Annotated in this window: 121 protein-coding genes and 2 pseudogenes (1 of these 123 running past the window's edge); 55 read left to right on the top strand and 68 right to left on the bottom strand. The window is 66.8% G+C overall.

The annotated features are described in order from the left end of the window. Positions 1-457 carry the 3' portion of an SDR family NAD(P)-dependent oxidoreductase gene (locus G9465_RS06285; RefSeq protein ID WP_166968351.1) on the top strand. Its footprint begins 317 nt before the window's first position, so the window shows 457 of its 774 coding nt (coding positions 318-774); the start codon falls outside the window, past its left edge; it ends in the stop codon at positions 455-457. A 42-nt stretch (positions 458-499) separates the two neighbouring features. Here the strand turns inward: G9465_RS06285 and G9465_RS06280 are convergent, their stop codons facing one another. The 6 genes from G9465_RS06280 to G9465_RS06255 all read right to left on the bottom strand — a co-directional run bounded on the left by G9465_RS06280 (position 500) and on the right by G9465_RS06255 (position 7,257). Then, positions 500-1,960 carry a rhamnulokinase family protein gene (locus G9465_RS06280; protein ID WP_166968350.1) on the bottom strand — a complete coding sequence of 487 codons (1,461 nt, stop codon included), beginning with the start codon at positions 1,958-1,960 and terminating at the stop codon, positions 500-502. A gap of 7 nt (positions 1,961-1,967) precedes the next feature. After that, complete coding sequence (locus tag G9465_RS06275; protein WP_166968349.1) at positions 1,968-2,621, bottom strand: class II aldolase/adducin family protein; 654 nt, start codon at positions 2,619-2,621, stop codon at positions 1,968-1,970. Between the two features lie 71 nt (positions 2,622-2,692). Continuing rightward, positions 2,693-3,865: an ABC transporter ATP-binding protein gene (locus tag G9465_RS06270; RefSeq protein ID WP_166968348.1), complete on the bottom strand. Its 1,173-nt coding sequence runs from the start codon at positions 3,863-3,865 to the stop codon at positions 2,693-2,695. Positions 3,866-3,956: 91 nt separating this feature from the next. Then, positions 3,957-4,832, bottom strand: a complete 876-nt coding sequence (locus G9465_RS06265) for a carbohydrate ABC transporter permease (protein ID WP_166968347.1) — start codon at positions 4,830-4,832, stop codon at positions 3,957-3,959. Beyond that, positions 4,832-5,764, bottom strand: a complete 933-nt coding sequence (locus G9465_RS06260; protein ID WP_166968346.1) for a carbohydrate ABC transporter permease — start codon at positions 5,762-5,764, stop codon at positions 4,832-4,834. The genes G9465_RS06265 and G9465_RS06260 overlap by 1 nt, the downstream gene beginning before the upstream one ends. Positions 5,765-5,808: 44 nt before the next feature. After that, entirely contained in the window at positions 5,809-7,257 is a 1,449-nt protein-coding gene (locus G9465_RS06255) for an extracellular solute-binding protein (protein WP_166968345.1), read from the bottom strand. Positions 7,258-7,381: 124 nt separating this feature from the next. On the opposite strand from G9465_RS06255, the gene G9465_RS06250 reads away from it, so the two are divergent. The 4 genes from G9465_RS06250 to G9465_RS06235 all read left to right on the top strand — a co-directional run bounded on the left by G9465_RS06250 (position 7,382) and on the right by G9465_RS06235 (position 11,870). Further along, complete coding sequence (locus tag G9465_RS06250) at positions 7,382-8,158, top strand: SDR family NAD(P)-dependent oxidoreductase (protein WP_166968344.1); 777 nt, start codon at positions 7,382-7,384, stop codon at positions 8,156-8,158. A 278-nt stretch (positions 8,159-8,436) separates the two neighbouring features. Beyond that, positions 8,437-9,468, top strand: a complete 1,032-nt coding sequence (locus tag G9465_RS06245) for a galactitol-1-phosphate 5-dehydrogenase (protein WP_166968343.1) — start codon at positions 8,437-8,439, stop codon at positions 9,466-9,468. A gap of 296 nt (positions 9,469-9,764) precedes the next feature. Next, complete coding sequence (locus tag G9465_RS06240; RefSeq protein ID WP_166968342.1) at positions 9,765-10,532, top strand: IclR family transcriptional regulator; 768 nt, start codon at positions 9,765-9,767, stop codon at positions 10,530-10,532. Positions 10,533-11,279: 747 nt separating this feature from the next. Further along, positions 11,280-11,870, top strand: coding sequence for a 50S ribosomal protein L15e (locus G9465_RS06235; protein WP_166968341.1), 591 nt, complete (start codon positions 11,280-11,282; stop codon positions 11,868-11,870). 93 nt (positions 11,871-11,963) lie between these two features. Here G9465_RS06235 and G9465_RS06230 read toward each other — a convergent pair whose 3' ends face one another. From G9465_RS06230 to G9465_RS06215, 4 genes are all read right to left on the bottom strand, one after another. Beyond that, positions 11,964-12,998 carry a Brp/Blh family beta-carotene 15,15'-dioxygenase gene (locus G9465_RS06230; protein ID WP_166968340.1) on the bottom strand — a complete coding sequence of 345 codons (1,035 nt, stop codon included), beginning with the start codon at positions 12,996-12,998 and terminating at the stop codon, positions 11,964-11,966. Continuing rightward, entirely contained in the window at positions 12,989-13,714 is a 726-nt protein-coding gene (locus G9465_RS06225) for a lycopene cyclase domain-containing protein (protein ID WP_166968339.1), read from the bottom strand. Before G9465_RS06225 ends, G9465_RS06230 begins: the two co-directional genes overlap by 10 nt. Positions 13,715-13,748: 34 nt before the next feature. Further along, positions 13,749-14,720 (bottom strand): phytoene/squalene synthase family protein, encoded by a 972-nt coding sequence (locus tag G9465_RS06220; RefSeq protein ID WP_166968338.1) that lies wholly within the window; start codon positions 14,718-14,720, stop codon positions 13,749-13,751. A 261-nt stretch (positions 14,721-14,981) separates the two neighbouring features. Then, positions 14,982-16,562, bottom strand: coding sequence for a bacterio-opsin activator domain-containing protein (locus G9465_RS06215; protein WP_166968337.1), 1,581 nt, complete (start codon positions 16,560-16,562; stop codon positions 14,982-14,984). Positions 16,563-16,721: 159 nt separating this feature from the next. On the opposite strand from G9465_RS06215, the gene G9465_RS06210 reads away from it, so the two are divergent. Together G9465_RS06210 and G9465_RS06205 are read left to right on the top strand one after the other, a co-directional pair. After that, entirely contained in the window at positions 16,722-17,006 is a 285-nt protein-coding gene (locus G9465_RS06210) for a hypothetical protein (protein WP_166968336.1), read from the top strand. 75 nt (positions 17,007-17,081) lie between these two features. Then, positions 17,082-18,398 (top strand): ribonuclease R family protein, encoded by a 1,317-nt coding sequence (locus G9465_RS06205; RefSeq protein ID WP_166968335.1) that lies wholly within the window; start codon positions 17,082-17,084, stop codon positions 18,396-18,398. A gap of 1 nt (position 18,399) precedes the next feature. On the opposite strand, the gene G9465_RS06200 is transcribed toward G9465_RS06205, so the two are convergent. Beyond that, positions 18,400-18,753: a helix-turn-helix domain-containing protein gene (locus G9465_RS06200; RefSeq protein WP_166968334.1), complete on the bottom strand. Its 354-nt coding sequence runs from the start codon at positions 18,751-18,753 to the stop codon at positions 18,400-18,402. A 160-nt stretch (positions 18,754-18,913) separates the two neighbouring features. On the opposite strand from G9465_RS06200, the pseudogene G9465_RS06195 reads away from it, so the two are divergent. Beyond that, a pseudogene (locus G9465_RS06195) lies at positions 18,914-19,198 on the top strand (ATP-binding cassette domain-containing protein); the annotation flags it as partial. A 19-nt stretch (positions 19,199-19,217) separates the two neighbouring features. Here G9465_RS06195 and G9465_RS06190 read toward each other — a convergent pair. Next, entirely contained in the window at positions 19,218-19,820 is a 603-nt protein-coding gene (locus G9465_RS06190) for a transcription antitermination protein (RefSeq protein ID WP_166968333.1), read from the bottom strand. Positions 19,821-19,891: 71 nt separating this feature from the next. Between G9465_RS06190 and G9465_RS06185 the strand changes: the two genes are divergently transcribed. After that, complete coding sequence (locus tag G9465_RS06185; protein WP_166968332.1) at positions 19,892-21,067, top strand: MBL fold metallo-hydrolase; 1,176 nt, start codon at positions 19,892-19,894, stop codon at positions 21,065-21,067. Here the strand turns inward: G9465_RS06185 and G9465_RS06180 are convergent. From G9465_RS06180 to G9465_RS06170, 3 genes are all read right to left on the bottom strand, one after another. After that, positions 21,064-21,357 (bottom strand): DUF6432 family protein, encoded by a 294-nt coding sequence (locus G9465_RS06180; RefSeq protein WP_166968331.1) that lies wholly within the window; start codon positions 21,355-21,357, stop codon positions 21,064-21,066. The genes G9465_RS06185 and G9465_RS06180 overlap by 4 nt on opposite strands. Before the next feature lie 393 nt (positions 21,358-21,750). Next, the gene (locus G9465_RS06175) at positions 21,751-22,863 is read right to left on the bottom strand and encodes a PPC domain-containing protein (protein WP_166968330.1); all 1,113 of its coding nucleotides are present in this window, start codon (positions 22,861-22,863) and stop codon (positions 21,751-21,753) included. A 506-nt stretch (positions 22,864-23,369) separates the two neighbouring features. After that, the gene (locus G9465_RS06170) at positions 23,370-24,398 is read right to left on the bottom strand and encodes a PKD domain-containing protein (RefSeq protein ID WP_166968329.1); all 1,029 of its coding nucleotides are present in this window, start codon (positions 24,396-24,398) and stop codon (positions 23,370-23,372) included. Positions 24,399-24,544: 146 nt separating this feature from the next. On the opposite strand from G9465_RS06170, the gene G9465_RS06165 reads away from it, so the two are divergent. Further along, entirely contained in the window at positions 24,545-25,393 is an 849-nt protein-coding gene (locus tag G9465_RS06165; protein ID WP_166968328.1) for a hypothetical protein, read from the top strand. 38 nt (positions 25,394-25,431) lie between these two features. After that, positions 25,432-25,824, top strand: coding sequence for a DUF5611 family protein (locus G9465_RS06160; RefSeq protein WP_166968327.1), 393 nt, complete (start codon positions 25,432-25,434; stop codon positions 25,822-25,824). A 293-nt stretch (positions 25,825-26,117) separates the two neighbouring features. On the opposite strand, the gene G9465_RS06155 is transcribed toward G9465_RS06160, so the two are convergent. The 4 genes from G9465_RS06155 to G9465_RS06140 form a co-directional block, all read right to left on the bottom strand. Next, positions 26,118-26,903, bottom strand: a complete 786-nt coding sequence (locus G9465_RS06155) for an ABC transporter permease (protein ID WP_394353976.1) — start codon at positions 26,901-26,903, stop codon at positions 26,118-26,120. A 74-nt stretch (positions 26,904-26,977) separates the two neighbouring features. Further along, positions 26,978-27,922, bottom strand: a complete 945-nt coding sequence (locus G9465_RS06150; protein WP_166968325.1) for an ABC transporter ATP-binding protein — start codon at positions 27,920-27,922, stop codon at positions 26,978-26,980. A gap of 66 nt (positions 27,923-27,988) precedes the next feature. Next, a complete protein-coding gene (gene sepF / locus G9465_RS06145) occupies positions 27,989-28,348 on the bottom strand; it encodes a cell division protein SepF (RefSeq protein WP_166968324.1) in 360 nt (119 codons plus the stop codon). A gap of 61 nt (positions 28,349-28,409) precedes the next feature. Beyond that, entirely contained in the window at positions 28,410-28,889 is a 480-nt protein-coding gene (locus tag G9465_RS06140; protein WP_166968323.1) for an RNA-binding protein, read from the bottom strand. 102 nt (positions 28,890-28,991) lie between these two features. Here G9465_RS06140 and G9465_RS06135 point away from each other — a divergent pair, with 102 nt between their 5' ends. Next, the gene (locus G9465_RS06135; protein ID WP_166968322.1) at positions 28,992-29,903 is read left to right on the top strand and encodes an ABC transporter substrate-binding protein; all 912 of its coding nucleotides are present in this window, start codon (positions 28,992-28,994) and stop codon (positions 29,901-29,903) included. Positions 29,904-29,926: 23 nt separating this feature from the next. Here G9465_RS06135 and G9465_RS06130 read toward each other — a convergent pair whose 3' ends face one another. The 17 genes from G9465_RS06130 to G9465_RS06050 all read right to left on the bottom strand — a co-directional run bounded on the left by G9465_RS06130 (position 29,927) and on the right by G9465_RS06050 (position 43,872). Then, positions 29,927-30,748 carry a molybdopterin-synthase adenylyltransferase MoeB gene (locus G9465_RS06130; RefSeq protein WP_166968321.1) on the bottom strand — a complete coding sequence of 274 codons (822 nt, stop codon included), beginning with the start codon at positions 30,746-30,748 and terminating at the stop codon, positions 29,927-29,929. Between the two features lie 63 nt (positions 30,749-30,811). Next, positions 30,812-31,798 (bottom strand): methyl-accepting chemotaxis protein, encoded by a 987-nt coding sequence (locus G9465_RS06125; protein WP_166968320.1) that lies wholly within the window; start codon positions 31,796-31,798, stop codon positions 30,812-30,814. A gap of 88 nt (positions 31,799-31,886) precedes the next feature. Continuing rightward, positions 31,887-33,386, bottom strand: a complete 1,500-nt coding sequence (locus tag G9465_RS06120; protein WP_166968319.1) for a carboxypeptidase M32 — start codon at positions 33,384-33,386, stop codon at positions 31,887-31,889. Positions 33,387-33,444: 58 nt separating this feature from the next. After that, positions 33,445-34,527 (bottom strand): M20 family metallopeptidase, encoded by a 1,083-nt coding sequence (locus G9465_RS06115; protein ID WP_166968318.1) that lies wholly within the window; start codon positions 34,525-34,527, stop codon positions 33,445-33,447. Between the two features lie 70 nt (positions 34,528-34,597). Beyond that, on the bottom strand, positions 34,598-34,987 hold the full coding sequence (locus tag G9465_RS06110) for a nuclear transport factor 2 family protein (RefSeq protein WP_166968317.1): 390 nt from the start codon (positions 34,985-34,987) through the stop codon (positions 34,598-34,600). A gap of 193 nt (positions 34,988-35,180) precedes the next feature. Next, positions 35,181-35,633, bottom strand: a complete 453-nt coding sequence (locus tag G9465_RS06105; RefSeq protein ID WP_166968316.1) for a histidine kinase — start codon at positions 35,631-35,633, stop codon at positions 35,181-35,183. Between the two features lie 170 nt (positions 35,634-35,803). Continuing rightward, positions 35,804-36,493: an urease accessory protein UreF gene (locus G9465_RS06100; protein ID WP_166968315.1), complete on the bottom strand. Its 690-nt coding sequence runs from the start codon at positions 36,491-36,493 to the stop codon at positions 35,804-35,806. Next, the gene (locus G9465_RS06095; protein ID WP_166968314.1) at positions 36,490-37,089 is read right to left on the bottom strand and encodes an urease accessory protein UreE; all 600 of its coding nucleotides are present in this window, start codon (positions 37,087-37,089) and stop codon (positions 36,490-36,492) included. Before G9465_RS06095 ends, G9465_RS06100 begins: the two co-directional genes overlap by 4 nt. After that, a complete protein-coding gene (locus tag G9465_RS06090) occupies positions 37,089-38,060 on the bottom strand; it encodes an urease accessory protein UreD (RefSeq protein ID WP_166968313.1) in 972 nt (323 codons plus the stop codon). The genes G9465_RS06095 and G9465_RS06090 overlap by 1 nt, the downstream gene beginning before the upstream one ends. Continuing rightward, a complete protein-coding gene (gene ureG, locus G9465_RS06085; protein ID WP_166968312.1) occupies positions 38,060-38,683 on the bottom strand; it encodes an urease accessory protein UreG in 624 nt (207 codons plus the stop codon). Before ureG ends, G9465_RS06090 begins: the two co-directional genes overlap by 1 nt. After that, the gene (locus G9465_RS06080; protein ID WP_166968311.1) at positions 38,680-39,024 is read right to left on the bottom strand and encodes an urease subunit gamma; all 345 of its coding nucleotides are present in this window, start codon (positions 39,022-39,024) and stop codon (positions 38,680-38,682) included. The genes ureG and G9465_RS06080 overlap by 4 nt, the downstream gene beginning before the upstream one ends. Further along, positions 39,021-40,727, bottom strand: coding sequence for an urease subunit alpha (gene ureC / locus G9465_RS06075; protein ID WP_166968310.1), 1,707 nt, complete (start codon positions 40,725-40,727; stop codon positions 39,021-39,023). The genes G9465_RS06080 and ureC overlap by 4 nt, the downstream gene beginning before the upstream one ends. Next, complete coding sequence (locus G9465_RS06070; protein ID WP_166968309.1) at positions 40,724-41,203, bottom strand: urease subunit beta; 480 nt, start codon at positions 41,201-41,203, stop codon at positions 40,724-40,726. The genes ureC and G9465_RS06070 overlap by 4 nt, the downstream gene beginning before the upstream one ends. A 166-nt stretch (positions 41,204-41,369) precedes the next feature. Next, the gene (locus tag G9465_RS06065) at positions 41,370-42,158 is read right to left on the bottom strand and encodes an energy-coupling factor ABC transporter ATP-binding protein (RefSeq protein ID WP_166968308.1); all 789 of its coding nucleotides are present in this window, start codon (positions 42,156-42,158) and stop codon (positions 41,370-41,372) included. Further along, a complete protein-coding gene (gene cbiQ / locus G9465_RS06060) occupies positions 42,155-42,946 on the bottom strand; it encodes a cobalt ECF transporter T component CbiQ (protein WP_166968307.1) in 792 nt (263 codons plus the stop codon). The genes G9465_RS06065 and cbiQ overlap by 4 nt, the downstream gene beginning before the upstream one ends. Then, positions 42,936-43,235 carry a PDGLE domain-containing protein gene (locus G9465_RS06055; RefSeq protein WP_166968306.1) on the bottom strand — a complete coding sequence of 100 codons (300 nt, stop codon included), beginning with the start codon at positions 43,233-43,235 and terminating at the stop codon, positions 42,936-42,938. Before G9465_RS06055 ends, cbiQ begins: the two co-directional genes overlap by 11 nt. Next, on the bottom strand, positions 43,228-43,872 hold the full coding sequence (locus tag G9465_RS06050) for an energy-coupling factor ABC transporter permease (RefSeq protein WP_166968305.1): 645 nt from the start codon (positions 43,870-43,872) through the stop codon (positions 43,228-43,230). Before G9465_RS06050 ends, G9465_RS06055 begins: the two co-directional genes overlap by 8 nt. 104 nt (positions 43,873-43,976) lie before the next feature. Between G9465_RS06050 and nikR the strand changes: the two genes are divergently transcribed. From nikR to G9465_RS05990, 12 genes are all read left to right on the top strand, one after another. Beyond that, positions 43,977-44,387 carry a nickel-responsive transcriptional regulator NikR gene (gene nikR / locus G9465_RS06045; protein WP_166968304.1) on the top strand — a complete coding sequence of 137 codons (411 nt, stop codon included), beginning with the start codon at positions 43,977-43,979 and terminating at the stop codon, positions 44,385-44,387. Between the two features lie 309 nt (positions 44,388-44,696). Then, positions 44,697-45,974, top strand: a complete 1,278-nt coding sequence (locus G9465_RS06040) for an urea ABC transporter substrate-binding protein (RefSeq protein ID WP_166968303.1) — start codon at positions 44,697-44,699, stop codon at positions 45,972-45,974. 1 nt (position 45,975) lies between these two features. Beyond that, positions 45,976-46,914: an urea ABC transporter, permease protein UrtB gene (gene urtB, locus G9465_RS06035; RefSeq protein WP_166968302.1), complete on the top strand. Its 939-nt coding sequence runs from the start codon at positions 45,976-45,978 to the stop codon at positions 46,912-46,914. After that, positions 46,915-48,036 (top strand): urea ABC transporter permease, encoded by a 1,122-nt coding sequence (locus G9465_RS06030; protein ID WP_166968301.1) that lies wholly within the window; start codon positions 46,915-46,917, stop codon positions 48,034-48,036. It begins immediately after the preceding gene. Continuing rightward, positions 48,036-48,830, top strand: coding sequence for an ABC transporter ATP-binding protein (locus tag G9465_RS06025; protein WP_166968300.1), 795 nt, complete (start codon positions 48,036-48,038; stop codon positions 48,828-48,830). Before G9465_RS06030 ends, G9465_RS06025 begins: the two co-directional genes overlap by 1 nt. Next, positions 48,830-49,528: an ABC transporter ATP-binding protein gene (locus G9465_RS06020; RefSeq protein WP_166968299.1), complete on the top strand. Its 699-nt coding sequence runs from the start codon at positions 48,830-48,832 to the stop codon at positions 49,526-49,528. The genes G9465_RS06025 and G9465_RS06020 overlap by 1 nt, the downstream gene beginning before the upstream one ends. 63 nt (positions 49,529-49,591) lie before the next feature. Continuing rightward, positions 49,592-50,047 carry a Mov34/MPN/PAD-1 family protein gene (locus G9465_RS06015; protein WP_227015733.1) on the top strand — a complete coding sequence of 152 codons (456 nt, stop codon included), beginning with the start codon at positions 49,592-49,594 and terminating at the stop codon, positions 50,045-50,047. A gap of 285 nt (positions 50,048-50,332) precedes the next feature. Further along, positions 50,333-51,889 carry a sodium:solute symporter family protein gene (locus tag G9465_RS06010; protein WP_166968298.1) on the top strand — a complete coding sequence of 519 codons (1,557 nt, stop codon included), beginning with the start codon at positions 50,333-50,335 and terminating at the stop codon, positions 51,887-51,889. A 252-nt stretch (positions 51,890-52,141) separates the two neighbouring features. Further along, positions 52,142-53,164: a phosphate uptake regulator PhoU gene (locus G9465_RS06005; protein ID WP_166972922.1), complete on the top strand. Its 1,023-nt coding sequence runs from the start codon at positions 52,142-52,144 to the stop codon at positions 53,162-53,164. A 234-nt stretch (positions 53,165-53,398) separates the two neighbouring features. After that, positions 53,399-54,508: an agmatinase family protein gene (locus G9465_RS06000; protein WP_166968297.1), complete on the top strand. Its 1,110-nt coding sequence runs from the start codon at positions 53,399-53,401 to the stop codon at positions 54,506-54,508. A 144-nt stretch (positions 54,509-54,652) separates the two neighbouring features. After that, positions 54,653-56,530 carry a PINc/VapC family ATPase gene (locus tag G9465_RS05995; protein WP_166968296.1) on the top strand — a complete coding sequence of 626 codons (1,878 nt, stop codon included), beginning with the start codon at positions 54,653-54,655 and terminating at the stop codon, positions 56,528-56,530. A 58-nt stretch (positions 56,531-56,588) separates the two neighbouring features. After that, a complete protein-coding gene (locus G9465_RS05990) occupies positions 56,589-56,864 on the top strand; it encodes a ubiquitin-like small modifier protein 1 (protein ID WP_166968295.1) in 276 nt (91 codons plus the stop codon). Here the strand turns inward: G9465_RS05990 and G9465_RS05985 are convergent. Continuing rightward, a complete protein-coding gene (locus G9465_RS05985) occupies positions 56,861-57,256 on the bottom strand; it encodes a MoaD/ThiS family protein (RefSeq protein ID WP_166968294.1) in 396 nt (131 codons plus the stop codon). The genes G9465_RS05990 and G9465_RS05985 overlap by 4 nt on opposite strands. 91 nt (positions 57,257-57,347) lie before the next feature. On the opposite strand from G9465_RS05985, the gene G9465_RS05980 reads away from it, so the two are divergent. Genes G9465_RS05980 through G9465_RS05970 form a run of 3 tightly spaced genes read left to right on the top strand, consistent with a single transcriptional unit; the run spans position 57,348 to position 58,389 of the window. Then, positions 57,348-57,716 (top strand): hypothetical protein, encoded by a 369-nt coding sequence (locus G9465_RS05980; protein ID WP_166968293.1) that lies wholly within the window; start codon positions 57,348-57,350, stop codon positions 57,714-57,716. 53 nt (positions 57,717-57,769) lie between these two features. Further along, positions 57,770-58,024 carry a hypothetical protein gene (locus G9465_RS05975; RefSeq protein WP_166968292.1) on the top strand — a complete coding sequence of 85 codons (255 nt, stop codon included), beginning with the start codon at positions 57,770-57,772 and terminating at the stop codon, positions 58,022-58,024. A 2-nt stretch (positions 58,025-58,026) separates the two neighbouring features. Next, positions 58,027-58,389, top strand: coding sequence for a hypothetical protein (locus tag G9465_RS05970; protein ID WP_166968291.1), 363 nt, complete (start codon positions 58,027-58,029; stop codon positions 58,387-58,389). Here G9465_RS05970 and G9465_RS05965 read toward each other — a convergent pair. The 5 genes from G9465_RS05965 to G9465_RS05945 all read right to left on the bottom strand — a co-directional run bounded on the left by G9465_RS05965 (position 58,379) and on the right by G9465_RS05945 (position 63,948). Beyond that, entirely contained in the window at positions 58,379-58,741 is a 363-nt protein-coding gene (locus G9465_RS05965; RefSeq protein WP_166968290.1) for a hypothetical protein, read from the bottom strand. The genes G9465_RS05970 and G9465_RS05965 overlap by 11 nt on opposite strands. A 75-nt stretch (positions 58,742-58,816) precedes the next feature. Beyond that, positions 58,817-60,760: an aldehyde ferredoxin oxidoreductase family protein gene (locus G9465_RS05960; protein ID WP_166968289.1), complete on the bottom strand. Its 1,944-nt coding sequence runs from the start codon at positions 60,758-60,760 to the stop codon at positions 58,817-58,819. A 108-nt stretch (positions 60,761-60,868) separates the two neighbouring features. Next, complete coding sequence (locus G9465_RS05955) at positions 60,869-61,852, bottom strand: ABC transporter ATP-binding protein (protein ID WP_227015730.1); 984 nt, start codon at positions 61,850-61,852, stop codon at positions 60,869-60,871. Further along, the gene (locus tag G9465_RS05950; protein WP_166968288.1) at positions 61,849-62,829 is read right to left on the bottom strand and encodes an ABC transporter permease; all 981 of its coding nucleotides are present in this window, start codon (positions 62,827-62,829) and stop codon (positions 61,849-61,851) included. The genes G9465_RS05955 and G9465_RS05950 overlap by 4 nt, the downstream gene beginning before the upstream one ends. Positions 62,830-62,877: 48 nt before the next feature. Further along, complete coding sequence (locus G9465_RS05945) at positions 62,878-63,948, bottom strand: extracellular solute-binding protein (RefSeq protein ID WP_166968287.1); 1,071 nt, start codon at positions 63,946-63,948, stop codon at positions 62,878-62,880. 65 nt (positions 63,949-64,013) lie between these two features. Here G9465_RS05945 and G9465_RS05940 point away from each other — a divergent pair, with 65 nt between their 5' ends. Both G9465_RS05940 and G9465_RS05935 read left to right on the top strand, forming a co-directional pair. Next, complete coding sequence (locus tag G9465_RS05940; protein WP_166968286.1) at positions 64,014-64,721, top strand: TOBE domain-containing protein; 708 nt, start codon at positions 64,014-64,016, stop codon at positions 64,719-64,721. A gap of 4 nt (positions 64,722-64,725) precedes the next feature. Continuing rightward, positions 64,726-65,817, top strand: coding sequence for a putative sulfate/molybdate transporter (locus tag G9465_RS05935; protein ID WP_166968285.1), 1,092 nt, complete (start codon positions 64,726-64,728; stop codon positions 65,815-65,817). Positions 65,818-65,823: 6 nt separating this feature from the next. On the opposite strand, the gene G9465_RS05930 is transcribed toward G9465_RS05935, so the two are convergent. Continuing rightward, positions 65,824-66,006 carry a hypothetical protein gene (locus G9465_RS05930; protein WP_166968284.1) on the bottom strand — a complete coding sequence of 61 codons (183 nt, stop codon included), beginning with the start codon at positions 66,004-66,006 and terminating at the stop codon, positions 65,824-65,826. A 163-nt stretch (positions 66,007-66,169) separates the two neighbouring features. Here G9465_RS05930 and G9465_RS05925 point away from each other — a divergent pair, with 163 nt between their 5' ends. Then, positions 66,170-66,568, top strand: coding sequence for a hypothetical protein (locus G9465_RS05925; RefSeq protein ID WP_166968283.1), 399 nt, complete (start codon positions 66,170-66,172; stop codon positions 66,566-66,568). 13 nt (positions 66,569-66,581) lie between these two features. Here the strand turns inward: G9465_RS05925 and G9465_RS05920 are convergent, their stop codons facing one another. From G9465_RS05920 to G9465_RS05905, 4 genes are read right to left on the bottom strand one after another with little or no spacing between them, the layout of a single operon-like run. Next, complete coding sequence (locus tag G9465_RS05920) at positions 66,582-67,598, bottom strand: cytochrome b/b6 domain-containing protein (RefSeq protein WP_166968282.1); 1,017 nt, start codon at positions 67,596-67,598, stop codon at positions 66,582-66,584. After that, positions 67,595-67,975, bottom strand: coding sequence for a hypothetical protein (locus tag G9465_RS05915; protein ID WP_166968281.1), 381 nt, complete (start codon positions 67,973-67,975; stop codon positions 67,595-67,597). The genes G9465_RS05920 and G9465_RS05915 overlap by 4 nt, the downstream gene beginning before the upstream one ends. Beyond that, positions 67,972-68,634, bottom strand: coding sequence for a 4Fe-4S dicluster domain-containing protein (locus tag G9465_RS05910; protein ID WP_166968280.1), 663 nt, complete (start codon positions 68,632-68,634; stop codon positions 67,972-67,974). The genes G9465_RS05915 and G9465_RS05910 overlap by 4 nt, the downstream gene beginning before the upstream one ends. Positions 68,635-68,645: 11 nt before the next feature. Next, positions 68,646-72,074, bottom strand: a complete 3,429-nt coding sequence (locus tag G9465_RS05905; protein WP_166968279.1) for a molybdopterin-dependent oxidoreductase — start codon at positions 72,072-72,074, stop codon at positions 68,646-68,648. A 243-nt stretch (positions 72,075-72,317) separates the two neighbouring features. On the opposite strand from G9465_RS05905, the gene G9465_RS05900 reads away from it, so the two are divergent. Next, on the top strand, positions 72,318-74,459 hold the full coding sequence (locus tag G9465_RS05900; protein ID WP_166968278.1) for a hydrogenase iron-sulfur subunit: 2,142 nt from the start codon (positions 72,318-72,320) through the stop codon (positions 74,457-74,459). After that, entirely contained in the window at positions 74,456-75,082 is a 627-nt protein-coding gene (locus tag G9465_RS05895; RefSeq protein ID WP_166968277.1) for a molecular chaperone, read from the top strand. The genes G9465_RS05900 and G9465_RS05895 overlap by 4 nt, the downstream gene beginning before the upstream one ends. Here the strand turns inward: G9465_RS05895 and G9465_RS05890 are convergent, their stop codons facing one another. The 3 genes from G9465_RS05890 to G9465_RS05880 are packed head-to-tail and all read right to left on the bottom strand — an operon-like array spanning position 75,083 to position 75,732. Next, positions 75,083-75,316: a hypothetical protein gene (locus G9465_RS05890; protein WP_166968276.1), complete on the bottom strand. Its 234-nt coding sequence runs from the start codon at positions 75,314-75,316 to the stop codon at positions 75,083-75,085. Beyond that, positions 75,309-75,584, bottom strand: coding sequence for a hypothetical protein (locus G9465_RS05885; protein WP_166968275.1), 276 nt, complete (start codon positions 75,582-75,584; stop codon positions 75,309-75,311). Before G9465_RS05885 ends, G9465_RS05890 begins: the two co-directional genes overlap by 8 nt. Beyond that, positions 75,574-75,732 carry a hypothetical protein gene (locus G9465_RS05880; protein ID WP_166968274.1) on the bottom strand — a complete coding sequence of 53 codons (159 nt, stop codon included), beginning with the start codon at positions 75,730-75,732 and terminating at the stop codon, positions 75,574-75,576. Before G9465_RS05880 ends, G9465_RS05885 begins: the two co-directional genes overlap by 11 nt. 90 nt (positions 75,733-75,822) lie before the next feature. Between G9465_RS05880 and G9465_RS05875 the strand changes: the two genes are divergently transcribed. Continuing rightward, positions 75,823-77,043 (top strand): hypothetical protein, encoded by a 1,221-nt coding sequence (locus tag G9465_RS05875; protein WP_166968273.1) that lies wholly within the window; start codon positions 75,823-75,825, stop codon positions 77,041-77,043. Here the strand turns inward: G9465_RS05875 and G9465_RS05870 are convergent, their stop codons facing one another. The 8 genes from G9465_RS05870 to yqeC all read right to left on the bottom strand — a co-directional run bounded on the left by G9465_RS05870 (position 77,044) and on the right by yqeC (position 81,414). Further along, positions 77,044-77,187, bottom strand: a complete 144-nt coding sequence (locus tag G9465_RS05870; protein ID WP_166968272.1) for a hypothetical protein — start codon at positions 77,185-77,187, stop codon at positions 77,044-77,046. 46 nt (positions 77,188-77,233) lie between these two features. Beyond that, positions 77,234-77,581 carry a hypothetical protein gene (locus G9465_RS05865; protein WP_193571745.1) on the bottom strand — a complete coding sequence of 116 codons (348 nt, stop codon included), beginning with the start codon at positions 77,579-77,581 and terminating at the stop codon, positions 77,234-77,236. After that, positions 77,578-77,724 carry a hypothetical protein gene (locus G9465_RS05860; protein WP_166968270.1) on the bottom strand — a complete coding sequence of 49 codons (147 nt, stop codon included), beginning with the start codon at positions 77,722-77,724 and terminating at the stop codon, positions 77,578-77,580. The genes G9465_RS05865 and G9465_RS05860 overlap by 4 nt, the downstream gene beginning before the upstream one ends. Next, positions 77,721-77,990: a hypothetical protein gene (locus tag G9465_RS05855; protein WP_166968269.1), complete on the bottom strand. Its 270-nt coding sequence runs from the start codon at positions 77,988-77,990 to the stop codon at positions 77,721-77,723. The genes G9465_RS05860 and G9465_RS05855 overlap by 4 nt, the downstream gene beginning before the upstream one ends. Before the next feature lie 51 nt (positions 77,991-78,041). Further along, complete coding sequence (locus G9465_RS25555) at positions 78,042-78,392, bottom strand: hypothetical protein (RefSeq protein ID WP_227015728.1); 351 nt, start codon at positions 78,390-78,392, stop codon at positions 78,042-78,044. 2 nt (positions 78,393-78,394) lie between these two features. Further along, positions 78,395-78,811 carry a hypothetical protein gene (locus G9465_RS25550; RefSeq protein ID WP_227015726.1) on the bottom strand — a complete coding sequence of 139 codons (417 nt, stop codon included), beginning with the start codon at positions 78,809-78,811 and terminating at the stop codon, positions 78,395-78,397. After that, positions 78,808-80,580, bottom strand: a complete 1,773-nt coding sequence (locus G9465_RS05845) for an aldehyde ferredoxin oxidoreductase C-terminal domain-containing protein (protein WP_193571737.1) — start codon at positions 80,578-80,580, stop codon at positions 78,808-78,810. The genes G9465_RS25550 and G9465_RS05845 overlap by 4 nt, the downstream gene beginning before the upstream one ends. A 114-nt stretch (positions 80,581-80,694) precedes the next feature. Beyond that, a complete protein-coding gene (gene yqeC / locus G9465_RS05840) occupies positions 80,695-81,414 on the bottom strand; it encodes a selenium cofactor biosynthesis protein YqeC (RefSeq protein WP_166968268.1) in 720 nt (239 codons plus the stop codon). Positions 81,415-81,523: 109 nt separating this feature from the next. Between yqeC and moaA the strand changes: the two genes are divergently transcribed. Next, a complete protein-coding gene (gene moaA, locus G9465_RS05835; protein ID WP_166968267.1) occupies positions 81,524-82,630 on the top strand; it encodes a GTP 3',8-cyclase MoaA in 1,107 nt (368 codons plus the stop codon). Position 82,631: 1 nt separating this feature from the next. On the opposite strand, the gene G9465_RS05830 is transcribed toward moaA, so the two are convergent. After that, a complete protein-coding gene (locus G9465_RS05830; protein ID WP_166968266.1) occupies positions 82,632-84,473 on the bottom strand; it encodes a molybdopterin biosynthesis protein in 1,842 nt (613 codons plus the stop codon). Continuing rightward, positions 84,470-85,687, bottom strand: a complete 1,218-nt coding sequence (glp, locus tag G9465_RS05825; RefSeq protein ID WP_166968265.1) for a gephyrin-like molybdotransferase Glp — start codon at positions 85,685-85,687, stop codon at positions 84,470-84,472. Before glp ends, G9465_RS05830 begins: the two co-directional genes overlap by 4 nt. A gap of 275 nt (positions 85,688-85,962) precedes the next feature. Here glp and G9465_RS05820 point away from each other — a divergent pair, with 275 nt between their 5' ends. Beyond that, complete coding sequence (locus G9465_RS05820) at positions 85,963-86,127, top strand: hypothetical protein (RefSeq protein ID WP_166968264.1); 165 nt, start codon at positions 85,963-85,965, stop codon at positions 86,125-86,127. Positions 86,128-86,134: 7 nt separating this feature from the next. Next, positions 86,135-86,272 (top strand): hypothetical protein, encoded by a 138-nt coding sequence (locus G9465_RS05815; protein WP_166968263.1) that lies wholly within the window; start codon positions 86,135-86,137, stop codon positions 86,270-86,272. Position 86,273: 1 nt separating this feature from the next. Here the strand turns inward: G9465_RS05815 and G9465_RS05810 are convergent, their stop codons facing one another. Beyond that, positions 86,274-86,540 carry an ArsR family transcriptional regulator gene (locus G9465_RS05810; protein ID WP_166968262.1) on the bottom strand — a complete coding sequence of 89 codons (267 nt, stop codon included), beginning with the start codon at positions 86,538-86,540 and terminating at the stop codon, positions 86,274-86,276. Between the two features lie 173 nt (positions 86,541-86,713). Here G9465_RS05810 and G9465_RS05805 point away from each other — a divergent pair, with 173 nt between their 5' ends. Next, entirely contained in the window at positions 86,714-87,010 is a 297-nt protein-coding gene (locus G9465_RS05805) for a hypothetical protein (protein WP_166968261.1), read from the top strand. A 2-nt stretch (positions 87,011-87,012) separates the two neighbouring features. After that, on the top strand, positions 87,013-88,851 hold the full coding sequence (locus G9465_RS05800) for a ribosome biogenesis/translation initiation ATPase RLI (protein WP_166968260.1): 1,839 nt from the start codon (positions 87,013-87,015) through the stop codon (positions 88,849-88,851). Between the two features lie 87 nt (positions 88,852-88,938). On the opposite strand, the gene G9465_RS05795 is transcribed toward G9465_RS05800, so the two are convergent. Together G9465_RS05795 and G9465_RS05790 are read right to left on the bottom strand one after the other, a co-directional pair. Continuing rightward, positions 88,939-89,154, bottom strand: coding sequence for a hypothetical protein (locus G9465_RS05795; protein WP_166968259.1), 216 nt, complete (start codon positions 89,152-89,154; stop codon positions 88,939-88,941). Positions 89,155-89,235: 81 nt separating this feature from the next. Then, the gene (locus G9465_RS05790; protein WP_166968258.1) at positions 89,236-89,757 is read right to left on the bottom strand and encodes an archaemetzincin family Zn-dependent metalloprotease; all 522 of its coding nucleotides are present in this window, start codon (positions 89,755-89,757) and stop codon (positions 89,236-89,238) included. Positions 89,758-89,796: 39 nt separating this feature from the next. Here G9465_RS05790 and G9465_RS05785 point away from each other — a divergent pair, with 39 nt between their 5' ends. The 5 genes from G9465_RS05785 to fer are packed head-to-tail and all read left to right on the top strand — an operon-like array spanning position 89,797 to position 92,994. Continuing rightward, positions 89,797-90,195, top strand: coding sequence for a UPF0146 family protein (locus G9465_RS05785; protein WP_166968257.1), 399 nt, complete (start codon positions 89,797-89,799; stop codon positions 90,193-90,195). A 35-nt stretch (positions 90,196-90,230) separates the two neighbouring features. Beyond that, a complete protein-coding gene (locus G9465_RS05780; RefSeq protein WP_166968256.1) occupies positions 90,231-91,097 on the top strand; it encodes a TIGR01548 family HAD-type hydrolase in 867 nt (288 codons plus the stop codon). Positions 91,098-91,148: 51 nt separating this feature from the next. Next, a complete protein-coding gene (locus G9465_RS05775; protein WP_166968255.1) occupies positions 91,149-91,538 on the top strand; it encodes a hypothetical protein in 390 nt (129 codons plus the stop codon). Between the two features lie 54 nt (positions 91,539-91,592). Next, positions 91,593-92,258 carry an NADPH-dependent F420 reductase gene (gene npdG, locus G9465_RS05770; protein WP_166968254.1) on the top strand — a complete coding sequence of 222 codons (666 nt, stop codon included), beginning with the start codon at positions 91,593-91,595 and terminating at the stop codon, positions 92,256-92,258. Positions 92,259-92,304: 46 nt separating this feature from the next. Next, positions 92,305-92,994: a ferredoxin Fer gene (gene fer, locus G9465_RS05765; RefSeq protein ID WP_166968253.1), complete on the top strand. Its 690-nt coding sequence runs from the start codon at positions 92,305-92,307 to the stop codon at positions 92,992-92,994. 48 nt (positions 92,995-93,042) lie between these two features. Here fer and G9465_RS05760 read toward each other — a convergent pair whose 3' ends face one another. Then, on the bottom strand, positions 93,043-93,309 hold the full coding sequence (locus tag G9465_RS05760) for a co-chaperone YbbN (protein ID WP_166968252.1): 267 nt from the start codon (positions 93,307-93,309) through the stop codon (positions 93,043-93,045). A 104-nt stretch (positions 93,310-93,413) separates the two neighbouring features. Between G9465_RS05760 and G9465_RS05755 the strand changes: the two genes are divergently transcribed. From G9465_RS05755 to G9465_RS05745, 3 genes are read left to right on the top strand one after another with little or no spacing between them, the layout of a single operon-like run. Beyond that, the gene (locus G9465_RS05755) at positions 93,414-93,569 is read left to right on the top strand and encodes a preprotein translocase subunit Sec61beta (protein WP_166968251.1); all 156 of its coding nucleotides are present in this window, start codon (positions 93,414-93,416) and stop codon (positions 93,567-93,569) included. Positions 93,570-93,607: 38 nt separating this feature from the next. After that, entirely contained in the window at positions 93,608-93,982 is a 375-nt protein-coding gene (locus G9465_RS05750) for a hypothetical protein (RefSeq protein WP_166968250.1), read from the top strand. Further along, on the top strand, positions 93,979-95,379 hold the full coding sequence (locus tag G9465_RS05745) for a DUF402 domain-containing protein (RefSeq protein ID WP_166968249.1): 1,401 nt from the start codon (positions 93,979-93,981) through the stop codon (positions 95,377-95,379). The genes G9465_RS05750 and G9465_RS05745 overlap by 4 nt, the downstream gene beginning before the upstream one ends. Positions 95,380-95,404: 25 nt before the next feature. On the opposite strand, the gene G9465_RS05740 is transcribed toward G9465_RS05745, so the two are convergent. Next, complete coding sequence (locus G9465_RS05740; protein WP_166968248.1) at positions 95,405-96,790, bottom strand: LVIVD repeat-containing protein; 1,386 nt, start codon at positions 96,788-96,790, stop codon at positions 95,405-95,407. 72 nt (positions 96,791-96,862) lie between these two features. On the opposite strand from G9465_RS05740, the gene G9465_RS05735 reads away from it, so the two are divergent. Beyond that, positions 96,863-97,600: an SDR family NAD(P)-dependent oxidoreductase gene (locus G9465_RS05735; protein ID WP_166968247.1), complete on the top strand. Its 738-nt coding sequence runs from the start codon at positions 96,863-96,865 to the stop codon at positions 97,598-97,600. Positions 97,601-97,614: 14 nt separating this feature from the next. Here G9465_RS05735 and G9465_RS05730 read toward each other — a convergent pair whose 3' ends face one another. Next, positions 97,615-98,199, bottom strand: coding sequence for an LURP-one-related/scramblase family protein (locus G9465_RS05730; protein WP_166968246.1), 585 nt, complete (start codon positions 98,197-98,199; stop codon positions 97,615-97,617). A 117-nt stretch (positions 98,200-98,316) separates the two neighbouring features. On the opposite strand from G9465_RS05730, the gene uvrA reads away from it, so the two are divergent. From uvrA to G9465_RS05710, 4 genes are all read left to right on the top strand, one after another. Then, entirely contained in the window at positions 98,317-101,307 is a 2,991-nt protein-coding gene (gene uvrA / locus G9465_RS05725) for an excinuclease ABC subunit UvrA (protein ID WP_166968245.1), read from the top strand. A 73-nt stretch (positions 101,308-101,380) separates the two neighbouring features. Then, on the top strand, positions 101,381-103,264 hold the full coding sequence (locus G9465_RS05720; protein WP_166968244.1) for a prolyl oligopeptidase family serine peptidase: 1,884 nt from the start codon (positions 101,381-101,383) through the stop codon (positions 103,262-103,264). A 45-nt stretch (positions 103,265-103,309) separates the two neighbouring features. Continuing rightward, positions 103,310-105,277, top strand: a complete 1,968-nt coding sequence (locus tag G9465_RS05715; RefSeq protein WP_166968243.1) for a pentapeptide repeat-containing protein — start codon at positions 103,310-103,312, stop codon at positions 105,275-105,277. Between the two features lie 39 nt (positions 105,278-105,316). After that, the gene (locus tag G9465_RS05710; RefSeq protein ID WP_166968242.1) at positions 105,317-106,273 is read left to right on the top strand and encodes a hypothetical protein; all 957 of its coding nucleotides are present in this window, start codon (positions 105,317-105,319) and stop codon (positions 106,271-106,273) included. Here the strand turns inward: G9465_RS05710 and G9465_RS05705 are convergent. Next, positions 106,270-106,656, bottom strand: a complete 387-nt coding sequence (locus G9465_RS05705; protein ID WP_166968241.1) for a hypothetical protein — start codon at positions 106,654-106,656, stop codon at positions 106,270-106,272. The two genes, G9465_RS05710 and G9465_RS05705, sit on opposite strands and share 4 nt — an antisense overlap. A gap of 107 nt (positions 106,657-106,763) precedes the next feature. Between G9465_RS05705 and G9465_RS05700 the strand changes: the two genes are divergently transcribed. Beyond that, entirely contained in the window at positions 106,764-107,213 is a 450-nt protein-coding gene (locus G9465_RS05700; RefSeq protein ID WP_166968240.1) for a DUF5518 domain-containing protein, read from the top strand. A 101-nt stretch (positions 107,214-107,314) separates the two neighbouring features. Further along, positions 107,315-108,441: pseudogene (locus G9465_RS05695) on the top strand (geranylgeranyl reductase family protein). Here G9465_RS05695 and G9465_RS05690 read toward each other — a convergent pair. Further along, the gene (locus G9465_RS05690; protein ID WP_166968239.1) at positions 108,442-108,690 is read right to left on the bottom strand and encodes a hypothetical protein; all 249 of its coding nucleotides are present in this window, start codon (positions 108,688-108,690) and stop codon (positions 108,442-108,444) included. 83 nt (positions 108,691-108,773) lie between these two features. Here G9465_RS05690 and G9465_RS05685 point away from each other — a divergent pair, with 83 nt between their 5' ends. Beyond that, positions 108,774-109,001: a hypothetical protein gene (locus G9465_RS05685; RefSeq protein WP_166968238.1), complete on the top strand. Its 228-nt coding sequence runs from the start codon at positions 108,774-108,776 to the stop codon at positions 108,999-109,001. A gap of 140 nt (positions 109,002-109,141) precedes the next feature. Continuing rightward, on the top strand, positions 109,142-109,291 hold the full coding sequence (locus tag G9465_RS05680) for a hypothetical protein (protein ID WP_166968237.1): 150 nt from the start codon (positions 109,142-109,144) through the stop codon (positions 109,289-109,291). Positions 109,292-109,351: the final 60 nt, after the last annotated feature.

The following is a 109,351-nucleotide window of genomic DNA, read 5'->3' as shown; positions in this document are numbered from 1 at the left end:
GAGCATCGACTCTTGGCGGCGCATCGTCGCCGTCAACTTAGACGGCGTCTTCCTCTGTGCGAAGCACGTCGGCCAACAGATGCTCGAACGCGGCGAGGGACGCATCGTCAACATCTCCTCGATGTCCGGATTCGACGTCAACGTCCCCCAGAAGCAGGCCAGCTACAACACCACGAAAGCCGGGGTGCGGATGCTGACACAGTCGCTGGCCGTCGAGTGGGGCGACCGCGGCGTCCGGGTCAACGCCATCGCGCCGGGGTACATGCGGACGGACCTCGTCGACGAGGTGCTGGCGGAGGACCCCGAGATGGAGGAGGCGTGGCTGGAGAACACGCCGATGGGACGACTCGGCCGCCCGGAGGAACTCAAGGAACTCGTCGTCTACCTCGCGTCGGACGCCTCCTCGTACATGACCGGGTCGACGGTAGTCATGGACGGCGGGTACACCTCGCGGTAGCGGGTCGCTCCGTCCTCGAAAACCGATACGGTCGCGTCGGCGTCAGTCGACCGCGAGGTCGGCCATCCGTTCTTTCGCTCGACCCCACCCTTCGGTGTGGGTGGGGGCGTATCTCGCCGTCTGGAACGCCGACTCGACGAGTCGGCGGCCGGCCGCGAGGTCCGGGAGGGTGTCGACGGCGAGCGCCTGCGTCAGGAGGTTCCCGACTGCGGTCGCCTCGACCGGCCCGGCGACGACCGGTATCCCGGTCGCGTCGGCGAGCAACTGACAGAACAACTCGTTGCGGACGCCGCCGCCGCCGAGGTTGATGCTAGACGGCGGGTCCTCGACGACCGACGCGAGGGCGTCCAGTTCCAGCGCCGTCTTCGTCACGAGACTGTCGAGCAGACAGCGGACGACGCCGCCCTGTCCGGTCGGTACCGGCTGGTCGGTCCGCCGGCAGTACGCGCGTATCTGCTCGGGCATCGGTGCGTCGATGCCGAACGCTTCCGCGTCCGGGTCGACGAGCGCGGCCCGCGCCGCGGCCTTCCGGGCGGCCGACAGCAGGTGGTCGTAGTCGACGGGGTCGCCGGCCTCGCGCCACGCCTCGCGGCACTCCTCGAGCAGGAAGAAGCCGTTGACGTTCTTCAGGAGGCGGACGGTCCCGTCGACGCCCAGTTCGTTCGAGACGCCGTGCTCGAAGGCCGCGTCGTTGCGGACTGGCGCGTCACGCTCGACGCCGAGGATGAACCACGACCCCGTGTTGAGGAAGGCGGCGTCCTCGGAAAGCGGGAGGCCTGCGACGGCCGCCGCCGTGTCGTGGCTCGCCGGCGTGACGAGGTCGGGCGTCGAGGGGAGCGCCGCGGCCACGTCGTCGGCGACCGGTCCCAGTCGTCGGCCGGGTTCCTCGAGCGCCGGCAGGAGGTCGGTCGGCAGGGACACCTCGTCGAGCAGGTCGGTCGCCCACGCGCGTTCGCTCGGGTCGACCATCTGCGTGGTCGAAGCGACGGTCACCTCGCCGCACTGTCGGCCGCCCAGCAGCGTGGTCAGCAACTGGGGCATCATGAGCAGACTGTCGGCTCGTTCGAGGAGCGCGGGGTCCTCGTGGGCGATGGTGTGGAGTTGCCAGAGCGTGTTCGGCGTGTTCCAGTTGGTGATGCCGGTGGCCTCGAACACCCGGCGTTCGTCGACGGCCTCGAACAGCGATTCGCGCGTGGCCGTCGCGTCCGGGTCCCGGTATGAGACGGGGTCCCGCAGGACCTCGCCGTCGGCGAGCAGACCGAAGTCGAGACCCCACGTGTCGATGCCGACCGTGTCGACGTCGTCGGCCCGGTCGCCCGCGGCGCGGAGGCCGTCGACCATCCGCTCGCGGAGCGCCGCGAGGTCCCAGACGTAACGGCCGTCACGCTCGACCGGCCGGTTGTCGAACCGGTGGACCTCGCGAACGTCGAAGTCGGTGGGCGTCACGCTGCCGAGATACACCGTACCCCCGCTCGCGCCGATGTCGATGGCGACGTGGTTCATGGCGTGCTCACTGCCCGTAGCTGTCGAGTTTCCCCTGCAGGCGGTCGATCTCGGCGTCGGGCAGAATCTCGGGGTCACCGATGGCGCAGGCCTGATAGTGGATGCGGGCACAGTACTCGACCATCAGCGCGACGTTGTAGGCGTCCTCCAGCGAGCCGTCGGCGGTCAGGACGCCGTGGTTCCGCAGCAGCGTCGCGTTGTAGTCCTCGCCGAGGGCGTCGACGGCGGCGTCGCCGAGGGCCTGCGTCGCGTGGGTCTCGTACTCGGCGACTGGCACCTCAGAACCCGTGAACGCGAGGAGGTAGTGGGAGGCCGGAATCGCTTCGCCGAGCGACGCGAACGTGGTCGCGTACGGCGAGTGCGTGTGGACGACGCCGCCGACGTCGGGGCGCTGGTCGTACACCTCGAGGTGCATCGGCAGTTCGGTGGAGGGGTCGACATCCCCCTCAACGACGGTCCCGTCGGTGTGGACGACGGGCACGTCTGCGGGTTCGATGTCCGCGTACGGGATGCCCGAGGGACTGATTGCGACGTGGTCCTCGTCGAGGCGGGCGCTGAGGTTGCCGCCCGTCCCGGTCGTCAGGTCGTCGTCGAGCAGGCTCCGGCCGTACTCGCAGATGGCACTACGCGTCTCGTGGTACGATAAGTTCTGTGATGACATGTGTCGTGTGTGGAATCGCGGATACTCTGCCGGTGATACGTGCGACGGCGAGACTGCTCCCGTCTCGGGAGTCAGTCCGAGGAGCTACTGACGGTCTGCATCCCGTCTTCGAGGGCGACTTCGGCGTCCGAGTCCAGTTTCCGCTGGTGAATCGTCTCGCCGGAGGCGGCGTCGAAGAGGTGGACGTCCTCGTCGGGAATCTCGACGTAGACCCGGGAGCTCTCGCTGATGGGGCGCTGGCCGTCGATCTCGACGATGAACGTCTGCTCGTGGCTCTGGTTGACCGCCTGCAGGTAGACGTAGGAGATGCTCCCCATCGGTTCGACGACGTCGACGGTCGCCTCGAACTCGTGGTCGGTCACGGGTTCGTCGTGCAGTGAGATGTCCTCGGGCCGTGCCCCGAGGACGAGTGCGCTCCGGTCGCCGACCGACGTCTGCATCCGTTCGGTCAGGTCAAAGTCGAACCCGTCGGCACGCAGCGTCCCACCTTCGACCTCCCCCTCGAAGAAGTTCATCGAGGGCGATCCGAGGAAGCCGGCGACGAACTGGTTGGCCGGCCGGTAGAAACACTCCAGCGGCGTGCCGACCTGTTGCAGTTCGCCGTAGTTGAGGACGACGAGTCGGTCGCCCATCGTCATCGCCTCCGTCTGGTCGTGGGTAACGTAGAGCGTGGTGACGCCGAGGTCGTTCTGCAGCCGATTGATCTCGGTGCGCATCTCCGCCCGGAGCTTCGCGTCCAGGTTCGACAACGGCTCGTCCATCAGGAAGACGTTCGGGTCACGGACGATAGCGCGCCCGAGAGCGACACGCTGCTGCTGGCCACCGGAGAGTTCGCCGGGGCGATTGTCGAGCAGCTTGTCGATGTCCATCATCTCCGCGGCCGAGGTGACCGTCTCCTCGATCTCCTCGTCGGACATGTCCGTGGACATCTTCAGCCCGAACGACATGTTCTCCTCGACGGTCATGTTCGGGTACAGCGCGTAGTTCTGGAACACCATCGCGATGTCCCGTGCACGCGGGCCGAGTTGGTTGACCAAGGCGTCACCGATTTCGATGTCGCCTTCGCTCTGTGTTTCGAGTCCCGCGACGATTCGCATCAGCGTCGACTTTCCGCTTCCCGACGGCCCGACGAAGACGACGAACTCACCGTCTCTGATGTCCAGGGACACGTCGTCGACCGCGACGACCGAATCGTCGCCGTCACCGAACCGCTTCGTTACGTCGTCGATTGTGATTCTAGCCATTATTGTATCTCCTGTGTGCAGCTACGTGAATGTAACCCCGCTGTGAGGGCGTGGTTCGCGAGCGATGCCTGCCGTCCGTCTGGAATCGTACTCATTCTTTGATCACCACACCGAAGCTGAGACCGGCAGCGAGGTACTTGTTGACCGCGATGAGGAATATCGCCACGGGGATGATCATCGACATCGACGCGGCCGCGAGCATCGACCATTCGATGGACCGAGAGCCGATGAACGAGTAGACGAACAGCGTCACCGGCACCGCCTCGAAACTCGTCAGCACGAGCCCGAACAGCAGCTCGATCCACGCGAAGATGAAGCTGATGATGGCGACCGAGAAGATGCCGGGCTTGGCCGCCGGCAGGATGACCTTCCGGAAGCCCTGGAACTGGGTCGCGCCGTCGACGCGTGCGGCCTCCTCCAGCGTCTCGGGGATGCCGTCGAAGAACGCCTTCATCACCCACACGACCAGCGAGAGGTTGATGCTGATGTACATCAGCACCATCCCGATACGGGTGTCGAACAGGTTGAGCTCCCTGAAGATGATGAAGAACGGGAGCACGACGGCGATGGGTGGGAGCATCCGTGAGGAGAGAATCCACACGAGTACGTCCCGCTCCATCGGGATGTCGTACCGCGAGAGGACGTACGCAGCTGGCACGCCGATGAGCAGGACGAGGACGACCGACGCCCCGACCATGACGAGACTGTTGACGAACGCCCCGACGAAGTCCGATTGCTGGGCGAGCTGGATGTAGTTGTACACCGTCGGCAGGAAGAGCCAGTCCGGCGGGAGCGAGTTCGCCTGTCCCGGCGGCTTCAGCGACATAGAGGCCAGCCAGTACAGCGGGAACAACACGACGAACGACCACGAGAGGAGGAAAGCGTGTCGAACGACCGTCACGAGCGTCTCCCGCGTGTCCTTATCGAGCCGCTGGGCCGAACCCGGTTCGACGTCCTGCGTAGCCATCAGTCCCACACCCCCTCGAAGCCGACCTTCGCGATGACGATGTTCGCGATGGCGATGACGAAGACGAGGTACACGACCGCGATTGCGGCCGCCACGCCTACCTGGTTGTTGATGAACATCTGTTCGTAGATGTTGATACTCACGAGCTGGGTGGCCGTCCCCGGACCGCCCTGGGTCAGGCCGTACACGACACCGAACGTCCGGAACAGGTCGATCAGCCTGATGAGGGCGGCGACGAACACCACCGGCTTCATGTACGGGATGATGACGTGGACGTAGCGCCGCCACAGCGGCGCGCCGTCGACCCGTGACGCCTCAACGAGCGTGTCGGGTACCGACGAGAGGCCGGCGTAGAAGATGATGAACATGAACGGCGTCCAGTTCCACGTGTCCAGCAAGATGACGGTCAGCAGCGGCAGGTCCGAGAGGAACGCCGGCGCGGTGAAGGGCGTCGCCGTGTTGATGACGTACGGGATGATCCCGATCTCGGTGTTCAGCATCAGTCGACCGATGGTCGCGAGCGAGACGGGCGCGACTGCCATCGGGAGGATGAACAGGACTCGGTAGAACGACTTCATCCGCGTGGATTCGACGCCGGCGACGAAGGCCGCCAGGAAGAATCCGAGCACGCTCTCGAGGAACAGGGCGCTCACGACCACGGTGACCGTGATGACGAACGAGTGGAACGCGCCACCCCGAGTGAACGCCGTCCGGTAGTTATCGAGGCCGACGAACTCGGCCGCGAAGACGTTCAGCGTGGGCTCTTTGATCAGCGAGAGGTACAGGTCGTAGGCACCGGGGAAGAAGGTGATACTTACCATCACCAGCACCATCGGTGCCATGAACCAGTACGGGAGGTAGTCGTTCCACAGGTCCCGGACTCTGGCGAGACCTTGTGTGTTGGTCGTTTCAGTTTGCGTTGGTGTACTCATGATGTGTTGGAAAATGTAACCCGTGGCGGGTATAGTGCTTGACCTCAGCCGCTGTAGATGTCTTCGGCGGCCGCAGCGGCGTCCTTCATCGCCTTCGCAGCCTCTTTCTGGCCGGCAATGGCCCGCTGGAGTTCCTCGGAGTAGCGCTGGCCCCACTCGGGGTACTTGCGGTCGAACGGGTCGGGCGAAGCGACCTTGAGCGATTCGAGCGAGACCGATGCGTAGTCCTCGCCGACTTTCGAGATGTAGTCTTCGTTCTCCCAGGTGGACTCACGCACCGAGAACACGCCGCTGCTCTCCGTGTTTATCCAGAGGTCGGTCGGTGGGGACGTCGCCCACATCATGAACAGGAACGCTTGCTTGGAGTTCGAGGCGTTCTTCGACGTGGAGATCTGCCAGTTGAACGCGTTCGGGTTCAGTTCGCCGCCTTCCGGCTTGGGAACCTTCGCGATCTGGACGGTGTCCTTGACACTGGACTCGTCGTTGGTCAGGCCGCCCCAGAACATGTTGGCGTCGGCGACGATGTGGCCGGTACGGCCCTCCTGCATCGTCGCGAGGACGTCCGACCAGGTCTGGGTCGACGCGCCGTCCGGACCGTAGTCCTGGAGCAGGCTCGTGTAGTACTCTGCTGCCTTGGCGACGCCGTCGGTGTCGAGTCCCGAGTCGTTCGGGAAGTCGGTCCAGAGCTTGGACCCCGTCTGGCGGAGGAGCGTGTTCAGGATGTAGATGTTCATCCCGTAGCCCTTCTGCCCACGGCCGGCCGTGCCGACGATGTCGGACTCCTCTTCGTGGATGACCTTCGCGTTCTCGCGGTGCTGTTGCCACGTCTCGGCCACCTCCAGACCGTGTTTGTCGTAGAGGTCCTGGCGGTAGAACTGGGTCTGGACCTCGACCGTGATGGGCAGTCCAGTCCATTTGTCGCTGTAGCCACCACCGTGGGCCTGCCAGCGCGACGACTCGAAGAGGTCGTCGGGCTTGTAGAAGCTCTCGTCGTACATGCTCCCGTCGTTGAAGTACGGGTCGAGCGGCTGGAGCCAGCCCTCCTCACGGAACTGGTTGACGACCTGGTCCATGAAGAAGACGTCGAACTGCCCGGCACCGGTGCTTGCGTCGGTCTGTCGCTTGGTCCGGAACTGGTTTTCCGGCAGGATGTTCCACTGGACCTCGATCCCGGTGAGTTCCTCGAACACCGGGATGGCCGGCTTGATTGCCGACACCCACGGGTGTTGGACCGCGCCGATGTTGATCGAAGAGCCCTCGAACTGTTGCCAGTCGATGTCGGCGCTGTCGTACTCGCTCAGCGGGATTGGGAGGTCCTCCTCGGAGCTACCGTCGCCGCTGGAACCGTCACCGCTCGAGCCGTTCCCGCTCGATCCGTCGCCACCTCCGGTACCGCCTCGCGTACATCCAGCGAGACCGCCGAGAAGGCCGACACTCGTCGCTTTGAGGAACTTACGCCTTTTCTGCAGGGATCTGCCGCTGTCGTCTGCCATTGGTGTATCTCTCCTTCGTCACCAAATTCCCCATTGATAATAAACTTAATCATCTGTCGGGTACGTTATAGGAGTGCACACTACCCAAACAGATATATAGGGTAGATATTAATTTCGGCGGTGTATGGACTACGATCTCACAGACCGGACCGTCCTCATCACCGGTAGCGGCAGAGGGATGGGGAAGGCAGCGGCGGAGAAGTTCGCACAGAACGGGGCGGACGTCGTCGTCAACGACGTCGAGACCGAGGTAGCGGAATCGACCGCCGCCGAGCTTCGAGACAGCGGCGCGGACGCCGTCGGTATCGGCGCCGACGTGAGTGACGACGCCGAAGTCGCCGCAATGGTCGAGACAGCGACCGAAGAACTGGGCGCTATCGACGTGTTGCTGAACAACGCCGGCGTCGGCGATGCCGGCCCCTTCCTCGACGAACAGTACGACGACACCTTCCAGTTGAACCTCGACGTCCACCTCCACGGCGCGTTGAACTGCATCCGCGAGGTAGTCGACGGGATGGTCGACCAGGGGTACGGGAAGATAATCAACACCACTTCGATCCACACCAAGAACGCCGTCGGCATGTCGCCGGCGTACGACGTCGGCAAGTTCAGTCTACTCGGACTGACGAAGAGCCTCGCGTTGGAACTCGGGCGCGAGGGGATTCGAGTCAACGCCGTCGCGCCGGGCTGGGCGGACACGCGGATGACAGACGAGTTCAGCGACGCCGTCACCAAGCAGATACTGGACAACAACCCGCTCGGTCGGTTCGCCGACCCGGAGGACGTCGCCAACGCGATGGTGTTCCTCGCGTCGCCGGCCAGCGACTACATCAACGGCCACGAACTCCGCGTCGACGGCGGACAGGTCCCCATCGATAGCTGGCGGCTGGACGACCGGTAGGCTCGCGGCGGGACCAGCAAAAACTATTTATTGCGTGGCTCGGATAGTCCGACTCGTTGGACCGAAAGGACAGCTCTCGTCGCTGACCAGCCGAGGCGGTGCCGAACGATATCGGCTCGCCGGTATCGGCGACGAGACGGACGCTGACAGTGTGCGAGTCGTTCACGCCACCGTCGAGACAGCACGAACGAGTTCGAGAGAGCACCCATGATACGAGATAGACGCACTTCGAAGCGCATCACGCGAACGACCACTCGAAGCAGCCGGAGGTCCAGATAATGCGTGCCTCCACACTGACGGGCGTCGGCGAGATAGAGGTACAGGAACGGGAGCGACCGGAACCGGCGGCCGGCGAGGTAGTCGTCGAGGTCGGTGCCTGCAGCGTCTGCATGACCGACTACCACATGTACCACGGCACGTTCCCCGTCGAAACGCCGGTGGTCCCGGGCCACGAGGCGGCCGGCACCGTCGCGGCTGTCGGGAGCGACGTCACTGGCTTCGAAGCAGGCGACCGGGTCGCTATCAATCCGACGGTGCCGTGTAACACCTGTTCGTACTGCAAGCGCGGTGAGACTCACCTCTGTGACAACAACACCAGCATCGGCGGCGCTGCCGAGACGGTACTCGACGGCGCGTTCGCCGAGTACGTCCGCGCCCCGGCCATCAGCCTCGAGCACATCGGCGACATGTCCTTCGAACGGGCCGCCCTCGCCGAACCGCTGGCCTGCTGTCTGCACGGCGTCCAACAGGTGGACTTCACCCCCGGCGACAGCGTCGCCATCATCGGCGCCGGTCCCATCGGTCTCTTGCTGCTGCAGGCGTTCCGCAACGCCGGTGCCGCGCCGATCGTCGTCTCCGAACTCGACGCGGAACGGCGCGAACACGCCGCCGAACTCGGCGCGGACGTCGTCGTGGACCCGAACGAGGAAGACCCCGAGGAGGCCATCCCCGAAGCGGCCGGCGGTAAGGTCGACGTCGGTGCGGAGGCCATCGGTCTCGTCCCGACCATCGGGCAGGCCAACGCCGTGACGGCGAAAGGCGGGTCGACCCTCATCTTCGGCGTCCCCGACCAGGAGGTCACGATGGAGGTCAGTCCCTTCGACATCTTCTTCGACGAAGTGGGCTACCGCGGGTCGTTCGCGTTGAACACCGAGGACTTCGAGCGTGCAGTGACGCTGCTCCAGCACGACCGCATCGATACCGAGACGCTTATCACCGAGCGTATCGGCCTCGAGGACCTCCCGTCAGCGTTCGAACGGATGGCGAATACAGAGGGCCTCAAGAAAGTCGTCGTCCCCGGCGGCGACTGACCGACGTCGACTTTTCCGGCTGTACCGTTCGTCGGCCGACCGTACGAGGGCTCGTGATTCATACGTCGGCACAGTAGGCGTTTCGAAGCCTCTCCGGTGGAGACGGCCGAATCGAGCACACCCACCACAGAGATGTTCTTCTCTACAGAACGGGAATATTCCATCCAGGATTAGCAGAACTAATCAATTATGTCTGATAATTCGTGATGGATACGGCCGTGGTATTGGTTCACAGCGGCGGTGCCGTTCTTCTGTAACGAACAGAGTTTTACCCGTGGGGCCTGTACACGACGAACATGGCCGACACACACGACTACACCATCGACGCGACGGAGACGTCGCTGGACCTGTTGGAGATGCTCGCCGACGCCCCGGACCCGATGGGCGTGACGACTCTCGCCGACCGCCTCGGCGTCTCGAAGAGCGTGGTCCACAATCACCTCTCGACGCTGCGTAGCCGCGGGTACGTCCTCAAGCGTGGGGGTCGGTACGAACCGTCGCTTCGAAGCCTGAGCATCGGGTCCCAAACCCGAGCGAAGATACCGGTGTACCGGTCCGCCCGCCAGCAACTGGACAACCTCGCCGCGGCGTCCGGGGAGACGTCTGTCCTGTTCGTCCTTGAAGAAACCGAGGGCGTGCCGATATACATCGCCGAGGCCACCGAAGGGTGGTCGCCACGATACCGGGAGGGTGAGCGGCTCCCGCTGCACGTAAACGCACCTGGGAAGGCTATCCTCTCGTCGCTCCCCCAGGACCGTATCGACGACGTTCTCGACGCGGCGGACCTCGTCGCACCGACGAGTGCGACGATAACCGAACCCGCGGAACTCAAGGCCGCGCTCCGGAGCGTCCGAGACGACACCGTGGCATTCTGCAGAGGAGAACAGTACGAGGGTATCGTCGGCGTCGCCACCGCGGTGTCGACCAGCGACACCGACCGCGTCGCCGCTATCGGCGTCTGCGGTCCCGTAGAGCGCCTGAACGGTCGCTACCTCGAAGAGGACATCGCCGGACAGGTCCTCAGCACCGCGAAATCGATACAGGTCGCCCTGACGAGCCGGTGACCTGTTTTCACGACGATAATAACGCGTGTATATTTGTTATGGAATCCAATGCGTCCCCTATCGGCCGGACACGTCGGGGTCGCGAGCGTCACTGCAATCCGCCCAAAGATAACAAGCGTACATATGATTGTCGAGACGACACGCGAATCGACATCCACACTGTATTACTGAAATCGACGTATCTACTCCCAGAAAAGCGATAGATAGTTCGAGATCTCGGCAATTACACCCACTGTCGGCGCAGATTCATGAATCTCCCAGCTTTGACACAATATTTAGCCGTATAAACCGCTATTCTGTAGTGTTATTTCCGTAGGTGGCCAGAAAGTCCGGGTGAGTATCATCATCAGTGGGCGATATGGCCACCTTCGCTCTGAGAGTGACGTTTCGACTCGTTCTGTGTAGCGATTCATCGGTAGAACCGGCGGTACCACCGCTTTCTGACGAAGAGAACAGCCACAGCTCGGATACACTCGTCGGACTCGATTCCAGACGGACCAGACGAGAGACGACCCGTACGTTCGATAGCAGCTTGTGGAATCGTCTCGGTCCGGTGCATCGACCCCTGCACCGTCGTCGGTGTGACCGACCCGCACGCACGAGTCCGCTCCGAACGGTTTAAGGGCGCGAACCGAAAACCCCGTAGTAACTCGCTGGACGACGGGCGCCAGCGGGCACCTGCATGTGCAGGTCGGGATGTGAGTCGCGAACGCGACTTGAACCACGCAACGCCCGTGGTGAACCACAATGGCACGAAGTGCATACTCGTACATCCGAGACGCGTGGCAGAGCCCCAAGGAAGGCAAACTCGCAGAACTGCAGTGGCAGCGCCAGCAGGAGTGGCGCGACGAGGGCGCCGTCGAGCGCATCGAGCGCCCGACCCGCCTCGACAAAGCCCGCTCGCAGGGCTACAAGGCCAAGCAGGGCGTCGTCGTCGCCCGAGTGTCCGTCCGGAAGGGCGGCGCTCGAAAGCGACGTCACAAAGCCGGTCGGCGTTCGAAGCGACAGGGCGTCACCCGCATCACCCGTCGGAAGGACATCCAGCGCGTCGCCGAAGAGCGCGCCGCCCGGGTGTTCCCGAACCTGCGCGTCCTCAACAGTTACTCCGTCGGGCAGGACGGCCGACAGAAGTGGCACGAGGTCATCCTCGTCGACCCCGAGCACCCGGCCATCCAGAACGACGACGACCTCTCGTGGATCTGTGAGGACGACCAGACCGACCGCGTCTTCCGCGGTCTGACCGGTGCCGGCCGCCGCAACCGCGGTCTGAGCGGCAAGGGCACCGGCTCCGAGAAGACCCGCCCGTCGCTGCGCAGCAACCGCGGCAAGGGCAAGTAACGCGGTATTTCTCTCCGTTCTTTCGGGCCCGGTAGCCGTCGGTGTGCAGTCCGACTACGCCCAGACGCGTTGCTCCTGTGCGGCCTGTCCTGACTACGCCCAGACGCGTTGCGCCCGGTCCATCACCGTCACCACCACCACGTGTGGGAGGGTGACGACGGCGATGAATACGAGGTAGAGCGCGACCCACTCCGGTATCGTCGCGGGCGGGTTCGGGACCAACACGTAGAGGCCGGCAAGCAAGAGGAGCGACGCGACGGTCAGCGGGAGGGCGTCGCGGGCGAACTGCGTAAACGCCGCCGCCGGGTCCCGTTCGCGGAGCGCCGCGGTCGCCTCGTCGTCGACCAGCAGGAGGCGCGCGACGTGGCGCAACGAGTGCCACAGACAGAAGTAGACGCCGATGGCCAGCACCGGCGGGACGACAGCGAAGTACGCAGTGAGGCCCAGCGTCTCGGCGGCGTCGAGGCGCCACGCGGTCGGGTCGTCCACGCGGGCGTAGCCGACGGCGAGCGTGCCGACCACGAGCGCCCCATAGGCGACCGCCAGCGCCGCCCGGACGTCCGCGCGGAACGCCCACTCGATGGCGGCGACGGCGCCCGGCGCGAACAGAGCGACGAGGTCCACGGCGACCCGACGGTACCACCCCGGGAACGCGAGCAAGGGGACGAGCATCGGGAGGCCCCCGCGAACGATGACGGTGGTCGCTCGCTGGGGGACCGAACAGAGGTGGTCGGCGTCGGCGAGCGCCCGCAACGCGTAGAGGTCGCCCTGCCCCCAGTGGAACCACGTGACGGCGATGAAGAGAACGAAGGCCGCCGCCGGTGTGAGGAACCAGCCGACGGCGTAGGCCCCGCCGACGAGTCCGTAGAGCGCGAACACCCGGGCGATGGCCCGCCAGTCCGGGCGCTCGCCCCGGGAGCGAGCGACGGCGAGGTGGTCGACCGCGCCGTGGGGCAGGCCGAGGACGAGGACGCTGGCGACCAACGGGACGTACTGGAGTGTCGGGGGGACCGACAGGCCGGCGAGAAACGGGACGGCGAGGGCGGCGCTAACGACCCACGAAGGCAGGAAGACGGTCCGGCGAATCGTCTCGCGGGCCGGGGCCGCGAGGCGGTCGGTCACCCCCATCTGTCACAGAGCCACGCGAAGAGGACCAGTCCCTGTACCACGAACAGCGACGTCAGCAGGAAGAAGACGGCCTCCTCGACGGGGAGGCCGAGTAGGGGTATCGCCAGTCCGGTCGTGTACTGGTCCGACAGCGTCCACACGCCCAGTGCCAGCGCGATGCGGTCGGCGACCCAGAGGTACAGCGTCGGGACCAGCGTCCCGAGGGCGACGGTACGCCACTCCGCGACGAGGAACGGCCACCCGAAGGCCCACTGGATAGCGAGGATGGGGACGCTCCAGACCAGCAACGATCCGAGATAGAGGCCGTCGGGACTGTCGAGTAACGCGACGCCGACGGCCGCGACCAGGCCGGCAGCCAGTAGTCCGAGCGCCCGCGTCGGCACCGGTATGGCGAGCGGTCGCGTCGTATCGACGCCGTAGCGAGCGACCCACAGGCCGACGCCGACTGGCTGGAAGACGAAGAAGAGATACTCGCCCAGCGGCGCCGCCCACAAGCGCGTCAGTACCGTGCCCTCACCGTACCACCAGACACCGCGGGCGACGAGGTAGTTGTCCCACGGCGTCGTGTAGACGAGCGCCAGCGCCGCCAACAGGGCCGTCCCGGAGAGGACGATTCGACGGCTGGCCAGTCGGTAGCGTGCGGTGAGTGCCAGTCCTGCCAGCGCGGGCAGGACCAGTACCGCGTGGAACTGCAGGTAGGTGAGACTCGGGGTCATCGGTGTGACGAGGGGGCGAGCAGGAACGGCCGGCTCATCCACGCCAGGTCGGTCGGCCGTGACTGTGGACGTCGGTCGGAACGGTGTCTGGTCCTCGCTCGGAGACGGCACTGACGGCGTAGAAGGTGGCTTCGGGGTCACCGTTGCGCCGCCAGTGCCACCACGTCCGGGCGAGCAGCCAGAGCCGGCGGCGGCGGGTGAGTTCCGGCGTCTCCGTCAGCACGTCGTAGCCGCGGTTCCGGATGAGCCGGTGGTGTTCGGCATACAGCACCGCCGACAGCAGGACGCCGAACTGACAGTCCTCGGGGAGATAGCTGATTCCTTTGACCCCCTCGCGGTACAGTTCGTCGGTGCGGGCCAGTTCCTCCTGCATCACGGCGCGGAAGGCGTCGTCGACCTCCGCGTTCGCGAGTTGCTCCTCGGTGACGCCGTGGCGGTCGAGCGTCTCCTGTGGGAGGTACACCCGCCCGTACTCGTGAATGTCCTCGCGGACGTCCCGGAGGAAGTTCGACAACTGGAACGCCTCCGCGAGCGCTTCGGCGTGGGGGAGTGCCACCTCTTTCTGTGGTGGGTCCATCACCATCGTCATCATGTTCCCGACGGCGACGGCCGACCCGCGCATGTACCCTCGCAGGTCCTCGAACGTCTCGTAGCGGGCCTGTGCGATGTCCATCTCCATGGCGTCGATGAACACGTTTATCTCCTCGTCGGGGATGTCGTGTTCCTCGCGGAGTTCCTGAAACGCCGCCAGCACGGCCCCGTCGTCGGTGTCCTCGGGGTCGCGGTTGCCCAGTGCCGCCTCTCGTATCGTCTCCAACCGTTCGTGTTGGACGTTCGGCGGCGGGCCCTCTGGCTGGTCGACCACCTCGTCGGCGACGCGGAAGAAGGCGTACATCACGTAGGTCGGGTAGCGAATCCGCTCCGGGAGAACCCGGGTCGCGAGGTGGAACGTCCGGCCGGTCTGCTGTTGGATCGATTTGCTCGTTCGGATATTGTCAGATTGCATTGAGTGCTGGCGACAGGTCGGTCATCGAATGATACGTCGGTCCCGCGACAGGCACCGACACCGGATCCACTGTCGAGCCGTTTCACCCGTCTGAGGCGTCGGCTCGGCCGCGACCGTTCGCGTAGGTTGCGTGATACGACCCGGCTCGGAGTGACACATCGTCTACAAACAAATAGGCGGAGAACAACTTTAAACTGTGTACCCAACTGCTTTGGACTGCCCGGGACGCCGGTCGCTTCCCTCGGTTTGTCCGGCAGTCGCTCACCACGTCTCGAATATCTCTTCCAGTAGCTTCCGTTCGCCCGCACGGAGGTGCTGATGGAACGTCGACGGGCAGATGTCCATCGAATCGGCCAGTTCCTCGCCGGAGACGTCTCGCGGCCAGTCGAAGAAGCCGCCGAGATACCCCTTCCTGAGGGCCGTCAACTGTCGGTTCGTCAGACGGTCCTCCAGCGTGGCGAGGAACGCCTGCCGGGAGACCGGTGGCTCGTCGCGTTCGCGGACGGCCACGAGGTCCGTGCCGGGGTAGCGGTCGCGGACGTGTTCGACGACGCTTCGCGTCTCGGTGGTCGCCGGGAGCGTCACCGAGAACACGGCGTGGTCAGGCGTCACAGTGATGTCGCGGGTCTCCGCGCCGCGGTCGGCAAGCAGCGAGACGACCGGCGGGTCGCCGACCGAGAACTCGAACAGCGACGCCGACTCCGACGTCGAGACGTGTGTCACGGCGGTGACCTGTGGGTGGTCGGCGGCGGCCGCACACACCGCCGAGGGGTCGTCGGTCTCCACGAGGAAGAACATCACCGTCTCCTCGTCGTCGGCGACGCTTCCGCCGTACTCCATCCGACAGCCCAGTTCCCGGGCCAGCGCGACGAAGAAGATGTCGTCGTCGCGTATCTGCAGTTCCAGTTCCGTGACGTTGTCCGTCGTCAGTAGCTTGCTGGTCTCGGTGGCGTCGATGGCCGTCGAGATGGCCTGCCCGACCGCTCCGAGTACCGCTCGCTCGCGCGGGTCGAATACGCTGGCCTCGTCGGCGTACACCGTGAGCACGCCGTACAGCGACTCACCGGCGACGAGCGGCACGGCCGCGACGGACGCGACGTTGCCGCCGGCCAGTTCGCGGTGGTGCTCGCCGATATCGTCGGTCGCGACCTGAATCTCCTCGGTTCGGGCCGCGAGAGCGACGGGGTCGTCATCGGACAGCGAGACGGCGAGGTCGGCGTCCCGGTCCGTCGACAGCGCCGCCGGCCGGAGCGTCTCGTCGCGCAAATCGAACGCCGCTATCCACGCGAACTGGTAGGAGTCGACGGCCGCTAGCCGGTCGACCACGACCTGCTGGATGTCAGACCGCGACCCGGCGGTCATCACGTCGTTCATGACGCCCGTGACGAGGCCGTCCAGTCTGTCGACGAGGTGTTTGAGGTTCGAGCGTTCGGCGCGCAACTGCTCGCTGCGGCGTTCGGCCGCCAGTTCCGCGAGTTTCCGCTGGGTGATGTCGATGTGGGCGACGACGGCACTGCCGGCCTCGTCCTCGGGGAGCGGCGCGACCCGCATCAGGAACCACTGCTTCTCGTCCGGCGAGTGGCAGGGGTACTCCAGCGTGAACAGGCCCCGGTCGCCCGAGATAACGGACTCGATGCCGGCGACGGCTTCCGCGGCGTACTCGTCGGCGTCGACGTCGGTCGTCCCGAAGTAGTTCACCCCTTGCATCTCGCCGTCGTCGGCGCTGGCGAACTCCTGCCAGGCCCGGTTGGTAAAGAGGATGGTCCCCTCGTCGTCGAGGACGGCGATGTTGATGGGGAGCGTATCGAGCGTCGAGTGCGCGAGTGTCTGTGGTGGCTTCATTCGCAAGTGTCTCGGCTACGACGTGCCGTTACCACTCATAGAGGAGGCTCGTGGATAAACGTGTGGCCGGAATCCCTAACTGAATGGGTATCGGTGTGGCCCACACTGGGGCTTGCCCGTGCGGAAAACACTATAGTATGCCAGCCGCTACCGGTGAGTATGTTCGGGTCCCGGAGCGACCGGGAGACGGTGACCTGTATCGCCTGCGGTGACCGCCTCGCCCGGTCTGATGCCCGCGAGTACGACAAGCACGGGGACCGATGGGAGCGCCGGGACAAGGCGTTCGAGTACCTCTGTAAGGGGTGTTTCGCGGATACGTCCCATCAGCCACGGGGCGACCTCGAAGCGACGCTCGACGACGCCGGGGCCGGCGAGACTGACCGAGAGACGTTCCTCCGTCGGTACCGAGAACTCGCCGAGGAGAACGGCGTCGAACGCGAGTGAGCGACGAGACGGTCGGTTGCGAGTGCTGATTCTGACCCCGACAGTCCTAACTACACCGTGGGCGTAGCCGGGGGCATGACCACCGAAGACGCCCAGTCGGCGGCCGGCACCGCCGAGGGGCAGGGCCCCGTCGAAATCGACGAGGAGATGGCCCGCCACATGGAGAACAAGCGCGAGGAGTTGTTCGAGAAGTTCGGTATCCGCGACGAGTTCCCGCCGGAAGTGCTCGAAGAGGCGAAAGAGCGCACGCAGGACGTCCAGCAGGAGATCGCCGACGAGGTCGACGAGCGCCGTGACCTCCGCGAGATGACGACGTGGACGACCGACCCCATCGACGCCCAGGACTTCGACGACGCCATCTCGGTCGAAGAGCGAGACGACGAGTACGTGCTGTGGGTCCACATCGCCGACGTGACCCACTACGTCAACCCCGACACCGCGATGTGGGCGGAAGCCGTCGAACGGGGCAACACCGTCTACCTCCCGGGCTACACCATCCACATGCTCCCGCCCGTCCTCGCAGAGACGGTGTGCTCGCTCGTCCCCAACGAGGACCGACTGGCCCACACCGTCGAGATGCACCTCGACAAGGAGAACCTCTCCTACGAGACCATCGAGATATACAAGTCCGTCATCGAGAGCGACGCCCGCCTCACCTACACGGAGGCCGAGAACCTGCTCGACGACCCCGAGACGGCCGACGACCTGCTCGAAGACACGAGCGTCGACCTCGCAGAGAAGACCGAACTCATCTGGGAACTGGCCGACCGGATGCACGAACAGCGCAAGGAGGACGGGTCGCTCGTCCTCAACCCCGCGAGAGACCGCGCCCACACCATCATCGAGGAGTGCATGCTGAAGGCCAACAAGGCCGTCACGCACGAACTGATGTGGGACCGCGGCGTCGAGGCGATGTACCGCGTCCACCCCCAGCCGAGCCCCGAGGAGTGGGACGAAGCACTCGTCGAGATTCAGGATCTCGACGGCGTCTCCATCCCCGGGTCGACGTGGGACGACCCCCGGAAGGCCGTCAACGCTACCCTCGAACAGGCCCCCGGCCGCCAACTCGATAAGATTCAGTGGGCCGTCATGAAGGTGATGCCCCGCGCGAAGTACATGAACGACCCCTTCGGCGGTCACCACGCCCTGAACTTCGAGATTTACGGCCACTTCACCTCGCCGATCCGCCGCCTCTCGGACCTCATCAACCACTGGATCGTCTACACCAACGACGTACCCGAGGACCTCGTAGCACTGTGTGACCGCGCCAGCGACCGGCAGAAAGACGCCGAGCAGTGCGAACGCGAGTACAAGAAGTTCCTAGAGGAGATCGGTCTGGACGCGGCGGCGGTGAACAACCGCGGTCTGGAAGTTATCGAGTCCGAGGACTGAGCTACGTCGGGGGCTGTCCCTCGGTGAGGTGATCGCGACTCCAGGACTGGAGCGCGTCGATAATCGGGCCGAGGTCCGCTCCGGCCGTCGTCAGCGAGTACTCGACGCGGACCGGTTTGTCGTCGATGACGTCACGAGCGACCAGCCCCGACTCCTGCAGGTCGTCGAGCGCTTCCGAGAGCACCTTATCGGAGATGCCGTCGACGCGGGCCTTCATGTCGTTGAACCCGAGCGGCCCGTCCACGATGAGCGTGTGCAACAATACCGGATGCCACTTCCTGCCGAGAATCGCCGTGGCGCGGCGGAGTTGCCGACTATCACTGGTCTGCCCGCAGGACGCGTCCCCATCGGTCATACTGCCTCCGCGTTCAGACGGGTGGATAATATAGATACTGGCAACCGTCCGGTGGACAAAACCTATTGAACCCCGAGGCGGCAGTGAAACTATGTGCCCTCCAGCACCGGCAATAGTCGCCGGCTGACTGACGAAACGCTACGGCGACGCCGTCTCGATAGCCGACTTCGACCTCGCAGACGACGCGAACCCCTGGGTCGATACGTACTCGAAGGGGATGAAGCAGAAACTCGGTCTCGTACAGGCGTTGTTACACGAGCCAAGCGTCCTCTTTCTGGACGAACCGACCAGCGGACTGGACCCGTGTGCGGCCCGGACGGCGTGTGACACCATCAGCGAGGTGGCGGCCGCCGAGACGACCGTCTTCCTCTCGGCGCACATCCTGTCGGTCGTCGAGGAACTCGCCGACACCGTCGGCGTCCTGTACGCGGCCAACCGCGTCGCCACCTACCGGCACCACTGAGTCAACAGATTGGCTTTGGGTCCAGTCCCATCCCCTCCAACGTCTCGGCGTAGTCCGCGTACGCGGCCTCGATAGCCCCCACCGCGGCGTCACGGGCCACGTCGCGCCCCTCGTCGTCGAGCGTCGATAGTGCGTCACGCGCGGGGTCGAGATCGCTCGCGTCGGCCCGCAGGTCGCGGAACGTGTCGGCCCCGGCCTCGTCGGCCTCGTTGACGAAGAAGTTCACCACCTGCAGGTAGAACCGGTCGGCGATCAGCGGGACGGCGACGAGGCCCGCTCCGACGCGAGCGTCCGTCGACGCCACCGTCTGGAGATGGTCGGCGAGTGCGTCGGGGTCGCCGGGGTCGGCGTCGATACGGTCGGCGCGGTCACGGGCGGCCCCGGCGGCAGTCGCGAACGCCTCACTGGCGGCCCCGTCGGCGTCGTCGGCCCAGCCCGAGAGTCCGTCCGCGACGCCGACTTCGCGAGTCACCGCCGCCTCGCGAACGGCCACCGGCGTCAGGTCGGCGCCGGTGGCCGCGATGAGCAGTTTGTCCGAGCCGAGTCGGTCCAGTTCAGTTCCCGCCTTCTCGCGGACGGCATCGAGTGTCTCGGCGGCGTCCATACCACCGCTGAGGGACGCTCGACGCTTAGAACCCCCACCCGATTTATCGGCCGTCGGAACCTAGCTGATGCATGGCCGAAGATTACCCCGACCCGCCGGCCGCGCATCCCTCGCTGTCGGCGGCCGACCTGAAACGACGCCTCGACGCCGGCGAGTCGGTCCGCCTGCTCGACGTCCGCGACCGGAACGAGTTCGAGCAGTGGCACATCGACGGCCCGTCGGTCACGGCGACACAGCTCCCGTTCGCGAAGTTCCTGCAGGCGAAGGTGACCGACGGCGTCGACGACCTCGTGGCCGACGTAGACGGCGACGGCCCGATTACCGTCGTCTGTGGCCGCGGCGAAGCCAGCGGTTTCGTCGCCGGCCTCCTCACGGACCACGGCATCGACGCACGAAACCTCGCCGACGGGATGCGCGGGTGGGCACGCCTCTACGAGAGCCACGAGGTCCCTTGCGACGCGGCGACCGTCGTGCAGTACCAGCGGCCGTCGTCCGGCTGTCTCTCCTACCTCGTGGTCAGTGACAGCGAGGGGGTCGTCGTAGACCCGCTTCGGGCGTTCGCCGACCGCTACGTCGACGACGCGGCCGACGCGACGCTCCGCTATGCCGTCGACACGCACGTCCACGCCGATCACGTGAGCGGCCTGCGGCGACTCGCCAGCGACCACGGCGTCGAACCGGTGCTGCCCGCCCGCGCGGCCGACCGCGGCGTCACCTTCGACGTGACCGAACTCGGCGACGACGAGACGCTCACTGTGGGGTCGACGACGCTCGACCCGATTCCGCTCCCCGGCCACACCACCGGCATGACCGGGTTCCGCGTCGGCGGCGTCCTCCTCACCGGTGACAGCCTCTTCCTCGAGAGCGTCGCTCGGCCTGACCTAGAGGAGGGCGACGCCGGCGCCCCGGACCTCGCCCGCTCACTCCACGAGACGCTGACCGAGCGCCTCGCGCCGCTTCCTGACGAGACCCTCGTCGCGCCGGGCCACTACTCCGAATCGGCCGACCGTGCCGACGACGGCACCTACACCGCGCCGCTCGGGACGCTCCGCGAGCGACTCTCCGCGTTCGATATGGACCGGGAGACGTTCGTCGAGCGCATCTGTGCGGACGTTCCCCCACGACCCGCCAACGTCGAACGCATCATCGCCGTCAACCTCGGCACCGACGACGCCGACGACGACACCGCCTTCGAACTCGAACTCGGCCCGAACAACTGCGCCGCGGCACCGATGGACGCCGCCTAGAACGGGAGCCGGCGCCGAATCTGTTCGAACAGCGACGGCTCGTCGTCTGTCGCGTCCGGGCCGACGACGTCCTCGTCAGGGAGGATGACGGTCCGCTCGCCGTCGTCGTCGACCTCGATGAGGTCGTCCTCTTTCAGCGCCGCCAGTGCGCCCTCTATCTGGTCGATGTTCACGTCCGCCTGCGAGCGAATCTCGAACACAGTCATCCCCTCGTTGTGGCGGTCCGCGAGCGCGTCGAGTACCGCAACCTCCGTCTCGTCCCGGTCGCGATACTCCGGCTTCGCTCTCATACTGGCCTCTATACCCGCCCGGCTCTTGGCTTTGTCCCTCGTTCTGATGCTGTGGCTCCGAAATGCGTTCGATCGATACTCGACCTCGCTATCGGAAACACGGGAATCATAGCTGCTACGGATGGCAGGTCCGTGGAAACCGTCGTACCAATCGAGGCCGTCGTCGCCGACGCTCGGACACGGCGGTCAATCTTTATCAGCCATTCGTGATTTTTACTGTATCCTTCTAGACATATAAAGGACAAGCGAAGTCGCACGCCTCGGCCGCTATCGAACGCAGAGAGTGGCAGAACTCACATGTCTACGCGATACTCGGAGACGATACCATTCCACAAAAACCGCGTGAACAAAAAAAGAGAATCCGAGAGAATAGTGCCGACCGACAGGGCGTGTCTACCGAATCTCGAACTCCTCGCTCTTGTCCCGGTTGCCTATCTCGCCCGTAGACGTGGCGTTGTCCGCCCCCGCGACGTAGGAAGGGTGCGCTGGACCGAAGTGTCGGTGAACCCAGAGAGTCAGGTAGTATCGGTCGAGGTTTTCGGTTTCCATGTAGGTTCGTGCTTCCTCAGATGTGAGGTAGGACACGCGATACAGTTCACCTTCTGGCGTAACCGTTCGGAAATACAGCCGCTCGGGTGCCCAGCTACCATCAACAACCCCGTTGTCATTCGTCCGGTAATAGTCATCCATCCCGGCGTATCCGTACAGCATGGCGGCGTCCAAATCCACCATCTTGTCTACCGTATAGTTCTTCGGGTTGATGGTGTATGTTACCACAGTGTAGTTTTCTTCGCTGTTCGTGGAGATGGCGGATATAGTCGTCCAGTTAACGCTCTTGTCGAACGCATTGGCGAAGTCATAGCCAAACTCACCGAGTTGTTCGGTGCGGTTCCACGACGACGTATCGCCAGCGTACAGTTCATCTCGCTGTTCGGGTGGGATGAACTGTTCGACAGTGAGGAGGTACATGAACGCCTCATTCGGCTCGCTCGACGTGGCGATGATGGTGTACTGCCCCGTCTCGAGGAGCGTCACCATCGTCAGGTTGGCGGCATCGCCCATCCCGCCATCATCGTTGAGGTCGATGACCGTCCCGTTCGGGCCGCGTAGCTCCACCATAGGGTCGCCGCTATTCGCGCCGAGCGTGATGTTGACAACGGTTCCGGCTTCCGCGGCAAATTCAACCGGCTCGTAGTATTTGCCGTCGCGCTGGGGGTCGCCCCCGTCGAGGTCGCTAGTGAAGGTGCGGCCTGCATCCTGTTCGAGCGAGATGCTACGCAGGTCAGTTCCGTTCTGGGGGACAGTCGGGGTCGGAGTCGGGGTCGCCGTCGGCTCCGGCGTGCTGGTTGTCCCATCGGGGCCAGTGTCGGTTTCGCCGACGCCGAGGCCGTTACAGCCCGCCGTAATCAGGAGGGCCGCAACTAAAACCGTAAGCAGAGCATTTCGAGACGTAGAGAGCGTGGTTCGTAGCATTTCTGTAGTCCTCTGTCTTGTTGTAATTAGCACTTTTGCCTTAGAGTATATAAATATGGAGAAAAATCAAGTCATCAGAAACTAGCCGAGAGAGTCAGAAAGGCGACCGTCCAAACGAGGGGTCTGAGAAAAACGGCCAGGCGGACGGTTGGCTGTGGGCTGAGTGTTTACGCGCCGATGCAGACGCCGCCGATGATGACCGTACCGCAACCGCCGCCACCGCCGGAGTCGTCGTCATTGCTGGACCCACCGGGGTCGTTAGAGCCACCAGAATCGCCGCCACCGCCACTCGACCCGTAGTGGTCGCTGGGCGACCCGCCGCTGTAGCTACCGGAGCTACTGGAGCTACCGGAGTCGTCTATCGGTTCGTGGCCAGACCCGCCCCGGTGCCGCCAGCGAACAGGCCGCTACCCGTGCCACCACTACCAAAGTCGTTGGAGTCGTCGTTGCCGCCACTCGACCGTAATGGTCGCTGGGCGACCCTCCATTGAACGTACTGCCGGAGTCGTCGTTGGAACTACCGGAGTCGTCGTTGCCGCCTATCGACCCGTAGTAGGGTCACCAGACGAGCCGGATGTGACGCTTCCAGCCTCGCTGGACCCACCGGACGATTCGACCTGACCTCCTCTACTACCATCCATCCATGCATCTTCGAGGTTCTTCCGCGTCTCGACGGCCTGCTCCAGCGCCCCATATTCGTAGCCCCCTGAAATGTCGTCCGTGCGGAACTGGTCCACATCCACGTATTTTGAAGCGGTGACATACTCGCCGCCGACCCACATTTGGATACCGCCGTCACCGTTGCCCTCAACGATTGTTTGTTCGCCGGTCGTGGAGTCAGTAAGGACAACATCACCCGGACAGTCGTTGTTCCAGAAGTGACAGTCATCAGACGACGAGCCACCATCGGAGAGCGTCCCGCCGACGGACCCGTCTGTGACCACCACGACACGCTTAGTAGCAGTCCCGCGCCGACCGACCGCGTCGTAGACGACGGCGCGAACCGACCGCGTACCAGCGTCGCCGAACGCGTGCGTGGTACTCACGCTCGCGTTCTCGCCGGAGAGGGACGTTCGGTCGGTGACGTTCCCGTCGACGACCCACGCGAGGGTCGAGAGGGTCGTGTCGGTGCCCTCGGTATCGGCAGTGAACGTGGCGGCGTCGTCACGTGTAACTGTCCCCGGTCCGGTGAGAGACACCGACGGTCCCGACGACGGCGAGACGACGACGTGAAGGGTATCGGACCGCGTCGCGCCGTCGTCGTCGGTCACGGTCACGGTGACGTTGTACTGGCCGACCACAGTCGGACGGAAGTGGGTCTGCCGACACGCTCGGCAGTCGGGCGAGGTAGTAGCGCCCGACGGCGTCTCGACTGACCACTCGACACGTGCGATAGTGCCGTCGGGGTCACGCGTGCCGTTGGCGTCGAGATACACCGTCGCATTGGCTGGAACGGTCTGGTCGAGACCGGCGTCGGCGAGTGGCGGCGCGTTTCCTGTGGCGGCCGCGGTGCCCGAGAGGAGCGTCGCTGTGAGGAGGACGGCCACGACCAGACTGGGCAGACGCATCGCTCGACGTTGGGCTCGCCAAACGGTATAAAATTACTTTTTCATACTATACAAATAATGCAACAATTGTCCGAAACGTATCGCTGGGAGTTCGTCGTGAGCCTGACGGGTAGGGTTTAAGTAGGACACGGCGGCAAGAACTGACAATGGGTCTCAAATGTTCCGTCCTCGGGCACACGTACGGTGAGGCCACCGTCGAGCGCGAGCGCGAAGAACAAGGGAGCGAAGTCGTCATCACCATCCAGGAACGGGAGACCTGCGAACGGTGTGGGAAGACGCGCATCGTCTCCGAGAACAAAGAGGTAACAGCCATCGAGACGCCGTCGGACATCGCTGGCGACATGGTCGACGACGAAGACGAGACGTCGACGGCGGATGCCGACGGTGTCGACGAAGGGACAGTCGGGGTACCGGACGACGGAGCGACCGACAGGACGGCAGACGAATCGGCGGACGAGGTGGACGACGGTCCGGCCAACGAGCCGACCGAGCCGATGAACGTGGGCGACTCGGCCACCGACGTCGTCGACTCCGACGCCGACGACGCGGAGATTCTGGACGACAGCGACGAAGAGGCGGACCGAGGTGGCGACAGTGAACTGGAGAATCCGACGACGGACGTCCACGTCCCCGACGCAGAGGCCGAGGACCCAGTCACCGACGCCGAGGCGGAGGACCCCGAAACGGACGACGCCCTCATCATCGACGGCGAGGACGAGGAGTCTCGGTCCGACGACCGCGAACCCGGCCAGTGGCCCGACGAACCGGGCGACGACGGCGACGATTGGACGCCGGAGACGGTACTGGGAGGGGACGACGACACTCACGACTCGGAAGCCGTCGAGTCGGCCGATAACACCGCCGTGACCGTCCCCGAGGGACAGTTCCAGTGTCCCGAGTGTGGGTTCACCACGGCCGTAGAGGCGAGTTCTCTGCGCGCGGGCGACTTCTGTCCGGAGTGTCACAAGGGGTCGCTGGTCACCGACACCGAGTGAACGCAAAGAGTAAGACGGCGCCTCGCAAAACGACGGCCATGCGAGAGTACAAGATGCGACGGGGCGAGCATCTCGAAGACCGCGTCCCGGACATGGAAGCGTTCGTCGAGGAGTACTTCGGTCCGGTCACGGACACCGAAGAACACAACGGCAGTGACCTCCTCGTCGTCGACGACCCCGACAACCCCGTGTTCGAACGGGTCGTCGCCGGCACCGTCGACTACGGGAGCAAGAAGGACAAACTGGCCCTGCACATCGACGAGAAGCCAGCCGAGCAGGTCATCTCCGAGGGCCACGTCGACGCCGCCGAGGACGCCGTCTCGGTCAAGAACGACTTCCTCGAAGAGGCGACGGGTCGGGACGCAAAGGCCCGCCGTGACTCCCTGAAGCGGTCCGTCGAGGACGACGCCGACGCGCCGGACAACGTCTGAGCGAGCAGCGCTGTTTTTCCGGAAACATCAGATCGCCGTCACCCCTAAATACTCTCGTGCCATATGTTCACATACGCCCCACCGGAGGCGCACAAAATATCCGGGCCGCGGCACCGCCGCGTGGTCCGGCACGAAGCCGGGCACCCTGTCATAGTTTGTCCGCCCCGCCGGAGGCGGACCCAATCCGGCATTCTGGGCACGTCCGTCTGTCTTCGTACCGTCCGCTGTAACTCCGTACAGAGATTCGCCACGCCGGGGTGACGAAGTTCGTGACAGACGTACCGCCGACAGTATCAGTCAACCAGTCCGTAGCCGCGCTTGACCAGTTCGATGTCGACGAAGATGACGGCGACGGTGAGGGCCGTCAGCACGAACAGGGAGCGGTTCGGCGGGACGGCCACTGCCTCGGGGATGACGCCGTAGCGGACGCCGTTGACCATGTACACCATCGGGTTCAGCAGCGTGACCTGTCGCCAGATGCCCGAGAGCGCAGAGAGGGGGTAAAACACCGCGCCGAAGAACACAAGCGGCCGGATGATGAACTGGTTCATCACCGTGAGGTAGTCGAAGTCGCGCGCCCAGAGGCCGCCGATGACGCCGAACGACGCAAAGAGCGTCGGGATGACGAGCGTGAACGCCACCAGATAAAACGGGTTCGCGACGGTGACGGGCGTAAAGACGAGGCCGACGCCCCAGATGATGCCGCCGACGACGATGCCGCGGAGCGATGAGGCGGCGACGTATGCAAGCACCATCTCGGTGTGAGACAACGGCGAGGTCAGCACTTCGTGGATGTACTCGTTCCAGCGGCCGTGGAAGATGGAGAACGAGGCGTTCTCGAAGGCGTTGGAGATCATCCCCAGCACCACCAGTCCGGGCAGGATGAAGAGGATGTAGCCGGCGCCACCGAAGGCGTCGGGGTCGCCGCCGCTGATGCGCTCGCCGAGTACGACGCCGAAGACGGTGAAGTACAGTACGTTCGTAATCATCGGCGGGAGGAACGTGTTTCGCGGGCGGCGAACGTAGCGAAGAATCTCGCGGTGCAGAAGCGTCCAGAGGCCGACGAGTCGCGCACGCAGTCCCGTCGGTGCGTCGTCGCGGGCGTCTGCAGTCGACGGGCGCTCACCGTTGGTCCCGACGTCGGTGTCGTGGCTCATGCGGACACCTCCGCGTACTCGCGGTCGTCGCGCGTCAGGTCGACGAACACCTCTTCGAGCGAGGCCCGCCGGATGTCGAGCGACGTGACGTGGTACCCCTGCCGTTCGAGTTCGCGTACCAGTTCGGGTGCAGTCTGACTCCCGCCCGCCGCCGTGACGCTGAGGCCGTCGTCAGTCACCGCAACGTCGGTGACGCCGTCGACGGCGAGTCTCGGTGCGGACCGTGGCGGGTCGGCCAGACCGAGGTCGATGGTGTCGGTGCCTCTCGACATCAGCTCGTCGGGCGAGGCCACCTCTACCTTGCTCCCCGAGTCCACGATAGCGACCCGGTCACAGAGGCGTTCGGCCTCCTCGATGTAGTGCGTCGTCAGCAGGATGGTCGTGCCGGCGTCGTTCATCCGGTTGATGATGTCCCAGAGGTCGTGGCGCAACTGGACGTCGACGCCGGCCGTGGGTTCGTCCAGAATCAGCAGGTCCGGGTTCGAGACGAGGGCGCGGGCGAGGACGAACCGCCGTTTCATCCCGCCGGAGAGCCAGTCGAAGCGGGTGTCCCGCTTGTCCCAGATGCCGACGGTCTTCAGCGCCTCTTCGGCGCGTCGGTGGGCCTCTTTGCTTCCGATGCCGTGGTAGCCGGCCTTGTGTTCGAGAACTTCGATAATCGGGAAAAAGCGGTCGACGTTGAACTCCTGTGGTGCCAGTCCGATTCGGTCGCGGGCCGCTCGGTAGTCGTCCTCGACGTCGAAGCCGAACACCTCGGCGTCGCCGTCGTCCTTGTGGACGAGGCCGACCAGCGTGTTGATGAACGTCGTCTTGCCCGCGCCGTTGGGCCCGAGGAGACCGAAGAACTCGCCGCGGTCGACGGTCAGGTCCAATCCGTCGAGCGCCTGTACGTCACCGTAGTTTTTTCGTAAGTTTCGGGCGCGTATCGCCGGTTCTGTCATTACTGACCCTACCCGGTGGACACCGAAAAGGACGTTGAACGCGGCGGGTCAGAAGAGAGACGGCACCTACCGACCGAGACGTTCGCGGGCGATACCGACGCCGGCGGGGGTGATGATGAGTTGGTCGTCGTCCTTCTGGACGATGTCGCCGCCGACCTCGTTGGCGACCTGTTTGAGTTCGTCGCTGATGTGTTCCATCGTCCGGTCCTGCGTCGAGTGGCGCGTGATGTCGGCGATGACCACGTCGCCATCGTAGACGGCGTCCTTGATCTCGATGACGTCCTGCTTGTCGCTGATGCGGGCGATGCGGACCTGTCGCTCGGTCTCGGCACCCGACGCATCGAAGTCGTCCGCGTTCAGTTCGACGTAATCCTCGGTCTTCCGGGAGTTGCCCGATTCGCCGAGAATCTTGCTCATGAGTCCCATGTGCCCCACGGCGGGCGCTACCCGTTTCAACTTTTCGTCAGACGGGATTTCGTCTCGGATCTCACACCGAGAACTCGAACAGGTCGTCGCCGACGTGGTGGATGGACTCGACGACCTTGCCCGAGTCGCCGACCATGTCGTCGCCGTCGGTCTTCGCACGCCCGATAGCGAGGAACTTCCCGTGGGACTCCTCGTTGATGGCGACGAGGTCGCCCGAACTGATGTCGTCGTCGGCCTCGGTGATGCCGGGCCGCATGATGTCCGCGCCGTCCGAGACGAAGGAGATGGCGCCGGTGTCGACGGTGACGACGTGTTTCTGGGGCGGGTGAGCGTTCGCGCCCTCGACGGTGAGGAACGGTTCTCCGTCGATATACAGCACGAGGGGGTCGCCGTCGACGAGGACGACGTCCCAGTCGCTGTCCTCGAACTCGACCTTCTCGAAGGTGTCGGCGTCGAGTTCGACACCGAGGTTGTCAGAAAGCGCCGTCGCGATGGCATCGACCTCGTCCGAGCGGAGGTGGTGCCGCGATTTGACGTTCATACGAGCGTCTGCGGGGTCACGGACGGTAAGCGTAACGAAGGATTAGTGTGACCGGGACGGCCGCGAGGGGAGCCTTTAGACCCGGCGGGCCGTAGCGAGCGTATGCGCGTCGTCACCCTGCTGCCGTCGGCTACCGAAATCGTCTACGGTCTCGGCGTCGAACCGGTCGGCGTCTCACACGAGTGTGACTACCCGCCGGCGGCCCGCGAGCGACCGTCGGTCAACCGCTCTCGCGTCGACCCCGATGCGTCTAGCGCCAGTATAAACGAACAGGTCGCAGACGCCGAGTCCGGCGACGGGGTCTACGCCATCGACCGGGAGACGCTCGCCGCCGTCGATCCCGACGTCATCGTCACGCAAGGTGTCTGTGACGTCTGTGCCGTCGACCACGTGCTGGTCGCTGAGGCCGTCGACGACCTCGGGTTGGACGCCGAGGTGCTGACGCTCGACGTCCACAGCCTCGACGACCTCTTCGGCTCCATCCACCGCGTCGGCGCGGCCATCGGGCGTGACGAGGCGGCGACCGACCTCGTGGCGAACCTCCGTCAGCGAGTCGTCGCCGTCGAGACGACGGCCGCGCGAGCGAGCGAGACGCCCAGCGTGGCCGTCCTCGATTGGCTGGACCCGGTGATGGTGGCCGGCCACTGGATTCCCGAGATGGTCGAGAAAGCGGGCGGCGTCTACGGGATGGCCGAGCGGGGCGCCCACTCCCGGCCCCGCGAGTGGGACGAAGTGCGGGAGTACGACCCCGACGTACTAGTGGCGGCACCCTGTGGCTTCGACGTCGACCAGACTCGTGAGAACCTCTCGGACCTGACCGAACGGCCGGGGTTCGACGACCTCACCGCGGTCCGCGAGGGCCGAGCGTACGTGGTTGATGGTCACCACTACGTCAACCGCTCGGGGCCGCGGCTGGTCGACACGCTGGAGTTTCTGGCGGCGCTGTGTCATCCGGACCTGTTCGACGTACCGCCGCGAGACGCGGTACAGGAACTTCCGTCGCTCCGCGTTTGAGCGGACCCACGACGACGGGGGGCTTACTCCGCGGGCAGCGAACAGCGACCCTCGTAGGTTGCCTCGTCGATACTCCCGATGGCCGGGTCGTCGCCGCACACCGGACAGTCCGGATTCGGGGCGACGGGCACCTCGTCGACGGTCATCTCGGCGGCGTCGTAGGCCAGTAAGCGACCGTCGAGCGGTTCGCCGTAGTCCATCGCGAGTTTGACGACTTCCGTCGCCTGGATACAGCCGATAGTGCCGGGGAGGACGCCGAGGACGCCCGCCGTCGCGCAGTCGGGGACGGTGCCCGCTGGCGGTGCCTCGGGGAACAGACAGCGGTAACACGGCCCCTCGCCGTCGCCCGTGAACGTCGTCACCTGCCCCTCGAACCGGAAGATAGCGCCGTGGGAGAAGGGAATGCCCGCGAGGGTGCAGGCGTCGTTGACGAGAAAGCGCGTCTCGAAGTTGTCCGAGGCGTCGACGACGATGTCGTAGTCGGTCACGAGGTCCCTGACGTTCTCTTTCGAGAGGCGAACCTCGTGGGTGTCGACGGTCACGTCGGGGTTCAGACCGGTGACGAACTCGCGGGCGCTGTCGACTTTCGGCCGGCCGATGTCGTCGTCCCGATGGATAACCTGTCGCTGGAGGTTCGAGCGCTCGACGACGTCGTCGTCGACGACGCCCAGTCGTCCGATGCCGGCCGCCGCGAGGTACTGCAGGACCGGCGAACCGAGGCCGCCAGCACCGACGACGAGCACCGACGAGTCGAGCAGTGCCGCCTGCCCCTCCGGCCCCACGTCGTCCATGATGATGTGACGGGAGTAGCGGTCGAGTTGCTCGGGGTCTAAGTCCGGTCGCATAGTGGAGGGTTGACCCCGAGGGAGGATAAACGACGGGATGGGCACGCTGTGTGACGAGGGCGATCAGTTGTTCCGCTGGAGGTCGGCGACGAGGTCGTCCATCTTCCGGTTGATGCTGGCAATCTGGTCGGTCTGCTCCGCTGCCTCACCGGCTATGTCCGCCGTCGAGTTCGCTATCTCCTCGGCGGCGTCGGTCGCCTGATCTATCATGCTGGCGACCTCTTCGGTCGACGCCGCTTGCTCGTCAGTCGCCGTCGCCACCTCCTCGATACCGTGGTTGACCTCGCGGACGGCGTCGTCGATGTCCGAGAGAATCTCCGTCGACTCCTCGACCGTCTCGATGCCGTCGTCTATCTCCTCGTTGCTCGCTTCGAGACTCTCGACGGCGTTCTCCGTGTCGTCTTGAATCCCGTCGATCATCTCCTCGATGGTGGTCGCCTGGTCCTGGGACTCCTCGGCGAGGCTCTTGACCTCGTCGGCGACGACGGCGAATCCCTCCCCGGCCTCACCGGCACGTGCGGCCTCGATAGAGGCGTTCAGCGCCAGCATGTTCGTCTGGTCGGCGATGTCGTTGATGACTTCGACGATCTCGTCTATCTCCTGGACGCCCTGCTGGATGGTCCGGACGTCCTCGGCGACGCTGTCGGCGGCCCGCTGGATCCGTTCCATCGCCTCGTGGACGTCTTCTGCGTTGCCCTGTCCACGTTCGGCGAGTTCCGTGGCCTCACGAGTGGCCGCCGACACCTCCTCGGAGGAGGACGCAATCTCCTCGACAGAGGCCGAGAGGTTCGACACCTCGTTGGCGATCTCGGACATCCCCTCGTACTGCTCGGCCGTCCGCTCGCGGATGTCGGCCGACTCGGTCGCAATTTCGACCGAGGAGTCCTCCAGTTCGGCGATGAGTGTCTGTATCTCGCTCGCGGTGTCGTGGTCGTAACCGGCCTGTCTGTCGATGTTCTCGGCGATATCGGCGTCGATGTCGTCGTCGATGTCCCCATCGACGCCCGTCTCCGTTGCAACGCCCGTGTCTCCGTGGCTACTGTCGCCCATGTGTGAATTGTAATTCGAATACGCACTAAAAAAGACGATACCCAACAGAATCAAAATCGAAAACGCGAGCGTTCGAGGGGCGGGGCGCTCAGCAGTCGTAGAGGTCGCGGTACTTCGCGTCGGCGTAGTCGAGGAAGTAGTCGGCGGTGAACGACTCGCCGGTCGCTTCCTGCACGAGGTCGTCCGTCTCGTAGCGGGCGCCGTGGCGGTGGACGTTCTCGGTCAACCAGTCGTGGATGGGGTCGAAGTCGCCCTCGCGGACGAGCGAGTCCACGTCGCCCACCTCCTCTCGGAGGTGGTGGTCCAACTGTGCAGCCAGCACCGACCCGAGCGTATAGGTGGGGAAGTACCCCAGCGCGCCGTTGGTCCAGTGGATGTCCTGCAGACAGCCCTCGGCGTCGGTGTCCGGTCGGACCCCGAGGTACTCCTCCATCTTGTCGTTCCAGACTTCGGGGACGTCCTCGACGGCGAGGTCACCGCGAATCAGGTCGCGCTCTATCTCGAACCGGAGGACGATGTGCATGTGGTAGGTCAACTCGTCTGCCTCGACCCGGATGAGGTTGTCTTCGTACACTTCGTTTGCGGCCTCGTAGAACTCGCGGGGCGTGGCGTCGATGCCCAGATGCTCGTTGGCAGTGTCGGTAAAGAGGTCCCAGAACGGTTGTGAGCGGCCGATATGGTTCTCCCAGAAGCGCGACTGGGACTCGTGGACAGAGAGGTCGCGGTTGTCGCCCAGCGGCGTCCCGTAGGCCTCCTGCGGCAGACCGAGCGTGTAGGTGGCGTGGCCGAACTCGTGGATGGTCGAGCCGATGGCGTCCATCGGGTCGTCGGGCTTGAACCGCGTCGTCACGCGGGCGTCGAACTGCGTCCCCGTCGAGAACGGGTGCGGGGCGGTGTCGAGGCGGCCGTGGTCCCAGTCGTACCCGAGCGTGTCCAGCGCTTGCTCGACGAGGGCGTGCTGGTCGTCCTCGTCGTAAGTCCCCTCGAAGGGGTCTGCGAGCGTCACGTCGCTGTCGGCGACGTCGTCGACGAGCGGGACCAGTTCGTCGCGCAGTCGCGTGAGGACTTCCTCGGCGGTGTCGATGCCGAGATACGGTTCGTACTCCTCGAAGAGGACTTCGTAGGGGTCCCGGTCGGGGTCGATTGCCTCGGCGTACTCCCGCCGGAGTTCGACCATCTCTTCGAGCGTGTCGGCGTACATCTCGAAGTCGTCCTCGGCCTTGGCCTCCTCCCAGACGGGGAGGGCGTTCGAAGAGGCCTCCGAAATGCGCTCGACGAGGTCCGAGGGGACCTTCACCGCTCGCTCGTGGTCCCGGCGGACCTCGCGAACGACGGCTTCCTGTTCGGGGTCCAGATCGGCGTCCTCCAGTTCGTCCAGCCACTCCCCCAACTGGTCGTCGGTCAGCAGGTCGTGGTGGAGCGTCGAGAGGGCAGAAGACTGCTTGGCGCGGGCAGGTGTGCCACCGCTGGGCATCATCACCTGCTGGTCCCACCGGAGGACCCCGCCGGCGTCGGAGACGTAGTGGAGGCGCTTGACGTGGTCGAGGAACTGCTCGTAGGTCGACTCGGTCTCGCTAGCTGTTGCCATATCCCCCCGTTGGGTCGGCGCTCCTAAAGGGACAGCGTAGGCGGAAATCTGTCGCCGGCTACGCCAGCCACGACTCGACGACGCTCTCGTAGATTCGCTGACACCGCTCTAGCACGTCGATAGAGACGCTCTCCTCGGCGGTGTGAGCCTCGCCGGGTTCGGCCGCGCCGACGACGACGCACTCCGTCCCGGCGTCGGCTAGCCACCCCGCATCGGTCGCGTGGGGCTTGACGACCTGTGCAGGCGCGCCGTCCTGCGCATCGGCAGCGTCGAGGACGGCGTCGGCGAAGTCGGCGTCGCCACAGGCCATCGGCGGGAGGTCTTGGTCCACACGCAGGGAGACGCCCTCGATGGCCGCCACGCGGTCCAGCGGCGCGCGCTCGCCCGGAACCGTCCGCTCGTCGACAGTTGCCTCGCAGCGCTCCGGAATCACGTTCCACGCCGACCCGCCGTCGATTTCGGTGACGGCGACGCTTCCGGACAGTTCGTGGCCAAGCACCTCGGTCGACGGGAAGTCGAGGTCCCGCACCACGTCGACGGCGTCCGTCGCGCGGTAGATGGCGTTCTCGCCGGCGTCGGGTTCGCTGGCGTGGGCCGCAGTTCCCTCGGCGACGATAGTCGACCCGCGACGGCCTTTGTGGGCGACGGCCACGTCGGTGACCCCCGGCGCAGAGTAGCCCGTCGACCCCTCGCCGACGACGGCGTAGTCCACCCGAAAGCCGTCCTCGATAGCGGCCCGACAGCCGACGCCGCCCTGTTCCTCGCCGGCAAAGGAGGCGAAGACGAGTTCGTCGGTTGCGGGCGTGTCGGCCGCCGCGAACGCCAGCATCGCCGCCGCGACGCTCCCCTTCATATCGGCGCTGCCCCGGCCGTGGATGCGGCCGTCCGCACGATCGACGACGTAGCCCCCGTCGGCGTCGACCTGTGACTCGTCCGGCGGGACGACGTCGTGGTGGCCGACGAGCGCGAGCGACTCGCCGTCGCCCGGCCCCTTCCGGGAGATAACGTTGCCGTGGTCGTCGCGTTCGACGACGGCGTCGGTGTGGTCCCGGAGCCACGAGGCGACGAACTCGCCGGCAGCGGACTCGTCCTCGTGGCTCGGGATGGCGACCAGTTCCTCTGTGAGGTCGGCGACGTGCATACCCGAGGGTGGCACGCGGTACGTTTGGCTCTGGTGGACGGGTGCGGCGGCGCGGAAAGCGCGACGCCGCCTACGCCTCGGCGGACGGTGGGAACGGGAGGTAGGACTGCCAGCGGGTTATCTCGCCGTCTTCCGTCTCGACGACGAACACCTGCCGGAAGTCCGCCTCGCTACCGTCTTTCATCGTGTGGTGGGTGTCCACTTCGACGGCGAAGGTGTCGTCGGCTTCCCAGACGTGCCGAACGGTCAGACCGGGCTGTTCGACGATGGTTTCGAGCGCCCATTCGAGCGCCTCGCGGACCGCGTCCGGGCCACGGTACTCGGGCTCGGGGTAGTGTGGGTCGATAAATACGCCGTCGTCTGCCCAGAACTCCGCTGCGGCCGCCACGTCTCCAGTCTCGAACGCTCGCAAGACGTCCTCAATGTGCGCTCTGGTGAACGTCTCTTCGGTCGAGGCCATCCTACCACCGTCGAACGAGTTCGACCCCGAGAACCTTCGACAGTCGCAGGCTACCGGCGAGTACGGAACGGTTAGTGAGAGGAGTCGTCGACGCCGGCCGCTATCACGGCAGGCTAGAACGCGGACCGCTCGACCCCTGTGAGAAAACGGCCGATTACTCGTCTGCCGAGAACCCGAGGTACTCCGACGCCCGCTACCGCAGTACCGCGTAGGCCACGCCCAACACGCCGCCGTAGACGACGTGCCACAGCAGACTCGGCACCGCGAAGTTCGGGAACGGCGGCGCCATCGGGAAGCCGACGGCGCTCAGCCAGACGGGCATCACGAGGGCGGCGAGTCCGACCCAGGTCACGACGCCCCAGAGGACGCCCAGTCCGACCGTCGCGCCCGTCGACCGGCCGACGACGCCAGATTCGACGAGCGCCGCGAAGACGACGCCGAGGACGGCGCCGTGCGCGAGGTGAACCGTCCACCCCGCGACACCTCCCGAGAGACCGTAGAGGCCGGGAATCGCACCTTTCAGGACCGCCGCGTTCATCACGGAGATGAGTACCGCCATCACTGTCGCACCGCCGATACCACCGGCGACACCGGCCTGCCAGTCGTCTAGCACGAGTCCGGTGTCGGTCGCAGTCTGTGTTGCCATTGCGTCTCCGGGTGCTCGTGGGGCTCTCAAATAGCCGACCTGAGCGGGCGGCGAGCGCACACAGCCCCGCTACGTTGAAGGAAGGGGAATCGCAACCCGGCGGCCGGCTCGGTGTGTGAGACGGGCGCGGTCCCGTTCGAAAAGCGGTGTAGGGCGCGTCGGTTCCGCGCTCAACTCGCGAACAGGCGCCGCTCGGCCCGTTCGTGGTCGGCGGCGAGGACGTCGACCAGCGGCGCGAACGGCGTCATGTCGTCGAGCGAGCGGTCCGCACTCTCGTCGGCGGCCTCGGCCATCACGGGCCGCAGGTCGTCGAGGACGCGCTGGGCGTCGGTGTGGCCCAGCGAGAGGAGGCGCTGGGCCGCGCCGAGTAAGCCGGTGACGAAGCCGTGACAGCACAGCAGGCAGGCCTGCCGCACGTCGATACCCGCCAGTCCGGCCGCGACGCCGAGCACGACGGCGTAGTTGCCCGGCGCGTCGCCGGCGGCGACTCTCTCGGCGTACCGCTCCAGCAGGTCGTTCTCGCGCAGGTCCCGCTGGAGCGACAGGAGGCGGTCCCCGGACTGCTGGGCGCTCTCCCGGAACTCCGCGGCCAGCGTCACCGCCGCCAGTCGTCGGTCGGCGGCACAGATGGCGTCGAGGTCACCCTCGCGAGCGGCGGCGTGGGCCGCCCGGAGCGCCACCAGTTCGGCGGGACCGACCTGCCGCCGGAGGTACGTTTCGAGGAGCGCTTCGAGGTCGTCGGCGTCGGTCACTCGGTCGTCAGCGACGAACTGTTCGAGACCGTAGGAGACGGTGTAGGTGCCGACCGGGAGAAAGGAGTCGGCCAGTCGGAACGCTTCGAGGGTCGCGTCGTCGCTCATCGGTCGTCCCCCTCGATAGTCCGGACGGCGTGGTCGTGGTGGTCGTGCGAGTGCGCACCATCGTCGTGGCTGTGGGCATGGGCCCCGTGCGAGTGGTCGTGGCCGTCGCCCCCGTGGCTGTGGTCGGGGTCGGCGTCGTCGAACGTCGTCGGCGGCACGGACTCGAAGCGAGTTTCGACGCCCGTCGGGAGGTCGTCTTCGACGGCGGCCAGCATCCGCTCGCGGGTGTCCGGCACCGGGAACAGCGCCTCGCCGTCGCGCATCGCGAGGTCCCAGTGGCGGTTGCCCAGCGCGTGCCCCAGTTCCAGCGCCGCCGTCGGCGAGACGTCGGCGTCGGCGAACGAAAGCACCAGCGCCTCGATAGCGGCGAGTTCGACCACGACGAGGGTGCCGTCGTCGGTTTCGAGGACGTCGCCGTCGGCGAGGTCACGGGCGACGACGATGCCGACGTCCTCACCGTCCGTCGATTCGGTGCGAACCCGAGAGCGCTGTCGTTCGGTGTCCGAGAGGACCACGCGGACGGGGTCGGCGTCGGCCAGTCGGGCCGCGAGGTCGGCGTCCTCGCGGTGGCCCAGATACGTCTCGGCGACCAGCATCAGTACTTCCTCCCGGACGGTGCGGGTGCGTCGAGCAGGTCCCGACGAGCGTCGTCCCACGCGGCGTCGAGCGTCGACTGGACCGTCTCGGCCCGGTCGGCCAGTGCGCGCACGGCGACGCCGGCCCCGTTCGGGAGTGCGGTCGCACCGGCGCGTGCGTCCGCGTCGGTGACCGTCTCGTGCAGGGCGTCCGAGAGCGCCTCGGCGTCTTTGTCGGGCGCGACGACGAACAGCGTCCCGTAGACGGTGAACTCCCCGAGGACTCCGGGGGCCGTCGGGTCGCCGTCCGCGGGCGTGAGGTGGGTCGCGTCCTCGAACAGCAGGCCGTCGGGTCCCTCGGCGCGGACCCGGGAGAGGTACCGCTCGAACTCGAATCGCTCGCCGCGGGCGAGGCGTCCGGGCACGACGATATCGGCGAGGACGGCCGTCGCGCAGGCGTCGAGTTCGAGCGTCAAGTCCTGACAGTAGCGCGCGTCGGCGTGGAGAATCGTCGGCTCCGGAACGTAATCCAGATGCCCGCCCGCGCCGACCGACAGCGTCGCGTCGGCGGCGGCGTAGTTGGCGTTCATCGACTGGACCTTCGTCGAACTCTGGGTCGAGACGTGGGCGACGGCGTCGTCCTCGACGGCGATGGTCAGGTCGTGGCGGTCCCCCTGTGCGATGCCGCCCGTCGGCGACTGGAGGAACACCGTCTCGGCCGCGGGATGGGGGTCGTGGCCCAGCGTCCCCGAGACGTGGAACGGCACCGTCGCGTAGTCGTGGACGAGTTTCGTCCCGTCGCTGGTCGGCGCGAAGCGGAGTTCGAGGACCCCGTCCTTGCCCGGCGCACCGACGGCGGCCTGTGGCGGCGACTCTGTGGCGTACCCCTCGAAGGCCGGATGGGGGACGGCGGGGTCGTGCGCGTCACGCTCCGGGTCCGGCGCGTCCTCGCCGTCTCGCTCCGCTCGCGCCTCCGGCGCGTCGGTCGCCATCAGGCGAACAGTACCCCCTCGCGGACGTGTTCGAGCACCTCGTCGACGCCCTCCTCGGCCTTGCAGTTGGTGAAGACGAACGGCCCCTCCCGGACCTCGCGGGCGTCCCGTTCCATCAGGTCCAAGTCGGCACCCACGTGTGGCGCGAGGTCCGTCTTGTTCACCACCAGCAAGTCGCAGTCGACGACGCCGGGACCCCGCTTGCGCGGGATGTCGTCGCCCTCCGCGACAGAGATGACGTACAGCGAGTAGTCCGCGAGTTCGGGGTTGAACGTCGCCGCGAGGTTGTCCCCGCCGCTCTCGACGAGGACGAGGTCCAGTTCTGGGTGCTCGGCGAGGAACGAGTCTATCTGCTGGAGGTTCATCGACGGGTCCTCACGGATGCCGGTGTGCGGGCACGCGCCCGTCTCGACGCCGGCCACGAGGTCCTCGGGGACGACGCCGGCGAACCGTTCGCGGAGTCGGTCCGCGTCCTCTTGGGTGAGGATGTCGTTGGCGATGACGCCCACGTCCAGCCCTTCCTCGCGGAGGCGCGGGACGAGTTCCGTAAGCAGCGAGGTCTTGCCCGAGCCGACCGGGCCGCCGATGCCGACCGTCGCCACGTCGCGGTGGGTGAGGCTCATGGTTCGTCGGCCTCTCCGTCGGCCGTCCCCACGCTGTCCGAGCGGATGGGGTCGTGGACCGTCACGAGTTTCGTCCCGTCGGGAAACACCGGTTCGACCTGAATCATGTCGATCATCTCCGGGACGCCCTCCATCACGTCCTCGCGGCCCAGCAGTTGAGAGGCGCCGGAGCGAATCTCGGCGACCGACTGGCCGTCACGGCCCCGTTCGATGCACCAGTCGCTGATGTAGGCGACGGCCTCGGGGTGGTTCAGCGGGACGCCGCGCTCCTTGCGGCGTCGCGCGACCTCTGCGGCGGTGAAGACGGTGAGTCGTTCCTGCTCTTTGGCTGTGAGTTTCATAGCATGTACCGCTGTGCGAGTGGCAGTTCGGAGGACGGTTCGCAGGTGACGTGCTCGCCGTCGACCTGCACTTCGAACGTCTCTGGGTCGACCTCGATGTCGTCGGGACAGTAGTCGTTGTACACCATGTCGTCCTTGCCGGGCGTGCGGGTGCCCTCGACGGGGACGACGGGGGTGTCGAGACCGTACTCCTCGCCGACGCCGCGTTCGGCGGCGGCCGGCGAGACGAACGAGAGCGAGAGCGCGTGTTTGGCCTTGCCGACGGCGCCGGCGCGTTCGCGCTGGACGATGGGTTCGCAGGTCATCAGCGACCCGTTGGCTTCGCCCATCTCCGAGTGGACCGGGAACCCGCCTTTGAACGTCATCGCGGGCTTGACGCCGAAGAACGCGGGGTCCCACAGCACCACGTCGGCGAGTTTGCCGGGTTCGAGCGTCCCGACGTACGACTCGATGCCCGCCGAGATAGCCGGGTTGACCGTGTACTTCGCGATGTACCGTTTGATGCGGAAGTTGTCTGCGCCCGACCCCTCGTCCTCGGGGAGGGGGCCGCGCTGGGACTTCATCTTCGAGGCCGTCTGCCACGTCCGCGGGACGAGTTCGGCCATCCGACCCATCGCCTGTGAGTCAGTGGTCATCATCGAGATGGCCCCCACGTCGTGTAGGACGTCCTCGGCGGCGATGGTCTCCGCGCGCACGCGGGACTCGGCGAAGGCCACGTCCTCGGGCACGTCGGGGTTCAGGTGGTGACACACCATCACCATGTCCAGATGTTCGTCGAACGTGTTGTCGGTGTACGGCATCGAGGGGTTCGTCGAGGACGGGAGCATGTTCGACTGGCCGACCATCTCCATGATGTCCGGCGCGTGGCCCCCGCCAGCCCCCTCAATGTGGAACAGGTGCATCGTCCGGCCGTCGACGGCGTCGAACGTGTTCTCGACGAAGCCGGCCTCGTTGAGCGTGTCCGTGTGCATGCAGACCTGCACGTCCTCCTCCTCGGCCACGTCCAGACACGTGTCGATGGCCTCTGGCATCGACCCCCAGTCCTCGTGGAGTTTCAGGGTGCAGGCCCCGGCCTCGATCTGCTCGCGTAGCGGTTCCGGGTCCGAGGCGTTGCCCTTGCCGTAGAACCCGACGTTGACCGGCCACGCCTCGGCGGCTTGCAGGTGTCGCTTGACGTTCTCCGGCCCGGTCGTACAGGTGGTCGCACCGCCGCCGTAGCCGCCGCCGAGCATCGTCGTGATGCCGCCCGAGAGAGCGTGTTCGTGGAGCTGAGCGGAGTTCCAGTGGACGTGGATGTCCAGCGCCCCGGCGGTCGCAATCTTCCCCTCGCAGGGGTAGACGTCCGTCGACGGGCCGACGACCATGTCGACGCCGTCCATCGTGTCCGGGTTGCCGGCCTTCCCGATGCCGGCTATCTCGCCGTTCCGGATGCCGATGTCGGCGGCGACGATGCCGAGTACCGGGTCGATGATGGTCGCGTTCGTCAGCACCCAGTCCAGCGCGCCCTCCTCCTGCGTGACGCCGGGGGCCATCCCGAGACCGTCACGCAGTGTCTTCCCGCCGCCGAAGACGGCTTCGTCGCCGTGCGTGCGCAGGTCCTCCTCGACTTCGGCGAACAGTTCGGTGTCGCCGAGTCGGACCTTATCGCCCTCCGTCGGACCGTACAGTTCGGCGTAGGCCTCCGTGTCCATCTCGCGGGTCATTCCTCGGCCTCCTCGGCGGTGTCAGAATCGGAACTCGCGTCACCGGTGTCACGGAACCCGGCGGCCCGTAGTCGCTCCAGCGCCTCGCTCAGCCTCGTCTCGCGGGTCGCGTTCGCTCCCCGCTCGCTGTCCCGAGGCCCGCTCTCCGAGCGCGCCTCGCTCACACTGCCGTTCACCGCGCCGTTCATCCCGTGGGCGACGCGCTTGCCGCCGATGGCGACGAGTTCGACGGTCTGCTCGTCGCCGGGTTCGAACCGGACGGCCGTGCCCGCGGGGATGTTCAGTCGCATCCCGAAGGCCGCGCGGCGGTCGAACGCCAGCGCGGCGTTGGCCTCGAAGAAGTGGAAGTGCGACCCGACCTGAACCGGGCGGTCGCCGGTGTTACCGACGGTCACCTCCGTCGTCTCTCGGCCCTCGTTCAGCGTCACGGTGCCGTCGCCGGCGACGACTTCGCCGGGAACGAGGCCCTCGGTCACGACGACCCCCGTCCCGTCGTTGTTTCCGACTGTTTGTCCAACATATGGGTGTCCGTTTGGACAGGTGTAATAAGCAACTTCCTCTCGGCGCAAATAGCGCCACTCAGTTCTTTACTTTCACCAGTATGTAGTCCTCGGCGACGGTCGTCTGGACGTTCGTCCACAATCAGCCGTCGAGTCGGGCCCGCGCCTCGGCAACCGTCAACGGCACGTCCTCGCGACCGTCGAAGAGGCGAACGACCTGCGGCGGGCGGAGGTCACAGTCGGTCAACAGGTCGGTGTCGGTCAGTATCTCGCGGGCCGGTCCCGTCGCGGCCACCTCGCCAGCGGCGTCGAGCAGCACCACGCGGTCTGCGACGTGCGGGACCAGTTCCGTATCGGGCGTCGACGTGACGAGGGTGACGCCGTCCGCTGAGAGGTCCGACAGCAGGGACAGTATCTCGGCGCGGTTGGCCGCGTCGACGTTGCTCACCGGTTCGTCCAGCAACAGGACGTCGGGTTCGACCGTCAGCGCACTCGCCAGCGCGGCCCGTCGCTGTTCGCCGCCACTGAGTCGGAACGGCGGCTTCGACAGTAGGTCCCCGAGGTCTAACTGGTCGGCCACGCGCTCGACGCGCCGGTCGACTTCGGCCGCCGTGAGGTCCTGTTGGGTCGGGCCGTAGGCGAGGTCCTCCCGGACGGTCGGGTTGAACAGGTACTCCGCGGGGTTCTGCGTGAGGACGCTCAGGCGGTCCCGTACCGCGTCGGCGTCGGTCGTCTCGCCGAAGTACCGGACCGTCCCGGCGTCGGGGTCGACGAGGCCGCCGAGCAACTGGAGGAGCGTGCTCTTGCCGGCGCCGTTCGGGCCGAGGAGGGCGACCCGTTCGCCCGCGTCGACGGTGACGTCGACGCCGTCGACGGCGAGCGTCCCGTCCGGGTAGGCGTACCGCAGGCCCGTCGCGTCGAGAGCGGTCACGCGAACACCACCCCGGCGACGGCGACGAGGACGACCACGCCGAACGCGAGGTCGGCGGTACCGAGCGAGTCCCGGGACCGGGCCGGCGTCGTCCCCGTACCACCGCGGGCGCGGGCGGCCCGCTGGACGCGCTCGCCACGTTCGAGACTGCGAAGCAGGAAGGTGCCGACGAAGTTACCCGAGTCGCGCCACGTCCGCCGCAGATCGGGGTCCGTGAGCGTGCGACCGCGACGGGCGCGGACCATCCGCTCCAGTTCCGCAAAGAACAACAGGAGGAACCGGTAGGTGATGGCCAGCAGCGAGACGGCGACGGTCGGCGCGCGGAGCCGCCGGAGCGCGGCCAGCAGGTCGGCAAAGCGCGTCGTCAACAGGAGCACGGAGAGGAAGCCGACGCAGGCGGCCACGCGAATCGTGAACGTCGCGACGTAGTCGACGCCGGCGACCGACAACGGCACCCAGTCGAGCGTCGGCCCGCCCATCAGGACCGCCTGTGGCGCGACGACGACCAGCGCGAACGTCGGCGGGCCGGTCACCCGCCCGAAGAAGGTGCGGGCCGGCACCCGAGAGAGGACAGCGAGCGCGGCCGCCAGTCCCGCCAGCGCGGCGACAGTCGGGAGGTCGCGCTGGACGACGGTGACCGTGACGAGGGCGAGGACGCCCAGTAGCTTGACGCTCGGCGCGACGGCTTGCAGGAACCCGCGCCGGTCGGGGACGTCCTCGGCCAGCAGGAACCACCGCGCTCGGGCCGCGATACCCGCGACGGTGCGGTCCAGCAGGTCAGTCCGCATCCGCGTCGGCCCCCAGCAGTCGGCCGAGTGCAAGCGCGGCCAGCAGCGTCAGCGCCGTCCCGACGACGGCCGAGACGAACGTGCCGGCGGCGCTCCCGAGGCCCGGCACGGCGTAGTCCGGGAGCGGGGCGCTCACGGTGGACTCGGCGTCGTCCGTCGCACCCGTGGCCTCGGCGGCGTTCTCCAGCGGTTCGGCGTAGCCGACCTGTCCGGCCGCCCACCCGAACACCGGTGCGAGCAACGTCAGCGCGAGCAGGAGCGCGAACGCCTTCGGCAGCCACTCACGCATCGGCAGCCACCTCCGGGGCCGCGTCCGGTCGGAGGTCCGGGCGGGCGCGGGCGAGGTAGCGGTAGACGACGGCGGTGATAGCACCCTCGACGAGGCCGAGGACGAGGTGGCCGACGCCCATGATAGCCACCGTCGTCAGCAGTTGGTACTCGAACGCCGAGGAGAGACCCAGTTGGACGGCGGCGGTGAGCGCCCCGGCGGTGATACCCAGCCATCCGGCGGCGAAAGCCGCGCGGAACTCGCCGTAGGGGGTGAGGAGACGATAGACGGCGTAGCCGACGTACACCTCCACGATAGCCATGTTGAACACGTTCGCGCCGAGGACGACGAGGCCGCCGTCGCCGAAGACGAGCGCCTGAATCGTGACGACGGTGGCGATACAGAGCGCGCCCAGATGTGGGCCGAGCAGGATTGCGGCGAACGCGCCGCCGACGAAGTGCGCGCTCGTCCCGCCGGGTATCGGCCAGTTGAGCATCTGTGCGGCGAAGACGCCAGCGGCCACGACGCCGAGCAGCGGCGCGCGTGCGTCGGACACCTCGCCACCGACGCGTCGGGCGGCGACAGAGAGGACCGCGACGGAGAGTACGGCACAGAGCACGGCGATGGACAGGTCCACGTATCCGTCGGGGATGTGCATACCGTTGGGTCCTCAGCGCGACAAATAATACTTCGGTATCGCGCAGTATTACTGTCGGCGGCGGGGTGGCCAGCCATATTAGCCCCACCGTCGTACGCCGGAGTATGACCGACGACATCGACCGTATCAGCCTCACGCTCCCGTCGTCGATGGTCGACCGACTCGACGGCATCGTCGACGACTGGGAGTACGCCAGTCGGTCGGAGGCGATTCGGGACTCGCTACGGGACTTCTTCGCAGACTACGAGTGGGAGACCAGCGGCGGCGAGCGCCACCACGGGACCATCGTGGTCGTCCACGACCACCACGTCTCCGGTATCGCCGACGACCTCCAGACCATCCAACACGAGATGGCCGAGGCCATCACCTCCGTCCAGCACATCCACCTCTCACACGACACCTGCATGGAGACGCTCGTCGTCGAGGGGGCGGCCAGCGAGATCACGGAACTCGCCAACCGACTCCGCGCACTCAGCGGCGTCCAGCAGGTGAAAGTCGTCGTCGTCGACGAGTAGGGCATTTCGCGGCACTCTTTGCTGGCTCCGCGCTCGCCATCTGCAAAATTTGTAGATTTGCAAGATTATCGCCCCGAATCGTTCGTACATCTCGTTTTCTTCCCCCACCTAACACATCCTTATACTCTTCTCACGATATGAAGGAGAGTATAAGATTGGATGAGTAAACCTTATTTACGTACTGCTGAAGGGGAAGGACGTGAACGAAATCATGGACGAACGTCCGAGTATCAGCGAGAAACGTGTTGGTACGTACACTAAAGACGTCATTAAGGTGAATGATTCTTCCCCGTCTTCGGAGGCAAACGTATGACCGACGGCCTCACGAATCGGCGTGGCTTCCTCGCCTCGTCGGCGGCGCTGGCCGGCACCGCACTGGCCGGGTGTTCCGGCGGGTCGGCCTCGGGTGACGACACGCTCACGCTCGGTGTGCTCGAAGACCGGTCGGGCAACTTCGCGCTGGTCGGCGACCCGAAACACAAGGCGTCGATGCTGGCCATCGAGGAGATAAACAACGACGGCGGCATCGACGGCAAGCAGATAGAGGTGTTCGACCCGGACCCCCAATCCGACAACCAGCGCTATCAGGAACTCACTCGCCGGGCCATCCAACAGGAGGACGTCGACGCGCTCTGGGCCGGCTACTCCTCTGCGACGCGTGAGGCCATCCGCCCCATCATCGACCGCGAAGACCAGTTGTACTTCTACACGACCCAGTACGAGGGCGGCGTCTGTGATAAGAACGTCTTCGCCGTCGGGCCGACCGCCCGCCAGCAACTCGGAAGCGTCCTGCCGTACCTCGTCGAGGAGTACGGGCCGAAGATTTACACCATCGCCGCGGACTACAACTTCGGCCAACTATCGGCCGACTGGGTGAAGGTACTTGCCGACGAGAACGACGCCGAGGTCATCGGCGAGGAGTTCATCCCGCTGTCTAACTCCCAGTTCGGGTCGACCATCAACCGGATTCAGGAGGCCGAACCGGACTTCGTGATGTCGATGCTCGTCGGCGCGAACCACACCTCCTTCTACGAGCAGAAGGCCTCCGCCGGCCTCGACGTGCCCATCGGCACCTCGACGGCGATGGCACAGGGGTACGAACACCGCCGTCTGGACCCGCCCGCGATGGCCAACATCTACGCCGGGGTCAACTACATGGAGGAGATTCCGACGACCCGCAACACCAGCGAGGGCGGCTTCGTCGACCGGTACTACGAGAAGTTCCCGGACGCCCCCTACCTCAACGAGGAGGCGGAGAACAACTACTTCTCCATCTACATGTACAAGAAGGCCGTCGAGCAGGCCGGGACGACCGAACAACCCGAAGTGAAGGAGGCCCTCGAATCCGGCATCACCTACGAGGCCCCCGAGGCCCCGGACGGCGAATCCATCAAACTCGACGGCGCGACCCACCACGTCGACCACCACATGTGGGTCATGCGCGCCGACGACCAGCACAACGTCAAGGCCGTCGACGACCGGGTCATCCCCGAGACGTTCCTCTCGGAGACGGTCGGCTGTGACCTCACCCAAGAGGACGAGGAGACGCAGTACACCCCGCAGGACTTCTACGAGGAGGCCGGATAGCATGGTCAACGGGCTCAACCTCCTGTTCCAGTTCCTCGATAGCTTCGCCTTTATCGTGCTGGCGGCGGCGGGGTTGGCCATCATCTTCGGCATCATGGGCGTCATCAACCTCGCCCACGGCGAGTTCATCATGGTCGGCGCGTACGCGACGACGCTCGCGAACATCCGCGTCGGCCTCCCACTGCCCGTCGCGATGCTGACCGGCGTCTTCGTCACCGCCGTCTTCGGCCTCGGTGTCGAACGCGTCGTCATCTCGGGGTCGGTCCCGAACGCCATCAGCCAGCGCACCATCGGTCGCAAAGTCATCGAACCGCTGTACGACCGACTGGCCGACTCGATGGTCGCGACGTGGGGCCTCTCGCTCATCATGGTTCAGGGCGTCCGCATCACGCTGGGCAACTCGCTGGACCAGATCGGGACGCCGCTTGGCAACATCGCCTACAGCGGCTTCTCGTACTCGACGTATCGCGTCATGCTCTCCGCCGTCGCACTGGGCGTGCTGGCGCTGACCTACTACGTGTTCACCCGCACCGAGTACGGGATGCGCGCCCGCGCGACGATTCAGGACGAGGACACCGCCCGAGCGCTGGGCGTCGACACCGAACGCACGTACATGACGACGTTCGCCATCGGGTCCGGCCTCGCCGGTCTGACGGGCGCGCTGTACGCCCCGACCATCACGATGGTCCCCGGGCTGGGCAGTTCGTTCCTCGTCGAGGCGTTCGTCGCCGTCGTCGTCGGCGGCCCCAGCGTGGTGCTGGGGACGACGCTGGCCGGCGGCCTGCTGGGCGCTATCAACGCCACCGTCTCGAACGTCCTCGGGACGTTCTTCGGCCGCATCGCCCTGCTCGTGACCGCCATCGTGATGATCCGGTTCCTGCCGGACGGCATCACGGGCTTCGTCGAGACGCTTCGCGAACGCAGACAGGAGGGCGCGTAGATGGCGACGGAAACGAGCAGCGCTGGTCCGGCAGACGCCGGCGACAGCGGTGCCCTCGCCGGCCTCCGCAGTCGCTTCGAGGGCCCCAACACCGTCGGGAACTCCCGGGGGTTCTGGGTCGGCTTCCTCGTCGCCGTCCTCGCGCTGGCGGCGTACCCGTTCGTCGTCGGGTCGTATCAGGCCTCTCGGTTCTCGCTGTTCCTCGTGTACGCCTTCCTCGGCCTCTCGCTGTCGGTCGTGTGGGGCTACGCGGGCGTCCTCTCCTTTGGACAGGTAGTGTTCTTCGGCGTCGCCGGCTACACCTTCGGCGTCGTCTCGGTGAACTTCGCCACGCCGGCGGGCATCACCGGCGCGTTCCTCGTCGGCGTCTTCGGCGGCGCGCTGATGGCGTTCGTGCTGGGATACTTCATGTTCTACGGGGGCGTGCGTGACGTCTACGTCACCATCATCACCCTCGTCTCGACGCTCGTCTTGCACACGTTCATGGCCCAGACGGCCGGCGACGAGTGGACGATCGGCGAGGCGGCGCTGGGCGGGTTCAACGGGATGCCGACCATCCCGAACCTCGCGTTCGGCGTCGGCGGCGCGTCGATTACGTTCAACAGCATGACCTTCTACTACCTCGTGCTGGGGCTGCTCGTCGCGACGTACCTCGGCCTGCGGGCGCTGGTCAACTCGGACTACGGCCGCGTGATGGTCGCGGTCCGAGAGGACGAGGACCGCACCCGGATGTTCGGCTACGACGTCGAGCGCGTGAAACTCGCCGTGTTCACGCTGGGCGGCGCGCTGGCGGGCCTCTCGGGCGTGCTGTACGCCGCGTGGGGCAACTACATGAGTCCGGGCGTGTTCGAGTTGACGTTCGCCTCCCTGCCGGTCATCTGGGTGAGCGTCGGCGGCCGCAAGACCCTGCTGGGCGCGGTGACGGCCACCGTCGGCATCGAGTTCTTCCGGAACTCGCTGGGCGGCGAACTGGCGTTCGTCATCGTCGGCGTCCTCTTGCTGGTGTTCATCCTCGGCCTCCCCGGCGGTATCGTCCCGTGGGTCCACCGGACCTACGTCGAGATGCGAAGCGACGGCGCTACTCCGGAACCGCCTGAGGCGTCGGCAGAGGTGAGCGACTGATGAGTACGAACCAAGACGCATCCGGCGGACCGAACGTCCGCCAGACGGCCGCGGAACTGGCGACGGGCGACCGAACGGACACGCTGTTACAGACCGAGGACCTCCGCAAGGAGTTCGGCGGCTTCACCGCCACCGACGACGTGGACTTCTCGGTCGCCGAGGGCGAGTTGCGGTGTCTCATCGGCCCCAACGGCGCCGGGAAGTCGACGCTGCTGAACCTCGTCACCGGGACCTACGACGCCTCGGGCGGGAGTATCTACTACGACGGCCACGACGTCACCGACCTCGACCCCCACCAGCGGGTCCGTAAAGGTATCAGCATGAAGTTTCAGGTGCCGTCGGTGTACGGCGACCTGACGGTGCGTGAGAACGCCCGCCTTCCCATCCAGCGGTTCGCCGACGGCGACGAGCGGCGTCGGCGGGTCGACGAGGCTATCGACGCCGCCGGCCTCGCGGGCTACGAACACGTCGACGCGAGCCAACTCTCCCACGGCCAGCAACAGCAACTCGAAATCGGGATGGCCGCCGCGCTCGAACCGGACCTCCTCCTGCTGGACGAACCGGTCGCGGGGCTGGACGTGGCCGAACGCGAGGCCATCGCCGAGCGCGTCACCCGTCTCAACGAGGCGGAGGGCATCGCCTTCGTCGTCATCGAGCACGACACGGACTTCGTGGCTTCCATCGCCGACGAGGTGACCGTCCTCCACAACGGGGCCATCTTCCGCGAAGGCCCCATCGAGGCCATCGAGTCCGACCCCGAGGTCCAGCGCATCTATCTGGGAGGTGAGCAGTGATGCTCGACCTCGATGGCGTCACCGCGGCCTACGACTCGACGCCTATCCTCCGGGACGTGGACCTCTCGGTCGACGAGGGCGAAATCGTCGGCGTGATGGGGAAGAACGGCGTCGGCAAGACGACGCTGATGAAGACCATCATCGGCCTGCTCGAACCGTCGGACGGGACCATCAGTTACGCCGGCGCGGACGTGACCGACGCCCCCGCCGACGAACGCGCCCGGGCCGGGATGGGCTACATCCCGCAGGGCCGGGACGTGTTCCCGAAACTCACCGTCGAACAGAACGTCCGGATGGGCGAGACGGTCAACGCCGACAGTTCGGAGACGCTGTACGACCAGATTTACGACTACTTCCCGGTCTTGGAGGAACGCGCCGACCAGCAGGCCGGCACGCTATCGGGCGGCCAACAGCAGATGCTCGCCATCGCGCGGGCGCTGGTGTCGAACCCGGACCTCCTCTTGCTCGACGAACCCAGCGAGGGCATCCAGCCCTCCATCGTCGACCAGATCAGCCACGACATGCAGGCCATCAACGACGACCTCGGGACGACGATTCTGTTCGTCGAGCAGAACCTCGGGATCATCCGGGAGATGGCCGACCGCTGTTACGCGATGGAGCGCGGCGAAATCGTCGACGAAGTCGGCCCGACGACGCTGGCCGACGAGGACGCTATCGCCGAGTACCTCGCCGTCTGAGGCCACACCGCTTCACTGGCGTTCGAAACGTACCTATGTCTTCCTCCCGTACCGTCGTCCACTGTGTACGCGGTCCGTCGACCCAGCGCGCTCGTCGTTCCCGAAGCGGTGCGAGCGGCGGTAGCCGACACCGTGCGGGCGGCCCATCCACGCGAGGCCGGCGGCTTTCTGGGCTGTGAGCGTCGGGACGACCGCCTGTACGCGACGACGCACGTCGCACTCGACAACGAGGCGGAGATGCCACGGCGACGGTTCGTGTCGACGGCGACGGACGCCGTCCCCCCGTCACCGCGCGTGTTCTATCACTCCCACACCTCGGCGTCGACGCCCTCCGGACTGACGGGCGTCGACCGCCGCAACATCCCCGATTCGCTGGCGCTCGTGGTGTTCGCACCCCACGGCGACCCCTACAGTTATCGGCTGTTCCGCCGAGCGCTGTTCAACTGGCAGGAGGTCCCCGTCGAGACGGCCGCCGAGACGGCGGCCGCCGGGCGCGAGCGACTCCCGCGACTCGTCTGAGTGGCGCACGCGGACGGCCGCGTCCTTATATTCTCCAAATCCGTTAAGGAGGGAAGTGCATCTACTGGTCGTTCGTACGTCCACCAACTAGTTCGAACTGTGGGTGTACGTTGGGCGTCAACCCCAGACGGTAAACAATGTCAGGGTAAGCCCTTTCTGGTATGGTTGGTTCTCAACTTCTGTCTCAACTATGCGTACGAACGCCGACGGATTCCGTCTCGGAATAGCCGAACCGGGCACTGACTGCCGACACAACTGGACGTTCTGTAACGGGGGAGAGGGCCGGTGAGCGTCATCCTCTACGGACTGGTCGCGATGATTCTGGTGACGATGGGCGTCGGCCTCTACGTCGCGAAGAAGATAGAGGGCGACAGCGTCAACTACATCGTCGCCGGTCGGGGACTGGTACTGCCGCTGGCGGCGGCGACGCTGATGGCCCAGTCGCTGGACGCGAACGCGACGCTGGGGAACACGGACCTCACCGCCAGTTTCGGGTTCTGGGCCGGGGCGGCGCTCCCCATCGGCCTCGCCGGGTGTCTGTTCCTCACCGGGCTGTTCTTCGCGAAACCGATGAACCGGATGGACCTGATGACGCTCCCGGACTTCTACCGGCGGAAGTACGGTCGGGTGACCGAGGTCATCGCGTCGCTCATCATGGTGCTGTCGTTCTCGCTGTTGCTGGGCGGGAACCTCGTCGCCGGCGGGTTCCTCTTCCAGACGTTCATGGGGACGACGTTCGTGCAGGGCGTGCTCATCATCTCCGCAGTGGTGTTCCTCTACACTATCGCGGGTGGCCTGTTCGCCGTGGCCTACACCGACGTCATCCAGGCCGTCGTCGCGCTCGCGGGCTCTATCGCCCTCATCGTCTACGTCGCGACGACGTACGGTATCACCATCCCGGAGGGGATGGGGCCGACGGCAGTCGTCCAGATAAACCCCTTCGACAACTCCGCCGGGTCGTGGATCAACCTCGCGACCATCTTCGCGCTGGCGCTGGGTGACATCGTCGCCATCGACTTCATGGAGCGGGTGTTCGCCGCCGAGAGCCCGGAGACGGCACAGAAGGCCTGCTTCGCCGGCTCCGCGGGGACGCTCGTCATCGGCATCCCGTTCTCCATCGTGGCGCTGTCGGCCAACAGCATCCTCTCGTCCATCGGCGTCGAGGCCGGCAATCAGGCCGTCCTCTACGTCCTCCTGCAGGAGGCAGTGCCGTCGTGGCTGGCCGTCCTCGTACTGGCCGGTATCGTCGCCGCGTCGCTGTCGACCGGTGACGGGGCTATCCTCGGCACGTCGGCCGCACTGGCCCGGAACGTGCTGGGCATCCGCGACGAGGACTCGCCCGGCGAGGGCGTCGAGGCCGACGGCTCCGGCTACCTCAGCGAGGGGTCGGACAAACTGCTCGCGGCGACGCGGGTGATGGCCGTCCCCATCACGATTCTCGGGGCGTTCTTCGCCATCCAGGTGAGCGCGACCGGGATGTTGCTGGTGCTGGCGTTCGACGTGGCCTTCGCCGGGCTCCTAGTCCCGCTCGTGTTCGGCATCTACAAGCCCGACGTGGCGACGGCACCCGCCGCGCTGGCGGGGATGCTCTCGGGGTCGCTCACTCGGCTGTTCTTCTTCGTCACCATCCCGACGACGTACGCTATCCCGAACAACCTGCTGTACGTCGAGAACAGTCTCGTGCCGGCCGGGTGGGACGGACTGGTGACGTTCATCGCGCCGCTAGTCGGTCTGAGCGTCTTCCTCACCGTCGCGTTCCTGACGAAAGACGACTACCCGACCCACAGCGTCACGGGACAGCAACAGCGGGCCATCGTCGCCGGCGGCGAAGAGGATGACTGACCACTCACCCGCCGACCGGTTCTTCCTGTTCGGCCTGGGCCTCCTCGTCGTCCTCCTCGGCGTGACCCTCGCCGTCGTCCTCACGATGGGGTAGCAAACGTTCGTCCGTCAGTTCTGAATTTTACCACGTATTGTGCCTACCACAAGTCGGAATAAGTTGCAGTTTCGACAGTGTATACAGATGGAAGTGAACGCGCTCGAACCACAGGTTCTCGGCGGGTGTACCGGGCTGTGACTCCCGACGCCGTCCGGATGAAGCGGAAGGTCCAGCAACTCGGCTCCTCGACGTTGGCTGTGACCGTCCCCGCAGAGTGGGCCCGTCACCACGACATCGAGAAAGGCGACGAGATAATCGTCCAGCGCGACGAGAACGGCGGGTCGCTGCTGCTGGTCCCCGAACAGCCGTCGATAGCGGACGTGGAAGCGAACGTCGACGCGGACGCGCTGACCGGCGACGCGCTCGAACGGGCTATCGTCACGCAGTACGTCCTCGGCCGACAGCTCATCCGTATCGAGGCGACGACGCCGCTCGGCCTCGAACACCGCAACGCCGTCCTCGGTGCCGAACGACGGCTGATGGGGCTTGGCATCGTCGAACAGGCCGAGACAACCGTCACCGTCCGCTGTTCGGTCGCACCCGGCGACTTCGACCTGCCGACGTTACTCGGCCGACTCAGCCGAACCGAGGCGGCGATACGGAGCGACGCCGTAACCGCGCTACTGGACGGGGACCCCGAGGCCGCCGAGCAAGTCAGCGCCCGAAAGGGGCAGGTCGAGAAACTGTTCTACCTGTTCTTGCGACTGGTGTTCGCGACCTATCGGAACCCGCGACTCAATCAGGCGGTCGGGCTGGAGACTGGGTTCCCTCTCATCGGCTACCGCTCGGTCGCACAGGACGTCGTTCTGATGGCCGACGTGGCCGTCGAGATAGCGACGCTCGCCGCCGAGGGCGACGGCACGGTTCCGGACGCGGCCACGGCCGAAGTGGTGACCGACCTCACCGAAGCGCTGGACGAGGCCGCCAGTGCGACCAGAGCGGCCGTCACGACGCCGGACTACGGCGGGACCGAGACGGCCCGCGAGGCGTTCGAACGGGTCGACGAGTGCGTCGACGCGGCGAACGACCACCTCGCCGCCGAGCGCCCAGAGCCACTGCTCGTCCTCCAGCGAGCGGTCACACTCCTCGAACGGAGTGCCAGACACGCCCGCGACAGCCTCTCGGTCGCGACGCATCTCGCGTTCCGAGAGGACCCGGACCTCGTCACGAGCGAGTGACGCGTCCCCCGTTTCTCCGCTGCCCGACCGACCAGCAGCGCCGCCACCCGACCGTCCGCCCCACACAGTCCTAGAACACCTAGAGGAGGGTCGAACGGTACATGTCTACGCATGGTCACCGGAGGGAGTATTACACATCCGAAGGAACGCTTTTCAGTACGATACGTCCATCCACTAATGTCGCAATAATCGGCCGAAGTGTGCCGAAAACGCGTCCGAAACACTACGATTACCATGTCCGAAGAACGCAACGGCGAAGACATCTACGGCGACAAGCACAAAGAGGCGAACGAACCAATCTTCAGCGGCATCCCGACGTTCCTCAAACTCCCCGAGGCCGACCGGGACGAACTGGCCGAGGAGGACGTCGACGTCGGCATCCTCGGCGCACCACTGGACACGGCGACGACCATCCGACCGGGAACCCGCTACGGGCCCCGCGCCGTGCGGGCCGCCTCGACGGTGCCCTCCCCACCGTACGAGCACTTCAACATCGAGACGGGCGTGGACCCGTTCGACACGTTCAGCGTGGCCGACACCGGCGACGCGGCGGTATCGCCGGGTGACACCCGCCAGAGCCAGTTGAACATCGAGGACGCCGTCTACGAGATCAGCGAGCAGGCGACGCCCATCGTCATCGGCGGCGACCACTCCATCTCCTACCCGGACATCAAGGGCTGGGCGGAGGCCAACGGCTACGAGGACATCGGCCTCATCCACTTCGACTGCCACGCCGACACCGGCGAAGACGGTCTCACCGGGTTCGAGTACGACCACGGCGCGTGGGTCAAGCGCGTCTACGACGAGGGCATCATGGACGGCGGGAACTACACGCTCATCGGCCCCCGCGGGTTCTGGCCCGGCCCCGACACCTACGAGGACATGCGCGACGCCGGTATGAAGTGGTACACCGCGATGGAAGTCGGCGGGATGGACCTCGACAAAATCGTCGAGGACGCCGTCCAGCGAGCGACCGACGGGACCGACGCCGTCTGGGTCTCCTTCGACGTCGACGTGATGGAACCGGCCTACTGCCCGGGCACCGGCGAACCAGAACCCGGCGGTCTCATCCCTCGCGAGGCCATCTACATGGTCCGGGAAGTCGTCAAGGCGCTGGACCCCGAGGACTTCGGGTTCGACGTGGTCGAAGTCGCGCCACAGTACGACGTGAGCGACACCTCCTCGTACAACGGCGGTATCACCAGCGGGTTCGCCAACCGCCTCATCATCGAGGTGATGGGGAGCATGGCCCTCGCAGAGAAGGGCCTGGAGTCCGGCGACCCCATCAAGCCGAAGGAACCGCTCGGGCCGACGGAGACGACCGAGACGCCCGCCGACGACTGAGCGAGCGCGGTTTTCGTACGGGTCCGCCGCGGCCCGCTCTCTTGCCCACTCCGCGGTGACCCATCGGTGTGACCACCACCGTCGCCCCTCGAAGGGGCTTTTCGCATCAAGACCCTTATCACCCGACAGGCACCTACTCCGCATATGGAAATCGTACCGGACACGAGCGTGGTCATCGACGGCCGCGTGTCCGACCAGATAGAAGCCGACGCCGCTCCCGACGGTGACGTGGACGGCATGGGCTTTGCCGGCGCGACGGTCGTCGTCCCCGAAGCCGTCGTCGGCGAACTCGAAGCACAGGCCAACGACGGCCGGGACACTGGCTGGGAGGGGTTAGAGGAGCTCCAGCGTCTCGTCGACCTCGCCGATGAGGGCACCATCGACGTAGAGTACGTCGGCCGCCGTCCCGACGCCATCGAGAAGCGAGACGCCGGCGAGGGCGAGATAGACGCGCTCATCCGCGACGTGGCACAGAACCGTGGCGCGACGCTGGTGACCAGCGACGACGTACAGGCCGAGGTGGCACGCGCCAAAGGGCTTGACGTCGAGTTCATCGAGCCACGCGGCCGCGACGTCGACCGTCTCCAGATAGAGAACTTCTTCGACGAGGGGACGATGAGCGTCCACCTCAAGGTGGGCGTCCAGCCCTTCGCGAAGAAGGGCTCCATCGGCGACATGCACTACCAGCCGATTCGTGACGACCTCGCGACCGAGGCGGAGTTGCGCGAGTACGCCGACGACATCGAGGACGCCGCACGGGCCTCCCCCGAGGGCTTTCTGGAACTCGACGAACCCGGGATGAGCATCGTCCAGTTCCGGGACCTGCGCATCGCCATCGCGCGGCCGCCGTTCTCGGACGCTATGGAGATAACGGCCGTGCGGCCCATCGTCAAGACGGACTTAGACGACTACGAACACGCGGACGAACTCCGCGACCGCTTCACCGAACGCCAGCGCGGCGTCCTCATCGCGGGGTCGCCCGGCGCCGGGAAGTCCACGTTCGCGCAGGCGGTCGGCGAGTTCCTCGTCGACTCGGACTACTCGGTCAAGACGATGGAGAAGCCGCGGGACCTGCAGGTCGGCCCGAACATCACCCAGTACACCGCGCTGGGCGGGTCGATGGAGAAGACGGCCGACTCCCTGCTGATGGTCCGGCCGGACTACACCATCTACGACGAGGTCCGCAAAACCGACGACTTCGAGGTGTTCGCCGACATGCGACTGGCCGGCGTCGGGATGGTCGGCGTCGTCCACGCGACCCGTGCCGTCGACGCCCTCCAGCGACTCATCGGCCGCGTCGAACTGGGGCTCATCCCGCAGATAGTCGACACCGTCGTCTACATCGAGGCGGGCGAGGTCCACACCGTCTACGACGTGACGACCGAGGTCAAGGTCCCGCAGGGCCTGATGGAGGAGGACCTCGCGCGCCCGGTCATCGTCGTCCGGGACTTCGAGACCGGCCAACCCGAGTACGAGATTTACACGTTCAACCGGCAGGTCGTCACCGTCCCGCTGAACGAGGACGACGACGAACAGGATTCGGGCGTCGACCGCCTCGCGAAACAGGAGGTCGAACGCGAGATTCGCTCCATCGCACGCGGCCACGTCGACGTGGAACTGCGCGGGCCGAACACCGCCGTCGTCTGGGTCGAAGACGACGACATCCCGCAGGTCATCGGCAAGGGCGGCGGCCGCATCACCGACGTGGAGAACCGACTGGGTATCGACATCGACGTGCGGACCTTAGACGAGAAGCCCACCGGCCCGTCCGGCGGCCCACAGACCGATAGCGGCGGGAAGCAGGGCGAAATCGTCCAACCGGAGGTCACCTCCCGACACGTGATGGTGCCCCTCGACGGGCATTCGGGCGACACCGTCGAGGTGCAGGCCGACGGCGAGTACCTCTTCACCGCCACCGTCTCCCGCGGCGGCGAGATTCAGGTCTCGCGTGGATCGGGCATCGCCGAAGAACTGGAGCGGGCCATCGACCGCGGGAAGACGATTACCGTCGTTCCGTCGTAGCGTCGACCGAGCGCATCGCCGCTCTACATTTATACGGCCGTGTCCCTAGCACCCGGACATGGAAATCGAGTTGCGATTCTTCGCGAACTTCCGCGCGACCGTCGGCCAGAAGATACTCCACCGGGAGTTCGACGACGGCGCAGACGCGGGCGACGTCCTCCGGGCACTCGGCGAGGAGTACCCCGACATGGAACTGTTCGAGTCAGACGACACGCTCCGGCAGTACCTGACGATTCTCCGGAACGGACGGGACATCGAACACATAGAGGGCCTCGAAACCACGCTCGAAGACGGCGACGAACTCAGCGTCTTCCCGCCCGTCGCCGGCGGCTAACAGCAGAAGATGAACGGATAGAGGAGGCCGATACGCTCGCCGCCGTCGAGTTCGGTGTCCAGTCCGTCCAGATGTTCGTTGAACTGCCCGTCGACGGTGACGCGGGCGTAACACCGGGTCTGGTCGCCCTCGGGGTTCTTCTCCCACGTCCCGGGCAGTGACTCCAGTTCCGGCGCCCATCCCTCGGTGGCGGCGTCGGACTCCGTCTCGGCGATGAGGAGGTCGGCCACGTCGTAGCGCTCACAGAACGCTTCGAGGAACGCCCGGAGCGTCGTGCCCTCGAAGGTAAAGTCCATGTGTGGCTCGCCGACGGCGTCTCTGACGTGACCCGTACATCGGACCTCGACGGTCGTCCGGGCCCGCTGTGTCCCCTCGTGTGCCGTCCCGTTCATGGAGGCGGCTAGGGCCAGCGCGGCTAAAACGGTGGGTGCGAACACGTTCGGTCGGGACCGGGTTTAATTGCCCGCGGCTCCAGCAACGAGTATGGAGGACATCGAACTGGGGATTCCGGCGGGCATCGTCGACTCCTTGCCGGCCGACGGCGAGGACGCCAAACAGGACATCCAGCGGGCCATCGCCGGATGGGAAGGCGACATCAACGCGGCGCTCGACAGCGACGACCCGGCGAGCGCCGTCGTCGACCTCGTCGAGTACTTCGAGGACCGCTGGGAGGCCTACGATGAGTACGTCATCGAGTTGCGGGCGTGGGGCCAGTCGCCCATCTACGCGATGGTGTGGCGTGACCTCACCGCGTCGATTATCCAGCAGATATACGACCACGCCGACCTCGCAGACCGCATCGACCGCGAGCGCAACGCCCGCATCGTCGACGACGGTATCCGCCCCGGATGACCCGGCACACGCGCCCCGAGGCGTTTAATCACGGCGGTGCCTAACGACTCGCGATGCGCCGAGAACGGAGCTTCCGCGGTATCTCGATGCGGCTGGCACGCCACTATCTAGAGGGCCTCGGCGGGGAGGAACGCGACGAGACCACCGTCGTCGCCGACGACTGGACGGCCGAGCTGTCGGCCGAGAAGGTCGGTATCGGGCCGACCATCGAACTGACCGAGGTGACCGTCGTCTTCGAGGGCGACGAGGAGACGCTAGACCCGCTGATAGAGCGGTTCGCCCAGAAGGCGATGCGGGCCGGCGGGTAGCGATGAGCGACCACCCCATCGAGGCACAACTCGTCCTCGTCGCGGGCACCCACGCGAGCGTCCCGCTGGACCGTCTCCCCAGCCTACTGGAGGGGGCCCAGCGCTACGTCTCGGACCATCGCACCGAGTACGAGCGGCGCTACGAGCGTATCGAGGGAGCCAGAGACGCCGACTACTACTGCGTCGAGACGGGGTACTGGGCGTCGGTCGGGGAAGAACTCGGGTACGGCCGACGGGAGTGGGAAGCGGTGCGGCGCGCCCACGAAGCGCAGTTCGAGCGGGACGGCCGGCGACTCGACAGAGAAGCGGAGTTCGAGTCGACGCTGGACCTCCGCGAAATCGTGGCCGTCGACGCTACACGCTGAGCGTCTCCAACACCTTCTCGGAGAAGTCGGTCTGTGAGAGGTCGCCGTTGTGGAGACCGTCGAACCACTCGGCGTCGACGTACCAGTAGCCGCGGACCTCGCCCTCTAGGTCGTGGACGGTGGCCTCGACGTCCGCCCCCGACCAGTCGTCGGCGTGGAGGTCACGCAGGACGTTGATGACGCGGCCGATCTCCGAGTGGGGGACCGACCCCTGCTCGGCCGCGATGGACTCGTACGTGACCGCGTAGGTGTTCTCGTCCTCGCGCTCTTCGAACGTCTGTACGTAGACGCCGTGGCTCGTCAGTCGGGACTCGACCTGAAACTCGAAGTCGTCGAACTCGTCTTTGTGCATCAGTACTCACAACGTCCGCGGTTCACTCCGTTCACCGCGTCGGTTCGAGGGAGTTTCCCTACGGTCACTCCCTCGCTAGTCGTCGCTCGGTGCGGCCGCGCCGCCGGAACTGACGCCGGTACCCGGCCCGACGTCGATGCCGAGTTCGTCCAGTTTCTCGTCGGGGACGACGCCGTCCTCCCAGTCCCGGACCTCGTAGTACTCGTCTTTCAATTTGTCCAGTTCGGCGAGTTCACCCTCGGAGCCGCCCTGCGCGGGGATGGCGTTCGCGTTGCCCTCGACGAACCGGTCCGGCAGGTCGTCGTCGCTCCCGTCGAAGCCCACGAGGTTGTTGTAGTAGCGTTCGAGGTTGTAGATGCGCTCGCCGGCCTCCATCAACTCCTCCTCGGTGACGTCCAGTCCGGTCATGCCGTTGTACTGGAGGACGTACTCCTCGATGCCCTCCGCGAAGGCGTTGAACTTGCAGATGTCGAAGGAGTCGCTGATGGCGTGGAGGTCCTGGAAGGTGGCACACAGTTCGCCTTTGCCCTCCCACTCGCGCGGGTCGACTTTCTCCGGGACGCCGAGAATCTCGGCGGCCGGGGTGTAGCCACGCAGGTGGCAGGCCCCGCGGTTGGAGGTGGCGTAGCCGATGGCCATCCCCTTCATACAGCGGGGGTCGTAGGCGGCCATCGTCTGGCCCTTCACGGCCAGCGAGTTCTCGCTGGCGTCGAACTCCTCGGCGAGGTGGCTCGGTCCCTCGGCGAGGTGGTCCGCGAGTTCGCCGTCGCGGTGGCCGATGGCGTCTATCATGTCTATCATCGTGTCGGCGTCGCCCCAGTCCAGACCGTCGCCGAGGCCGTCGAGTTTGCCCTGTTCGGTCATCTCCATGGTCATCGCCATGGTGTTGCCCACGTCGATGGTGTCGACGCCGACGTCGTTACACCGTTCGAGCATCACGGCGATCTTATCGCGCTCGACGTGCCCGGAGTTCGGGCCGAGCGCCCACGCCGACTCGTACTCGTAGGACTCGGTGCGGACGTTCATCTCCTCGCCCTTGTGCATCGCCTGCACCTCGACTTCCTTCTTGCAGGCGACCGGACAGGAGTGACAGGTCGGTTCGTCGACGAGGATGTTCTCCCGGACGTTCTCGCCGGAGACGTCTTCGGAGTCGATGATGCGCTCGCCGTCACCCTCCGTCTCGGACATCGAACGGGTCGAGGAGTACTTCGCGTTCTTCGTCGGGAGGCCGTCTATCTCCTCGGTGAGGTTCATCAGGACGTTGGTGCCGTACAGCGAGAGGCCGCCCTCGTTCGGCCCGGTGATGTCCGACTCCTGGATGACCTGCATCGCCTGCTTGTGGCCCTGCTGGAACGTCTCCTTGTCCTTCGGTTTGGGCATCCGGGTCGGGGACTTGACGACCACGGCCTTGAGGTTCTTGTTGCCCATCACACAGCCAGTGCCACCGCGCCCCGATGCCCGGTCGTCCTCGTTGATGATGCAACCGTACTTCACCTCGTTCTCGCCGGCCGGACCGATGGCCATCGTCGAGAGGTTCTTGCCGTAAGACCCCTCTACCTCGTCTTCGATGTCGTCCATCGTGTCGTGGACGCCCTGTCCCCAGAGGTGCGAGGCGTCGCGCAGTTCGACTTCCCCGTCTTCGACGACGGCGTACACCGGACTGTCGGCCTGCCCCTCGAAGAGGAGGCCGTCGAACCCGGCCCACTTCAAGCGCGCGCCCGACCAGCCACCGTGATGGGAGTCGGTGACGGTGCCCGTCAGCGGCGACTTCGTACAGATGGCGATTCGGCCGCTCATCGTCACCTGTGTCCCTGTCAGCGGCCCGTTCATGAACGCCAGCAGGTTGTCCGGGCCGAGCGGGTCGACGTCCGGCCCCTGGTCGAAGACGTACTTTACACCCAAGCCGCGCGCGCCGATGTACTTCTTCGCGTCCTCCTCGTCGATGCCCTCGTAGGCGATATCCCCTTCTCCGAGGTCGATTCTCGCTACGTGGTCCTGAAAGCCGCCGAGGTCGGTCATGAATATCTGTGTAGAACAGGGCGGGCTGTTCACTTAACGATTTGTGCTAGTTTTCGGGTTCGTAGTAACTACTCCGCCGTTGCCACCGGTTTCTACGATGGCGGCCCGTTACTCTTCGACGGGCCTCGGCGAACAGGAGTGGACGCGGTCCGGGTTCACGGACGCCCAGACGTCGGCGCCGACAGTCGGCGGGTCGTCGGTGAACGCGTCGATAGTTCGTCCATCGAGCGACAGGACCACCCTGTGTGTCGCGTCCTCGCGGACGACGCGTTCGACGGTCGCCTCGAAATCGCCGCTCGTCCCGTCGACCCGGACGGCCTCCGGCCGGAACGTAACGTACTCGTCGGTGGCCCCGTCGACGGCGTCGCGGAGCGACGGGACGGCCGACAGCGGGACCGCGTTCGCACCGGTGAACTCGGCGACGACGGGGGAGGCTGGCCGCTCGAACACCGTCTCCGGCGTCCCGGTCTGGACGACCCGACCGTCTCGCATCACGGCGATACGGTCGGCGATGGCGCGAGCGGTCGTCCGGTTGTGCGTGACGTAGACGGCGGTCACGTCCGCGAGCACGTCGGCCAGATCGTCACGGAGGGACTGGCGCGTGGGCACGTCGAGCGCCGCGAGCGGTTCGTCGAGCAGCATGACCGACGGTCGAACGGCGAGTGCCCGGGCCAGCGCCACGCGCTGTTTCTCGCCGCCCGAGAGCGTCGGTGGGTAGCGGTCGGCAAGGTGGTCGACGCCGAGTTCTGCGAGGAGGGCGTCGGCGTCCCGCGTCTCGTCGTGGTACTTCGTGCCGTACTCGACGTTCTCCGTGACCGAGAGGTGCGGGAACAGCGCGTAGTCCTGAAAGACGAAGCCGAAGTCGCGGTCCTCGGGTGGGACCTCTGTGAGTTGGCGGCCGTCGAACTCGACGAACCCGTCGTGGTCGTGAAAGCCCGCGATTGTCTCTAGCAGGAGGGTCTTCCCGCTGCCGCTGGGGCCGAGAATCACGAGCGTCTCGCCTGCCTCGACGTCGACGCTGGCGTGGACGGTGAAGGCGTCGGCCCCGTCGGCGGTGAACGTCGCGCCGACGTCGGCGTGCAATCCCGTCACGGCATCCCTCCGGTAATCGTGCCGTCGTCGGTCAGGTAGCGGACGACGAGGAAGATGAGCGCCGAGACGCCCAGCAGGAGGAAGGCGACGGCGCCGCTCTCGTCCAGTCCGCCCTGCAGGTAGGTGTTGTAGACGAACACCGGTGCGTGCTGGGCAGTCACCCGCTTGCCGGCGGGTGCGTAGAAGAACTCCACGCTGTAGGCGACGACGGCGACGGCGCCGAACTCCGAGACGGCCCGCGCCCACGCGAGGACGCCGCCGGTAACCATCCCCCGGACGGCCAACGGCGCGGTGACGCGGCGGAACGTCTCCCACTGGTTCGCGCCGTGGATGCGCGAGGCGTAGGACAGTCTATCGTCGATGGTCTCGAACGCCTCTCTGGTGGTGTTGACGGCGTAGGGCGCGGCGACGAACGTCATCGCCAGCACCATCCCGACCATCGACCCCAGTACAGAAATCCCCGGGAAGGCCCCGCCCTGCCCGAAGCCAAAGAGGACGATGATGCCGGCGACGGAGTGGGGGACGACCAGCGGCAGGTCGACCAGACTCTCGACGAACTGCTGGCCGGGGAAGCCCTCGGCCAGCAGGTGCGCAAGCGGCACGCCAAGCAGGAGACTGAGGAGCGCCGCCAGTAGCGGCCCGTAGACGCCCAGATACAGCACGCGGTGGACGTCCGGATCCAGCGCCTTCTCCGCGACGAGCGACGGCGACTGGCGCGCGACGAACATGAACAGCGGGAGGCCCAGCGCGACCATGAGGAGGCTTCCGACGGTGGCCGTCGCCACGGTGAACGAGGATCCATCGAGCACGTAGGCGGTGACTGCGGTACTCCCGACGAGGAAGTAGGCGTACCACGTCGGGCGGCCGTAGGCGTACGCGGCGGCGAACGCGGCCACCTGCACGGCGATGAACGTCGCGACTAGGGAGCGCCGGGTGACCGCCTCGCGCGCGAAGCGCGTGTCAGTTCCTGTCGCCATGGTCGGTGGTGGGGTCGGGTCGGGCCGTGACCGGACTGCTGGCGGACGTCATAGCTCCAGTGGGCCGAGTGCACGCTGGGCGCTCGCGACGTCCATCACGCGGTCGGGAACGCTGTCGGACCCGCTCTCCGGGACGACGATGGGGTCGACCGGCACGAGGCCCTGCTCTTCGAGGACGGTCCGGCCGGCGTCGGTCGCGAAGTACTCGACCCACTGCGCGCCGCGCCCGGGTGCCTCGGCCACGTCCGGGACGGTGATACCGTAGGCGATGGGCGCGCCGGTGAACGTCCCGCTCCCCGTCTCCACTTCGGCTTTCGCGTAGTGTTGGGCGTACTCGCTGGTGGCCTGCGAGAGGTCGACCTCTGGCTGGAGGTCGATGAACGGCTTGCCCGACGTGCTGGAGATAGACTGGTAGTACATCACGTAGTCCAGTTCGCCGCTCTCCAGTTGGCCCTCCAGATTCGTCTCGGTCCCCGTCGGGACGACGGAGTTGTCCCGAAGCTTCTGGTAGGTCGACTCGTCGTACAGTCGTTCGCCGTCGAACGCCTCTTTGCCGAGTTGCTGGGTCATCACCGCGCGATACCCACCGGGGTCGACGGCCGGGTCCGAGTGGCCGATGCTGACGTCGTCGCGGCTCAGCACCTCCCACCAGTTGTCCGTCGAGATGTCGCCGGCGCCCGGCGAGTCCTCGCGGTACTGTATCGACATGGAGTTGGTCGTGAAGATGGCGTACCAACTGCCGTAGTCCGGCAGGACCCGGTTGCGGATGAGGCGAAAGTCCGAGACGCCCAGTACGTCGGCTTTTCTGCCCTGCTGGGTTATCTTCTGCGTCGAGGCCACCGACCCCTTCGCCTCGCGGGTGACGCTGACGCCGAACTCGTCCTCGAACTGGGGTTCGACCGCGCTGAACGGCGGTGCGAGCGACCCGGCGTGGAAGACGGTCGTCGAGTCGGCCATCTGGCCGCCAGACGCGGCGGTCGTCGCACCGCCGTCGCCGTTCCCGCCCCCGTCACTGCCACTGTCGGCACTACTGTCCCCGCTACACCCCGCGAGTCCGAGGGCCGCTGTCGCGCCGACGCCGCCGAGGAACGCGCGTCTGCTTCGCCGGTGTTTCGGCATGGATACATCGGTATTGTTACTAATCGTTCATAACGGTTTTCCCGGACGGCGTGACAGTTGGTTGTATGGACGCCAGCGTCGACGCGCAGTTACAGGCCGACGGCGTCGCCTTCACCGCGGCCGACGCCGAGTTGCTCCGGGCCATCCGAGACGCCGGGTCGGTCGCCGGAGCGAGCGAGATTCTCGGTCGCTCTAGAGCGCGGGCACTGGACCGCATCGAGACGCTCGAAGCGGCGTACGGACCTCTCGTCGACCGTCGGCGCGGCGGCGCGACCGGCGGCGGGAGTGAACTGACGGAGACGGCCGCGGAACTTCTCTCGCGGTTGGTTCGCCTGCAAGCGACGCTCGCGGGGACAGCCAGCGTCGAGGAGTGTGTCGTCCCCGGACGCGTGACCGAACGGGACGGCGAACTCGGCGTCGTCGCCACCGACGCTGGCGACGTGCGGGCGCGACTGGTGGCACGCGACGGCGGGGACCTCCCGGACGTCGACTCGCCGGTGCAGGTCAGCGTCCGGTCGGACGCGGTAACGCTGCACGCGCCAACGGACGCGCCTGCCGCCGAAGGTACGAGCGCGCGAAACCGGTTCGAGGGGACCGTCGTCGACGTCGACGAGGGCGCGACCGTCGTCTGTGCGACCATCGACATCGGGGCGCCCGACTCGCTGTCGGCACTGCTCACACACGAGAGCCTCGACCGACTCGGCCTCCGTCCCGGGAGTCGGGTCGTGGCCTCGTTCAAAGCGACCGCCACCCGGGCGATAGCGGCCGACTGAGTCGATGGCCTTCTCTATCGACTACCGCGAGGACGCTCGGTTCGACGTGGCGTGGCACGAGGTCACCGGCGCTGTCGGCGACTCCGCGACGGTCCTCCCCGTCGTCGTCGCCGTCGCGATGCTGACCGACCTCTCGCTGCCGGTGATGTTGTTGTGGTTCGGTGCCATGCAGGTGGTCTGGGGGCTGTACTACGGGATGCCCGTCTCCATCGAGCCGATGAAGGCGCTCGCGGCGCTCGTCGTCGCCGGGGCCGTCTCGACCGGCGAACTGGTCGTCGCCGGCCTGTTGCTCGGCGTCGTCCTGCTGGCGCTCGGGTGGACCCGAACCCTCGAAACCGTCGAGCGGTACGTCGGCACCGTCGTCGTCCGGGGCGTCCAGTTCGGCGTCGCGCTCGTCCTGTTCGAGACGGGCCTCGGACTGGCTGGCGGGGACCTGCGACTGGCGGCACTCGCGGTCGGCGTCGCCGTCGCGTTGACCGTCGGCGGCTACCGCTCGGTGAGCGCGCTCGCCGTGTTTGCCGTCGGCGGGGTCGTCGCCCTCCTGTCGAGTGGGATGCCCACGCCGGCGCTCCCGTCGCCCGACGCGATGCTCACGCTCCCGGCGGCGGACCTGACGGTCAGAAGCGTCGAGGCCACGCTGGCGCAACTGGCGATGACCGTCGGGAACGCGGCGCTGGCGACGTCGGTGTTGCTCGGGGACTACTTCGACGGCGACGTCTCGGCCGACCAGCTATCGACGAGCATGGGCGCGATGAACCTGCTTGCGGTACCGCTGGGCGGGTTTCCGATGTGTCACGGGAGCGGCGGCGTCGCTGGGAAGTACGCCTTCGGCGCGCGGACGCCGGGTGCGAACGTCGTCCTCGGCGTCGGCTACGCGCTCGTCGCGGTGCTCACGGTGGGACTGGTCGCCGCGTACCCGACCAGCGTCCTCGGCGTCATTCTGGCGCTCGTCGCGGTGCAACTCGGTCGGACGGGCCTCGGCGAGGCGGATTCGACGCTCCCAGTCGTCGCTATCGGCGTCCTCGGCGTCCTGACCAACCTCGGCGTCGCCTTCGTCGTCGGCGTCGTCGGCTACCACGCGCTCGGCGAGCGGTGACGCCCGCTACGCGAGGAACTCCACGCCCAGTGCGAGCAAGAACACCAGTGCGACGAGCATCGCCGACACTTGGAGCCACCGCGACCCGCTCTCTTCCGTGTCCGATACCACTTTCGCGAGTGCCCCCAGCCCGACGATGGCGACGCCGACGGCGAGGACGAGGTATATCGCGTTGAGTATTCCCGCCATGTGTTGACAGTACACGTAGCATCGGTAACAAATTTTCCCCCGCCCGACAGCTCCGGCCGGCCGTCAGCAGCCACGGACCGACTTCAGCGGGTTCGGTGGCTGGCGCGGAGTGTGCTATCAGCCTGCACAACAGTCATACCGCAGTACACCGTACGGTCTTGACATGCGGCTGGAACTGCGGGTCTGTAAGCACTGTTTCGAGGGAGACCACGGCAACGAGCAGAAGACGGCCGTCACACAGGACATGGTCGCCTGCGCCCGGCAGGTCCGGGAGTACAAGGACCTCGTCGGCCTCGACGGCGTCTACGTCACGATGGTCGAGGAGGGCGACCCCGGCGGCGCCGAGGCCCTGAACGTCATCGTCGCCAGCATCGAGGGCGACCAAGTGGCGCTGTCCGATACACAACTCGTGATGGAGGACGGCGACGGGAACATGCTGGTCTACCCCGAACCGAAGGACATCCTGCAGGTGCTGACGCGGAATCTAGACCAGATACAGGAACAGACACGGCAGGACGTCGGCGTCGACCTCTCGCCGGAAGGGAAGGCTATCGTCTCATAAAAGGGAACGCGGCTCAGTCGTCCGATGGGTCCTCGCGTCCGCCGTCGGTGGCGGCGGGTCCTTCGCGTTCTTCCTCCATCTGGCGCTCCCAGCGGACGCGCAGGACGTTGCCGTACATCGAGAGGACGAGTCCGACGCCGAGCACGAGGATGCCGACGTTGATACCGATGGTCAGCAGGACGCTCGTGGGTCCGCCGCCGATGGCGAGTTCACGGGGCACCGGATAGCCCTCGTCGAAGATGCTCCCGATGAGCACCGAGACGATACCGATGACGGTCAGCGCACCGAATATCGAGGACATCGTCCGCCACGACGGCGAGAGCGACAGGCGCTCGATACCGGTCGTCTCCGGTTCCTCGTCCTCGTCGGCGTGGTACTCGGGCACCATGCTCCGGGGGATGAACGCCTTCGTCTCGACGGGGTAGAACGCGGGGTGGAACCCGTGTTCGAAGACGTGGAACATGACCCCCATCAGCATGATGACGCCGAGGAGGCCGTGGAACGTCACGAACGCCAGCGCGGCGCCCTTCGTCTGGAACATCGCCGCCAGCCCCGTCTTGCTCCAGATGAGCAGGCCGGAGATGGCAAGCAGCGTCAGTTCGATAGAGAAGATGAACACGACGCCCTTCCCGATGTACGACAGGAGCGGCACTTCGTCGGCCTTGTAGCCGGCGAACTGCCGGGCGTTGGGGTGACGTTCGTCGGCCCGGCCCAGCATGAACTGGACGTCCTGGACGAACGCGTCGACGTCGTCTTTCCCCGGCAGTATCTGGCTGAAGTTCCCTCGCCCGGTCGGCGAGATTATCTGCAGGACGATCCAGAACACGATGAGCGCGATGAGGCCGATGCCGGTGAGACGGTGGATAGCCGTGACGCCGCTGGCACCGCCCATCGCCGCGAGCAGCCACCACAGTTCGTCGTTGAACATGATGGCGTAGCCACTGAAGAACAGCAGGAACACGTCTAAACCGAGGAGCGAGTGGAACAGCGTCGTCACGCGCGTGAACTTCCCGTGGTCTAAGTTGCTCATTCTTGCTCACCCCCGTCGGCGGCGACGGCCTCGCCGCGCTCCTCGCCCGGTTGGCGCATCCGGTCGGCGAGGCGTCGGAACGCCGCCCAGTGGAGGAACACCATCACGAGGATGAACGCCCCCATCAGCACGTCGGCCGCGTGGACGAGTGCGATGAGGAAGTCGAGCGCCGGGATGGTGTTACCAGCCACCCAGTCCGATCCGATGCCGCCGCCTTCGACGGTCGGGTTGACGCGGTACAGCGACTCGTAGAAGATGTCGAACCCCTGTGCCCACCAGACCGACAGCACCGCGACGAGGAGGCCGACGACGGCACTGATGGCCACGTGTGACCGGGCGTAGCCCGACACCTCCGGCGTCTCCTGTCGCCCGCTCATTGGAACTCACCCGACTCTTCGCCGAAGATGATGTTCATCGCCTGGTCGTTGAAGAACACCCCGCTGTCGCGGTGTTCCAGTTCGTCGGCTATCTCGCTCGGCGTCCCGACGAGGATGGCGTCGGTCGAGCACTCTTCGGCACAGGCCGGCCCCTTGCCGACGTCCTGCCGTTCCTCGCACATGGTACACTTGTCCATCGTGTTGCCGCCGCCGACGAGGTTCGCGGCGCCGGTCCCCTGATCGGGGAACTGCGGGGCGCCGAACGGGCACGCCGAGAGGCAGTACTGACAGCCGATACAGAGGTCGTCCCGGACGCGGACGAAGCCGTTGTCCTTCTTGATGAGGGAGTCGGTCGGACAGACCGAGACACACGGCGCGTTCTCGCAGTGGTAACACTGCATCGGGATGGCCGTCTCGCCGGGGTTCTCGCCCTGCTCCATCGCCCGGCCGCTACTGGCGTTGAACCCGGGCGCGCCCTCCTGTCCTTCGAGCATCGTGGCGATGCTGATACGTTGCTCGTTGCGGGGGACGTCCCACGTCCGCTTACACGAGACGACGCAGCCGCCACAGTCGATACACGCTTCGACGTCCGGGAAGATACGGGCGTCCTCGCCCGTACTCATGACGCCGTCGCGCATCACTTCATTTCCTGTTGACATGTCATATCACCTCATTGCACCGTCGAGCTGTCGCGGACGTCGAAGTCTTTCTGCGTGCCGATGTCGTTGCGGTCCTGCGGGAACTGTAGGTCGACGTCCATGTTGAGTTCGTTCAGCAGGCTCTCGGTCGCCGGTCTGACGGCGACCATCGCCACTTTCGTCTCCTGCATCTGGGTCTCGACGTCGTAGCCACGCGACGTGATGGCGTTTGCCGAGTCCCCGATAGCGTAGGGGACGGTTCCGTCGGGGTACTTGTCCTCCAGACTGTTGCCCTTGAAGACGCCGGCCCAGTGGAACGGGAGGAACACCTCCCGGTCGTTGGGCCGGTTCGTGACGCGGGCCTTGACGAGCACCGAGCCACGGTCCGTCGAGGAGATGACGATGAGGTCACCGCCGTCGACGCCGAGTTCCTCGGCCATGTTCGGCGTTATCTCGGCGTACATGTGGGGCTGGAGGTCGGCCGTGTGGATGTTCGACCGCGTCTCGGAGCCACCACCCTGATGTTCGACCTGCCGGCCGGTGGTCATGATGGTGTCTAAGTCCGGCCCGTCGCTCTGGTTGTGGATGATGTCCATCGCCCGCTGCTGTTCCTTGGCGTTGTTCTGGTCGAGGCGGTAGAAGTTCCGCTGTTGGCCGTTCGCGGGCCACTCTTCGACCAGTTCGGGGAACGGGCTCTCGATGGGTTCGCGGTGGACCGGCACCTTGTCGAGGAAGTTCCAGACGACGCCGCGCGCGCGGCCACGACCGGTCGGCGCGTCGACCTGCCGGAAGTCGTACTGCTCGTAGAAGGACGCGTCGATGTCCTGCGTCTCCTGAACGTACTGGGTGAACTCCTCGCTGGTCGTCCCGGTCCACTCGAACTCGGGGTTGTCGATTTCGAGGGCCGGTTCGTTCTGGCCGCTTCCGTATCCCAGCGGGTCGTTCAGATGCAACGCGGCGGTGTACACCGACCCGTTCTTCGACAGCGCGTGTTGCTGTGGGATGGTGAGTTGGTCGGCCCGGGTCTGTTTGCCGGGATCCAGCAGGCTCTCGGGGAACGTCGTCTTCCATCCGGGGTACTCCGGGACGCCGTGGAACAGGCCGTCCTCGGCGGAGTCACGCGGCCCCGCCCACTCTGGGTCGTACGGCGCACGGGTCAGGTCGAGCGCCTCTTCCTGACTCTCGTAGCGGTCCCCGACCGCGTCCAGCGTCGCCTCGAACGGGTACGGGTCCTCCGTGGGCATCGCGTCCCACTCCTCGGGCGTCGGCGCCTGCACGCCCCATCTGGTCCGGAAGTCCTGTCCCCCGTTGTTGGGGTTCAGGTCGTCGTTCCAGATGATGGGCGTGCCCGGATGGCCCTCGCCCCAGCAAGGCCACGGGAGCATCCAGTACTCGCCCTCGACGGGCGTCCCTTTCGCGCCCCGCAGGGTCTCACTGGAGAACGCGTAGTCGTACTCCAGATGCTGCTGGAGGCGTTCGGGGTCCTGCCGGTAGCCGATAGTCATCGTGCCGAGGTTGAACTCCCGGACGACGGCCTCGTAACTCGCCTTCCCGTTGTGGATCTCCTCGCCCTCGCCCCAGTCGAAGTGCTCGCCGAAGCCCAGCGCGGCGGCCAGTTCCTGCATTATCTGCAGGTCCGGCTTGGAGTTGTGGGCCGGCGGGCGCACCGGTTGTGACCACTGGGTCGCCCGGTGCGTGTTGGTCAGCGAGCGGTAGTGTTCGTACTGACTGGAGGCCGGCAACAGGAGGATTGGCGGGCCCTCCTCGAAACTCGGGAGGACGCTCGCCACCGAGGGGAACACGTCGCAGACGACCAGCAAGTCGAGGTTCTCCATCCCCTCTTTCATCTGCTCCATCTCGCTGATGGAGTTCGCGGAGTGACCCCAGAAGAACGCTATCTTCACCTGGTCTGGCTGGTAGATAGGCGTCTCCTGATACCGTATGTCCTGAGGCAGTGCGGCCTCGAACCACCGGGCGACCGTCAGCCCGTTCTGGAACATCATCGAGTTGTCCGCCGGGAACGAGGCGTCGATGTCCTCGTTGCCCTCCGCGACGGCGCTCTGCCGGACGTAGAGGTCCTCCGGCATCAACTCGAACTTGTCGTACATCTCGCGGAACGAGGTGGACCCGCTCGTGTAGGGGCTCTTGTCCCACACGTCGGCCCACCACGACCAGCCACCGGGGCTCAGGCCGTAGTACCCCGGCAGGATGTGGCTCGCGACGGCGAGGTCGGTCGCCCCCTGCACGTTGGCGTGGCCACGCATCACCTGCAGACCGCCGCCGCTCCGGGCCGCCGACCCGGAGGCCAGACTCAGTTCGGCGTACGAGCGGATGTTCTGGGTCCCGTTGTTGTGCTGGGTCCCGCCCATCGCCCACTCTATCTGGACGTGCGGGCGGGCCTCGTTTATCATGTCACTGATGCGCTGGATGTCCTCGACGTCGACCCACGTGATTTCCGAGACCGTTTCTAAGTCGTACTGGTCGAGTTCGGCCGCGACGTCTTCCCAGCCCTGTACCCGGTCTGTGAGCATGTTCTGCCCAGTGTCGTCGGCGTCCGGGTCCACCGCGAGACCGTGGCGGTCACGGAGGTCCTTGATGACCCCCATCATCAACGCCACGTCCGTGCCCGGGCGGAACCGGACGAACTCGTCGGCGTGGGCCGCGGTCTTGGTGAACCGCGGGTCGAGGACGAGAATCTTCCCGCCCCGCTTCTGGCCTTCGAGGATGTGTTGCATCGCGATGGGGTGGGCTTCGGCCGGATTCTGCCCGACGATGATGTCGAGGTCGTAGTTCCGGTAGTCGTTGACCGTGTTGGTCATCGCCCCGTAGCCCCACGTGTTCGCGAGGCCGGCCACCGTCGTCGAGTGACAGATACGCGCCTGATGGTCGACGTTGTTCGTGCCCATGAACGCCGCCAGTTTCCTGATGGCGTAGGACTCCTCGTTGGAGTGGTGGGCGCTGCCGAGCAACATCACGCTCTCTCTGCTGTGTTCTTCGTCTACGTCCACCGCATCGCTGGGCGAGACGTCCGAATCCGGCCAGAGCGCCCGAATGTCGGTGGCGAGGCGGTCGTAGGCCTCGTTCCAGCCGATCTTGCGCCACTCGCCGTTCTCCTGAATCATCGGGTGTTTCAGGCGCTTCTCTGAGTGTTCGGTCTCGTAGATGCCGGCGCCCTTCGAACAGAGCGACCCGGCGTTTACCGGGTGCTCCTTCCACGGTTCCATGCCGACGAACGAGTCGCCCTCACGTTCTCCGTGGAACCCGCAACCGACCGAACAGTAGTTGCAGATGGTCTTTGAAAGCTCCGTGCCCGTATCCGCACCCTCGGGCTCGTCACCTGTACTCTGAAGCGCCTGTCCGGCGCCACTGACCCCGAGTGCGACCGCACCTGCGAGTGCGCTCGCCTTCATGAACGACCGTCTGTCGAGGTCTAACGAAACTGGTTCTTGCTGTGTACTCATGGTATGTTCTCCCCCGCTTGTCTTTCACCGCGGTACGACGCCATCGGGACTATATACATTGTCAATTCCTACCTTGTCAATAGTTACCAGCAATCTATAATAAAACATCGTGAACATTTCATGTCGCACGGGCAGCATTTTTTGGCAAACCTAAACCAGAAGACGGTAACCCGGCCCTTACAGGCAGTTAGGCGGTGAAATCACCCGCAAACGATATCACTTTGCCATGTTTTTTCATGTGTAATGAACACAGGTGCCTTCGTGTGTTCGTGTGGGGGCTCGTGCGACATCGACCTAGAGACGGTCCGCGAGGGCGTCTCAGGGGTCGACGTAGTCGCGAGTTCCGAGTTGCTCTGTCAGGACGGGCGCGGCGCGATGTCGAAAGTCATCGACGGCTACGACCTGGACCAACTCATCGTGACGACGCCCGAACCGTCGTGCCAGGACCGAATCCGGTCGCTGGCCGACGATCACGGACTCCACCCGGACGCGACACAGTTCGTGGACCACAGAGAGACCAACGCGTGGGTCCACGACGAGGCCGAAGCGACAGAGAAGACAGCCAGACTCATCAACGCCAAGCAGGCGGGCCTCCAGCACGAGGCCATCACCCGGAGCGTCTCGAAAGACGCGGGCAACCGCGTGGCCGTCGTCGGTGACCCCGACGCCGCGACATCGCTCTCCGAGGCGGCCGACGTGACACTCATCGCCGACGGGCGCGAGTTCGCCGAGGTCGAAGGACTCGGCGACGTGACCGTCGAACGCGGCCGCGTCGTCGGCGTCGACGGCTCGTTCGGCGAGTTCGAACTCACGCTCGAAGCCCGGGTCACCGACGACTGCATCGACTGCATGGCGTGCGTCCACGAGGGCCCCGACGGGATGGTCACCGAGTACCCCGTCGACGTCCACCCGGACGCGCCCGCTGGCGAGTGGCCCGACTGCTGTCCGACCGACGCCATCGACCTAGACGGGGTGACACGCACTGTCGAGTTCGACCAGGTAATCTACCCCGGCGGCCGCGACGACGCGCGGGGCGGCCGACTCGGCTACTACACCGGCCCAGTGGACGCGGGGACTATCGCCGCCGTCGAGTCCCAACTCGGCGGCATCGAGAAACCGCAGTTCCTCGACCTCGAGATGGACGTCTGTGCGGCCGGCGCGTCGAGTCAGGAGGGCTGTACGGCCTGTGTCGACGCCTGCCCGCACGGAGCGGTAGACCGGCCCACCATCGACTCGGTCGAGTTCGACCAGACGGCCTGTCAGGACTGCGGGGCCTGTACGAGTGCCTGTCCCACCGGCGCGACGATGCTCCGAGAGCCCTCCAACGAGCGCATCGCGCGCGAGGTGGAGGCGCTACTAGAGGGCGAGGAGGACGACGGCGGTCTGCTCTCCCGGGGCACGGCACCGGCCATCGACACGCAGGTCGTCGCGTTCGTCTGTTCGGAGTACGCGGCCGAACGCCTCCGCGCGCACGGACGCCGCGCCGCCCGCAGCGACGACGACCTCGACTACCCACCCATCCTCCCGGTCCGAGTCAACTGCACCGACACCGTCGGCGAGGCCCACGTCATGCACGCGCTCGCGGCAGGGGCTGACGGCGTCGCTATCGTCGGGTGCGGTGGCTCGTGTCTCCACTCCGGGCCGGACCCGAAACAGGACCTCGTCGACCGACTCAACCGAGCGACACAGGACCTCGGCCTCGGTGAGCGGGTCGGCTTCTTCGCCCCCGAGGCCGGCACCCCCGAAGCGTTCGTCGAGGCCATCTCCGGGTTCGTCGAGTTCGGGTTAGACGAGACGCCGGTGCCCGCCGGCGACTACGAGGCGACCGGACGCATCGACGCCGACTGGGTGACAGAGCGGGCCAACCCCTCGTTCGACAGTCACGGCTGGACGTTAGAGAGCGTCCGGGCCATCCTCGACCACGTCGACCCCGACCGGGAGGTGATTCGCGGCCTGAAAGACTTCGGCCTGATGGAGGTGAACGACGCGTGTACGCTCACGCCGACGTGTACGAACCTCTGTCCGACCGACGCCATCCGGCGGACCGGCGAGGGCGAGTTACAGTTCAACCACGAGCGGTGTGTCAACTGCGGTCTCTGCGAGGAGGGGTGTCCGGAGACGGCCATCACGATGGAGACGGGCCTCGACCTCGGTCTCCTCCCGGAGAACCGCGACGGCGAATCGTGGCAGACTGTCCACGAGGACGAGATGATGGAGTGTGTCCGCTGTGGCAAAGCGTTCACGAGCGTCGCCTCCGCGGAGAAGATAGAGGAGGAAGTCGGCGAGGTGGTCGCGGGACTGGCACCCGAGTCCGACCACAGCGTCTTCGAGTACTGTGGCGACTGTCGGAGCCACCTGCTGTTCGACCAGGGGGGTCGACGATGAACGACGCGGCCGTCTACGAGGCGCGCCTCGAACTGATAGATTTCGTCATCGAAGTGTTCTGGGACACACCCAGCGAGACGTTCGTTGAGAAGTTGCTCGGCGACGAAGTGGCGTTGCCCGAAGAGTCGATCAACGACCCGATGGACGAGGGATTCGAGATGCTACAGACGTGGTTGGACGAACAGGCGGGCCGCGACCCGGCGGTCGTCCAGAAGGAACTGGAGCGAGAGTACACCGACCTCCTCGTCGGTCCGCGCCCGCCGGTGTTGCCTCACGAGACCCACTACCGGGACGATACGGAGTTCATCGGCGAAGGCCTCGCAGCGGTCGAAGCCAGTTACGGTGCCGCGGGATGGGCCTCGCCGGAGGAGTACCCCGAGGAGGACGACTTCATCGCCGTCGAGATGGCGTTCCTCCGCTACCTCGTCGACGCACAACGAGCGGGCCGGGAGGAGACGGTCGGCTTCGAGCGAGTGTTCCTGAACGAACACCTGAACGTGTGGATAGACGACTTCGTCGCGGAGATGCGCGAGGAGGCCGACGACGGCCTGTTCCTCGCGGCGGCGCTGGTCTGTCAGGGGCTGGTCGAGTTCGAGAACGACATCGTCGGCCAGATAGGGTAGCTACCGAGCCCCGGCGACGAGGCCGACGCCGGAGACGAAAGCGACCGCAAGCAGGGCCTTCACCGTCGGGACGAGCAAGGCGAGCGCCTGTTCCATGAGAAAAAGCGAGCGCCAGGTCCCGACCGTCTCGGCGTAGATAGCGATAGCGCCCGCGCCGGCGACGAGGACACAGAGCAGGATCACCGAGGCGGCCGCGGTCAGGCCGAACGGGTTGCCCTGCAAGCGCTCACGCATCGGGAATCACCCGCCGACCGACGACGAGGACGACGAACAGCGGCACCAACACGACCAGCAACCGGCTGACGAACAGGCCGATGAAACTGATGGTCGACTCGAGGTGGATGGCCCAGTGCCACGTGCCCTTTATCTCGGCGAGGAGGCCGACAGTCCCGACGACGAGCAACGACAGCGCCAACAGGGCCGCCAGCACGTACACGGTGATACGGACGTAGCCGAGGAGCGCGGCGGCGTCGAACTGCTCCCCGGACTGCTCAGTCGCCACGGTCCACCTCCGAACGGTAGTGTTGTCTATATATATCGTAGGTAATGACGGCGACGACGACGACCCCTATCGCGAGGAACATGGCACCGGCATCCGGGGATAGCGGGAGGTCTATCCCCGTCCGAGAGTGTATGGGTGTGAGCCCCATACAAACCAAGTACGGCACGAGCGACAAAACGGTTGCGAACTTATTGGGTCGGTAAGGTTTTTCTTCGGCAGGCCCCTTCCTCGGGATGACATGCCATCCCGTCGGGACCTGCTCTATCGCCTCGCGACAATCACCGGCGCGGCCGGCCTCAGCGGCTGCTCGAACTTCCTCGCCCGCCGCGCGGAGTCCCCGACTGCCGACCTCCCGCCGAATCCGCGGGCCGGGTCCCTCCCACAGAGCCAGCACACGTGGAACGACCGCCTCAGGACCGACAGCGAGGACAACCCGCTGCTGCCCGAACACTTCCGACTGCTCCTGTTGGACCTCGACGCCGACCCGACGGAGGAGGCCGCCCGCACCGTCGAACTGGCGATGCGGACCCTCGAAGAGGCCTACGAGTTCCGAAGCGACGGGCTCCTCCACATGCTCGGGTGGGGGACGGCGTACTTCGAGCGCCTCGGGAGACTCGGCGACTCGCCGATTCGCCACCCGAAGGTCGTCTCTCGGACCGACGACCCCGAACTCCTCTCGTACGACGCCATCCTCGTCCTCGCGAGCGACGTCCCCTCGCAACTGGAGGCCACAGAGGCGGCGGCGTTCGGCACGCGCTCCACTCTCGGCGGCGTCACGGTCGAGGAGCGACTGGGTGACGTGTTCACCGTCGGCGAGCGGCGAACGGGCTTTTTCGGCGAGGAGCTCCCAGCCCAGCACGCCAACGCGGAGGGCGTCCCGAACGACATCCCCAGCGACGTCCCGAACTTCACGGGCTTTTTCTCCGGTCGGCCGGGGACGCAAGCGTCCGAAGAGCGCGTCACTATCTCCGACGGTCGCTACGCCGGCGGGACCACGATGCACCTCTCGCACCTGCGGGAGTCGCTGGATAGCTGGTGGGCGATGGCGGAGGCCGACCGCGTCACGCAGATGTTCTCTAGCGCGTTCACGCCGGAGGACGTGGCCGGGCACGGACCGCTCGACTTCGCCGACGCTGTCACCGAACACGCAAGCGAGACGGGACGCGTCGGCCACTGGGAGAAGGTGGCCCGTGCGCGCAAGGACGGCGAACCGCTCCTGTTGCGTCGAGACTTCAACAGCGTCGACGGCGGCCACGCCGCGGTGCAGTTCCTCTCGCTCCAGCGGACGCTGAACCACTTCGAGGAGACACGCGACGCTATGAACGGGTGGTGGTTACAGGACGAACACCCCGACATCCAGGACGAACAGAACAACGGCATCCTGGAGTTCATCGAGGTGCTGTCGCGGGCGAACTTCTACGTCCCGCCGCGTGACCGGCGGGCGTTCCCCGACGCCTGATTACTCGTCGTCGGTCAGCGATATCTCGCCGTCGACTTCGCCCTCGTTGACGTCGATGGGCCAGACGCCGTGGTCCCAGACTTCGTACCCCTTGAACGTGTCTGTGGCCCCTTTCGGGCGCCAGTCACTGTCTTCGTGAGCCATGGTATATCACACCATTGTGCGTCCAGTGAGTTAACGTTTCCCCGCGTCACTCGGTCGGCGGTGCGTTCGGCGGGCGTTCCTCGGACGCCGCCTCCTCGAGGAAGGCGTTGGCGTAGAGGTCGACGTGCATCTTCAGCACGTCGCTCTCGTCGAGGTCCCGCCCGTCGGCTTGCCGTTCGAGGAACGCGGCCAGTTCGTCGGTCGGGTCGTAAGTCACGGCCCGGCCCTCGAGGTCGAACTCGACCTCGTGTGACTGTGAGACGAGATGTTCTATCTCCAGTAACGACTGCTCGACTTTCGTCTCGAGCGCCTCGTCGATGTCCTGCATCATCTTCTCGCCCCAGCGTTCGGCGGCCTCGTAGAGGCGGTCGCTGACCTCGAAGGTGTACATCAGAACGACACCCCCTCGTCCGCCGTGAACTCGGGCGTCCAGCGCGTCGTCTCTTCACACACCGGGCAGCGCTCCCGTCGGGGCTGTTCGTCCAGCGTCGAGAGGTCGATGAGTTGGCCACACTCCTCGCAACTGTAGTACGTCATCGCTCGGACGGCGGCCACGCTTCCGGCCCCGGACTCGTCTCGGACACCTCGGAGTACAGTACCACCAGCACGCCCAGTAGGACGGCCAGTACGACGACGCCGGCGATGCCGCCGACGGCGGTCTGTCCCACGAAGTCACCCGTGTTGATCGCGGCCCAATCGAACGTCCCCATCACGTTCAGCAGCGACAACAGGAGCCACACGAAGGCCCCCATGACGACGAACGTGAGTATCTTCGACTGTTGCAGTGCAGTTCTGAGGGTCATGTGTCGGCCTCTAGGTACTACCATGCGGTGCGTTACCAAAAAGGTCACCCGTCACTCGGGGTCTTCGGTGAGTTCCCAGTCGGCCTTCTGGGCCGCCGTCGAAAGCGGCACGAACTCCCAGTCTGCTTGCTCGGCTATCGATGCTTCCTCGGGGAGGCCGACGACGACCATCCGCTCGGCGAAGAACATGGAGTGTTCGTCGATGTCCGCGAGTCGCTCGCCGGGCGACTGGCCGGACCCGCTGAAGAAGTCCACGTCGACGCCGTGGTCGCGCTGGAACTTGCTGATGACGAACGTCTCGACGTCGCCGACGATACCGAGCCAGTCGGTCCACGTCTTCGCGTCCCGGATGGCCAGTTGCGGGTCCGCGAGTCGCTGGGCCGCCGCGTAGGTCAGCGCCATCGTCATGTCGTCGATACCGCCGCCGTGCGGGCCGCTCGCGGCCTGTTCGTCGGCCGTGTCCGGGTGTTCGGGCGCGTCCTCCGGCGTGCCGGCGTCGGCGGCGGCCCCGCCACCCGCGCCGCCGCTCTCGACCGGGATACCCGCCGGCTTGTCCTTGTTCTCCCGCGGGACGTGCGGGACGGGGCCGGCGCTCGCGTCCGCGGCGTCGGCGTCGCCGTCCGCCCCTCGGCCGTCGCTCCGGCCCCGTCCGCCGCGCTCTCGCCGGCGTCCGGCGTCACGGTCGAGGGCGTCTCGACCGCTCCGGCGTCGGGTTCCTCGCTCGGTTCGCCCTCGCCGCGCCAGAACCAGTCGCCGCGGTTCGGGCCGTCCTCGTCGTCCGATTCCACGTCCAGTTCGTCGAGGTCTATCTCGTCTGTCATGGGTCTGAGAGCGGCGTCTCGGCGAGTGGCGTCTCGTCGTCGACGGCCTCGTCCAGTCCGAGGCGGTCGACCGTCGCACGGGCGGGACGGCCGTCGGCACCCCAGCCCCGGCGGCGGTAGTAGGCGTCGAGCATCGCCTCGAACCGTGCTGGCTCGACGGCCGCCCCGGCGTTCGGTCCCGATTCGAGCGGGTCGCGCAGGACGGCGGGCAGTTCGTCGTCGGCCCGGGAGACGCCCTCGCGGACGTTGAACAGGCGCGTGAGGTTCCACACCCGTTCGCCGACGGTCCGCAGGTCGCCGTCGACGTCGAGGCCGACGGCGTCGACCCACTCCGCGCCCAAATCGTCGAACACGTCGCCGACGAAGTCGTCCACGACGAGACACCACAGCACCGAGCGCTGGTCCTGTTCGCGGACGACCGCGGCGGCCGCTCGCTCGGGCGACCAGTCCTCGTCGAACGCCTCGCGCTCGACGGTTCGGGCGCGCCGGTGGCAGGCCCCCCGGTCGCTCGTCGCGTAGGCCAGCGCCATGCTCTGTGCGCCCCGCGGGTCGTAGGCCGGCAGTTCCATCGCCTTGACCGTCGGGACGAGGCCGCCCCCGCCGTAGCGCTCGGCGGCCGCGTCGACCCCACCCGCGAGCGCGTCGCCGAGGTCGGTCTCCCGGGCCGCGATGTCTCGGAGGAGCGTGCGGGCGGCGTCGGGGTCGCCGAAGGCGAGGTCCCGGTCGACGTGGCCGGCGTCGGCGGCCTTGATGGCCCACGCGACGGCGCTCCCGGCGCTGATGAGGTCCATCCCGAGGCGGTCGCAGGTCTGGCCCAGCGCCGCGACGGCGTCGAACTCGTCGATGCCGAGCGCGGCCCCCAGACTCATCGCCGACGCGCCGCGGGGGACGTGGTCGCCCTCGTCGGTCTCGACCCGGAAGCCGCCGGGGTTCTCGTCGTCGTCGTACTCCCGGCCCGCCGCCAGCGCCTCGACGGCGCTGATGCCCACCGCGTCGGCCCCCTCGAACTGGCCGTCGGTCCAGCCACGTGTCGAGAGCGCCCCGACCTCGTTGGCGAAGTCGACGCTCTCGACGGTGCCGCTGGATTCGAGCCAGCGGCCCGTCGCCGTCTCGCGGTACGCCTCCGCGTAGGACTCTCGCAAGGCCGCCAGCCCCTCGGGCGGGTCGCCGCGCGCGACGACGGCCTTCAGCCGCTTCGACCCCATCACCGCGCCGGCACCGCCCCGGCCCGCGTGGTGGTCGCCGGCGTCCGAGGCGATGGAGGCGTAGGCGACCCGCTGTTCGCCCGCCGGGCCGATGCAGGCCACCGCCGCGTCCGGGAACGCCGCCGCCGTCTCGACGGTGTCCTCGCCCCACGTCCGGGCGGGTTCGACCGTCGCGGACCCGTCCGCGACGACGATTCTGACCGGGCGCTCGGCCCGGCCGGTGACCAACAGGCCGATGTTCTCGCCCAGCGCACCGGCGAGGGCGTCTGGAAACTCGCCGCCCGCGTACGAGTCGAGGAACCCGCCGGTCAGTGGCGACTTCGTGACCGCCGCGTAGCGGGACTCGCCGGGCAGGTACCCCGAGAGCGGGCCGAGCATGAACAACAGGCCGTTGTCGGGTCCGAGCGGGTCCGTCCCGGCCGTCAGTTCGTCGTAGAGGTAGCGCGCCCCGAGTCCCTTCCCCCCGACGTACTTCCGCCGCCACTCGTCGGGCACCCGGACGCTCTCGGCGGCCCCGGCCGAGAGGTCGACTCGAAGGAGACGCCCGGGCGTGTCGAGTGTCATGATATATCATACGGCGGGCGGGCGACAAAAGCGTTGTTCCGGTGCCCGCCGGTGGTTCCGACCCACCGGGTGCCGTCGGTCACCGAAGACGGCGACGACGCCGGTAACCCCCGCCTAGACGACCTCGACCAGCGGGTCGGGTGCGCGCATCTCCGCGAGAACCACCCGCGGCACGTCCGTCCGGTCGTGGATCGCCCGTGCGATAGCGCGCGCGGTGGCCGTCAGTTCGTCGTCGTCGACCATGTTCACGAGCGGAATCACCGTCGCGCCGTCGGGTACGCCTTTCCGGCCGCCCCGGTCGCTCGCGAGCACCGTCGCCACGTCCGCCGCGCGGATGGTGTCGCCGGGGTCGAGGCCGGTGAGGGCGGCCACACGGTCGACCCGGTGGACGCGCTCCTCGGTGAGTGGCTGCCCGACCACGTGCGCGCTGGCGATGGGAACGACGGTGTCGGCACTCGACGGAACCTGTGGTTCACGGTCGCTCGGGGCCTTGAACCGGCGCATCCGCGCGCCGTCGGCTTTCACGAGGACCGGGACGCCGCAGTCGGAAAGTGCAGCCACCGTCTCGCGGTCGTAGCCCAGATAGCGGTCCTCGCGTTCCCGTTCCGGGACGACGCCCAGCGGCCAGTCGTCGGTCGCCGCGACGGCCGCGGCGGGGTCGTCGGTCACCGCGACGCGGGCGACCCAGTCGTCGAAGATGGGGATGCGGACTGTGGCCGTGACGACGGCGCGGTCCAGTCGGGCGGCGAGCGTCGCCATCGTCGTCTTCTTTCCGCCCGCGCCGACGAAACAGGTCGTTCCTTCGTGGGCACCCAGCGCGCCGACGATATCCATGCCCTAGCAGGCGAGGCCGTGGCTGAAAACCCTTCCCCCGTCGCCGTCGCTAGGTTCGGCCTACAAAACGACCCTTTAAATCCGCGGAGTGTGAACACTCGACAAGCAAATGCTCGAAGACGAGTTCGGTCGCGAGGTCTCGGGGGTCCGCGTCTCGCTGACCGACCGGTGTAACTTCGACTGCGTCTACTGTCACAACGAGGGGCTCGGCGACACCCGCGGTCCGATGGACCCACAGGACGACGAACTGTCGACGGACCACGTCGTGCAGTTCCTCGAAGTCGCCAGAGAGTTCGACGTCGAGGCCGTGAAGTTCACGGGCGGGGAACCGATGCTCCGGGACGACTTAGAGGAGATAGTCCGGCGCGCGCCAGCGGACATGGAGGTGTCGATGACGACCAACGGCACATTCCTCCCGGGCCGCGCCGAGGGCCTCGTCGAGGCGGGCCTCGAACGGGTCAACGTCTCACAGGACGCCCTCGACAGGGACGCGTTCGCCGAACTGACCCAGAGCGGGGCCTACGAGCGGGTCTTAGAGGGGGTCGAGGCGGCGCTGGACGCCGGTCTCGCCCCGGTAAAGCTCAACATGGTCGTGTTCGAACCGACCGCGGGGTACGTCCCGGGGATGGTCGACCACGTCGCCGAGAACGACGGCCTCCAACTACAACTCATCGAGTACATGCCGGAGCTGGCGGGCCACCCCGAGTGGGCCATCGACATCCAACGCGTCCACGACTGGCTCGAAGACCGGGCCGACCACGTCGAGACGCGAGAGATGCACGACCGCAGGCGCTACTTCGTCAGCAGCGAGGCCAGCGAGGGCGGGACGGCCACCTCGATGGCGGCCGCCGACGGCGGTGAGCGGTCCAGCGGACCGCGGCCCGACGACGGCGTCCGGGCGGACGACGGCGAGGGGGTCGGGATGGTCGAAATCGTCGACCCGGTCGGCAACGCCAAGTTCTGTGCGAACTGCCACCGGGTCCGGCTCACCCACGACGGGTACCTCAAGGGGTGTCTGAACCGGAACGACGACCTCGTCGCCATCGGCGAGACCAAAGAATCGATGCGCGAGGCCTTCCGCAAGACCGTCGCCGAGCGGGTCCCCTACTACGGCGAGTACATGATAGAGGGCGCGGACGGCGACTGGGAGTTCAACGAGACCTACATGGACAGCGAGGGGGACCGCGCACCCTACGAGTACGCCGACGAGGACTGAGCTACAGGCCTTCGATAGCGCGCTCGAACGCGACGACGCTCTCCTTTTCGGTTCGGTCGGGATTGGCAAGCACACGGACCTGCTGAGTCCCGAACGAGACGTAGTCCAGCCCGAGTTTCTCGGCGGTCGACCGGAGTCCCAGCCCTGCGTCCGCCTGCCCGGCGGCGACTTTCCGGGCAGGGCTCTCGTGGGCCTTCGTCGTCAGTTCGTAGCCGTCGATAGCCTCGGCGACCGTCGCGCGGTCCGTGTCGCGGTCCTCGGCGAGTGCGGCCAACGCGTCGTCGAAACTCCGCCGCAGACCCGACCCCGTGTCTCGGTTGACGAAACGCCACTCGCCGTCGACGAGAGCGGCGAGGGAGTCCACGTCGGCGTCGGGGGCGACGACGAGGCCCCAGTCGCGCTCCCAGTCGCCGATATTGACGGCCGCCTTCGGCGGTTCGGCCGGACCGGCCGCGACTGCGACGTCGGGCGTGCCGTCCCCGAGACGGCGGAGCCCCTCCATCGTCCCGACCGGGAGGTAGCGCGGTCGGTCGACGTCGTCCAGCAGTCGGGCGAGCGTTGGATCGTCCTCGCCGACGCCGAGCAGGGTCGGCGGGCGTACGTCCGGGGAGAAGAGGTCCACCTCGACCGTCTCGCCCTCGCCGAGGTAATCCGTGTCCGCGGGGACGGTGACGGTGCCGTCGGCGTCCACGAGGCTGGTGGTCGCACCGCTCCCCTTATCCACGGGGTAGACGAGCAGATTCCCGTCGCCGTCCTCGACGAGGCCGACGGGCATGAGGCGGTGGCGACCCTCGCTGTACCGTTCGGTGACGGCCATCTCCCCGGTAATCGTCGCCGTCGCGGGTGCCTCGCGCCCGGCCGCTTCGCGAATCACCGGCGCGACGAACACGCGGAAGATTGTCAGTGCCGAGATAGGATACCCCGGAAGGCCGACGTAGGCCGACTCGCCGACGGTGCCGACCAGCATCGGCTTGCCGGGCTTGACCGCCACGCCGTGTAAGAGGAGTTCGCCGCGGTCCTCGATGACGCGGTAGATGACGTCGACGGCGCTGGCGCTCGTCGACCCGGAGGAGAGGACGAGGTCACACTCGTCGGCGGCCTCGTGGAGCAGTCGCTCCATCTCCTCGTAGTCGTCGCCGGCGTGCGGGTACAGCACCGGGTCGCCGCCGGCCTCCTCGACGGCCGCGGCGAGCGTGTAGCTGTTGACGTCGTATATCTCGCCGGCCGCGCTGTTCAGCGACTCGCCCGGCCGGACCAGTTCGTCGCCCGTCGAGACGATGCCCACGGTGGGCGTCCCGCGGACCGGCACCCTATCGACGCCCAGCGCCGACAGCAGGCCGATTTCCCGTGGCGTGATTCGGGTGCCGGGACCCAGCGCCCGCGCACCGGCGGCGATGTCCGCACCCGCCAACATCACGTTGTCGCCGGGCGCGACGGCGGTCCGAATCTCGACGCCGTCCGCGACTTCGGTGGTGCGCTCGACCATCACGACGGCGTCGGCGCCCTCCGGCATCACCGCGCCGGTCGATATCTCGACGACGGTCCCCTCCTCGACGGTTACCTCGGGTTCCTCACCGGCGTGGACCGCGCCGACGAGGGGCATCGTCACCGGGTCGGCCTCGTCCGCGCCGAAGGTGTCGGCCGCCCGGACCGCGTAGCCGTCCATGCTCGCCCGGTCGAACCCCGGCACGTCCAGTTCGGCGTCGACTCGCTCCGCGAGGACGCGGTCACGAGCCTCGGCGAGCGGGACTCGTTCGGGGCCCGGCGTCAGGTCGAGACCCGCCAGCGTCTCGTGGGCCTCCTCGGGCGGCGCGAGGTCGCGGAACTCCCGTCGGTCGCTCATCGCGAGGCCTCCCAGTTCTCGACGGCGACCGTCTCACCGGCGTCGTACCCCTCCCGGCGCTCGGGGACGACGACCCAGCCGTCTGCGAGGGCGACGCTGGAGAGGACCCCCGAACCGCTCGCACGTGTCGGCGTCGCCGTGACGCCCTCGTCGTCCTCGCCCAACTGGACGCGCACGTACGTCCGGGTACCCGGGTCGCTGACCACCTTGCGCGTCAACCGGGCGTCGGTCGTCGGCGGGTCCGTCGTCGGGAGGTGGCCCGCGCGTTCCAGCGTCGGCCGCAGGAACTGGACGGCGTTGACGATGCACGCGACAGGATACCCCGGCAACATGAGGACCGGCGTGTCCGCGACGCGGCCCAGCGCGACCGGGTGGCCGGGCTTCAGCGCGACGCCGTGGACCAGCACCTCGCCCAACTCGTCGACCACCTCGGGGATGAGGTCGCGTTCGCCCACCGAGGACCCGCCGGTGGTCACCACCACGTCGTGGTCGAGGTCGCCCTCGACCGCTGCCCGGAGTGCGTCCTCGTCGTCGGAGACCACGTCGCGATAGGTGGCCTCGCCGCCCCAGCGCTCGACGTATTGCGTGACCGTCTGGCCGTTCGTCTCGACGACTTCGCCGGGGTCGGGGTCGTCCTGTACGAGTTCCTCGCCGGTCGGAATCACGCTGACCCGCGGCCGCTCGTACACCTCGACGGCGTCTAACCCGACGGACTTCAGCAGCCCGAGGTCCGAGGGCCTGAGTCGGTGGCCGGCCTCGTACAGCGTCTGGCCTTCCTCGACGTCCTCGCCGACGGGTGCGACGTTCTCGCCGCCCGCGACGGCGTCGAAGACGGTCAGTGAGTCACCCTGCCGGTCGGTGTCCTCGACCATCACGACGGCGTCAGAACCGGGTGGCAGTTCGCTCCCAGTGTGGACCCGACTGGCGGTGCCCGGCCCCACGTCCTCGGCGACGCGCAACTGCTCGGGCGAGCGGTCGCTGGCGCCGAACGTGTCCTCGGCCCGGACCGCGTAGCCGTCCATCGCCGCCCGCTGGTAGTGCGGGACCGGGCGTGCGGCCCCCACGTCTGTCGCGAGGACACGTTCGTCGGCGTCCCTGAGCGGGACGCGCTCGGTTCTGTCGTGCGGTGTCACGGCGTCCAGTAGCGTCTCCCGGGCCGACTCGACTCGTGTGCGCTGTTTGAATCCCTCCGTCCGCCGGGCCTCGTCGCTCATGTCCGTCGCTAGGCCGGTGGCGACCAAAAACCTCCGCGTGGATACGGGGTCGGTACCCGTCCCGTATCTGACTGGCGAGCGGTCGCGCCGGACGTGGTGCGTCGACGGTCGGCGTAGAAGAGAGTTTACAAATACCACATACATCCAATTATTCTTCCCGTAGCCATGCTATTAGCACACACAAAGCCCAGATGAGGAAGAATGTGGTAGAATATAAGGATATTACGGAACGTATGCCCACAGCGTTTTAGTAGGCGTTCGTGCTTCGTGTTGACATGGAACCGAGCAACGGACAGACAGCGACGACCCGTCACGCGACGACTGACGACGCGCAGTTCGGCGCCGACGACAGGTACTGCCGGCACTGTCGGGAGATAGCGCTGGCGTTCGACCCGGCCGCGGGTCGGCCCCGCTGTCGGACCTGCGGTGAACTCGCGTGAAGCCACGATGAGCATCCGACAGCGGCTACAATCACGGTTTCGGCGGCGGGCGACCTACGAGTGTGGGCTGTGTGGCCTCACCTTCGACGAGGAGCGGCGCAACTGTCCGGCCTGTGGATACGGGGTGAGAGAAGCCAGTCGGTGATTCAGTCCGAGACGGCGGCGTCGGCCTGTTCGGCCGGTTGGTCGGTTATTTCGTAGAGGTTCTGTCGGGCGTCGGCGAAGTAGACGTCCTCTTCGATGACGCCGACTTCGTCGAGTCGTTCGAGAGCGTAGCGGACCGTACGCGCGGAGAGCATCGACTCCTCCACGATGCCCTTCTGGGTGAGCGGCCCGTCGTATTCCAGCACCTTGTAGACGAGCTTCGCGCTCGGTGGAAGGTCTGCGATGGCCTCCCCATCGGATTCCGTCATTACCTGCACCGAGTGGCGCCGGATGCATAAAGATTGAGGAGTCCGTTCGCCAGACCGGCGCTCACGGCGGAACTGTCGACCGGCGGGGGGTGATTCGAGCGACGCCGCGCCGGGCCGCCGGGCGAGGTACTGGAACCGCGCCCCTTTTGGTGAAGGGTAGTCCAGTACTGGGTATGGCTACGGATACGGCGGACGGCATGAGCTCCCACATGCGGGGACTCACCGTCACAACCATTACGGCCGTTGCGGGCATCGCGGCGGCGTTCGTCTCGAACGCTGTCGCGGCAAGCGCGACGGATGTCACCGGCGTCCTCGTCGTGGCGGCCGCCGTCCTCGCACAGTTCCCGGTGCTCCGGGTAATCGGTATCGGACCGGACGACCTCTCGACGAAGGACGTCCTCTACGTCGCGTTCATGACCTTCGCGCTCTGGTTCGTCTCGTGGGGTATTCTGCTGACGGCCGGGGTGTAACGATGGCGGAGGACAGCATCGCGGTCGTCGACTTAGATAGGTGTCAGCCCGACCGCTGTAACTACGAGTGTATGAACTACTGCCCGCCCAACCGGAGCGGGAAAGAGTGCATCGTCAAGCGTGGCGAGGCCTACGAGGAAGACGAGGAGTTCGAGGGGAAACCCGACCAGGTCCGCATCTCCGAGGAGATATGTCTCGGTGAGTCCTGCGGTATCTGCGTCAACAAGTGTCCGTTCGACGCTATCGAGATAATCAACCTCCCGCAGGAACTGACCGACGACCCGGTCCACCGCTACGGCGAGAACGCCTTCGCCCTGTACGGCCTGCCCACGCCACAGGAGGGACAGGTCACCGGGATTCTCGGCCCGAACGGCATCGGGAAGACCACCGCCGTTCGCATCCTCGCCGACGAGATGGCCCCGAACCTCGGGCAGTACGGCGAGCGACCCGGCTGGGACGAGATTCTCGACGAGTACCGCGGGACCGCCCTGCAGGACTACCTCGAGGACATGCGCGACGGCGACGTCACCGTCGCCCGCAAGCCCCAGTACGTCGACCGCATCCCCGACCAGTTCGACGGGAAGGCCCGCGAACTGCTCGAACAGACCGACGAACGCGGCGAACTGGACTACCTCGTCGAGCGCACAGGCATCGGCCCCGTCGTCGACAACCACATCGGCGACCTCTCGGGCGGTGAACTCCAGCGCGTCGCCCTCGTGGCGACGCTCGCCCGGGACGCCGACTTCTACTTCCTCGACGAGATTACGCCGTATCTGGACATCGGCCAGCGGATGACCGCTGCGCGCCTCATCCGGGAACTCGCAGAGGAGGGCGACCGCTCGATGCTCGTCGTCGAACACGACCTCGCTATCCTCGACTTGCTTGCGGACAACATCAACGTCGCCTACGGGTCGCCCGGCGCGTTCGGTATCATCACCTCGCCGAAATCCACGAAGAACGGCATCAACGAGTACCTCTCCGGGTATCTGGAGAACGAGAACATGCGCATCCGGCAGACCGAAATCGAGTTCGAGGAACACGCTCCGCGGACCGCCTCGACCGGCGACGTGGTCATCGAGTATCCGGACCTCCAGAAGAGCTACGGCGAGGGCGAGTTCTCGCTGTCGGTCGACGCCGGCACCATCCGCGAGAGCGAAGTGCTGGGCGTCGTCGGCCCGAACGGCATCGGGAAGTCGACGTTCGCGAAGATGCTCGCCGGCCGACTCGAACCCAGCGAGGGCGACGTGGAGTCGGACCTCGACATCGCCTACAAGCCACAGTACATCGAAATCGACCAGCCGATGCGCGTCGACGCGTTCCTCGCCTCCATCACGGACGACTTCGGCACCTCCTACTGGAACACCGAAATCGCCCAGCCCCTCCAACTGGACGCGGTGATGGAGCAGCAGTTGACCGACCTCTCGGGCGGTGAGCGCCAGCGCGTCGCCATCGCGGCGTGTCTCTCGAAGGACGCCGACCTCTACCTGCTGGACGAACCGTCGGCCCACCTCGACGTCGAACAGCGGGTGCTGGCCACCTCCGCGATTCGCCGCTACGCCGAGAACCACGACGCGACGGCGATGGTCATCGACCACGACATCTACATGATCGACCTGCTCGCGGACCGCTTGCTCGTCTTCGAGGGCGAACCCGCGAAGAACGGGCACGCCGCACCGCCACAGGGGATGCGCGAGGGGATGAACGAGTTCCTCTCGAACCTCGACATCACGTTCCGCCGCGACGAGCGGACCTCCCGGCCGCGCATCAACAAGCCCGGGTCCCAACTCGACCGCAAGCAGAAGAACGCGGGCGAGTACTACTACTCGCCGACGCAGGACTGAGGCTGGCGGCGTTTTCCGCGACGCAGAAGCCGGGAAAGCGGCCGCTACCGTCGGTTCGAAAACGGAGAACACGCGCTTCCACGAGCGTCAGGCCGCGGGGTCTGAGGTGTCGCCGGTTTCGGACCCGGCGACGGCGTCGTCGAGTCCGTCAGCGACTTCCTCGGGGTCGAACTCCTCTTCGGGCCGGAGCTCTCGGTCGGGGGAGTCGCCGGCCTGTTGTTCGGTGACCGATTCATCGCCGGTGACCGAGACGAAGATGTCACCTAGCTCCGCAACTCGGTCGCTGGACTGACTCTTGCTCATCGCACTTGGGAGGAAGACCCAGAGGGGATTAGGCACCCTACCTAACTCGTTAGGACCCTCGCAGTCCTGCGGTTACCGCGGTCAGAGGACGTCCCGCTGGCAGGAGCCACAGAGCGACGCCTCCTTGACGTCGACCTGTCTGACCGTCGGCGAGAAGTTCATGACACAGCGCTTGTTGTCGCAGTGTTCCAGCCCGAGCGTGTGGCCGATTTCGTGGACGACCTCTTTGCGGACTCGCGCTGAGAAAATCTCGCCAGCCGAGCGGTTCGAGAACCCGCCGTCCGAGGACGTCTGCAGGCGATACGTGGAGATGACGCTCCCCGACCCGCCGAGGTAGGCGAGTCCGAACACGTAGTTGCGGCGGCGATAAAAGAGGTCTTTCGGCGTGATTGCGATGTTCTTGCTCCCGGAACCGACCCGTCGAGCGAGGTCGATGAACTCCTCGGCGCGGTACTGGTCGCGGTCGCCATCGTACGCACCGGCGGGCACCGACTGTGGCTCGTGCATGGAGACCTCGCAGTCGTAGGTGGCACGGAGGCCGTCGGAGGCCTCCCGCTTCACCTGGGCGGAGACTTCGCCCACCGGTACGATGTCGACGTGCATGCGAATCCATATGGGACGGCACCGCTTAAACATCCCGCCATGAGCGACTCCGACCGTGCCCTCGTCGACCGGTTGGCCGCCGCCGAGACAGTCGTCGAAGTCGGCGTCGGCAACCACCCGGCCGTGGCTGCTGGACTGGCCGAGCGCGGCGTGACCGTGACGGCGACCGACGTCGAGCACCGGCCGGTCCCCGAGGGTGTGACGTTCGTCGTCGACGACGTGACCGAGCCGACGCTCTCGGTGTACGAAGGGGCGGACGTCGTCTTCGCCCGGAACGTTCCGCCGGAACTCCACCGCGCGCTCCGGGACGTGGCTCGCCGGGTCGACGCCGCCTGCTGGTTCACGACGCTGGGCGGGGACCAGCCGACGGTCCCCGTCGAGCGCGAGCAACTGCCGGGCGGGGAGACGCTGTATCGCGTCAGCGAGGGGCCGGGATAGCAAGCGGCTTGAACGAGGGCCGCGACCCACCCGATATGCAAGTCGACGCGGTGGTCCTCGACATCGACGGCGTCCTCGTGGACGTGGCCGACTCCTACCGACGCGCGGTCGTCGAGTCCGTCGAGCGCGTGTACGGCGACACTATCGAGAAGGCAGCCATCCAACAGTTCAAGGATGCGGGCGGATTCAACAACGACTGGGAAGTGACCGACGCGGCGGCGCTGTTCGTCCTCTCGGCCCGCGAGGCCGACGTTGCAGACCTCGCGGCCTTTACCGACGCTATCGCCGAACGCGGCGGCGGCCTCGACGCGGCGAGGGCCGTCGTCGGTGACCTGCTGGACGAGGCGGCCGCCGAGCGAGTCATCTCGGCGTGGGACCCCGACGAACTCCGGGACGTGTTTCAGACGCTGTATCTCGGGAGCGACCTGTACCGGGAGTTAGAAGGCGGGGACCCGCCCTTCGACGCGCCGGGGTACATCAACGACGAACCCGTGCTGGTCGACCCCGAGACGCTCGATTCGCTGCGAGAGCGCTACGCCGTCGGCGTCGTCACCGGCCGACCCGCGGCGGAGGCCGACATCGCGATGGCGCGCGTCGGACTGGACATTCCCGACGAGCACCGGTTCACGATGGACGACTGGGAAGAGGGCAAGCCACACCCACGCGCACTGACGACGCTGGCCGAGCGCTTCGGTGCCGAGCGCGTGGCGTTCGCTGGCGACACGCTCGACGACGTGAAGACGGCGGTCAACGCCGACGACGCCGACGACGACCGCGTGTACTACGGCGTCGGCGTCCTGACCGGCGGCCTGACCGGCGAGACCGGTCGCCGGAAGTACGCCAACGCGGGCGCGAGCGTGGTCGTAGAGACTATCAACGATCTCCCGGACCTGCTGGAGTAACGGGCTCCGGCGAACGGCAGGGATTTCAACGATGGGTCGGAACTGACGGGTATGGGACGACGGGGGCGAATCGGTTGGTCGCTGTTAGTGAGCATCTGGGCCGGCCTCGTCGGCGGCGCCGCGGTGTTCGAGCCGGGGCTCCAGTACGTCCAGTTGTACGCCATCGGCTTCGCGCTGGTCGCGTTCCCAGCGGCGTACTGGACGATTTCGACCCACAAGCAGATTTTCCGGACCGCGCACCGGCCCGGCCGAGTCGCCGTGTTCATCCTCGTCATCTTCGTCGTCACGGTAGCGCTGGCGACGGTGTTCGTGTTCCTGCTGGGCAACACCAGCCCCCTCGGTATCGTCGCCCAGTTGGTGGCCTACGCGGTCGGTCTCGCGGCGGCGCTGTATGCGGCCTACGGCGGCGGCGTCGACTATCTCTGGAACGAGTACACGTAGGCAAGTCCCACCGGTCGCACAACGCTTATTCGGAGGTCGGCCTACCGCGTAGATATGGATATCGCGCTACTCGGCGGGACCGGTGACATCGGCGAGGGACTCGCCCTTCGCTGGGCGTACGACACGAACCATACCGTCATCGTCGGGTCACGGGAGGCCGGGAAAGCCGAGGCCAAGGCCGAAGAGTACGAGACCGAACTCGACAGCCGCGGACAGGACGTCACCATCGAGGGACTGGCAAACGAGGACGCGACCGCTCGCGCGGACGTGGTCGTCACGGCCGTCCCGGCCTACCACCTCACGGACACCGTCGAGAGCATCGCCGACGAACTCGGTGACGCCACCCTCGTCGCGCCGGCCGTCGGGATGAAGCGGGACGAAGACGGCTTCCACTACAACCGTCCCGGCGTCGGCAGCGTCACGCAACTGGCCGCGAAGGCCGCTCCCGACGGGACGCCCGTCGTCGGCGCGTTCCACAACCTCGCCGCCGGTCGGCTGGCGAACTTAGACGCCGACCTCGACTGGGACACGGTCGTCGTCGGCGACGACACAGACGCGAAAGACACGGTTTGCGAACTCGCGGAGGGCATCGTCGGCCTGCGCGCTCTAGACGGCGGCCCCCTCTCGAACGCCGCCGAAGTCGAGGCGGTGACGCCGCTGCTCATCAACGTCGCCCGCCACAACGACGGTATGCACGACCTCGGCGTCCGATTCCAGTAGCGACCGGCGAAGAGAGACTTTTCACCCCGCAGTCCTACTCCCCGGTGTGGCCTCCCCATTCGAGATACTCGGTGTCGACCCGGACGCAGACGAGGCCGACATCGTCGACGCGTACCGGGAGCGAGTCAAGGAGACCCACCCCGACCAGGGCGGGTCGGCCGAGGCGTTTCAGGCCGTCCAAGACGCCTACGAGCGCATCGAGAACGGCTACGAACCAGGCGACGAGCCACGGTATCCGCCGACCGGGCCAGCGCCCGGCCCCACTGCGGCCGAGGCGGACCCCGAACCGGAGCCCGACCCCCCTGAACCCGAGGGCATCGAGGTCGAGTACCTAAACTACGAAGTCGTCGCGGACGAGGGGTGGAACCTCGACGACGACGACCTCTTCGAGAAGGCCGCCGACGGCGGGTTCGACCCGGCGGACTACGGCCGGTTCCACGTCGCGGAGAACGAGTCTTTGCTCGAAGCCGCCGAAGACGAGGGGTACGCGTGGCCCTTCGCCTGCCGCGGTGGCGCCTGTACGAACTGTGCCGTCGCCGTCGTCGAGGGCGAGATGCCCTCACCGGCGAGTCACATCCTCCCGCAGGAACTCCACGACAGGGGGATTCGCCTCTCCTGTATCGTCGCGCCCGAGTCGGACGCGAAAATCGTCTACAACGTCAAGCACCTCCCCGAGGTCCACGACCTGTTGCTCCCGGCGAGTCGGTTCGAGCAGGCGTCGTCCTCGACGGACTGAGCGGTCGCTGTGGGGAAGATGGGACCGTGAAAAGTGGCGAAACAGTGCTTACGCGCCGGCCTGCGAGAGCGCGTCTTCGAGGTCCTCGGCCTGCGTGACGCCGACGAAGCGCTCGACGATACCGTCGTCGTTCTCGACGATGAGCGTCGGCAGGGAGCGTACCTGATACTCGTTGGCGACGTCCTGTTCTTCGTCGACGTTGATCTTCTCGAACTCGACGTCAGTCCACTCCTCCTCTAGATCTTCGAGGATAGGGTCTTGAGTCTTGCAGGGGCCGCACCAATCGGCGTAGAAGTCCTTGAGCGTGACCGTCATGGTTCTCTTCGATGTAACCTGTGGTGCCAGATAAGGATTGTCCATGTGGGTGCGCCGGGGGCGAACCCGAAAGGCTTACTCCCGGCGAGTGGACAATCTGTGGTATGAGCAGCGACAGCGGCGGGCTGATGTCGAGTGCCGGACTGGTCCGGTACTTCGACGCCGAGGACCAGAACACCATCCGTATCGACCCGCGAACCATCGTGGCCTTCGGCATCCTGTTTGGCGCCCTCATCCTGGTGCTGAACGCGATGGCCTGAGTCCGCGACGTTTTCTATCCCCCGCCGCAAGAGCGGGTATGCACTTCACACAGCGCGAACAGCGTGCGCTCCGGCAGGCCGGCGTCGAACAGACGACCATCGAAGCCGCCTCCGAAGCCGTCGTCGCCGCAACCGACGCGGCCGCCGAGGACCTCGAAGCGTTCTTCGCCGATCTGGAGACGGTCCACTCGGACATGGACGTCGCCCATAGCTCCGCGGACGTCCAGACACACACCGTCGAGTATCTGGACCTCTTCACGCACGCCGACGACATCCGCGGCTACCTCCGCTTCGACTCGTGGGGCGTCCCGGTCGAGGGCGGGCGAGTGCTGAACGACGACGTGGTCGAACTGACGCTGGGCCCGACCGTCGACGGGCGGGTCCGCTTCGCGACCGAGCGAGACGCGCTATGAGCGTCCGCATCAGGGGCATCTACACGACGGCGCTGACCCACCTGCTTGACGATGCGGGCCTCGACGTCGTACAGGCGTCGGGCCCCATCGAGGACCGCTTCGACGCCGACTTCGCGGCCGAGCGAGCGGCGGCGACGGTGTCGACCACCGACGACCGGCAGGGCGTCGGCGTCAGCGGCGACAGCGACACCGTCGGGCGAGTCGTCGACCTGTGTACCGACCTCGGTCGGGACACGCTCTGGTGGGCCGACCCCCTGCCCGAGGGCGCGGTGTACGCCGGCGAAGTGACGGAGACGCTCGGAAGCGGCGCGGTCGTGGACTGCGGCGACGGAGAGGGCTTCCTCCCGTACTCGAACGCCGAGAGCCGGGTCGAGACCGGCGACCGCCTGCGCGTGCAGGTCGTCGAGGGGAGCGCGCCGTGGACCGACGGTCGGCCCGTCCTCGACGGGACCGTCGCAGTCCGCGGCGACGTCCTCACGCTGGAACGCGGCGGGTCGAATTCGACGACTGCCGGCGGCCCGGCGATGCTGGACGTGATATCGGCCGACCCCCGCGAGGGCTGGGGCGTCTCGTGGGAGCGCGAGAGCGACGACGCGTCGTTCGACGCGCTAGCCGACGCGCTCTCGGCGGCCAACGACCGGGCCGAAGCCGTCGATACTGCCCTCGACGGCACCGACCCGGCCGCCGAGGTCGCGCCCCACCGCTACCACGACGGCGGCGCGACGACGTGGGTGTGGTTCGGCCGGGAAAGCCGCTTCGCACTGGACGAGCAGCGACGCGAAGTGACGACGACGATGCAGGGCCACCATCGCGTGAAAGCCGGGTCCAGCGCCGCCAGCGCCGCCGTCGACTACGTGGAGGCGCTGTGTTCGGACCCCGGAAGCGGCGGCGATACGGACTTCCCCTTCGCCGTGACCGCCCGACAGTTCGGCCCGCAGACGGGCGGGTCGCTCACCCTCGGCCACGGGAAACCGGACGGCCGCCTCATCACGCTGGGTCGGGCCGACGTACAGTCGGTCGACGCCGACGGGACGGTCACCGTCGAGCGAGAGATGCGTGCCGGCGGCGAGTACGACGCCCTCGGCACCCCGAAGGAGGCCGGCGACGTCGCGGAGACGAAACTGAAGGAGGGGCGGTGGTGGTACCCGACGACCTACCGGGACAGCGACGGCGAGACGAAGGGGACCTACGTCAACGTCTGTACGCCAGTCGAGATATTCCCGGACACCGCCCGGTACGTGGACCTGCACGTCGACGTCGTCAAGCACGCCGACGGCACCGTCGAACGCGTCGACGACGACGAACTCGACGCGGCCGTCGAGGCCGGGACCGTCCCCGAGGAACTGGCCGAACGCGCCCGCAGCGTCGCCGCCGCGGTTGCGAGCGCGCTCGCCTGAGCGACGCTTTACCGGGCCAGACGCCTCAGCGCCGAAGTCGCCACGCTACGAGACCGACGGCCGCGAGCGCCGCGGCTACGCCGAACCCGTCGCCGGCGGCCCCGACGATGGGTACCCCGCCGCCCGTGGCCGAATCAGTCTCATCGGTGGATGCCCCGAGACGCGGGTCCGGGAAGGTGTAGACGCCGGGGGCGACCTCCGACCCGGCGTTGGCGTTCGTGTTGGCCGCGAGGAAACACCCAGTACCCCGCTGGGCCGTCCAGAACGACGTCGTCTCGGAGTCGCGCCACGCGAACACCTCGCGCGGAGAGGCGGGGTCGCGGACGTCGTGGACGGTGACGCCGCCGTTGTACCACGCCGCGTAGCAGCGGCCGTCGGTGAGTTCGAAGTTGTGCGCCGTCGTCAACACGCCGCCGGGCGTCGGGTCGCTCGTCGGCGGCGGGCCGATAGTGGCGACGGACTCGGGGGCCGTCTCGTCGGTAACGTCGAACAGTTCGATGCCACTCGGGCCGCCAGAGCCGTCGTCGTCGAGGTCCCACGACTCGCTCCCCACGCCGAGGAGCGTCGCGTCCTCGTTGACCGTGACGAAGTGGTCGTTGCCCGGCGGTTCGCTCCGCTCGACGGACGGTGATTCGACGTCGGCCAGTGCCGCCGGATCGCGCCCGCGAACCCGCGAAACGAGCGAGACGTCGACCGGGTCCGAGACGTCCAGAATCCACGTCCCGGCGTCCCAGTACGCGAGATAGGCCCGGTCACCGTGGACCCACACGTCGTGCAGGGGGCGGAGGGTTCCGGGCACGTCTCGCCACGCCTCGTCGGCGTCGAACAGCGACCACGTCCCGGCCTCCCGTTCCGTCTCGGTGTCGACGACCAGCAGGGGGTTCCCCTCGCGACTGTTGGCCGTGAGGTAAGCGTACCGGCCGTCGAAGTCGCAGTTGTGGACGACGGTGTCGACCTCGTAGCCGCCGACCCGGTCGAGCGACTGACGGTCGGTCACGTCGAAGACGACGAGGCCGTGAGCGCCCTCTGCGGGATGGGCCGGGCCGGTGACGAGGAGTCGCTCCCCGAGGAGCGCGAGGTCCTGCACTTCCTCCATCGGCCCCTCGGCGCTGTCGGCCAGCAGGTCCGTCCGGTGGGTGATAAGGCGCGGATTCGTGGGGGTGGTGACATCGACGACGGCGACCCCCGTCCCGGTGGCGACGTAGGCAGTGTGGCCGTCCGGACTGGTGACCAGTTCGTGGGCACCCGGCAGGTCGAGCGTCCCGAGTGTGTCGCGGCCGGTCGGCGTCCCCGCGGGCGTTCGGGCGGTGCCGTCGTCCGTCGGCGTGGGATGGCCGCTGGCAGCGCCAGTGACCGCGGCGGCCCCGACGCTGGCGGCGCCGACGCGCCGGAGGAACGTCCGCCGATACATACCCGTCCTCGGGGTGGGACGGCAAGAAGCCTTCCGGTGGGGGTTTTCATCCGGGCGCTCCTTAGCGATGGTATGCTCACACCGGACCTCGACGGCCGCACCGCACTCGTGACCGGGAGCGCGAAGGGCGTCGGCCGCGAACTCCTGCTCGCTATCGCCGACCACGGGGCCGACGTGGCCGTCCACTACAACACGAGCGCCGAGGCCGCCGCCGAGGTGGCCGAGGCGGCCCGCGAACGGGGCGCGACGGCGACGACGGTACAGGGCGACGTGACCGATCCCGACGCCGTCGACGCCATCTTCGAGAGCGTGGAGGCCGACCTCGGGCAAGTCGACGTGCTGGTCAACAACGTCGGCGCGTTCGCCCCCTCGTACTGGGAGGACATCGACTACGAGACGTGGCGGACGGTGATGACGACGAACTTCGACGCCACCTGCCTCTGTGCGAAGCGTGCCCTCCCGGCGATGCGCGAGGGGTCGTGGGGCCGCATCGTCAACGTCGGCTACGCCACCGCCGAGCGGACCTACGTCGACCCCGTGAACTTCCCGTACTACGTCGCGAAGGCCGGCGTCATCATGTTCACGCGGATGCTCGCCGCCGAGACCCAAGACGACGGCATCACGGTCAACGCCGTCTCCCCCTACACCGTCGAGAACTCCGACGAGTTCCCCGACGACCTGCCGCGCGGGCGACCGGCCTCCTTCGAGGACATGCAACAGGCGCTCCTCTTTTTCCTCGACGAGGACTCCGACTACATCTCCGGGGAGAACGTCGAAGTCGACGGCGGACTGGTGCCAGAGCAGTTGTAGACCGGATCGGCCGCTCAGTTGCCCTGAATCGCGTCGATGACCATCGCCGCAGCGATGATGGGTTCTTTCGGGACGGAACTGGCGTCGTCGATGGTTATCTCGTAGCGGTCCTTCAGCGAGAACTGACCGTCGATGTTGCCGACGTGGTCGCCGTTCCGGTCGGTGATCTCGTACTTGTGGGGGATCCAGTGACCGAAGGGAAGGACGTTCCGGGCCAGCGTCACCATCGCGCCACGGGAGTTTATCTCGGCGAGTTTCTCCTCGGTCTGGGCGTCGCGAACCTTCCACGTGTCCTGCAGGATGGAGTAGTCGTTGTCGAGGACGACGACGTCCTCGCCCGTCTGGGAGTCGGTCAGGACGTAGTTGCCGGCCACGTCGATGATGCCGCCGGCGTTGACCTCGAACACCTCGTTCCCGTCGGCGTCCACGAACGGGAACTTCTCTTTGAGTTTGAACATCTTCTGCTTGCCCCGCAGGACGACGTTGCCGGCGGCGTCCATCGCCTTGTACTTGTTCCGGACGAGGCTCTGCTCGACAGTGTACGTGTCGTCTGTGAGTTCGATTCCCTGTATGTCGTACTTCGACGTCGACTCGCTCATACACCCGACTCACACAGCGGCGACTTGAAACTTTTCGTAGGGTTTCGTATCAGATGAAAATAGGGTGCGCGGGCAACCGACAGGGTTTCACGAATCCCGTCCCTGGGGAACCCATAGATGAGCAAGGACGTCATCGAGGTCAGGGGTGCAGAGGAACACAACCTCAAGGACGTCGACGTGGAGATTCCACGCGAGGAACTCACCGTCGTCACGGGGCTGTCGGGGTCGGGGAAGTCGTCGCTCGCCTTCGAGACGGTGTACGCGGAGGGCCAGCGACGCTACATCGAGTCGCTGTCAGCCTACGCCCGCAACTTCCTCGGTCAAATGGACAAGCCACAGGTCGAGAACGTCGAAGGCCTCTCACCGGCCATCTCAATCGACCAGAAGAACGCCGCCAACAACCCCCGCTCGACGGTGGGGACGGTCACGGAACTCCACGACTACCTCCGTCTGCTGTACGCCCGCGTCGGCGTGCCACACTGCCCGGAGTGTGGCCGCGAGGTTGGCGAGCAGTCCGCCCAGAACATGGTCTCGCGCATCCTCGAACTCCCCGAGGGGACTCGCGCGAAACTGTGTGCCCCGGTCGTCCGCGACCAGAAGGGAGCCTTCGAGGACCTGTTCGACGACCTCGTGGGTGACGGCTACTCGCGCGTCGAAGTCGACGGCGAGGAGTACGACCTCACCCTCGACCGGCCCGAACTCGACGAGAACTACGACCACACCGTCGACGTGGTGGTCGACCGCGTGAAGGTCTCCGCGGACGCTCGCTCGCGCATCAACGACTCCGTCGAGACGGCCCTGACCGAAGCCGACGGAACGCTGAAGGTCGTCCTGCCGGCCCCGCCGGAGGGGGCCGCCGACGCGCTCGGCGGGTCGACCGCCCGCGCGACCGGAGACCTGGCCGACGCCGAGGCGGACGAGGAAGCCGCCGACGAGGACCGACTCGTCGTCGAACTCTCCGAGGACCTCGCCTGTACGCACTGTGGCATCGACATCTCCGAGGTCGAGACCCGCTCGTTCTCGTTCAACTCGCCCCACGGCGCCTGTCCCGAGTGTGAGGGACTGGGCGAGACGAAGGAGGTCAGCGAGGACCTCGTGATTCGGGACGCCTCGAAGCCGCTCAAGCACGTCTTCGAGCCGTGGAGCTACGACCGGACCTACTACTCCCGGCAACTGGACAACGTCGCCGACCACTTCGGCGTCTCGCTGGAGACCCCCTTCGAAGAACTCGACGAGGCGATTCAGCGGCAGTTCCTCTACGGGACCGACGACGTCGTCCACTTCCAGTGGCGCACGAAAAACGGCACGCGGGAGAAGACCGAACGCTTCGAGGGGGTCATCCCGAACCTCGAACGCCGCCACGTCGAGACGGACTCCGACCGCGCCCGCGAGCACATCGAGGAGTTCATGGCGACGACGACGTGTCCCGCCTGCGAGGGGACCCGCCTGAAAGCCGAGTCCCGCGCGGTGCTGGTGGACGGCACGGCCATCACCGAGGTCAACCGGATGTCCATCGGGGACGCGCTCGAACACTTCGAGGGGCTGGAGGCGAACCTCTCGGCACGGGACACGAAGATCGCCGAGGAGATTCTGAAGGAGATTCGCGCCCGTCTTGGCTTCATGCAGGAGGTCGGACTGGAGTACCTCACGTTGGACCGCGAGGCGTCCACCCTCTCCGGCGGCGAGAGCCAACGCATCCGGCTGGCGACGCAAATCGGCTCCGGTCTGGTGGGCGTCCTGTACGTACTGGACGAACCCTCTATCGGCCTCCACCAGCGCGACAACGACCGCCTGCTGAACACGCTGGAGGAACTGCGCGATTTGGGCAACACCCTGCTCGTCGTCGAACACGACACCGAGACGATGCGCCGGGCCGACCAGATAATCGACATGGGTCCGGGGCCGGGCAAGCGCGGCGGCGAAGTCGTCGTCAACGGCCCGCAGGAGGAACTGATGAACACCGAGGAATCGGTCACCGGCGACTATCTGGCCGGCGACCGGGCGATTCCGGTGCCCGACGAGCGCCGCGAGGCCGACGGCCACCTCACGGTCGCGGGCGCACGCCAGCACAACCTCGCTGACTTAGACGTCGAGTTCCCGCTGGGCACGTTCACCGCCATCACCGGCGTCTCCGGGTCCGGGAAGTCGACGCTGATGCACGACATCCTCTACAAGGGACTGGTCCGCCGGATGAACGACACCGACGTCAACCCCGGCGAACACGACGCTATCGAGGGCATCGACCAGATAGAGACGGTGCGCCTCATCGACCAGTCACCCATCGGCCGCACCCCGCGGTCGAACCCCGCGACCTACACCAACGTCTTCGACCACATCCGCGAACTGTTCGCCGAGACGAACCTCGCCACACAGCGCGGCTACGAGAAAGGGCGCTTCTCCTTCAACGTCAAGGGCGGCCGGTGTGAGGCCTGCGGCGGGCAAGGGACCGTCACCATCGACATGAACTTCCTCTCGGACGTACAGGTTCCCTGTGAGGAGTGTGGCGGCGCCCGCTACAACGACGAGACGCTGGACGTCGAGTTCAAGGGCGCGACCATCGCCGACGTGCTGGAGATGAGCGTCGAGGAGGCCTACGACTTCTTCGAGAGCCACCCCGGAATCCGCCGTCGCCTCCAGTTACTGAAAGACGTGGGGCTGGACTACATGACGCTCGGCCAGCCGTCGACGACGCTCTCGGGCGGGGAGGCCCAGCGGGTCAAACTCGCCGAGGAACTGGGCAAGAAAGACTCCGGCGAGACGCTGTACCTGCTGGACGAACCCACGACGGGACTCCACCCCGAGGACGAACGGAAACTCATCGACGTCCTCCACCGCCTGACTGACGACGGCAACACCGTGGTCGTCATCGAACACGAACTGGACCTCGTGAAGAACGCGGACCACATCGTCGACCTCGGCCCCGAAGGCGGGGAGAACGGCGGCGAACTCGTCGCCGAGGGCACCCCCGAGGCAGTCGCGCGGACCGAAGCGTCGTTCACCGGCCAGTACCTGCGTGACCTCCTCCCCGACGTCGAACTGGAAGGGCCGCGCGCCGACCGCGACCCCGTCGAGGGCGACGACGCCGCGGCGAAGGCCGACGACGACTGACGACAGGGCCCGGACCTGTCCTGTCGTATCCGGGCAGAACTTCTACATGCGGACCGGTCCTGTGTCGGGCTGAATGTCTGACCCTGACAGTTCGGAGACACTCGAGGCGCTCGCCAGTCTGCCCACACTGGCACATCCGACCGCGTCCCCCGACGGCGAGTCCGTCGCCTTCTACTACGACGGCACCGGCCGCAACGAACTGCACGTCCTCGACCCCGACAGCGGCGAGTCCGAACGGTGGAGCGACGGCGAAGTCCCACGGAACGCCCGCTGGCACGTCGAGTGGAGCGCCGACGGCGAGCGCGTGTTCTTCCACCTCGACGACGCCGGCGACGAACAGAACGACGTGTACGCCATCGACCGGGGCGGGGCCGTCGAACCGGTCGTCGAGATGGACGGGCAGGTCGTCATCCACGACGTCGGCGAGGACGGCGAGACGCTGCTGGTCGGGTCGACACGCGACGGGCAGATGAACCTCTACGGCCACGACCTCTCGACCGGGGAGACGGCGAAACTGACCGACTACGAGCGGGCCGTCTGGACCGGTCTGCTCTCGCCCGACGGGGACCGAGTCGCCTACACGACCAACGAGGCCGAGGACTTCGAGAACATGGACGTGTATCTGGCCGACGCCGACGGCTCGAACCCCCGGAACCTCGGCGTCGGCGAGACGGGCGCGGAGGCGGCACCCGTCGACTGGGACCCGGACGGCGACCGACTGCTGGTCTCGGACAACAGCGCCGACCTGACGCGGGCCGGCGTCTACGACCTCGAAACCGACGAGGTTGCGTGGTTCGGCGGCGAGTTCGAGGAGGAGCCACACGGCTTCACGCCCGACGGCGAGCGCTTCCTCGTGACGCGGACCCGCGAGGCCGCGAAGATGCCCGTCGTCTACGACGCCGAGTCGGGCGAGGCCCGCGAACTCGACCTCCCCGAGGGCGTCGCCACGTTCGCCGGGGAGTCGACGTTGGCCGACGACCGGGTCCTGCTGACCCACACGACGCCGACGCGCCGGCCCGACCTGCTGGCATACGACCTCGCGACCGACGAGTACGAGACGCTCGTCGAGGCCGAGTACGGTCCGTTCTCGCCCGAGGACTTCGCCGACGCCGAGTACTTCACCGTCGCGTCGGACGGCGTTCCAGAGACGCCGCAGGCCGCCGTCGACCACGACCCCTACGAGACGCTGGACATCGGCGCGTTGCTGTACGACTCCGGCGAGCGGCCGTCGCCGCTCGTCGTCAACCCACACGGCGGCCCGCGCGGGATGGACACGAAGTCCTTCGACCTCTACACGCAGTTCCTCGTCCAGCGGGGCTTCTCGGTGTTGCAGGTGAACTACCGGGGGTCGACCGGCCGCGGCCGCGAGTTCGTCCAGCGACTGTACGACGACTGGGGTGGGGCCGAACAGGGCGACGTGGCGACGGCCGCCGAACGCGTCCTCGACACGCGCGAGTGGGTCGACGACGAGCGCGTGGCCGTCTTCGGCGGGTCCTACGGCGGCTACTCGGCGTACTGGCAGATGGTCCAGTACCCCGACCTCTACGACGCCGGCGTGGCGTGGATAGGCCTCACCGACCTCGAAGACCAGTACGAGAACACGATGCCCCACTACCGCACGGAACTGATGGAGAAGAACCTCGGGACTCCACAGGAGAACCCCGACCTCTACCGTGAGCGGTCGCCCGTCGAGTACGTCGAGAACCTCGCGGCCCCGCTGTTCGTGCTCCACGGCGTCAACGACCGCCGCGTCCCCGTCTCGCAGGCCCGCCTGTTCCGGGCGGCGTTGGACGACTTCGGCTATACAGAGGGTCCCAAGGGTGACTACGAGTACGAGGAACTCGGCGAGGAGGGCCACGCCTCCTCGGACATCGACCAGAAGATTCGACTGTTCCAGTTGCTCGACGACTTCCTCGACCGGCGCATCGGCACCGAGGCCGTCGCCGCCGACGACTGAGCGGACAGCACTTATTACGGTCCCTGCCGACGGGTTCGAGTACTGATGGTCTGGTCGGGCGCGGGGGACGGCCAGTGTCGCTTCCAGTGTGAACCGGCGGCACAGCACGAGTCGATAGCCGACAGTGAGACGTGGCGCTGTCCACACGACGCGATGGCCGACGCCGACCACTGCCCGTTCCACCGTCCGCCCGCCGAGACGCCCGCGGACGTCGACGTGTCGGCGGCGTTCTTAGACGCCGTGGAGTCGGGCGCGGACGGCGACCGGACGGCACGCCGTCGGTCGAAGCAGTTCCTCGGGGCCGACATCGCGACGCTTGACCTCTCGATGGCGGTGGTCGACGCCACGGACAACTACCCGATAGACCTCCGGGGCGCCAGCATCGACCGGCTGGACGGCACCGACAGCGAGGTCGGCCAGCGGCTGGACCTCCGGGGGGCGACCGTCGGCGAGCTGCGGCTCGACGGCGTCTACCACGAACTCGACGCCCGCGGGGCGACCGTCGAGTCGGGCGCGTTCGCCGGCGTGCGCGTCGACGGCGTGGACTGCCGGGACGCCACCTTCGAGGCTGTCGACTTCGACCGGGCGAGCGTGGGGGAAGCGGCGTTCGACGACGCCACCGTCGGCGACGGCTCCTTCCACCACACCGACTTCGGGATGGCCGACTTCGACGACGCGACGTTCGGTGGGGGCTACTTCAACGAGACGAGCTACGACGAGGCGGTGTTCGAGCGTATCGAGGCCGAGCGGTTCTACCTTCCCGACGCGACGCTCGCCGGTGGCACCTTCGCCGACGCGGCGGTGTCGATGAAACTGGTGCTGAAGAACTCGACGTTCGTCGGCACCGACTTCACCGGACTGGACGCCGAGCGGGTCGACCTCACGGGGAGCACGCTCGTCCGCCCGACCGTCGACGACGCGACGGTCGCGGACCTCCAGTTAGACGAGGCGACGCTGGCGAGTCCGCGGCTCACCGACTGCGTGGTCGACCGCGTGACCGCCGCGGACGTGCGCTGTCTCGGCGTCGTGGCCGTCGAGGACTGCACCGTCGACACTGTCGACCTGTCGCCGATGGCCGCGGGCCCCGACGGAGTCGCGCTCGTGTCGCTGTCCGGGAGTGCGGTCGGCGGCGGGACGCTGGGCCAACCCGCCGATGGGACGGTCGTCTACGACCTCGAACAGGCCACGCTGGGGACGGTGAAGTTCACCGGCGGGGGGTCGGACGGGCCGCTGGACCGACTGGCGTTCCACCGGACTCGCTTCGACGGGTTCGACGTGCGGGACGACGACGACGTCGACCTGGAGGCCGCCGACTACCGCCTCCACGAACTCGCCGACGCGCTCGCGGCCCCGCTTCGGACGACGGTCGCGTATCCGAACGCACTCGAAACGGTGGTGGATGCGGCCGGCGACGAGACGGTCGCCGCACTGCTGGAGCGAGCGGCGACCCGGGCGGCCGACCAGTCGCTCCCGGCAGAGGCCCGCGAGCGTTACGACCGGTTGGCGACGGCCGTCGAGGGGACCATCCCGGCCGCCGACGGCGAGGTGACCTACCTCCGGGCGAAGAACGGCGCCAACGACATCGCGGACAACACCGCCGCCTCCGCCTTCTTCGTCTCGCAGTTGGCCTATCGCCGCCGGACCCACGCCGGTCGCGTCGTCGACAGGAGTACACCGCTCTGGGGCCGGGTCCGGAGCCTCGGTCGCTGGGGGCTGAACGGCTTCCTGTTCCTGACGACGGGGTACGGCGAGCGCCCCTCCTACACGCTCGGCGCGTCAGTGGCGCTCGTCGTCGGCTACGCGGCCCTCTACCTCGCGCTCGCGCCCCGCCTGTTCGCCGACGTGGGGCAGTACCTCCAGTTGAGCCTCGGGTCGTTCATCGCCTTCTTCCTCGGCGGCGTGGGGGCCGTCGACGACGGGATGGTCAACGTCGTCGCACAGTCGGAAGCGTTCCTCGGGGCCTTCTTCATCGCGCTGTACGTGTTCGCGCTGACCCGGTCGGTCAGCCGGTGAGCGCGCAATCTTTCTGCCCCTCGCCGACGTAGGAGTGGTATGGACACGTGCTACGCCGCTCTCTCGGACCGGTTGCTCGTCGGGTCGGGCGAGTGGACCGAGCGCCTGCGCGACCACACGCTCGAATGCGTCGCCGCCGACGAGCGAGCGCCCGACCGGGCCTTCGTCGGGACGGTCGGTGCAAGACTCCAGCGAACGACCGACGGGGGCGAGACGTGGGAACGAGTACTGGACGCAGCCGACAGAGTGACGAGCGTCACCGTCAGTCCACACGACGAAGACGTGGTGTGGGCGGGCACGGAGCCGAGCGCCGTCTATCGGTCGACGGACGGCGGCGAGACGTGGACCGAACGGGACGGCCTCACGGACCTCGACTCGGCCTCGCGGTGGTCGTTCCCGCCGCGGCCCCACACCCACCACGTCCGGTGGCTGGCCGTCGCCCCGGACGACCCCGACCGGGTGTACGTCGCCATCGAGGCCGGGGCGTTCGTCCGGAGCGAGGACGGCGGCGAGACGTGGGTCGACCACCCCGCTGGCGGGCGACGTGACAACCACACGCTGGCCGTCCACCCCGACGCCCCGGCGAGGGTGTACACGGCCGCTGGCGACGGCTACGCCCAGTCAGAAGACCGCGGCGAGACGTGGCAGTACCCCCAGACCGGACTCGACCACCGCTACGTCTGGGGGCTGGCGGTCCACCCGAACGACGCCGACTGCGTGGTCGTCTCGGCCGCGAGCGGTCCCCGGTCGGCCCACTCGACGACGGGCGAGAGCTACGTCTATCGGTGGGCCGGCGACCGGTGGGAGACGGCGATGGACGGCCTCCCGGCCCCCGATGGCCTCTCGCGGGCGGTGCTGGCACCGGACCCCGACGGGGCGATATGCGCGGTGACGAACCACGGCCTGTTCCGGTCGGCCGACGGGACGGACTGGGACCGGGTCGGGTCGTGGGAGGCGGCGTACGAGCAGGTGCCACGCGGCCTCGCCGTCGTCTAGAGGAGCGAGCCCAGCGCGACGACGAGAGCCGTCGAGACGGCGCTGAAGACGGCGGCGATACCGAGAATCGTCGCGGCGCGCTTGCGGTCGGCAGCGACGGCTTCACGTTCGGCGACCGACCCGGCGGCGCCGCCGGACCCCGAGAGGTCGTACCGGGCCAGCGCTCCGAAGGCGACACAGAACCGGAAGTAGTCCTGTAGGACGCCGAGCCACCCGCCAAAGAGGAACGGCGCGGTGGCCCACAGTGCGCCGGTCGGGAGCACGGAGAGCGCGACGGCGAGGACGATAGCCGCGGCGACGCCGAACGACCCGATACCGGCCTGCCGACGCGCGCGACGCTGTGTCGACCCGATGTTACACACCCCTGGCTGATACGCTTCCATACCGGTCGAGACGGGCTGAAGCGACAAATATCGTCAGGACCCGACCACCGACCCGCAATCGTGGCGTTTAGATTGAATTTATGTAGTTCGGTATAGAATAATCGGTTGTGACCCGGATTGGTTCCCTCCACCCCGAACTGAGTGTGACCTGGACGTACGCCATCCCCGGCGGTCTGGCGACGATTCCGTTCACCGTGGCCAGTTACTGGAGCAGCGGCGAAGCGATGGCGTTCTCGTCGGTGTTCGTCGCCGCAGTGGCCACCGGCTACCTCGCGAAGCGACACGGCCTCGAGAGTACCCCCGTCGGCGTCCGGACCGGACTCGTCGGCGCCCTGCCGGTCGCCTTGCTACTGGCGGACATCCTCGGCGCCGCCACCGCACTGGGCGGTCCGCTGCCGTTCGTGGCGGCGGCGAGCGTCTTGACGGCCGGCTTTCTGGTGACGATACTCGGACTGGTCGTCGGGCTCTCCGTGCTGTTGGGCTGGGCGGGCGGGCGACTCGGCGGCTGGCTCGCGGAACGAAACAGCCACGGACGGCCGCCCGCGGTCGGTAACTGAGACGAGCCAGCACGCCGTTTGCCCGCTCGAAACGAGAGTGTCCCGGCCGTTTCCGACACGAATCGAGAAAGTACTTGTCTCGCGGCGCCGACGCGACACGTATGCACGATGTCGTCGTCGTCGGCGTCGGCCCCGCTGGCGCCCGCTACGCCCGGCGGGCCGCCGAGCAAGGGTACGACGTTCTCGCGTTCGAACAGGGGACGGTGGGCGAACCGTTGGCCTGTTCGGGCCACGTCAGTACCGACGTCTGGGCCTACACCGACGACGCCCGCGACGAACTGCTCCAGAACGAGGTGTCCGGCGCGCGCTTCCACACCGACGGGCCGGGCAGCGACGCCCACCCCTTCTACAAGGACGAGGTCATCTCGAACGTCATCGACCGCGTCGGGTTGGACCGCCACCTCGCGGAGTTGGCCCGCGAGGCCGGGGCCGACGTCCGCGAGGAACACACCGTCGTCGGGGTTAGCGAGGGTCGCGAGACCCTCGGAAACGCGAGCGGGGAGGAACACGACCCGCGAGCGGACCACGTCACCGTCGAGGTGAAAGGCCCGGACGGTATCGAGACCCACCGCGCGAGGATGGTCGCCGGGTGTGACGGCCCGAAGAGCCGCGTCCGGCGGGAACTCGGCCTCCCCGAACCCGACGAACTGCTCCACGGGTCCTCGGGTTCGACGAGACGGCCGACCACGGCGACTTCGTCGACGTCCACCTCACCGTCCCGAAGTTCTTCGCGTGGCGCATCCCCCGCGGCGAGGCGGGCGTCGAGTACGGACTGGCGGTGCCGCCGGGCGACGACGCCCGGGAGCGCTTCGAGACGTTTACAGACGGTTACGACGCAAACGTGACACGGCGCTGTTCGGGCCTCATCCCCATCGGCCCGCCGAAACGCGTCACGGGCAGGCGGTCGTTCCTTATCGGCGACGCCGCCGCCCAGACGAAACCGTTCACCGGCGGCGGCATTCTCTACGGCATGACCGCCGCGGACCACGCGGCCCGCGAAATCGACCCCGAGGACCCGGCGACGCTGGGCGATTACGAACGCGCGTGGCGCGACGACCTGCGACAGGAGATACGACTTGGCCACGCCGTGCGGGCGGGCTACTCGGTACCGAAAGTAGTTCAGAAGGCGGGTCTGAAGGCGTTCGAGGGCGAAATCGGCGTCCACATGGACCGGCCGACGACGCTGTTCTCCCGCGAGCAACTGAAGGCGCTGCTGTCTCGGTCGTAATCAGTTCGCCGCCACCGTCTGCCGAAGTCCCAGCCACACCCGCTTGTAGCCGAGCATGTAGAGGCCGGCATACAGCAAGACGGCGCCCATCCACAGTTCCCAGAGTCCGAACACCGACTGGCCGGCGAGCAGGTTCGAGAGCCCAGCGCTCTCCGTGAGGGCGCCGACGACGGTCAGCAGGCCGGCGACCAGCGCAGAGAGCAGGAGGCCGAGCAGTTCAGCCAGCGATTCAGAGGCGAATCCGTTCATCAGCGATGCGTATGCCGATGTGAATTATAACCCTTTCCCCGCAAAGCGCAAGCGGTTAGTGAGTCCACAGCGACCCGGCGAGTATGACACAGTACCGCGATATGGACCACGGACTGTTGGCGAAACGGGGCTTCTTCCTCGGTGTCGGCCTCTTCGCGTTCGGCGCGCTCGGCGAACTCCTCGGGCACACGCTTCTCGGACCGTTCCCGGCGTGGGGCGACGTGCTGCTGACCGACATGGTAGCGCTCGGCATCCTGCTGGGCCTGCTCTCGCCGCTCGTGTTCGGCATCGTCCTCCCACTCATCGAGTGAAGCGGCGACTCGGTCCGACGTAGCTACCGTCGCCAGCCCCCAGTCCGCCGCACGAAGGCCGCTCACTGCACCGTCGCCTCGGCCGTTGTCGCACTGTTCGGGCGCGTTCGTCGGCCGCTGGCACTCGGGTCCGGGGGCGCGTGACGCTCTCTGCCGTTTTCGCCGGCAAGAACGTCCAGACGGATCGCCAGCGTGGCCGCCCGCGGTTCGCGGCGGCAGTCGCGGGGACGGTCCTCGGACCGTGGCTCACTCTCGCACCGCTGCAGTACCAGACCGTCGGGGCCCGCTGACGGCGGTGACGCAGGTCGGCGGGACGTGTCTCGCCGCGTTCTCGGCGTACACGGGGCTGG

The organism is Haloarcula sp. JP-L23 (genome assembly GCF_011602445.1).
In the GTDB taxonomy this organism is placed as follows: Archaea; Halobacteriota; Halobacteria; order Halobacteriales; family Haloarculaceae; genus Haloarcula; species Haloarcula pellucida.
This window is presented reverse-complemented; position numbering and strand designations above follow the sequence as displayed.

What these genes read in the sequence shown, in the direction of transcription:
- G9465_RS05980 (WP_166968293.1), top strand. Translation starts at nt 57,348, where the DNA reads ATGGAGGACATCGAACTGGGGATTCCGGCGGGCATCGTCGACTCCTTG.
- G9465_RS06090 (WP_166968313.1), bottom strand. Translation starts at nt 38,060, where the DNA reads ATGGCGACCGACGCGCCGGAGGCGCGAGCGGAGCGAGACGGCGAGGAC.
- G9465_RS06105 (WP_166968316.1), bottom strand. Translation starts at nt 35,633, where the DNA reads ATGGCAACACAGACTGCGACCGACACCGGACTCGTGCTAGACGACTGG.
- G9465_RS05890 (WP_166968276.1), bottom strand. Translation starts at nt 75,316, where the DNA reads ATGCGTGAGCGCTTGCAGGGCAACCCGTTCGGCCTGACCGCGGCCGCC.
- G9465_RS06280 (WP_166968350.1), bottom strand. Translation starts at nt 1,960, where the DNA reads ATGAACCACGTCGCCATCGACATCGGCGCGAGCGGGGGTACGGTGTAT.
- urtB (WP_166968302.1), top strand. Translation starts at nt 45,976, where the DNA reads ATGGTCAACGGGCTCAACCTCCTGTTCCAGTTCCTCGATAGCTTCGCC.
- G9465_RS05935 (WP_166968285.1), top strand. Translation starts at nt 64,726, where the DNA reads ATGGCCTTCTCTATCGACTACCGCGAGGACGCTCGGTTCGACGTGGCG.
- G9465_RS05895 (WP_166968277.1), top strand. Translation starts at nt 74,456, where the DNA reads ATGAACGACGCGGCCGTCTACGAGGCGCGCCTCGAACTGATAGATTTC.
- G9465_RS05910 (WP_166968280.1), bottom strand. Translation starts at nt 68,634, where the DNA reads ATGTCAACAGGAAATGAAGTGATGCGCGACGGCGTCATGAGTACGGGC.
- G9465_RS05995 (WP_166968296.1), top strand. Translation starts at nt 54,653, where the DNA reads ATGGAAATCGTACCGGACACGAGCGTGGTCATCGACGGCCGCGTGTCC.
- G9465_RS06020 (WP_166968299.1), top strand. Translation starts at nt 48,830, where the DNA reads ATGCTCGACCTCGATGGCGTCACCGCGGCCTACGACTCGACGCCTATC.
- sepF (WP_166968324.1), bottom strand. Translation starts at nt 28,348, where the DNA reads ATGGGACTCATGAGCAAGATTCTCGGCGAATCGGGCAACTCCCGGAAG.
- G9465_RS06250 (WP_166968344.1), top strand. Translation starts at nt 7,382, where the DNA reads ATGGACTACGATCTCACAGACCGGACCGTCCTCATCACCGGTAGCGGC.
- G9465_RS06190 (WP_166968333.1), bottom strand. Translation starts at nt 19,820, where the DNA reads ATGGACGCCGCCGAGACACTCGATGCCGTCCGCGAGAAGGCGGGAACT.
- G9465_RS06120 (WP_166968319.1), bottom strand. Translation starts at nt 33,386, where the DNA reads ATGGCAACAGCTAGCGAGACCGAGTCGACCTACGAGCAGTTCCTCGAC.
- moaA (WP_166968267.1), top strand. Translation starts at nt 81,524, where the DNA reads ATGCTCGAAGACGAGTTCGGTCGCGAGGTCTCGGGGGTCCGCGTCTCG.
- G9465_RS06110 (WP_166968317.1), bottom strand. Translation starts at nt 34,987, where the DNA reads ATGGCCTCGACCGAAGAGACGTTCACCAGAGCGCACATTGAGGACGTC.
- G9465_RS06005 (WP_166972922.1), top strand. Translation starts at nt 52,142, where the DNA reads ATGAAGCGGAAGGTCCAGCAACTCGGCTCCTCGACGTTGGCTGTGACC.
- G9465_RS06225 (WP_166968339.1), bottom strand. Translation starts at nt 13,714, where the DNA reads ATGACCCCGAGTCTCACCTACCTGCAGTTCCACGCGGTACTGGTCCTG.
- G9465_RS05790 (WP_166968258.1), bottom strand. Translation starts at nt 89,757, where the DNA reads ATGCACGTCGACATCGTACCGGTGGGCGAAGTCTCCGCCCAGGTGAAG.
- G9465_RS05900 (WP_166968278.1), top strand. Translation starts at nt 72,318, where the DNA reads ATGAACACAGGTGCCTTCGTGTGTTCGTGTGGGGGCTCGTGCGACATC.
- G9465_RS05880 (WP_166968274.1), bottom strand. Translation starts at nt 75,732, where the DNA reads ATGGGGCTCACACCCATACACTCTCGGACGGGGATAGACCTCCCGCTA.
- G9465_RS06215 (WP_166968337.1), bottom strand. Translation starts at nt 16,562, where the DNA reads ATGAAGCCACCACAGACACTCGCGCACTCGACGCTCGATACGCTCCCC.
- G9465_RS06220 (WP_166968338.1), bottom strand. Translation starts at nt 14,720, where the DNA reads ATGCAATCTGACAATATCCGAACGAGCAAATCGATCCAACAGCAGACC.
- G9465_RS06150 (WP_166968325.1), bottom strand. Translation starts at nt 27,922, where the DNA reads ATGACAGAACCGGCGATACGCGCCCGAAACTTACGAAAAAACTACGGT.
- G9465_RS05945 (WP_166968287.1), bottom strand. Translation starts at nt 63,948, where the DNA reads ATGCCGAAACACCGGCGAAGCAGACGCGCGTTCCTCGGCGGCGTCGGC.
- G9465_RS06210 (WP_166968336.1), top strand. Translation starts at nt 16,722, where the DNA reads ATGTTCGGGTCCCGGAGCGACCGGGAGACGGTGACCTGTATCGCCTGC.
- ureG (WP_166968312.1), bottom strand. Translation starts at nt 38,683, where the DNA reads ATGAGCCTCACCCACCGCGACGTGGCGACGGTCGGCATCGGCGGCCCG.
- G9465_RS05775 (WP_166968255.1), top strand. Translation starts at nt 91,149, where the DNA reads ATGGGACGACGGGGGCGAATCGGTTGGTCGCTGTTAGTGAGCATCTGG.
- G9465_RS05905 (WP_166968279.1), bottom strand. Translation starts at nt 72,074, where the DNA reads ATGAGTACACAGCAAGAACCAGTTTCGTTAGACCTCGACAGACGGTCG.
- G9465_RS05920 (WP_166968282.1), bottom strand. Translation starts at nt 67,598, where the DNA reads ATGAGCAACTTAGACCACGGGAAGTTCACGCGCGTGACGACGCTGTTC.
- G9465_RS05785 (WP_166968257.1), top strand. Translation starts at nt 89,797, where the DNA reads ATGAGCGACTCCGACCGTGCCCTCGTCGACCGGTTGGCCGCCGCCGAG.
- G9465_RS05990 (WP_166968295.1), top strand. Translation starts at nt 56,589, where the DNA reads ATGGAAATCGAGTTGCGATTCTTCGCGAACTTCCGCGCGACCGTCGGC.
- G9465_RS05820 (WP_166968264.1), top strand. Translation starts at nt 85,963, where the DNA reads ATGGAACCGAGCAACGGACAGACAGCGACGACCCGTCACGCGACGACT.
- G9465_RS05870 (WP_166968272.1), bottom strand. Translation starts at nt 77,187, where the DNA reads ATGGCTCACGAAGACAGTGACTGGCGCCCGAAAGGGGCCACAGACACG.
- G9465_RS06165 (WP_166968328.1), top strand. Translation starts at nt 24,545, where the DNA reads ATGGGTCTCAAATGTTCCGTCCTCGGGCACACGTACGGTGAGGCCACC.
- G9465_RS05735 (WP_166968247.1), top strand. Translation starts at nt 96,863, where the DNA reads ATGCTCACACCGGACCTCGACGGCCGCACCGCACTCGTGACCGGGAGC.
- G9465_RS06275 (WP_166968349.1), bottom strand. Translation starts at nt 2,621, where the DNA reads ATGTCATCACAGAACTTATCGTACCACGAGACGCGTAGTGCCATCTGC.
- G9465_RS06135 (WP_166968322.1), top strand. Translation starts at nt 28,992, where the DNA reads ATGCGCGTCGTCACCCTGCTGCCGTCGGCTACCGAAATCGTCTACGGT.
- G9465_RS06255 (WP_166968345.1), bottom strand. Translation starts at nt 7,257, where the DNA reads ATGGCAGACGACAGCGGCAGATCCCTGCAGAAAAGGCGTAAGTTCCTC.
- G9465_RS05875 (WP_166968273.1), top strand. Translation starts at nt 75,823, where the DNA reads ATGCCATCCCGTCGGGACCTGCTCTATCGCCTCGCGACAATCACCGGC.
- G9465_RS05780 (WP_166968256.1), top strand. Translation starts at nt 90,231, where the DNA reads ATGCAAGTCGACGCGGTGGTCCTCGACATCGACGGCGTCCTCGTGGAC.
- G9465_RS25550 (WP_227015726.1), bottom strand. Translation starts at nt 78,811, where the DNA reads ATGACAGACGAGATAGACCTCGACGAACTGGACGTGGAATCGGACGAC.
- G9465_RS05715 (WP_166968243.1), top strand. Translation starts at nt 103,310, where the DNA reads ATGGTCTGGTCGGGCGCGGGGGACGGCCAGTGTCGCTTCCAGTGTGAA.
- G9465_RS05760 (WP_166968252.1), bottom strand. Translation starts at nt 93,309, where the DNA reads ATGACGGTCACGCTCAAGGACTTCTACGCCGATTGGTGCGGCCCCTGC.
- G9465_RS06100 (WP_166968315.1), bottom strand. Translation starts at nt 36,493, where the DNA reads ATGAGCGACGACGCGACCCTCGAAGCGTTCCGACTGGCCGACTCCTTT.
- G9465_RS05960 (WP_166968289.1), bottom strand. Translation starts at nt 60,760, where the DNA reads ATGACCGACCTCGGCGGCTTTCAGGACCACGTAGCGAGAATCGACCTC.
- G9465_RS06230 (WP_166968340.1), bottom strand. Translation starts at nt 12,998, where the DNA reads ATGGGGGTGACCGACCGCCTCGCGGCCCCGGCCCGCGAGACGATTCGC.
- G9465_RS05705 (WP_166968241.1), bottom strand. Translation starts at nt 106,656, where the DNA reads ATGGAAGCGTATCAGCCAGGGGTGTGTAACATCGGGTCGACACAGCGT.
- G9465_RS05815 (WP_166968263.1), top strand. Translation starts at nt 86,135, where the DNA reads ATGAGCATCCGACAGCGGCTACAATCACGGTTTCGGCGGCGGGCGACC.
- G9465_RS06170 (WP_166968329.1), bottom strand. Translation starts at nt 24,398, where the DNA reads ATGCGTCTGCCCAGTCTGGTCGTGGCCGTCCTCCTCACAGCGACGCTC.
- G9465_RS06140 (WP_166968323.1), bottom strand. Translation starts at nt 28,889, where the DNA reads ATGAACGTCAAATCGCGGCACCACCTCCGCTCGGACGAGGTCGATGCC.
- G9465_RS05795 (WP_166968259.1), bottom strand. Translation starts at nt 89,154, where the DNA reads ATGAGCAAGAGTCAGTCCAGCGACCGAGTTGCGGAGCTAGGTGACATC.
- npdG (WP_166968254.1), top strand. Translation starts at nt 91,593, where the DNA reads ATGGATATCGCGCTACTCGGCGGGACCGGTGACATCGGCGAGGGACTC.
- uvrA (WP_166968245.1), top strand. Translation starts at nt 98,317, where the DNA reads ATGAGCAAGGACGTCATCGAGGTCAGGGGTGCAGAGGAACACAACCTC.
- G9465_RS05855 (WP_166968269.1), bottom strand. Translation starts at nt 77,990, where the DNA reads ATGACCCTCAGAACTGCACTGCAACAGTCGAAGATACTCACGTTCGTC.
- G9465_RS06125 (WP_166968320.1), bottom strand. Translation starts at nt 31,798, where the DNA reads ATGGGCGACAGTAGCCACGGAGACACGGGCGTTGCAACGGAGACGGGC.
- G9465_RS05985 (WP_166968294.1), bottom strand. Translation starts at nt 57,256, where the DNA reads ATGAACGGGACGGCACACGAGGGGACACAGCGGGCCCGGACGACCGTC.
- G9465_RS06000 (WP_166968297.1), top strand. Translation starts at nt 53,399, where the DNA reads ATGTCCGAAGAACGCAACGGCGAAGACATCTACGGCGACAAGCACAAA.
- G9465_RS06025 (WP_166968300.1), top strand. Translation starts at nt 48,036, where the DNA reads ATGAGTACGAACCAAGACGCATCCGGCGGACCGAACGTCCGCCAGACG.
- G9465_RS06205 (WP_166968335.1), top strand. Translation starts at nt 17,082, where the DNA reads ATGACCACCGAAGACGCCCAGTCGGCGGCCGGCACCGCCGAGGGGCAG.
- G9465_RS05710 (WP_166968242.1), top strand. Translation starts at nt 105,317, where the DNA reads ATGGACACGTGCTACGCCGCTCTCTCGGACCGGTTGCTCGTCGGGTCG.
- G9465_RS05925 (WP_166968283.1), top strand. Translation starts at nt 66,170, where the DNA reads ATGCGGCTGGAACTGCGGGTCTGTAAGCACTGTTTCGAGGGAGACCAC.
- G9465_RS06040 (WP_166968303.1), top strand. Translation starts at nt 44,697, where the DNA reads ATGACCGACGGCCTCACGAATCGGCGTGGCTTCCTCGCCTCGTCGGCG.
- G9465_RS06095 (WP_166968314.1), bottom strand. Translation starts at nt 37,089, where the DNA reads ATGCTGGTCGCCGAGACGTATCTGGGCCACCGCGAGGACGCCGACCTC.
- G9465_RS06185 (WP_166968332.1), top strand. Translation starts at nt 19,892, where the DNA reads ATGGCCGAAGATTACCCCGACCCGCCGGCCGCGCATCCCTCGCTGTCG.
- G9465_RS06235 (WP_166968341.1), top strand. Translation starts at nt 11,280, where the DNA reads ATGGCACGAAGTGCATACTCGTACATCCGAGACGCGTGGCAGAGCCCC.
- G9465_RS05730 (WP_166968246.1), bottom strand. Translation starts at nt 98,199, where the DNA reads ATGAGCGAGTCGACGTCGAAGTACGACATACAGGGAATCGAACTCACA.
- G9465_RS05860 (WP_166968270.1), bottom strand. Translation starts at nt 77,724, where the DNA reads ATGACGTACTACAGTTGCGAGGAGTGTGGCCAACTCATCGACCTCTCG.
- G9465_RS05805 (WP_166968261.1), top strand. Translation starts at nt 86,714, where the DNA reads ATGGCTACGGATACGGCGGACGGCATGAGCTCCCACATGCGGGGACTC.
- nikR (WP_166968304.1), top strand. Translation starts at nt 43,977, where the DNA reads ATGACCGACGACATCGACCGTATCAGCCTCACGCTCCCGTCGTCGATG.
- G9465_RS05810 (WP_166968262.1), bottom strand. Translation starts at nt 86,540, where the DNA reads ATGACGGAATCCGATGGGGAGGCCATCGCAGACCTTCCACCGAGCGCG.
- G9465_RS05800 (WP_166968260.1), top strand. Translation starts at nt 87,013, where the DNA reads ATGGCGGAGGACAGCATCGCGGTCGTCGACTTAGATAGGTGTCAGCCC.
- G9465_RS05755 (WP_166968251.1), top strand. Translation starts at nt 93,414, where the DNA reads ATGAGCAGCGACAGCGGCGGGCTGATGTCGAGTGCCGGACTGGTCCGG.
- G9465_RS05975 (WP_166968292.1), top strand. Translation starts at nt 57,770, where the DNA reads ATGCGCCGAGAACGGAGCTTCCGCGGTATCTCGATGCGGCTGGCACGC.
- G9465_RS05745 (WP_166968249.1), top strand. Translation starts at nt 93,979, where the DNA reads ATGAGCGTCCGCATCAGGGGCATCTACACGACGGCGCTGACCCACCTG.
- G9465_RS06160 (WP_166968327.1), top strand. Translation starts at nt 25,432, where the DNA reads ATGCGAGAGTACAAGATGCGACGGGGCGAGCATCTCGAAGACCGCGTC.
- G9465_RS06240 (WP_166968342.1), top strand. Translation starts at nt 9,765, where the DNA reads ATGGCCGACACACACGACTACACCATCGACGCGACGGAGACGTCGCTG.
- G9465_RS05845 (WP_193571737.1), bottom strand. Translation starts at nt 80,580, where the DNA reads ATGACACTCGACACGCCCGGGCGTCTCCTTCGAGTCGACCTCTCGGCC.
- G9465_RS05940 (WP_166968286.1), top strand. Translation starts at nt 64,014, where the DNA reads ATGGACGCCAGCGTCGACGCGCAGTTACAGGCCGACGGCGTCGCCTTC.
- G9465_RS06055 (WP_166968306.1), bottom strand. Translation starts at nt 43,235, where the DNA reads ATGCGTGAGTGGCTGCCGAAGGCGTTCGCGCTCCTGCTCGCGCTGACG.
- G9465_RS05915 (WP_166968281.1), bottom strand. Translation starts at nt 67,975, where the DNA reads ATGAGCGGGCGACAGGAGACGCCGGAGGTGTCGGGCTACGCCCGGTCA.
- ureC (WP_166968310.1), bottom strand. Translation starts at nt 40,727, where the DNA reads ATGACCCGCGAGATGGACACGGAGGCCTACGCCGAACTGTACGGTCCG.
- G9465_RS06245 (WP_166968343.1), top strand. Translation starts at nt 8,437, where the DNA reads ATGCGTGCCTCCACACTGACGGGCGTCGGCGAGATAGAGGTACAGGAA.
- G9465_RS05965 (WP_166968290.1), bottom strand. Translation starts at nt 58,741, where the DNA reads ATGCACAAAGACGAGTTCGACGACTTCGAGTTTCAGGTCGAGTCCCGA.
- glp (WP_166968265.1), bottom strand. Translation starts at nt 85,687, where the DNA reads ATGAGCGACGAGGCCCGGCGGACGGAGGGATTCAAACAGCGCACACGA.
- G9465_RS05740 (WP_166968248.1), bottom strand. Translation starts at nt 96,790, where the DNA reads ATGTATCGGCGGACGTTCCTCCGGCGCGTCGGCGCCGCCAGCGTCGGG.
- cbiQ (WP_166968307.1), bottom strand. Translation starts at nt 42,946, where the DNA reads ATGCGGACTGACCTGCTGGACCGCACCGTCGCGGGTATCGCGGCCCGA.
- G9465_RS06050 (WP_166968305.1), bottom strand. Translation starts at nt 43,872, where the DNA reads ATGCACATCCCCGACGGATACGTGGACCTGTCCATCGCCGTGCTCTGT.
- G9465_RS06130 (WP_166968321.1), bottom strand. Translation starts at nt 30,748, where the DNA reads ATGCGACCGGACTTAGACCCCGAGCAACTCGACCGCTACTCCCGTCAC.
- G9465_RS06200 (WP_166968334.1), bottom strand. Translation starts at nt 18,753, where the DNA reads ATGACCGATGGGGACGCGTCCTGCGGGCAGACCAGTGATAGTCGGCAA.
- G9465_RS05970 (WP_166968291.1), top strand. Translation starts at nt 58,027, where the DNA reads ATGAGCGACCACCCCATCGAGGCACAACTCGTCCTCGTCGCGGGCACC.
- yqeC (WP_166968268.1), bottom strand. Translation starts at nt 81,414, where the DNA reads ATGGATATCGTCGGCGCGCTGGGTGCCCACGAAGGAACGACCTGTTTC.
- G9465_RS06180 (WP_166968331.1), bottom strand. Translation starts at nt 21,357, where the DNA reads ATGAGAGCGAAGCCGGAGTATCGCGACCGGGACGAGACGGAGGTTGCG.
- G9465_RS06265 (WP_166968347.1), bottom strand. Translation starts at nt 4,832, where the DNA reads ATGGCTACGCAGGACGTCGAACCGGGTTCGGCCCAGCGGCTCGATAAG.
- G9465_RS25555 (WP_227015728.1), bottom strand. Translation starts at nt 78,392, where the DNA reads ATGGCGCTGACCTACGCGGCGGCCCAGCGACTCGCGGACCCGCAACTG.
- G9465_RS05830 (WP_166968266.1), bottom strand. Translation starts at nt 84,473, where the DNA reads ATGAGCGACCGACGGGAGTTCCGCGACCTCGCGCCGCCCGAGGAGGCC.
- G9465_RS05950 (WP_166968288.1), bottom strand. Translation starts at nt 62,829, where the DNA reads ATGGCGACAGGAACTGACACGCGCTTCGCGCGCGAGGCGGTCACCCGG.
- G9465_RS06260 (WP_166968346.1), bottom strand. Translation starts at nt 5,764, where the DNA reads ATGAGTACACCAACGCAAACTGAAACGACCAACACACAAGGTCTCGCC.
- G9465_RS05930 (WP_166968284.1), bottom strand. Translation starts at nt 66,006, where the DNA reads ATGGCGGGAATACTCAACGCGATATACCTCGTCCTCGCCGTCGGCGTC.
- G9465_RS05720 (WP_166968244.1), top strand. Translation starts at nt 101,381, where the DNA reads ATGTCTGACCCTGACAGTTCGGAGACACTCGAGGCGCTCGCCAGTCTG.
- G9465_RS06030 (WP_166968301.1), top strand. Translation starts at nt 46,915, where the DNA reads ATGGCGACGGAAACGAGCAGCGCTGGTCCGGCAGACGCCGGCGACAGC.
- G9465_RS06080 (WP_166968311.1), bottom strand. Translation starts at nt 39,024, where the DNA reads ATGAAACTCACAGCCAAAGAGCAGGAACGACTCACCGTCTTCACCGCC.
- G9465_RS05690 (WP_166968239.1), bottom strand. Translation starts at nt 108,690, where the DNA reads ATGAACGGATTCGCCTCTGAATCGCTGGCTGAACTGCTCGGCCTCCTG.
- G9465_RS05750 (WP_166968250.1), top strand. Translation starts at nt 93,608, where the DNA reads ATGCACTTCACACAGCGCGAACAGCGTGCGCTCCGGCAGGCCGGCGTC.
- G9465_RS06115 (WP_166968318.1), bottom strand. Translation starts at nt 34,527, where the DNA reads ATGCACGTCGCCGACCTCACAGAGGAACTGGTCGCCATCCCGAGCCAC.
- G9465_RS05685 (WP_166968238.1), top strand. Translation starts at nt 108,774, where the DNA reads ATGACACAGTACCGCGATATGGACCACGGACTGTTGGCGAAACGGGGC.
- G9465_RS06270 (WP_166968348.1), bottom strand. Translation starts at nt 3,865, where the DNA reads ATGGCTAGAATCACAATCGACGACGTAACGAAGCGGTTCGGTGACGGC.